Raw genomic sequence first — 113,893 nt, 5'->3', positions numbered from 1 at the left:
AAGCGAAGCGTCAGCAACAAAGCGAGTAGCCTGGAACGGAAATCACCCTTATTTAAAGAGCAACAACATTCACCAAAATTACCTTGACCCATTTTGTTTTTCAACAGTACGAAAACGAAGGATAAATTCTTCGTTTTTTTATTTTGAAAAAATGTCACTACATAATTTCCTGAGCATACGCTATGTATGAGTATTAGTGAAGGAGAATGTGTACAGTGCATAAGTATTCAAAAGGCTGGTTTGTGAAGCAACTTCGAGATCATGGTATTTTAGTGCATCCACAATATAAAAGTCATTTAGGTAATTATAAAGAATCCGAACTGCGCAATTTATATTACAGATATGTTGAAAAAGAAACGTTAGATTCAGAACAAAAATAGTCATTTCGTTTGAATAACTCCTTTGTAGGAAAGAATTTAACTACAGAAAGGAGTTATTTTATGTGGAGTAAATCGTGGGTTATGACGCAAATATGGCAAGATGTGTTGTTTCTACATTGGCCAGTTTCACCTAAGGATTTAGTGCAGTACATTCCGCAAGAGTTGCAACTGGATCACTATGAAAATAACGCTTGGCTTAGTGCTGTCATTTTTAAAGTAAAAGGACAACGACTAAGATTTCTACCACCATTCCCAGGAGTAGGTACCCATTTGCAGCTTAATGTCCGGACATATGTTACATATAACGGGATGAAAGGCATCTATTTCTTCAACTTAGACGTTACGAATCGTTTTATTGTACAAATAGCCACAAAGGGCAGTTTAGCATATCGCCATTCCAAAATATCTTTAAAACAAAAAGGGAACAATTTTTCTTTTACAAGTTTATATCAGGGTGCACAGGATGAAAGGTTGAAAATTTCATATCAACCGATTGCCAGTGAAATAAGTAGTTCTACCTTTGATAAATGGTTAGTAGAACGTTATCACTCTTGGTCAAAATGGAAGAGTTCACTATTTCGTATTGATATAGACCATATGCCATGGCAGCTACAACGAGTCCATATTAACATTGAAAGCAATACACTTGCTCCATTTGTGAAGGAATCTATACAAGGCATTCAACCGATTGCTCATTATTCGAAGAGTAAACAGGCTAAAATTTTTTCACCAATTTTGGAAAACAAAAAGATTTATTAACGTTAATAAAAGAGATAACAAAATTGCATTACAATGGCGCTTGCAATCATATCCGACATAGCAAGTGCCTCTGCTTCAATGTCATCAAAAACTTGAATATCCTCTTGATAGTTTTTCTGAATCATAGTCACGGCTTCTTTTTTTGTTAAAGCTAAATGTGTGTAGAACATTTTTTGAACTTCCTCAACACTCAAGTATGGATTAATTTGATTCAAGAATATTGCTATGTCGTCAGCATTACGATACCATTCCTTTTCCTTTGCATCCGCTGTTGCCGTATCTCCTTTGGCAGCTGCAGTTACTAACTGCGCAGCAATAAGAAGATGTTCTTTAATTAGCTCAGCGTAACGATCAGCAATTTGGTCGCCGTAAAATGGACGTAGACAATTGCCTAAGTCCGTTGCATTTTGTAACAGTCGTTCTTGCACAAAGGGCAAATCAGGTAAGCCAAAGACAATACTAATAATCGTCATCCTCGTCCAATTGACATGCTCCATCCATAATATACGATTCATTGCCATAAAATCTGATTCAGCCTTACTGATACAGCGACGATAATCTTTCTGCGGCTGTAAAAAATGGCGAACAGGTGCAGTATAGTTTGTGTAAGAGCCTGTATAAAGCGTGCTTAAGGGACTTGCGAAATATACATTTGAATACGGGTACAATGTATTTCCACTCCTTCTAATTTTCTTCCTAATGTAGAATACTCTGAGGTATTTCCATATATGAAAGAACAATTTATTGAAAGGAGTAAATAAGGATATGGCTATTCTTCATACATCATTTTTTTAGTCATCCCACCATCAACTGTTAGATTAATGCCTGTGACGAAATTATTTGTGGGGCTAGTTAAATATAAGCAAGCCTGTGCAATGTCTTCAGGTACGCCTACACGCCCCGATAAATGCTGCTCGTGATCAATCTTACGGAGCTGTTCATAATCACCTGCTTCAATCCAACCAGGCGAAATACAATTAACCGTAATATTATCTGGACCTAAAGAACGCGCTAAAGCATGTGTTAATGCAACGATACCGCCCTTTGTTGCCGCATAGGCTTCGGTATGGGGCTCAGACATCTCAGCGCGTGTAGAGGCTATAGAAACAATTGAGCCGCCATTGACATTTCCTCGTATAACTTTTGCAGCCTCCCTCGAACACAAAAAGACACTCGTTAAGTTAGTTTGAATCATAGCATTCCATTCATCCAATGTTACGTCATAAAGAGATTTATGTTGAAATTCCCCTGCATTATTGATTAAAATATGGATAGTACCAAAATGATCAACTGCTTTTTGCATTAAAGAAACGACATCCTGTTCTTTCGTAACATCTGTTTGAACAAAACGAACAGAATAACCCTGCACAAGTAAACCTTTTTCTAATTGCAACCCTAATTCTTTATTTACATCAGCAATAACTACATTGGCACCATTTCGGGCGTATGCAAGTACAATGCCTTTGCCAATTCCTTGTGCACCGCCAGTTACGACTACTACTAAATCTTTAAACATTTTAGCTTCCCCCAGTTTTTTTGCTTTTCATTATTTTAGCAAAAGTAGAGATGAGGAGGGCATAATGGGGTACAGGAAATCATATAATATTAATATTGAGGCAAACCTTGCCTTCATAGTAAAATTAATGTTGACTTTATGATGAAAAGCACATATAATAAATATTGTCCTTCACTTGGACTACATATAAAATAACATCATGTCTCAGTAGCTCAGCAGGATAGAGCAACGGCCTTCTAAGCCGTCGGTCGGGGGTTCGAATCCCTCCTGGGACGTCAATTGCAAATCAATGGTCGATATTAAACCAAAAAGAAGAACGCTTGAAACCTTATCAATACTGGGTTTTAGGCGTTTTTTCTTTGTGTATTACATTTTGAGAATCGCATTGAATAACATAGAGATGGCCTTCCACAATCAATAAGTAGTAGAACTAATTTAGAGAATTGGCTGGAATGGTAGATTGGTGAAATTATGTTAAAGTAAATCATGTCAACATTATTATAGAGTCAATGGTAGAATATAGATTGATAGTAAATAATACTAAGATATTTTGCTTTCTAAAAACAAACTATGTAGGGGGAAATAATGAGAAAATTATTTATTGGGTTACTAGCAGCATTTGTATTTGCGGTAGTAAATCCAACGAAATCAGAAGCAAAAGTGATGTATGACGGAGCAGAGGTTGTAAAAGACCAAACAGGAAAAATGACCTTTAAAAAAGACATAAAGGTGTACAAGAAAAATCCAGATGGTACGTTTGATTCGTTAGTGGTTAAGCGAAATAACTTCTTTAGAACGTATGATATTGAAAAATATGATAAAAAAATATTCTATCAAATGGGGCAATACCGCGTACAAGCAACGGATTTGGTAGTTTTCAAAGAAGTACCAATAAAAATTCGTTCATCTTTTTATAACAAACCAACTTATATTGTTATTACTCGCGATGGTATTAATGATGGCTTATATTACGGATCTCACTTCAAACTAGAAGGACCATGGAGTTTTAATTTCAAGGATACAAATAATGGACAACTACTACAGTATTGCGAAAGTGGTGATGGTAGTGAGGAATTTTGTTACGAGTATCCTGGTACAGACCTTAAAATCGCTGAGACAATATCGAGAGAAAGAGGTGTACGTTATGAACTAACAAGAGATGAAGAGGGGAAGGGCGTTCCATTAAAAGAATCTAAAACTGAAAGAATTATGAAAAAGGGAAGTACTGTTTTTTCAAGGTATGATCATGAAATTAATGGTTATATATTAGTAACCGATGAATTAGAAGGAAGACTCGATAATGCTGTTTATCTTCCAATGAATTCACTAAAGCCAATTGGAGATAAGTGATAGATTAAGAATTATATAAAGCTCTCTTATTTATTTGATAAGGTGGCTATTTTTTATGGTTGATTGACATACGGATAGGATGTCTATCGATGTCTTGGGTTTAGCTAAAAAACTATTAAAAGACCACTCCGTGATGGGTGGTCTAAAAGTTAAGGTAAACAAAAGGTAAACATTCTATACGTTAACCATTGATATATCAATATTTTAGTATGTCCTCCTGGGACGTCTAAAAACAGGGTATAAGGCCTTGGGGTATAAGGGTTTGAGAGAAATTAGGGATTCGGTCAGGGGCATTCAATCCCTTTTTTCGTTCCTCAAATATTTATGGGACTCCGAAAGCATCTTCCAATCAAAATTTTGAATGGAGGATTTTTTTGGTTCCCCTTCACATATTTAGGGCGCAACCTCCATGAGTTTCTCGCCCCACATCCCGTGTAGTCTGTCAAAGGTTCTTTTCACTTTGACTGGCTATACGGGATGTGGAACACTCCATAAATGGAGGTTGCCACAAAACAAAAACTTAACTTTTGTGTGTCCGGAATCTTGACTTAGATCCAGTTTTATATATTAGGATAAGCCCTAGTGAGATAAATGTGCTTTATTGGAGGTTAATTAACGAAAAGCACACCACGTTTTTTCTTCTGCAGTTAATCAGCTTTTAAATGAAAAAAAGATCGTCAAATTGGCGATCTTCGTTATTAAATAAATCTACCCAATTGCATTACTTTGCAATTTTGTCACGGTACAAAACAAATGTAACTACGTTTAATAATATAGTAACGCTGACAAGTATTGCTGAAACATAAGCTATAGTACCCATTGTATCCATCAGAGAAGCTAATTCTCCATTTTCTACCAATATATAGCTATAAAAAATTTGTAAACAAATTGCGATTGCGCACGCACTAAAACTAATAATAGAAAATGCAAACCATTTCTTGCTCTTGTGTTTTTTATATCCTAAAAGATTAAAAAATGGGGCAATCAAAGCTACTAATCCAAGTATTATGCTAAATAAATGAATCATAAAAATACTCCCTCCTCATATCTTCAAACGAAAAATAGTTAAATAAGTTACCTACTTAACATTTGTTCATAATTGTTGTAAATAAACTTGTAAGGGCGAATTTAAGGAGTTGGCAATTTTGCTACACCCAAACCCTCTTGGCATTGTCGTGGTTAAAAAAGGATCCCCAATTCATGCGAATGGGGACTCTTTTTTGTTGTTTAATTACATGAGATAACATTAGTAGATTTTTTGCTGGGTTCTATATTCCAAGGGAGTTTACCTGTATATGGCGGAATAGGTCTAGAGTGACAATTAAATTGCTTTTTTAGGGATGCTTCATTTTTCCAGTCGTAATAGTGAGAAAAGTTTTTCTTTAATTCTGCGAATGCTTTTTCTTTTGTCCAACCCTTGGCAGATTTATTTGGATAAATAGAGATTGATTTTAAGCCATCTCTATTTATCCAATATGCTCTAGTAATATATGTAGCCCCACCTGGGTCAATTCTTCTAGGTGTCGCTGCAGATATTGAGTCTAATATTATATTTTCTTTTATTTGTAGTTCGGAATCAATTATGACCCATTCAAAAGTATCGTCCTCACTAAATTCATTAGTATATAGAGGGACCCCAAAAGTAAATTCAATTCCAGAGGGCAGTGTTCCTTGTCCCGAGTTAAATTGAGTACTTTGTAGTATTTCATCTTTTTCTTCATCAGTCATAGATTCATATAACGTTTCGTCTTCTAACGTCAATACTTCTAAAGACTCTTCTAAACTTGGTAATACATCCTCAGCATTATTAGAACTTGCATTTATATTAATACTTGGAAAAACAAATGAAAATATTAAAATAAAACTTAAAGAAAACAAATACATTTTCTTATTCAATTTTAAATACCTCCTTTTTTACTTTTTCCCGGGTATATTAATAACTTATCATTAGACATAATAATTTCAAAATCAATTTTTGTTGATAATTGAACAAAAATTGATAAGAGTCAGAAAATTATCTAAAATTCAAAGATATTATAAATATCTTCAAACCATACTAAAAAAGTCGATCTGCCACAAAAAAGCGCTGCAAATCCTTTAACATTAAGGATTTGCAGCGCTTTCCTTTTTTGAGAAAACGTTAGAAAAGGATAGAATAGTATTACGGAGAAATAAATAAAAGGAGCTATACTATGAATTTTTTTTATTATGGATAAAATCGTACACAAATGTAACTCTTCAATAATACTAGAGAAGATTATATAGAAGGAAATGTGAAGGGGTACTATCAACTATAAAAAACCTTTAAAAGCCTATTCTTTCATCAAAATCATATTGGAAAAAGATTAATTAAGTGTGGGAACCTATCAAATACACTGGGCATAAGCTGATAATATATGTGAATTGAAAGGGTGTCTTGTTCATGTTTTCTTATCCTCAATTTCCCTATAGCGATTATAGGTCTATGTCCAACAGTTTTTATTACGCCCCTTATTGGTCGCCCTGGAGCAATGTTGCCCGTGAACTAGATGAAAGACACCGTTTACCCTCACAGCAACGGCTTACTTTCGTGCTTGTGCATGGTTCTTGGGCTGATGCTCATTTCTGGGATGGAGTAGCGGCAGAATTGCGCAGTCGAGGGCATGACGTCTATACACCTGAATACGCAGGTCACGGTGAAGATCCGAATAAAAATGTCACGCATGCGATGATCACGAAGTCCGTTGTTGATTATATTATAAAATGGAATCTACGTAACTTTGTTCTCGTCGGGCACAGCTTCGGAGGATCAGTCATTCAAAAGGTTGCAGAACAGGTTCCGGATCGCATAAAGCGACTTGTCTTCTGGGACGCGTTCGTACTGAAAGACGGAGAATCAGTTGCTGATGAATTCTCGCCCCAAATGATACAAAGTTTTGAAGAACTCAAAGCAAGCTCGAACGACGATACGATATTTATGCCGTTTTCCCTGTTTCGAGATTCATTCGTTAATACGGCCACTTTAGAAGAAGCTAAACGGATGTATGAAAGCGTTACTCCGGAACCGGCTAAGCCGCTTTTCGAGAAACTAGATCTTAAAACGTTCTACTCGCTACCTACGCCCAAAAGCTATGTCTATTTCTACCAAGACAACGCATTACCACGAGGAGAGAATTATGGCTGGCATCCGAATATGTCCAGACGGCTCGGGCAGTTTCGCCTAATTGTAGGCGACGGTGACCACTTTACGGACACGCGTACAAGGCCGGCTATGGTGGCACAGAAGTTTTACGAGGCAGGTCGCGACTGACTACTGTAAGTGGGATTAAGTAAATGATTAGCTTTAATAAATTATAAAAAGACCTCTTCTTGAGGATCAAAAAGAGCCAAGTTAGAACCAACTGAAAAGTACTTTAAATCCTTTGTTATTAAGGGTTTGAGGCACTTTTCTTTTTTCGTGTTGTGCATTCTTAATTGGTCAAATCAACTTCTTTGAAAAAAATGTATTTTGTTGCACTTAGCCTCTATTGGGTTATTCACATGTAAATTAAAAATGTTCTCACTAAACCATATATCATTCTCCCTCCGTAAAGATTCTTTTGTAAATTAGAATAATTTATATAAAAAACGGAAAGAAATATGTGTAAAAATGTTGGAGTTGATCGTTATGGAATTTGATAAAGAGTTAGAAATTTACTGCTACAGCTGTCGTAAAAAAACTGTATTTACACGTAAAGATATGCATAATAAAAGTGGGGTAGATAGTCACTGTAGTGAATGTTCAGGTATTTGGTTTGAATGGCAAAATCGAGCTGTAGAGAGAGAAATGGAAAAGTGGATTGAATATAATAAAGGGCTCGTAAATTAGCAGAGTCAATGATACCAGTTGAATTTAAAATCTAAATACGTACCCATCCAAATGTCTCAGAAACGAGAGAAGCGAAAACCTATAAAAAGAGTTATAATATAATAGGAAGAAACTCAATAAAGAGAGATGGATTTTAATATGAACGAACAATTAGTAGATTGGATTACACGTTTTCAAAAGGAGAAAGATATAGAAGCTCTCGCAAACTTAAAAGATTATTGCTACTATATGATTGAACCTTTAATTGAGGAATTTACGGAGAAATACGGTGAAGATGCTGGGGAGTTATTACGGTTAAAATGGGATAAGCGTTTTTATTTTATTTTTACAAAGTACCAATTAAATGTTGGTCTGCCTTTAGATACTTTCGTTAAAAATACATATCGTTTTTATTTTATGCAGGTTTTAAAAAAGGCAGGGTATTGAATTAAATATAAATTTGAACATGGCTCCACTAAAAAATCCTTGTCTCGTGTAAAAACGAGACAAGGATTTTTTAGATTTTATCATGCTTTTAGGGAGATTAACTGCCCGTAAAAGCCTCTAATCATCAGTAGGGGATGAAGAAAACCACCTATTGATAAAAGTTTCATTTTATTGATACACCATATCTTCTGCAAGGTGGGTAAATACCTCACCGATAATGGAGTCTTCGTCATAAACGGAAGAACCTGTATTTTCCTCAGGTTGGGCAAATGGAATTTGAGCGATGATTCTTGACTGAAGCTCATCTGCTAATTTTTCTGCGCCACCTTGACCGAATAAATAGTTCTTTTCACCATTTGAGTTTTCGAAGTAAGCCATGTTTTCAACAACACCAAGAATCGTGTGTTTCGTATGTTGAGCCATCAGACCTGCACGAGAGGCAACATGAGAAGCTGCAAGGTGTGGTGTTGTTACAATAATTTCCTGCGCTTGTGGAATCATTGCTGCCATATCAATGGCTACATCTCCTGTACCAGGTGGTAAGTCAATAAGGAGATAATCTAATTCATACCAATGTGTATTAACAAGGAAATTACGAATCCACTTGTTGAGCATTGGGCCACGCCACATGACAGGTTGGTTGTCGTTTGTGAAAAAACCCATCGACATGATTTTTACACCATGACTTATTACCGGAATAGCAGTTTGGTCAATCATTGTTGGCTTTTGTTGAACCTTCATCATGGCAGGAATACTGAATCCGTATATGTCGGCGTCTAAAATACCAACACGTTTACCAAGACGGGCAAGAGCTACTGCTAAGTTAATCGTCACGGTAGATTTACCGACGCCACCTTTACCACTGGTAACTGCTATAAATTTGACACCAGAATCGGGTAAAAGCATTTTAGGCATACCTTTATCTGTAACTTTTTCTGATTTTAAAGAAGCTGTTAAACTACGACGTTCGTCATCTGTCATAGAACCAAATGTAATGGAGACATTTGATGCGCCGATCGCTTTCAACGCTTCTTCAACATCTTGTTGGATTTTGGCTTTCAAAGGACATCCTTGAATAGTCAAAATAATATCAAGTGAGATATCCGTACCGTTGACTTGAATATTGCGTACCATATTCAAGTCAACGATGCTTTTATGAAGTTCTGGGTCATCGATTTTCTGCAAAGTTTTTAAAATGTGTTCGTTCGTTAGCATATCAGAAACCACCTTCCTATTTTAGGCCTTTGCCAAGCCCTTTTAAGAAGTGAGCGCCAAAATTTACAGCACGATTAACATCAGGATCGTTTAACATTTTGAACAATTTAAAGGCACTAACTTTTTCGTCCGATTCAACGGCTTTGTTCGCTTCATCTAAGCCTGAATTTAAGCCTTCAATCAGCTTTGTTGTTGTTTCTGGGTTCAGTTCGGTTAATGCTCCCGCAACACCCATTAAATTGTTGATGATATTAGTAACAGGCTTACGAGTTAATTGACCAAGAGCAATATGTGCAACATCCTCTTTTGCTTCAAGTAGTTTCGTAGCTGCTTCTAGCGCTCCAATATCATTTAATTCTGCCATGATCGTAAAGACCTGATTAACCATTTCTTCATTCTCAGAAAGAAGTTGCTTTAAATTCTCTAGCTTTTCTTCTTTTAGTTGTTCTTCTGTTACTTGCGCTTTTTGAATTGTCGTAATTGGTGCAGCCATGAAATCACTCCCTTTCGTTAGTTGTTAAGTGAACGTAACCAGGACGATTCCATTTACGTTGTACCTCAACACCATTTTGTGGATGACGTTTTTTATAACGCGGGTTTGTTCTAGGAAGTGGTGATTTTCCTTTTTGTTTCAATACTTCTACGCGTACTTTTGTTTGTTTGTACGCCGGTGTCGATGTATTGATGTCTGCAGCTGGACCCGTTAAGAAATTAATCGCTGAATCTTTGCTAACAGAGTTCATAGGTAAGAAAAGTTCATTTCCTTGTACGCGATCTGTTACTAAGGCGTTTAATTTTAATGCGCCTTGAGGAGACACTAAACGAAGAAGAGCTCCATCTTCAATGCCGCGTTCTTTTGCTAGTTCTGGTGATACTTCAACAAAAATTTCAGGTACTTTCGATTGAATACCTTTTGATTTGTTTGTCATATTACCTTCATGGAAGTGTTCAAGCATACGACCGTTGTTAATATGGCAATCATATTGCGCTTCATATTCAACCGGTCTGATCCAATCATTTAAAGCAAAACGAGCTTTTTTGTCAGGGAAGTTAAAGCCATCCTCATATAGTAAAGGTGTGTCTTTACCATCATGGCTACCCCAACAGAAGCTACCCCAATTTTCTAATACATCATAGTTCGCTTGCGAGAAGAATGGAGCAAGACTAGCCATTTCAGCAAAGATTTCGCTTGGGTGACTGTAATTCCAGTCAGCACCTAGACGACGTGCTACTAATTGAAGGATTTCCCAATCGGCTTTTGATTCACCAAGTGTTGGTAATACTTGATATAGTCGTTGCACACGACGCTCTGTATTCGTGAAAGTACCTTCTTTTTCAAGAGAAGGTGCTGCTGGTAAAATAACATCCGCATATTGTGCTGTACGTGAAAGGAAGCAATCTTGTACAACAAAGAAGTCTAATTGTGAAAGTACTTTATCTACATGGTTAGCATCACAATCTACAAGGGCCATATCTTCCCCAACTAAATACATTGCTTTCATTTTACCTTCCATGATAGCATCTAACATTGCCATATTCGTACGACCTGGTTCAGGTTTGATTTTTACACCATATGCTTCTTCAAATTTCTTACGTGCATCGTCGTCTATTACTTTTTGATTACCTGGTAATAGATTTGGTAGTGTACCCATATCACAAGCACCTTGAACATTGTTGTGACCACGAAGAGGGTAGGCACCTGCACCTGGACGACGATAGTTACCAGTAGCTAGAAGTAGGTTAGAAATTGCAGCTGATGTATATGAGCCACCTGTATTTTGTGTAACACCCATACCCCAAAGTACACATGTACCGTCAGCATCACGAATCATTTCAGCAACATTTATCAACGTTTCTTTTGAAATGCCCGTTTCTTTTTCTGCATATTCTAGTGTGTATGTTTCAAGTACATCTTTAAAATCATCAAAGAAGTGCACGTTCTCTTTAATGAAGGATTCATCATGCCAACCTTGATCGATCATGTATTTTGTAACAGCCATTAACCATACTTGGTCTGTACCTTGCTTTGGACGCATGAAAATATCAGAACGCTCAGCCATTTCATGTTTACGAACATCGGCAACAATTAATTTTTGACCGTGTAATTTATGGGCACGTTTTACGCGAGTTGCTAAAACAGGGTGACCTTCTGCAGGGTTTGCCCCAACAATAATGACAAGGCCAGCTTTTGCGATATCTTTGATCGTTCCAGCGTCGCCACCTATACCAACTGTGCGTAGTAGGCCATCTGTAGCTGGAGATTGACAATAGCGTGAACAGTTATCGACATCGTTTGTTTCGAATAATTGACGTGCCATTTTTTGAATTAAGTAGTTTTCTTCGTTTGTAATTTTTGAAGAAGAAATAAAGCCGACAGAACCAGAGCCATATTCTTTTTGAATACCACCTAGTTTAGTAGCAATTAAGTCAAGAGCTTCATCCCATGAAGATTCAACAAATGCATCATTTTTACGAATTAATGGTTTTGTAATTCGTTCTTCAGAGTTGATGAAGTCCCAGCCGAATTTTCCTTTTACACAAGTAGAAATAGCATTTACAGGACCGTCAGAAGGTTGCACTTTTAAAATTTTGCGACCTTTTGTCCAAACTTCAAACGAACAACCTACACCACAGAAAGTACAAACTGTTTTTGTTTTCTTCGTACGTTTACTACGCATAGCAGCTTCGACTTCGGAAACAGCAAAGATACCGCTATACCCAGGTTCAACTTCCTTAATTAAGTTAATCATCGGATCTAATGTATCTTGTTTAAGCCCAGTCATAAAACCAGCTTCGCCAAGCATTGATTTTTCCATTAAAGCATTACATGGACAAACAGTTACACATTGTCCACAGCCTACACATGAAGAATCGTTAATGGCAACGCCTTCATCCCAAATTACTTTTGGTCTTTCAGCTTCCCAATCAAGAGATAATGTTTCATTAACTTGAAGGTTTTGACAAACCTCTACACATTGTCCACATGCGATACATTGGTTTGGATCATATCGATAAAACGGGTGAGACATGTCTACTTCGTGTGGTTCAACTTTTGGTTGATAAGGATATTTTTGATGTTCAATTTCCATTAGTTCTGCTGTGTTGTGTAATGTACAATTTCCGTTGTTATTATCACAAACTGTACAGTACAGCAAATGATTTTCTAGTAAACGATCCATCGCTTCTGTTTGTGCAGCTTTCGCTTTATCAGAAGTAAGTTGGATATCCATGCCGTTTACTGCTTTTGTTGAACAAGAGCGAACTAATTGTCCATTCACTTCGACGATACATGTATCACAAGTTTCGATAGGATCAACAGATGGTACATGACAAATTTGTGGATGGGCGATGCCATTTTGATTAATGGTATCAAGTATTGTAGCTCCCTCTGCTACATCATACGGTTGGCCATTAATTTTAATTGTAGTCAAGGTATTTCCTCCTTTTGCTCTTTGAGACTTATATGACAACAAGTTAATACTTGGGATAAATCGGGAATAGAATTACGAGTTTTTTTATTTTGATTATCTTGTTATTTTAAAAAAGTGTCTTGTTATAATGTCATTTCCCAATCTGTCCAACTTCTACACCAACATAGATGAAGAAACATTTTTTACGAGTTGTCGATGTTGATATTGCTCAAAAATAAAAAAATCCACCATGAAAAGGCACGTTAAAACATGCTATTTATTCATGGTGGATGAAATTCTTAACAGGCCTTGCTAAAAATTCAATCAACTTTTATTTTTTATTCAATATAACTATAGAATTTAAATATTAAAACCACTATGTCTATAGTTCAAACTTATTTGTATGAAACCATGACATAGGAATCAAAATACTTTCATTCCATATGTAATACTAATTATTATAGCCTTTTCAGTCAAAATGGACAATAATTATAATAAAAATTATTGATTGATAATAATTATCATTGGATATTTTCTCTTTAATTTTTATTTAAGTTGCTATATTATTAACAAACTGTAAGGGTGACCCCCATGAACATAGGATAAAAAGATTAATTACGTTGGGAGAATCGTTAAAATGTCAAAAAAAGTGCATGAGTTCAACGACATAATTCGAAAACTACGCAAAGATATATTTGGAAAAGGACCAGAGCGTATTCATACTGTTTTCGTAGAGAACATGGCTGTCTCAACTTTATATGGTAATATCACACCGACAGAAAAATTTATTGCGAGTACGCCTGAAGGGTTAAAAATGGTTCATGCTGCACGTACAAGAATGATTCAAGATTTGTATACTAAATCACCACCGGAAGGCATGGAAGAACTGATGGGCACTAAGTTACTCCATTTATTTTCAGATATCAAAATTGAAGAAGATTTTGCTATTTCTGTCTTTGTTTTTGAAGATAATATTAGTGAATAAAGGGGATGCCATATGGAACGCGCAGTAGTAAGAGAGATAATACGTGTTGAAGGTAATCAAATCAAGGAAATAGAAGATACTGTTGTCACAGAATACGCTGTCACAGTGAAGATTAATGAGCAAGAATTTGTGACAATGGTTTGCACACCAGAGTATGTAGAAGATATGGTTATTGGATATTTGGCTTCTGAACGAATTATACGCAATTACGAAGATATTGAAAAAATTTGGCACCAAGAAAAAGAAGGTTTTGTGCATGTTAAAACAAAGCGTGTGAATCCTTACTTTCAACAAATTCAAAATAAACGTTACATTACTTCTTGTTGTGGCATGAGCCGCCAAGGTTTTGTTTTTGCTAATGATGCACTAGTAGCTAAAAAAATGGAAGGCATTCATGTGCGTATTACAACAGATGATTGTTTTCGTTTAATGCGCGATATGCAAGATTTGGCTGAAACATTCAAACAGACCGGTGGTGTTCATAACGCAGCGCTATGTGATGCGAATGGTGTTTTATTAAGCAGAATGGATATTGGGCGCCATAATGCGTTAGATAAAATTTATGGCTATTGCCTAAAAAATAAAATTAGCATTCAGGACAAAATTATCGTATTTAGCGGAAGGATTTCATCTGAAATTTTACTTAAAGTATCGAAAATTGGCTGTGAAATTGTTCTGTCTAAATCAGCGCCAACAGAATTAGCATTGCAATTGGCAGAGCAACTCGGTATTACGACGGTAGGTTTTATTCGCCAAAATACACTTAATATTTATACACACAAAGAACGTATTCACTTACCTAAAAGTTAATCACTCTAACAAAATGAAAGGAAGAGATTAAAATTACTAATCTACTAGACCAACTACACAGACCATTAAGAGATTTAAGGATATCAGTGACAGACCGTTGTAATTTTCGTTGTCAATATTGCATGCCTGCGGAAGTATTTGGTCCAGATTATGCTTTTTTACCGTCTGATAAAATATTGAGCTTTGAAGAAATCGAACGATTAGTAAAGATTTTCGTTTCATTAGGGGTGAAAAAAGTACGCATTACTGGTGGTGAGCCTTTACTACGTCGTGATCTACCGACATTAATTGAACGTATACATCGCATAGATGGAGTAGAAGATATTGCTTTAACGACTAATGGCACTTTGTTGAAAAAATATGCCAATGAATTAGCGAAAGCAGGTTTATCACGAGTAGCTGTTAGCCTAGATTCTCTAAATGAGGAACGTTTTTTCGAGATGAATGGCCATCGAGGAAAAGTGAAAACGGTATTAGAAGGTATAGAAAAAGCGGCAGAAGCGGGTTTACAAGTGAAGATCAATATGGTCGTTCAAAAAGGGAAAAATGAGCAAGATATCGTTTCGATGGCAGAATATTTTAAAGAGAAACAGCATATTCTTCGCTTTATTGAATATATGGATGTCGGTAATTCGAATGGTTGGCAGTTGGGTGAAGTTGTGTCGAAGAAAGAAATCATTGACCAGGTCCACCAATTTTCCCCTTTGCATCCTGTTGATCCTAATTATAAAGGGGAAGTGGCTACACGTTATCAATATGAGGAGGCTCGAGGCGAAATTGGCGTGATATCATCTGTAACAGATTCTTTCTGTTCCACTTGTTCGCGTGCCCGTATTTCGGCAGAAGGAACATTATATACGTGTTTATTTGCAACAGAGGGAACGAATCTACGAGATTTGTTAAGGTCTGGGGAAGATGATGAAACTATCACCCAACACATTTCGAATGTTTGGGAAAATAGAACAGATCGCTATTCCGATGAACGAAATGAACAAACGATGGAAAAAAGGAAAAACTCAAAAATCGAAATGTCACATATCGGTGGGTAGACGAAATTAGATGTTGGTGCTGGCTTGTTAGTATTAGTGACTATGTTAGGAACAGAAAAAATCGGCAAAATAATGCCGTTTTTATCTTCATTCAGCAGAAAGCTACTGCCCTAGAAGGTGGTGATATGGATGCGTATGAGATTTCTTTTTCAGTGGGTGTCTAAGTACCTGTACCTGTCGCTACGCTTTCGGTACAAAAGACACCTGCTGAATGAAGATAAAGCCTCCGGCGGATGTCACGGATTTTCAAAGGAATGAATTGTGCTAGCACAATTCAAAATCCGGACGCAATTACGCCAAGGCGAAATTGATTTGATGTTTATTTATGCACAAAGTCGCCACTTTTTCCGCCCGTTTTTTGAACGAGGTATGTTTCTTTAATCACCATAGATTTGTCGACTGCTTTACACATATCATAAAAAGTTAGTGCAGCAATGGATACGGCAGTTAGTGCTTCCATTTCGACACCTGTTTTGCCACTACATTTTACTGTAGCTTGAATGTGTAGTTCGTAACCAACTTCTGCTTTTGTATATTCAAATTGAAGATCGGTTCCTTGTAACATAATCGGATGGCACATTGGAATAATATCAGCAGTTTTTTTAGCACCAATAATCCCAGCAATTTGTGCCACTTGCGTAGGGTCGCCTTTTTTAATGCCTCCCTGTTGGATAGCTTGATAGACTTCATCGGATAACGTGATTGTACTACGAGCGATTGCTGTACGGTTTGTGATTGTTTTATCTGAAATGTCGACCATTTTGGGGCGACCTTCTTCATTCCAGTGTGTAAAATTATTCATTATTAGACTTCCTTTCAAATGTTTGTAGCCAATCTTGTTGAGAATTGATATTGATAAATGTTGAGCTGTCTTCTTCGAATGGGACATAACATACTTGGAGTTGCTCTAACAAGACTTTCATACTTCGCTTGTTTTGTTGGACTAAATGCTGTGCTTTTGGTAAAGCACTGCGTCGATATAAAGCAGCAAGCGGTTGTAATCTTGAAACTTGTTTAGGAACAATCGCATCATAACGATCATCGATAAATGTTAGCATAGTTTGGACAAATTCTGCATTAATAAAAGGCATGTCACTTGCTATTACGAAAAACCACTCTACTTCCGGGAAATTTGTCATTATGTTATGCAAGGCAAACAGAGGTCCTTGATGAGGCTGTTTTTCAATGATCCAATGGACATTTTCTTCTACAAACTTTGATTGCAAGTTAGCATTCGTAGCAATAATTAAAGGCTGTAGTTGATTTTTTTGTAAGGCTATGAGACTGTGCTTATATAAAGGTAGACCAGCAAATAATTCAAACATTTTCGGCTGACCATACCGTGAAGATTGACCGCCAGCTAAGACAACACCAGCCATTTTCATATGCGATTCAACTCACCGACAAAATGTTGAACAGTAGGAAGAATCAGTTTTGTCATGGCGAGTGTCACGGCATTAGTGGAACCTGGTAGCACATAGATAGCCGTTTTATTGCGACTACCCGCTGTTGCACGACTAAACATGGCTCTTGGGCCGATTTCTTCATAGCTTAGTGTTCGAAATAATTCACCAAAGCCCATCATTTCTTTTTCGAAAAGAGGGAGAATCGTGTCGTAAGTTTGGTCTCTCGGTGTAAATCCTGTTCCTCCTGTTACGATAATGGTATTAATGGCAGGATCAGCGCACCATTTTTGTACGTGGTTAGAGATTTCAAGCGGTTCATCTTTTGACATTTGGTAGTCTACTAATTCAAAAGAAGCTTCTTGAAGTAATGATTGAATACGCTGACCACCGCCATCATCCGCCTTCGTGCGTGTATCGCTCACTGTTAAAATGGCAGCTCGTATAGGAAGTTCACTATGTGTGGGATGCAAGGTAAATGACCTCCTTTTATAGAGTTGATTTTTGTTTTTGCTGAAAAACATTGCTTTTATTATAAAGCTATAAATTAAAAGGTCAAACTAAAATTCATAGAAAGAAAGGCAAAAGCGTTTATGCATAATAGATATTCTAGACAACAATTATTCAGCCCAATCAGAGAAAACGGGCAGCTACTACTACAACAAAAGCATGTCCTGATGATAGGAGTTGGTGCTTTAGGCAGTGCTAGCGCAGAGGCTCTTGTAAGGGCAGGCGTCGGAAAGTTGACAATTATTGATCGTGATTATGTAGAGTGGAGTAATTTACAAAGACAACAACTATATACCGAACAAGATGCACAAGAAAAAGTCCCTAAAGTAATCGCTGCAAAAAAACGACTACAAAGCATTAACTCAGAGGTAGAAATTAAGGAATATATTCTTGATGCGTGTACAGAGCAAATAATCCCACTGCTTGCAGATGTAGATATTATGTTGGATGCAACGGATAACTTTGATATTCGCTTTATGATGAACGATCTTGCACAAAAATATCAAATTCCTTGGGTTTATGGTTCTTGTGTTGGAAGTTATGGCGCTACTTATACGATTGTGCCAGGTAAAACACCTTGTTTACATTGTTTGCTAGCAGCGATGCCTAATACAGGGATGACATGCGATACAGTAGGAATTATAAGTCCGACTGTTCAAATTGTAGCAGCTTATCAAGTAGCTGAGGTATTAAAGTTTTTAGTAGGCGATGAAAAAGCATTACGCAAAAGTTATTTAACTTTTGATGTTTGGCAAAATCAACATTATGAAATAAACGTGGAAAAAATCCGTAATCATGATTGCCCATCCTGTGGTAAAAATCCGAGCTATCCTTATTTATCATATGAAAATCAAACAAAATTAAATGTATTATGTGGTCGCGATGCTATTCAAATACGTCCAGCAAAACCGATTCACTATAATTTTGATCAGCTCGCTGTTCAACTTAGTCCCTATGGTGATATTCAACAAAATCCCTATTTATTATCTTGCCAAGCAGAAGATTATCGACTAGTGATTTTCCAAGATGGACGAGTTGTCATTCACGGTGTACAAGATATACAAAAAGCTAAAACCATTTATTATCGTTTATTCGGATAAAGGAGTGTTCTAAAATGTTAGAAAAAAGAAAACCAATTGCTGTTGGAGAAGCTGTTCAACGTGTTATGGAGTTCGCATTCCAAGAAAAAATAGAGGTCGTTTCATTACAGCAAGCACATGGCCGTTTTTTAGCAGAAGATGTTGCTGCAGACCAAGATGTACCAGCTTTTGATCGTTCACCTTATGATGGTTATGCTATTCGCTCGGTCGATAGTCAAAAGTCATGTTCAGACAATCCAGTAACCTTTCAAGTAGTGGGGGAGATTGGCGCGGGCTATGTATTTGAGGGAGAAATCGGTGATCGAGAAGCGGTGCGCATTATGACAGGAGCTCCTATCCCAAACGGATGTGATGCTGTCGTTATGCTAGAATTAACGCACACATTTGAAGAAGACAATCAACGGTATATGTCGATTAAACGCTCTTTTGAAACAGGAACAAATATTTCCTATAAGGGAGAGGATGTTCAAAAAGGCGCTATTCTTATTGAAAAAGGACAATACATCAATCCGGGTGTTGTCGCATTACTTGCTACTTTTGGTTATGATCAAGTACCCGTTTTCAGAAAACCAATCGTAGGAGTTATTGCAACAGGAAGTGAATTACTAGAACCAAGTGATGCTTTGCAGCCGGGAAAAATTCGTAATAGTAATGCATATATGATAATGGCTCAAATTGAACGTGCTGGGGCAACCGTCAAATATTTTGGTAAGTTTAGCGATGATCTAAATTTATGTATTCAAGCTGTTGAAAAAGCTCTTCAGGAAGTAGACATATTGATTACAACAGGAGGAGTATCAGTAGGTGATTACGATTACTTACCTGCCATTTATGAAGCCATTGACGCACAAGTACTTTTTAATAAAGTAGCAATGCGACCAGGTAGTGTAACAACTGTTGCGGCTAGAAATGGTCAATTATTATTTGGACTTTCAGGTAATCCATCAGCTTGTTATGTTGGTTTTGAACTATTTACACGACCTATTATTCGAACGGCTTTTGGTAATAAGCAACCGCATTTACGTAGGGAGCAGGCTGTTTTAAATGCGGACTTTAAAAAACCGAATCCATTTACCCGTTTTGTGCGTGCGAATGTGTCTTACGAGAACGGTCAATTAGTTGCAGCTCCTTCTGGGTTCGATAAATCTAGTGCGGTTTCTTCCTTAGCAGAAGCCAATTCTTTTATTGTATTACCAGGTGGATCACGTGGATACGAAAAAGGAATGCAAGTAGTTGTCCTATTGTTAGAAGATTTGCAAGGAAGTGAGTGGCCATGGGGCATCATCGAAAAATCTTACAAATCGTAGGCTATCAAAATAGTGGAAAAACAACGTTAATGGAACAACTCATTACACAAGCCACTACAGAAGGTTTTCGTGTAGGATCAATCAAGCATCATGGACATGGTGGTATTCCTATGATAGAAAGTTCAAAAGATAGTGTTCGTCATGAGAAGGCTGGTGCAAGTGTGACAGCGGTTGAGGGAGAAGGTACTTTGCGGATGAGCATTCACCAAAATAACTGGCAGCTTGCTGATATACTAGCTATTTATGAAACATTTAATATGGATATCATTTTCATTGAAGGTTATAAAAATGAAGACTATCCAAAGGTTGTTCTTTTGCGACAGGCGGAAGATCAATCTTTGCTACAAAAAGTAACCAATATCGTCTGTGTTCTTTATTGGCCAACATATCCACTAAATAAACCGTTAGATTATCCCACTTTTTCAATTCAAGAAAAAGCACAATATATAGAATTTCTAATGCAGGAAATGAGGAATAAATCATGACTACATCGTTGTTTGAAATCATTGATAAACCAATTGATGTTGAAGAGGTTAGAGAAAAAGTAACAGATCGAAATGCTGGTGCAATCACTGTTTTCATCGGGACAGTACGTGAAATGACGAAAGGCAAGAAAACACTACATTTGGAATATCAAGCCTATCCTTCTATGGCTATAAAAATGTTTGAACAAATATCTAAAGAAATACAAGAGCGATGGTCAGAAGCGAAAATAGCCATTACACATCGTGTTGGTCATTTAGAGATTTCGGATATTGCCGTAGTAATTGCGGTTTCATCACCACATCGTAAAATAGCCTATGAAGCCAATGAATATGCTATTGACCGTATTAAACAAATTGTGCCTATTTGGAAAAAAGAGTATTGGGAAGATGGGACAGAATGGATTGGTGATCAATTAGAAAATGTTCCTTATCCAAAAGGAAATCCATCAATCAGTGAGGAGGAATCTTGTGATTAACATATTACTATTTGCTCACTTACAAGAAATAATCGGTGAGTCAAAATTATATGTAGACCTGTCAGACCGAACAGTTGGGCAAATTAAAGAATGGATGGAAATTCAATATCCACAAGTTAATTTACAACATGTCATGACAGCAGTAAATGAGGAATTTGCAACAGATGCAACGGTTGTAAAAAAAGGGGATACAATCGCCTTTATTCCACCTATTAGTGGAGGGTGAAAAGAAAAGATGTAGTTGGTACAGTTTAGTTTGCACCGACTACATCTTTTACTATATTTATCCTGAAAAAGCCCGTCAGAAGGGGAAGAGAAACCCTACTGGTTAAAGTTTCACTTTATGCCTTCAAGAGATGAACGCTCAGAAGCATAAGGAAGGAAATACCTATCATACAAATCACCCATGACCAAGCGAGTGACATGTTACCCGAACTAATCGCCATATAAATAGCAAGTGGCGTAGTTTGCGTTTTGCCTGGAAGATTTCCAGCAAACATTAAGGTTGCACCAAATTCACCTAAAGCACGTGTGAAACTTAAAATTCCACCAGAGACAATTGATTTTAATGCAAGAGGGATAGAAATAAAGAAAAAGATTTGCCATTCGTTAGCACCATCAACACGTGCAGCGTTCTCGATGTCCTTATCAACAGATTCAAAGCCAGTTTTTGCTGATTGATACATTAAAGGAAATGCAACAACAGTAGAGGCGATGACCGCTGCCCACCATGTGAACATAACGGGTTGGTTAAAAAGCCATGTAATCAAGTTACCTAGCACACTGTTTTTACCAAAAATAATAATTAGAAGAAATCCTACTACAGTAGGGGGTAATACTAATGGTAAAAGTAACACTGTTTCTAGAAATAATTTTCCTTTGAAATTACGTTTTGCCATCCATTTACCAAATAGAATACCCGCTACTATCACAATTATTCCTGACACAAGCGCTATCTCAATAGAAAGCTTAAGAGGTGACCAGAAATCAGTACTCATCTATTAATGAGTTCCTTGAAAGCCATATTTTTTAAATACTTTCATCGCTTGATCACTTTGTAAATAGTGATAAAAATCTTCCGCTTCTTTTGCATGCTTACTCTCTTTGATCACACCAACAGGATAAATAATAGGTGTATGTGTATCTTCTTTGGCTGTAGAAACGACATCAACTTTTTCTGACACAAGGGCATCCGTTTTATAAACCAACCCTGCATCAACATTTTCAGTTTCTGTATAAGTAAGAACTTGTCGTACGTCTTTTGTATACACTACTTTTGATTCTACATTTTCCCAAAGGTTCATGTTTTTCAATGTTTCTATACCGTACTTGCCAGCAGGAACCGTTTCAGGTGTACCAACGGCAATCTTATCAGCTTTCGTTAAGTCTTCAAATGATTGAATATGTTTTACATTGTTCTTAGGAACGACTAACACTAATTCGTTAGCTAAAAGATCCGTTCCTTGTTTTTTGTCGATTAAATCTTTTTGAACTAGCTCATCAAACTTATCTTGTGCTGCTGAAAAGAAAAGATCAACAGGAGCACCTTCTAAAATTTGTTGTTGTAAAGCACCAGAGCCACCAAAGTTAAATGTGATTTTAATATTATCGTGTTCATTTTCATAGGCTTTTTGAAGCTCTTCTAATGAATCTTGCAAACTTGCTGCTGCGGAAATCGTTAATTCAACTGGTTCGTTTACTTTGTTGTTGCTTCCTTGGCTACCACAACCTGCTAAAATGCCGACCAGTAGTAACAATGAAGCTATTAAACTATAATACTTTTTCACTTTGATTATACTCCTTTTATAACTCGTTATAACAAGACATAACTAATTATAATTAGTTATGTCCAAAAAAGAAATACCTAATCGCTAGAAACGTTCAAGATGCAAAAAGTATGGTTCATCACCAAAAGTTGTAGAGGAGTTTTGTAAAACGTATACTATGTAAATAAGTTGATTGGAGTGGAGGCTGGGCGACTCCTTGGGGATTAGCGTCTCATCGGACGCCCCCAGGAAGCTCTGCTCTGCGCGAAAGCGAAGCGTCAGCGGCAAATGTTTTATCTGCGCGAAAGCGAAGCGGCAGCGATAAAAGCGCCCAGTCGGAACGGAAATCAACCACACGTTTTGGTGATGGTCCAAAAATATTATAATTAAGTTACTATAGAATCAATAGAAGCAGAAGGGGAGATTTTTTTACATGTCACATGAACATTCCTATACGATTGAAGAGGTGGCTCAATTATTAAAGGTTTCAAAATTAACGATCTATGATTTAGTGAAAAAGGGAGATTTACCTATTTTTCGTGTAGGCCGACAAATGCGTGTGGATAGAAACGATTTACAGTTATATATACAAAAGGGCAAGACAGGAGCAACTCCTGCTGCATCAATTGCCTCGATTACTCCTTCGACAAAAAATAAAAAGATTATTATAAGCGGACAAGATTTAGCCTTAGACTTATTAGGAAAATATATAGAGAAAAAACAATCAAATAAAGTATTGCGCTCGCATGAAGGTAGCTTTAATGGTGTCATGGCGCTGTATAATGGTGAATGTGATATTGCTAGTTTACATTTGTACGATGGTGATACAGGGGAATATAATACACCTTATTTGAAAAAGATTTTTGTAAGTCACTCTTATATTCTTCTCAATTTGATTTCACGCCGAGCAGGCTTTTATGTTCAAAAAGGAAATCCATTGCAAATTCAATCAATTGATGATTTTAAGACCAAATCACTAAAATTGATGAACCGTGAAAAAGGTTCAGGAGCTCGTACTTTCCTAGATGAACAATTACGCATTCATCACATATCTCCATCCTCAATTGAAGGATATAACGAAGAAGAAATGAGCCATATAGATGTAGCTTCTGCTGTCGCAAATGGGAATGCAGACATTGGAATAGGCATTGAAAAAATATCAAAACTCATAGAGGTTGACTTTATTCCACTTAATAGAGAACGTTATGATATTGTCCTATTAAAAACTCCTGAAAACCAACAGCTGGTTGAATCAGTCAAAGAGATTTTAAATTCACCAGATTTCCAATCAGAAGTAGTTGCACTAGGAGATTATGACGTCACTCAAATGGGACAAATTATATATGAAACACTTTAAAACTGTAAGTGAAAAAAATACTTGCCATTTTGGAGGGCACTGAAAAAGTCCATCTCTTCTCACATTGCGAGGTATTCAACGATTAAATCGTTGAATACCTCGCTTTTTTCATTTGGCACTGTGACTCTACTGTTGTTTTCCGAAGCATTACGCTCGCTTTCCGCGGGCGAGCGCCGAGCCTCCTCCTACGCTTCGCTTCGTGCGGGGTCTCGTCTGTCTCGCTTTCCCGCAGGAGTCGAGCGATGCTTCTCCAAACAACGCAATGTATCATACTATTATTTTAGTCACGCTTTCCTTGCTTTCCTTTATAATAAAAGAATTTAATGTGCAGGTGGTGCCCCCGATGATTTGATTTAATGGTCGAAATTGAAGGGAAAGGAAATGAGGAGTTTAGGGAATTTGTTATTCCTATTGAAGAGGAAGGACCAATTAATTTGGGTATTGGAGGCATTGGAGCTACAGAAGATCTAATGAAAAGAATAACTGGAAATTAAAATTTTTCAATTGTTCTCATATGCTCATCCCTATTACTCCACATTCACTAAATAAGAGCGGTCATCAAGAAGTAACAGCTTTGATTCATTACCATTTCTGATTTCGATGCAACATTAGCAACAAAAAGCATAAAAGGACAGCAAACAGTTTAATACGATGATGAATAAGGTAGCAGGTGTTGTATTGGTCCTGGTCTAAAATTAATGGCGACGAAACCACAATAGATGTTTGACGAAAATTAAGTTTACTAACAAAGTGCGTTGATCTAAAAAGATTATCGCACCTTGTTTGTTGACCTAATTTAGTGACGGATTAGGTTAGTGAGAAATTGTATATATAATAAATCAGCTTTTGTACTAGACAAATATGATTTTTTATAATATAGTAAGTATAATAAAATCGTTTGCAAGGGAACAATAAATTCACATATTACAAAGAGTAATCGTGTTTTGTTTGATGCTTTTTGTAATATGTGAATTTTTTCTTTTGGATAGATATGATTTTATTTAATACAATTAATGGAGGTCATTCAAATGACACAAGGTACAGTAAAATGGTTTAACTCAGAAAAAGGTTTCGGTTTCATCGAAGTAGAAGGCGGAAATGACGTATTTGCTCACTTCTCAGCTATCCAAGGTGACGGTTTCAAAACACTTGAAGAAGGTCAAAAAGTTGAATTCTCAGTAGAAGAAGGCCAACGCGGACCTCAAGCTACAAACATCGTAAAACTTTAATTTTAATGATGTAACCATAAAAGAGGCATCCTTTCATTAGGATGCCTCTTTTTTATGCGAAAAAGGAAGCGTTGTTTTGAAAAAATGTATTGGCGCGATAATTGATATGGGCGAACTTCAAACTAAGTCTAATTTTGTTTTACATAACTGAACTGCATCTCCAAGAAAATAACAATTGCAATTTTTATTAGTGGTTTTAGTTGAAAACTGGAATAATAAAGGAGACAATTATTTGAATAAATTTCAAGTTAGTATGTTTTTCATGGTTTTTAATGAATGTAGGAGGGCGTTATGGAAATTTGGGATGTTTACGATAAGAATAGAAATAAAACAAATAAGCTTCATATGCGTGGAGAAGTCGATGGTGATTATCATATAGTTGTACATGTATGGATAAAGAATAATAAGGGTGAATTTCTCTTAGCGAAAAGACATTAGGATAAAACTTATCCTAATTTGTGGGAATGTCCAGGTGGCTCTATGTTAGCAGGGGAAAGTAGTCTTGATGGTGCTATAAGAGAAGTAAAAGAAGAGATCGGAATTAATTTATTTAAGTTTAATGGAAAAATGATAAAGAGTGAACGTAGAGATGCGTACAATGATTTTTACGATGTATGGCTTTTTGACCAAAGCTTTGAAATTACGGAGACAGTATTACATGAAGATGAAATGAGCGATATTAAATGGGTAACCAAATATGAGCTTGAAAATATGTATAACTCTAAAAATATAGTACCAACGCTTGATTATTTTAGATTTGTCTTTTAATAAACTAAAAAAGCATTCATTTCAATGTTGAGTGGCTTAAAGGATTATTTAGCTGGAACTGTGAATGTACATCTTGTGTTTCAATTCATTAAAAAACATCACCAAACATTAATTTATTTTCTTTGACACTTGCTACATGAATCTCTTAACTATCAAACACAAAAATGGTTGATAAAGTAAAAATTGGAACTTTATCTAGATTTAATCGTATACAGAGTAACGGACATAAAATGTAGAGAGGAGGGGTTTGTATGCGTAGTAAAAATTTAATTATTATGATAGTGGCATTTATTGTAGAAGTTTTAATTACGTATTTTATTGCTTTGTTTTTCTCCGTAAGGTTTATCGAGATAATGTTTTTCACTGGTATAGCTTTTGCTGGGGGCAGTTTTTACTTTTCGAGTAGTGGTGGAGCTATGACTAGGTTATTTACATCTCAAGTTAGTGGGCAAACAGGCATAATTCAGAAAAGGGAAAAGTTCACTTATCAACTAGGTCCGATATTTATTACGTCAGTTATATTCTTTTTAATTGGTTTAGTACTCTTTCTCTTATTAGTTTGGGGAATAATTCCTCCTGTGGAAGCTTGAAATACTTATAAAATTGCTGTAGACAAAGTAATGTGTGGCTTTGTCTACAGCAATTTTAATGATTAATCGCTTAGCATTGCTTTTAATGTTCGTTTTTGCCAGCCTAGCTTGAAGTATGAGTATTGTAATACAAAATGCACACAGAAGGCAGCAGGGTAAGCTAACCAAACACCATTTAGCTCGAATGTAGTGTAGTTCGATAAAATTAATACCAATGGCATGTCGACTACTCAAATACAAGATGTTCGTTTGGAGTTAGTTAATAATCGAGGCGAACGTTCCATCAAACCATTTGTGATTGATCGAAAGAATTGGTTATTTGCGAAGTCACCAAAAGGCGCCCAAGCAAGTGCGATTATTTACAACATCGTCGAAACAGTAAAAAAACGGATTGGATACACTTCGTTATATAATGCATGTGTTTGAGCAAATGCCGTTAATCGACGTCCAGGACAATGTAGCATTAGGTGCGCTCAAGACTTGGTCGGAAGCTATTCCAAACAACTGTCATGTTCCTAAAAATCTACATAACAATAGCGCCTCCCTGAGAAAGGTGGGCGCTATTTGGCGCATGTAAGTTTGGTGTTAATAAAGCTGAACGAATACAGTTTTAGTAGGGAATAGCAGCATGTTAGCTAATGTTGTTGTAAATTTACTTTTTTAAATCCTCTTTGTATGCTAACTTTTTTTAAGCATGCGGTATATTGAATCAAACATCTTACTCATAAGCGCAAGAAAGGACAATAATATATAAGGAGTGACCCTACCAGTCTTTTCTATTCTTCATCTTCTCTATCATATACATTGAGTAAAAGTATACTAACAATATACTGATTATCTTGAATCCATTGATTATAAATTCCGCTATTCTCTTCTACAATTCTCTTCACATTTTTAATTCCTATTCCCTCGAATCGTCTATTCTTTCGAGTTTTAAGCTCCACAGTATCAAATACATTTGAAATTTCTATAAGTAGGTGATTATTAAATTGTTTGATAAGAAGTGAAATCTCTTTTTCTTTAGAATTAGACAAACGTCCGACTGCGTTTATGGAATTATCTATTAAATTTCCTAGCACAACTGCAAAAATATCATTATCTAAATTAACTTTTTCAGGGATGAAAGATTTAACTCTTAAAGTTATTCCATTGCTTTCAGCAATAGATTTTTTTTCATTCAGAAGATAATTTAGCACATAGTTATTTGTATAAAAATAATCATTGTGTTCGATTTTCTGTATCGAATTTTGAAGATATTTTTCAGCACCAGCAGTATCTCCCTGACTTAACATCCCCAGTAGAACTACGTATTGGTTTTTTAAGTCATGCTTCATTGAATATAGTTTAGATTGTGAATGCTTTAGTTGTTTAAAAAAATTCAATTCTGATTCAAATACTATTTTTTGTGTTGTAGCTTTTGCAAGTTTTTTTAAAAAATTCCCTATGGTTATATAAAGATATAGTATGCATATATTCATATAAAAAATACAAGTAGCAATCAATATAAAGTTAGGATGATTAATAAATGTAATTCCAGATACTACAGATGTACTTAACATAAATACTGATATCGTTGGTATTGAAATTAGTGTCATTAGGAGAAAAACATTTATTGGTCTCTTTAATTTACGCTTTTGGAGAACGATAATTTTAAGAACAGCTACAGCCATTAGTTTTAAAATTATAGCAATAGCTCCTCCTCCAGCCATAAAGAGTAGATTTGGATTATAACCTTCTGATAGCAATACTTCTTTCGTAATAAAAAACGAAAAGGAATCACAAATGAAAAACATTAAAAGTAAGTAAATTAATGAAAAGAACTCTTTTCTTATATCTATCGGATTTCTGATTGTAATAACTAAAAACAATAAAGTAGTGAAGATGGTATTAATAAGAATATGTGATTGTTGATTAGAAAATAGTAAAAATGCAGTAAGAATAAAAGCCAAGATTGTAATAGTTAATTTTTCTTTAGAAAACAGTTTATGGATGGATTTATTTAGGGAATAATGATTAACCAACACTAAATTAACAACAAAGTTGAATAATCCAACGATAGTATCATTCATTATATTAAGTCTCTTAACTGCATCAAAATTTGTTTTCTGGCACTATCCTTAAATGTACGACTTATTGGTATTTCAACAGTTTTCTTATCATTTAAATTAGCAATAATTGTATTATTGCTAATTTGTTTTACATATTTAACATTAACAATAAACGAGGTGTGGACTTGCACAAAATTCTCATTAATTTTCGATAAAAGGGCTCTTGTTTGAAGAACCGTTTCATATATATCAGTTGGAGTGTGAATGAGTACTTTCCTTTTATTTTTTTCAAAGTAAATAATTTCACTAAAAGAAAGACTGTAAAAAACTTTGTTAAATGTAAACATAAATTTTGAATCATCTAAATCTAAATACTTAATAGCGCGATTTAAGGCAGGATATAGTTTATCTTTTGTTACTGGTTTTAAAATGTAATCAAAAGTGTTAACCTTAAAGACCTTTTCCATATATTCTTTGAAACTTGTAAGAAAGATAATTAGACAAGTATAATTATTTTTTCTAATGGTCTCGGCAATCTCTATTCCCGATATATTAGGAAACTCAATATCTAAAATAAACAAATCATATGTATTTTCTTTAAGTAATTCAATTAAACGAAATGGATTATTGAATATATCAATTTCAAATAATGAGGAGTCATACTCTAACATTAAATCTTCGATAGCTTTTGCAATAACTGGAACATCATCACAAATAGCAATTTTTATTACCATTGTTTCGCTCCTTTAATAATAGTAAATTGTAGCAATGATCCACGATTATGTCATAAACAACAATTTGTGTGTGAAGAAAAATTAAGTTTAAATACTTAGCCACTTCTACCATTCTACAACTATCTTCCCTAACCAGTTTAATTGTAAACAATTCGATTTTTAGACATTTTAAAAAACTATAATAATTAGCATAAAAGACCCTGTTCTATGTATCTGATTATTAGGTTAGCGTAGAAATGATGTCATTAGTTACATATAACTTGCAGTTTGTTACACAAAAAGAAAAATAGTTTGAAAATATATTATTATCAAAATAAATAGAATTTTTATTTCTATTTAATCTAATGTTAAAGTCATGTGAAATTGTGGTGTTTGCATAGTTAAAGGGGGTGAAATTCAATGACAAACGTTGTTTACTCTAAACCAACAATTGAGAAAGTTGCTAGTTTTAAAGAGTCTACTAAAGGGCTTTGGTTTGGTAAATTTATAGATGGTTTGGGTAGTCGAGCTTTCATTCACATTGAAATTGGATTTTAATTACAGAGAGAAAAGTGGTCATTGGAAAATTTTGAGATATCCAGTGACCACTACTTAATTTCCAATAGAATTTAACATACGAGACTTTAAAACAATCGATTCTTCAGCGAAAGGCGGCTACTATTATTAACATTCAGTTAAAAGAAAAGTTAACAAAATTAAGTTCTGATAAAGTACCATTTCAAGTACATATAAAAACGGCTTCGATAAATATTTTGCTTATTTCTCAACATGAGTATGTTAAGCATTCTAAAGCCAACTTAGAGATATATTGTATACCATGTGAATATCCAAAAATTGTAGACCATATACAGGTAATTAAGGAATTTGGAATGTCAAAATTAGCAGTAACTTTTCAAAAGATTGTTTCTAAAGGAATCTTTGTTCTAGTTGATAAGCGCGAAGTTATTATAGGAGGAGCATTATTTGATGTTTCTCTATCATGGAAAATGTTAAAAGCTATTGTCGGGCCTTCTGGTGCAGGGAAAAGTACTGTTTTACAATTAATTGAAAGATTTTATGATCCTATCAGCGGGCAAATTTATGTAGACGGAAAGGATTATCGCAGTTATTCACGTGAAGAACTTCGTAAACTTATCACTTATGTTGAACAAAATGCCCCTATTATAGCAGGGACTTTAAGAGATAATCTCCTTTTAGGAAATTCTAATGTATCTGATCAAGAATGTTACGATGTTTTAAAAGAGGTAAACCTTAGCTATTTGATAGAACGTTCTTCTGAAAAGCTCGACATGAAAATTGGAGAATCTGGTACTACTTTATCTGGTGGAGAACGCCAGCGTTTAGCTATGGCTCGTTCTCTTTTATCAAAGGCAGAGATTGTTCTTCTTGATGAATTGACATCCAATTTAGATAGTTTAAATGAAATTGGGATGAAAAAAGCTGTTGACAAGATGAGAGAGTGTAAAACTGTCATTGTTGTAGCACACCGTCTCTCTACAATAGTTGATTCAGATATAATCTATGTTCTTGAACATGGAAGAATTGTTGGTTCAGGTAATCATAATGAGTTACTTGATAAAGTACCATTATATAGAGAATTAGCTAAAGAACAATTTCTTGACAAGGCAATTTAAATAAATATTGTAAACTCAAAGAGATTTAATTATTTAAATATTAAAAAATCATATATTTAGTTATCTGAAATTTCTAACAATGTTAAGTTCCTCATTGTCTAATTTAGAAACTGAAATTTTGTTAATCATGACTAATATTATTTCGGAGGAGATGGTTATATTGACGAATACTACAAAAAATATTGTTATATCAAAATTATGTAAACGGCATGGAGAAAAAGATATATTAAAAGATGTGTCATTTGAAGCGAAAGAAGGGAGAATCACAGCTTTTCTTGGACCAAATAGTGCAGGAAAAAGCTCGACACTTCGTATTTTGTTAGGACTTGATCGTTCAACAGGAACAGCAACTTTTGGCGGAAGTAACTATGTAACATTTAGTACTCCATTGAAAGTGGTAGGAGCAGCATTTGACGGTATAGGTGGTACTCCTTCTAGAAGTGTAAAAACCCATCTGAAAATCATAGCACAAAGCAACAACATTTCTTTCCGTCGTGTGTCCGAAGTATTGAAAATAGTTGGTTTATCAGAAAAAAGCAAATCTAGGCTTGGAACTTTATCATTGGGTGAAGGACAACGACTTGGACTTGCGGTAGCTCTTTTGGGAGACCCTCAATATATTGTTCTTGATGAACCAACCAATGGACTTGATCCAACAGGAATTCGCTGGTTTAGAAAATTTATTCGTCAGCAATCAGACATGGGAAAAACTATTTTGTTGTCATCACATCTTCTTTCTGAAGTGGAAGCTGTGGCAGACGATGTAGTTATTATTAATCATGGAAAAATAATTGCAACTGGTGAACTTCAGGATGTTATGAAAAATCTAGAATCATTGGAAGATGTGTTCTTTTCTCTTACAGAAGAAGGTGAAGCAAAAGATGAAGACTTTTTCTAGAACTATACGATTTGAACTGATAAAGATTTGTTCAAGTAGAGTGTGGTGGGTAATTTGTGCTTTAGTTGTTGTTATTCAACCATTACTTGCACTTATCACAGCAAAAAGCTTCGCTCAGATGGGTTTAGACGCGACACCAGAAACTCATCCGGAATTAGCGGAAGCCTTGCCTCCTTTGGATTACTTGGGATTTGATGCAGTGCTTTTTGGGTTATTACCGATGGTTGTTTTTGGAGGAATTTTAGGAGCAAGTGAATATAAACATCATATGTTACGTACAACTTTACTATGTCAAAGCAGTCGTATTAAGGTTTTCTATGCGAAAGTACTTGCACTTTTAATATGTAGTACATTCATATCATCTTTGACAATTTTTGCCACAATTTCTATTACGCATTTTGGTTTGGGGGAACTAGGTTTACATCCATTTTATTTAAGTACAATAGCTTGGCAGTTTATTGGCTTTTCAGTGCTGGATTGGATTTTACTAACAATACTTTCTTTTGGGATCGGAGTGCTCTTTAGAAATGCTATAGTACCTTTAGTTTTTTTAGTTCCTCAGGTTTATAATCTTGGAAATTATTTAGAGCAAAGGTGGGGATGGGGGGAGTATCTTCCTGTGGCAGCAGGTAATCTTCTCTTTGCAACACCAACAGATCCTTTTGAACATGATCCATTAAAAGGTGGTATCGTACTGTTGATATGGGTGATTTTAACTTTAATCATATCTTATTATGCTTTTATTCGTAGTGATGTAGGAGGGAAATATTGATGTTCGCTGCGTTGCGTAGTGAGAAAACTAAATTTTTCTCTTTTGGTTGGTGTATTGTAGGTGTAATGGGAGCTATTATCGTTCCCTTACTCTTCTTATTAACATCTGATACTCCAAAGATAGGGAGAGAGAAGGAGATACTTTCTCTTTGCTTGCAAGCCCTCTATTTAGGTCAACTAGGAATTATTTTTGCCAGTGCAAGTTATTTTGGACAAGAATATTCTAACTCTGCTCTAAGAACAACACTTCTCACACAACCATCAAGATTAAAATTATTATGCGCTAAATTTGTAAATATTACCATAGTTGTAGTGCTTACAGGAATAGTTTCAAGTGGACTTAGTTTACTTGTTCTTTTTATTCAATATGATATGGAATGGACAGGTACTTTAATGATACGGTTACTTGGAAGTATTTCTCTTGGCATGCTTAGTTGGATTCAATTAGCTTGGATTACCTCTGCCTTATCCATTATGACAAAATCGCTTATAGCACCTACCGCTATCATGTTCCCGCTTATTTTGGGACTTAGCCAATTGTTGTTTACAATTTCTCAGTTGGCAAAATTTTTACCTACTCTTGCTACACTGAATCTTTTTTCAATACCTGCGGTAAATACCTTATTGGACAAATGGTCAGGGCTAGTGGTTCAATTTTCTTGGGTGGTATTATTATTACCTATTTCTGCTTGGTTGTTTTCATATCGTAATGTTCGTTAAAATAGTAATGGAATGTGTAAGCGAGCGGATTATGCAAATGTAAAACTTATTTTATTAACATAATTTTTTTCTAAATTCATTGTTGGAGCTGTTGAAGCATTAAAGATTATTCATGAACTGAGATACAAGACCATTTTTAATGTTTTAGTTTATAAGTAAGAATAATTTATTAATTTTTCTCAGGAGTTAATTAATATGCTTAATTAAGAATAAGCATTCTAGATACTTATTGTAAACATGATAATTGGGAAGAAGATGAGTGTCTTAAACCTATAGGTAAACAGAGCTATCGGATGTTCTATCAACCCTAAATACTTATGAGATTGCTGTAGACAAAGTTACATACGGCTTTGTCTACAGGTTCTATCATAAAGATTAATCGCTTAACATTGCTTTTAAAGTTCGTTTTTGCCAGCCTAACTTGAAGTATGCGTACTGTAACACAAAATGTACACAGAAGGTAATAGGGTAAGCTAACCAAACGCCATTTAGCTCGAATTTAGTGTGGTGCGATAAAATAAACGCCAATGGTACCTCGACTACCCAAATTGCGATGACTAGGAAGATTGTAGGCCATAAAACAACACCTGTAGCTCGCATTGTAGCCGAAACGGTTTGTGTATGGCCAAAAATTAAATAGCTCCAAAATGCGATATATAAATAATCTTTTGCGATAAGTACCGTATCATGTTTATCAATAAAGAAAGATAAAATAGGTTCCGCAAATAAATACATAATTAAAATAATAGCGCCGCCTAAAATATAGTTAATACGCACACCTAATTGACGAATTTTTTTAATCATATCCGTAGAGTTAGCCCCTAAAGCCTGCGCAACAAATACAGATGTCGCAATAGCAATACTCATCGCTGGCACTTGTGCATAACTGGCCACCTGATTGACAACACCGTAAGCGGCAGTAGCATCGGAGCCGTAAACATTAACGAAGCCAATTACAGCAATTTCGGCTACAGAGATCGCAACCATACTAATGCTCGATGGAATGGCTAACTTTAATAAAGAAGCTAAAATATCCTTCTTTAATTTGAAATGCTGCAAAATCGATTTGTCTAAGCGTAGAATATGTTTTGTTTTATGCAGGTAAGCAAATAATAATAACATCGTCACCAGATTAGATAAAACAGAGGCATAAGCGGCGCCGTTTAAGCCAAACTCAGGCAGACCAAGCCAGCCAAAAACTAATGGTGGCAGTAATGTGATATTTAAAATAACACTTATAACTAAAAATAAAAACGGTGTTTTAGAGTCACCGACACCACGCATAAAGGTTGTGTACACCATATACCAAAACATAATAGGTAATGTGAAAAATAAAATTTGAGCATAGCTAATACTCATATCTAAAATATTTGCGGGTGTGTGCATAAACCGTAAAATCCACTCAATGAAAAAGCCACCAAAAATCGCGACAACAATCGATAAAATCGTTGTGAAGGCTAAAGTTACCCCTACAACCTCCTTCATTTTCTCATGATTGCCAGCCCCATACGTTTGCCCTACTAAAATTGAGCTACCTGAGCCAATCCCAATTGCAAACGCCATTAAAAAGAAGAAGAATGGAAAGAATGCTGAAATTGCCGCTAGCGCATCAACACCTAAATTGCGCCCAACTATAAACATTCCAAAGACTTGCCCTAGTGACTGCAGCACATTCGCTAGCATAATAGGGATTAAAAAATTAAAAAAAGCTTTTTGCAGTTTTTTATCATCATGTAAAATTTGTTGGTCCATTTTTATGTCCTCTTGGGTTTTAATAACCCATTTCCTTTAAAATATGTGATAGCGTGCGTAGGCGTTCGCCGATTAGTTCACCATCCGCACTTAATGCTTGATTAAAGAGCTTAATATCCTCTTTAATTTGTTCATTTTCTGTGCATACTTCCACTGTCATTGCATCACCCTGTAAACCAACACGTTTAATAACAGGGTTTTCTTCATCATATAAATTTTCGTATTGATAAGCTTCCTTAAAATAAAGCTGAGACTCACATACTAAGATAGCGAGGTCAAGTACACGATGAAGAGGTAGTTCCTCCGATTGACGTGACCATTTACCACCTGTATGACGCCACACCTTAGCGGAAATATCTACCTTGCCTCTGTCATTCCATTGAGCTAAGCCAAGTGAAAGCCCCTGTGCATCTGTATGATAAGCAGTACGCCCATCAATATTGGCATAATTTTCAGCAACAATAACAGGTTTATGCTTTAAATGTGTAGGTATTTTCATCAATTATAACCCCTTCGTTAATTTGAATTTTAGTAATTTAGTAAATTACTGCATTAGTAAATATAACATTGGACAAATTCGAGAGTCAATTTTTATATGGAAAATTTTTCACCAAATGGATCGCTCATAAACAAACCAGTTATAAAGGGAAAATACCAAGAAAATCTTCGTAATATTAAAATGGGAATCACTACTGATTTGTTCGAAAGAATTTTTTGCAGACCAAAAAAGTTATCTTGCAAGACCGTAATGGATATAAAAGAGGGATAGCTAAATACGCTTTATAGAGAGTAGACCAAATAAATGGGATTGGTTAAAATGGTAATTAGTTTATATAATGGAAAATAAATTGCGGAAAAAGAGCAGAGTTCATTGAATGCCGAAAAACTAATGAAAGAGGGCAATAGAATGAGGATCCAATCTACAAATAATAATTACATAAATGTGATTAAAAAAGATGAATTAAATAGTTTATCTCCAGATTTATTTTTAGATAAAAATAAACAGGCAAAAGCGAAATATGAAATTAAAAGAGAAGGTGGTTATATTCGTCATTATGTAACTAAATTAAATGGGGAAAGAGTAATGATTAAAGAAACTAAATTACGACAAGATACAGATCAAAGCACAGGGGAGATGCCCGATGTGCTGAAAGATAACCTATTAAACCAATTTACAAAAACTTTAGATCAACAAACATCTAATGAATTATCGAAAACAGGATTAGCTGGACAGAAAGCCAAAGAAAAATTAATGTCAGTTTATCAAAATTCAATATAGTTACGTTAGGAAATTAAAAAGGAGTAATTTAGGTGATCATTTATGCAGTTTAAAAAGCGTTTAGGTTTATATATATCAGCTTTATTAATCGTATTACTTATAGGAATTGTTTTCAAAAATGTATTCATAAAAGAAACAACGATTAATCCGATAGTAGAAAAAGAAGATGGAACAAAACAACTTGTTTTTGATGCAAAGTTAACACGATTAGACGAATCATCAACTACGTTAGAAAAATACAATGGAAAGGTCCTAATCGTTAACTTTTGGGCATCTTGGTGTGGACCTTGTCAAGAAGAGGCTTCTGATTTAAGGGATTTTTATAACAATAAATCTGAAAATGTTGAGCTGTTAGCAATCAATGCAACTTCTAAAGATAGTAGTGAAAATGCTATGAAATTTCAAGAAACATACAATTTGAATTTCCCTATATTTCTTGATTTAGATGGTAAACTTCAAAAATCATTTGGAATATGGGCTTATCCAACAACCTTTATATTTGATTCTAAAGGTATATTGAAATATTCGATAGAAGGACAGGTTAATCAAAAAGAATTAAATAAATATATTGATACACTCTACTAATCTGGAAGCCCATTTCCTTTACGATGAGAGCGCTTTTCTGTTGCTTTACTAAAAATTTCGCAAGAAAAGAGGGGAATCATTATGTATCAGACATTAAATGGTTTTTTTAAGTCTTGGGAGTTCGAAGCCGATGGTACACAGAGGTTATTGAATACTTTAACTGATGAATCACTTAAACAGGAAATAACGTCTGAAAATTGGACTCTAGGACGTATTGCTTGGCATACTGTTACTGCAATTCGCATCATAACTTCAAATTCTAATTTAACTTTTGAAGGTCCAACTAAAGATTATCCTGTTCCTACTTCAGCACAATTTATTGCAGATAGCTATTCTCAAGTCAATAATGCATTTGTGCAAGCTGTAAAAACCAATTGGACTGATCAAATCCTTCACGAGTACATCAACTTCTTCGGTCAAAAAATGCAAATTGGAACACTATTAATGTTTTTGATTCAACATCAAAATCACCATCGAGGACAAATGACGGTTCTTATGCGACAGGCTGGATTAATTGTTCCAGGCATTTATGGTCCAGCTAAAGAGGAATGGGCAAATTTCGGTATGGAAGCTCCAGAAATGTAAAACTAATTAAGGTGAGGATATTGTGAAAATAGCAGTTATATCAGATACTCATGGAAATAAAGATGCATTAAAAGCAGTGTTAGAGGATATAAAATATAGAAGAATCGATAAGATATATAATTTAGGTGACACTCTTTACGGACCGTTATTCCCATTAGAAACCTATGAAATAATAAAGAGTACAGATATTAAAAGTGTAAGTGGAAATTGTGATCGGATATTATTACAGTCTTCATCGGAAAATCCAACCGTTCAATATGTAATAGACATGCTCACGGAAGAACATAAAAGCTGGTTAATGAACCTCCCTTTTTCAATTCAAACAGATGATTTTTACTTTTGTCATGCTTCACCGGAAAATGATGAACTATATATGTTGAATGAAATTACGCCAAATGGTGTTACTTTAAAACAACCAGAGGAAATAATGAAATTAGTAAAAGATATCCCACAACATATTATTTTTTGTGGTCACTCCCATTTTCCAACGACTATTTATTTACCTAATAACAAAATCATTATTAATCCAGGCAGTGTCGGTTTGCCTGCTTATGAAGAAGTTGAACCATTCTATTATAAGATCGAATCAGGTACACCTTTTGCGAATTATACAGTTGTAGAAAAAAGGAATGGTGAATGGATTATTGAGCAGTTAAGCATTCCTTATGATACTACGGAGGTTATTAAACAAAGCGAAGGTCAACATAGATCTGATTGGGCCAGAGCATTAAAATATGGGAGAGTTTGAAGTGATATTTTTTCAATTTAAAAGAGTAAAAGGACTTGTTGATAAATCAAAAAAACAAGTCCTTTATTTTATCATGTTAAATACTGTCGTGAGGGCCTAATTGATTTATAGTTCTTCCTGGAAATAAATCTTATAAAATTTTCGATTTGTAGATTCATCGTAGCCTACTTCAATTAGTTCATCCACTTGCTCAATATCCTGTACGTTCACCTGGATCTCAATATTAGAATCGAGTTTAATTTTACGTTTATATTTTTTTTCAGCCTTTTCAAGCGCGCTCTCAGAAATAACAGTTTCATAAGGTTTTACCGAATTTATGATAATATCTTTTTGTGTTGGCTCTGCTTTTTCAAATACCGTTTCTATATAATTATTTACTTGAAACTCATCTTCATTTCTGAAATAATCAAGCGTTTTGTTTAAAAGCCCCAGTTTCTCCGTATTTGTAAAGCTCTCTTCTTTTAAGATATATTTTTTGCATTCTGTTAACGCTAAATTTGTTTTGTAATAATGTTCATCTGCTGCTTTAATCTTTAGAAATCGTTCTTGCCAGTAGACAATATCTTCTTTCCTTTTCGTTTTTATAAAGACAGCAGGTGCCTCATCCGTCCCCATATCTATGATGATGGCCATGTTATTGATTTTCTTAACATTAATTCCATCAATACCATTAACAATCATTTTGTTTTGTTGGTTTTTTACATCTAAAAACATTTCCTTTTCATCAATCTTAACGATGGCGATTGCTTTTTTAACTTCTGTAGATAGAAAACAATTGTCAAATAATCCAATAAACAATTCGCCACTTTTAATGTTAGGATGTTGAGATACACTATGTAAGTGTTTAGCGATGTTTATTGATTGTTCAAGGAAATTATCCTCCTGATCAAAAATTGCCCTCACATATGTGTAAACCTCATTTAATCCAATATCTGTTTCATGAAAAAATTCGTATTGCTGCTCTAAATCGATTTTGCTAAACGCTAGCTGTGTAAAAGCTGCTTCTAGCATGACCTCTGGCTGTGAAAATGACTCCTCACCTAACACGAGTGTATCGTCAATAAAATGTATAATATATTGTTTTAACTTACTTTCACTTACTTCTAGCATGTTTTCCACCTTCTAAAATTTCATTGTAGATAATATACCATATCATAACCCTCGCAGTATTTTCATATATTTTATTTTTACGAATAATAAAATAAAAAAGAACAATGAATACATTCATTTAAGAGATTTTTTTTGGTCGCTTACTATAGGAGAGACAATTATATTGGATTTCCAATTAATTAGGGGATCCTTTTGGAATTGTAAGTTCATTACCGTAAATTGACATTAGTGGTAGCTGAAGTATACTGGGGTTAAACGGAAATGTGCATAAAGAAATCAACGAAGAGAAGAGGTCTTGAAATGCTCTATAATATTAAACCAATAGCTGTAGTGAGCAATTGTCGAGAAATGATTGAAGATGACAATTGGGGTGAAGTCATTTCTACCATTGTATTAACAAAAGATATTCATGAATCTTCTTTAAAAGGGATTGATGATTTTTCCCATTTAGAAATAATTTTTTATTTTGACAAGGTGGCAGATGAAAAAATTCAATATGAAGCGAGACATCCAAGAAATAATAAGGACTATCCGGAAGTCGGTATTTTCGCACAGAGAGGTAAAAATAGACCTAATAAAATAGGTGTAACGGTTGTAGAATTACTAGAATTAAAGGATAGAGCATTAATCGTTAAAGGCTTAGATGCAATTGATGGAACACCAATCATTGATATAAAGCCTGTAATGAAAGAATTTTTACCAAAAGGTGAAATAAAACAGCCACGTTGGGCAACTGATTTAATGAAGAATTATTGGGTCTAGTTTATGTATATGAAAGACTGTGGACCAGTTTATTTTTAATTGTTAAGGAGTATTTTTTTATAACATGGGACTTCTGCTTAATGAGTAGAAGTCTTTTTGTTATCGAACAAGATTCATACGTCCATTTTCATGTACCCTTATACACTTGGAAACTGAATAGTTCTATTTTTCTGTTTTTAAGACCATCTTAAGATAACGATTAAATAGCTATAAGGTTATTACGTTATTCTTTCTTTAAATGAATGGAAAGGGGAAACATGATGGGATTGAAGCGGGTTTCGTTCGTTGATAGTCTTCGTGGATTTAGTTTGCTTGGGATTTTACTTGCTAATTTAATAATTTTTCAATACGGCACACATGGAGCCTTAAAAAATTTATCATCACAAAGTGCAGGGGATTTTGTAAGGGTGTTTATCGGCGGATCTTTTATGCCTATTTTTACGCTGTTATTTGGATTTTCTTTTATTAAGCTAATTGAATCTGTCCGTGAAAAAGGGATGAAAAGTCGATGGATTATACTTCGACGGAGCATGGGGCTCATTCTATTAGGCTGGCTGCATACTACATTTATATGGGAAGGTGACATACTCTTATATTACGGTTGTATGATTCTGTTTTTGTTACCATTCATTAATCGAAAAGCAAAAACAATTATCATATGGGCTAGTATTTCCTTTGTATTTTCAGTTGCAATTATGATGAATATTAACTTAGATTTTGCAGCAAATCAGCAGGATATCAATACGTATATTGAAAAAGCAGATACCATATATGCACATGGTAGTTATTTAGATGTCGTTAATTTTCGTCTAAATAGGCTGATGCCTGAACAGGAAATATCTATCCTATTATTTGTAGCACCATTATTCTATACACCATTGTTTTTACTTGGTATGGCGCTTGCGAAAATGCGAGCATTTGTAAATATAGAGCGGGAACAAAAGTGGTATAAGCTAGGTATGATACTTGTACCTATTGGGATACTATGTAAATATTTGAGTTTAAAAGAAGGAGATTTGTCAACTATGCTTCAGATGAGTGGAGCACAAGTGTTAGCGTTAGGCTATGTATGTGTAGCCGCCTTTCTCTATAAGAAATGGCGTACGTCGTCTATTATTCATGCCTTTGAATGTGTTGGTAAGCTGTCTTTAACTAATTATTTAATGCAATCTATTATTTGTACAACTGTATTTTTTGGCTATGTTTTTGGGATATTCGGAAAATTAGGCATCTTGAATGGTATGTTATTTGGGTTAGGCATTTATTGTGTGCAGTGCATTGGCAGTGTCTTATATTTAAAAAAATTCAAGCGTGGTCCATTTGAGCAGGCTTTACGGATGTGGACGAATTGGTCCATTGATGGTCGATTAAAGCGAAAAGAACAGAGTATTAATAGAGTGATTGAATAACTTTACAACAAAGGGGATGAGAGAAATCCCCTTTGTTGTAATTATAGAATAATACCTTGTTGGTAAAGTAGATTAATAGCATGGGAACGGTTTTTAGCCTTTAGGTTTTTAATTGCAGATTTTACATATTGATTGATCGTAAATTCGCTTAAATCCATACTATTTGCAATTTCCTTCGTACTGTCTCCGTTAGCAACCTGCATCATAACCTCTAACTCCCGTTTACTAAGAGAAACATCTTTGCTTTAACGAGGCTATGTCAGGCTGGTGTTGATGTTGAATTCCATTTGTATCCTGGCTTTTATCATGCCTTTGAAAGCTTCGTCCCAACAGCAATAATAAGCCAAAGAGCAGCAGCAACCGAATATGTTGAGGCCGCTAAATATGTTTTAAATCGTAATGTTTCTGTTCATTTATAGTATAAATAATATATAAGTCTTGCGGATTTTTTCGAAAAATCTTCAAGTGAAATCCTAGGGTAATGGTCGATTTCAATGAAGTGTTACCCAAAGCAAAAGGAATCTGCGCACATTAAAGTATGCAGATTCCTTTATAATATTGTTTACTGTGCAACAGTTTGTGCGTTATCGATAATTTCTTTTGGTATGTCAATTGTTTTTAGGTTATTGAAATCAGTATATGTTACAACTGTCTTCATTTTTGACGAAAATTCTTCTTTTTCCACTTTTATTTTCAAATCCATATTCACATCTATTTTATTTGTATCAAAAGTTTCTTTATCAATGTATAGTACGTAGTCCATTTTATTAATCGTTAAATTATCAAGAGGATTTTCTTGAAGGTTAAGATCTTTCAACGATTTTTTCATTTCAGAATCGATAAGCTCTTTAAACTTATCGCCCTTTGCGTCTAAAGTTAAGACATATGCATCATCTGTTTGCTCGAATTTAAAATCACTTGCAAACTTTTTAAGCTGTTCTAATTGTTCCTTAGCGTTTGCTGCTGATGAAGTCTCCTTTAAAAGTGAATCGAAATCATCACTTGGCAACTTTAACCATTTATCGGTAGTTTCGTCTTTTACGAAAATACCTTGATCCTTATTCATGTACATTTCAACTGACACTTCATTATTCTTGTCGCCTTCGTCAAGCATATCTGGCGCTTTCGTTGTCATTGAGAAGTGCATACCTAATGGATCGGTAACTACATCCACGTCCATTTTTGTATCGCTGGTAAATTTCTCTGCTTTGTCACCTGACCCCATTTTTGCCTCTTGAGTCACTTCTGCTTTTGCACTCGCACTTTTAATGTCTTCCTGGCGTTTCACCGCTTTTTCATACACTTGCTCTAAAGTAAGTTCACTTGTTTTAGTTGTGTCTTTAGTTGGTGTAGCGCTACTGTTACAAGCTGCTAGTGTTAGTGCTAGTGCTCCAACACTTAAAACTTTAAAAAATTTGTTCATTACTTTCATCTCCTATTCTTGGTAAAAACATCATCTATTAGTATACATTACTATAAAAGTAAAAGTTTCATTATTTAAAAAACAGTACTAATTCAATATTAAAATAATAGTAAATGCCCAATTTATACCTGTATTTATAAGCCTTCATGCTTAGCTAAATAACAAGAAAAAGTAGTACAAGAATAATAATTGGTGATAGAAAAACATTGTTAGCTGAATTAATTTCATAAATAATATTTTTTGTTCGATACTTTTCATCGAAGCTGTCGTAATAGTAGCTGTGTTCATATACATATGTCGGGTCTGAAATGCTAATCAAATCCGAGATATTGCGCCTTCGCTGCAGACATTATAGGAATGCCTGCACGCATTTGATACGTACGTAATTGACGGAAAATGTGCTCATAATCATAACTGCTTCCAAAATAGCGGTCTTAAAATACCCCGGAAATAGGTCTTCTCCTTTTTTTATTATCATAACATTAGCTATATAAGTTCCAAAATCAAGTTTTGTTAATAATTGAACAAAACTTGATAATAATCAGAAAATTAACCTAAAATGTGAGTTTTACAACAGGGAACCGTTGCTAGAATATTTGCAGAGTGAATCATAAAGTTATAGAGCTTTAATAGTTTATGGTAGGGAAAACTAAATGCAGGGGTCTTGAAAGACGATATGGTATTTAGTGTTTGATTTGAAATAGGTGTGCGCAGGATATAGTTTAAATCAAGTATTCGAGGCATTAGAATTATTGGCTGCTACAGGGCGTAAAATAATAAGGACTGGTATTTAGGCTGAACTAGGCCTTATTTAGATGCAGAAATATTACTTTTTAAACTTTACGGAATGTTGAGTTATGCGAGATAGTGTTCATTTAAATTGACGAAAAAATTTTTCCCAAAAAGAAAAAGCCGAGAAAATGATATCATTTTCTCGGCTTTTTTTATCAGTTATAGCCCCAGATCATTGCGAATAATGTACCTAGGATTGTAACAACACCTACGAATACTGCATATAAAATCGTTATATATAACGTTTTCTTATCTTCAGATTCACCGATGTGCATGAATAATACTAATTGTACAGTTGCTTGTGCAATAGCAGTCACTAGTAAAATACCAAGTGCCATGTTAGCAGACATATCAAACTTAACAACAGCTAAAGCTACAAGTGTTAGTAATAGTGAGAAGCCGAAGCCCATCACATGTTGTTTTGGGAATAATTCCTTCATCAGCTAATCAGTCCTTTCAAGTAGACGAAGCTGAAGATGAAAATCCAAACAACGTCTAGGAAGTGCCAGTACAGTGAGAAGATAAACGCTTTGTTAGCCGTTTGTGGGTTTAAGCCACGGTTTGCTACTTGGATTAAAATTGCAACGCCCCAGAAGAAACCGAATGTTACGTGGGCACCGTGCGTACCAAGTAAAGTCATTAATGCTGATAAGAATGCGCTAGTTTGAATTGTAGCACCTTCATGAACATAAGTGACAAACTCATCAATCTCAATACCTAAGAAGCCAAGACCTAATAGAAGTGTGATGATGAAAAATGCCATCATCGCTTTTTTGTTGCCAATGCGCATTGCATGAACACCAAGACCAATTGTGAAACTACTTGTTAATAATAAGAATGTTTCCCATAATACTGGTGTTAATTCAAAGATTTCAGCGCCATTTGGGCCACTACCTGTACGTGTATGAAGTGTGAAATACACTGTAAATAGTGTGGCGAATAATACTATTTCGGCACCAAGGAAAATCCAGAAACCGAAAATTTTCAGGCGATTTTCCTCTGTACTATATTCTAATGGAAGTGAAGAATCGATTTTCATTTTATTTATCACCTCTCAAGCTTTTTTCAGTTGCCATAACTTCTTCAACTGAAATGTAACGACCATGATCTTTTTCAAATGAACGATGAATCATAAAGCCAAATACACAAAGCATACTTACGATGGCTGGAATCCATAGATTAAATACAGCGAAGAATGCTGCAAGGAAGAAGAATCCACTCATCCAGAAAGGTGTGCCAGTGTTGTTAGGCATATGAATTTTTTCAATCTTACCTTCAGTAATATCGCGACCTTCTTTTTTAGCGAACCAGAATTCGTCTAAACGTGAAACAGTCGGAACTACTGCGAAGTTGTATTCAGGTACTGGAGAATGAGTAGCCCATTCTAGCGTACGACCATCCCAAACATCTGCTTTTTCATTACGTGGCATATGTTTCCAGCTGTAGTAAATGTTATATACGATTAACGCGAAGCCGACAGCAAGACCAATTGCACCGATGAACGATACCATGCTCAATGGACCATATCCAGTTGAAGCAGAGTAAGTGTACATACGACGAGCGTAACCATCTAAACCTAAAATGAATAGAGGGAAGAAAGCTACGTTGAAGCTAATTGCGATAAACCAGAAAGCAGTTTTCCCTAGTTTTTCATTTAATCGGAAACCGAACATTTTTGGCCACCAGTAGTGGTAACCTGCAAGTACACCGAATACTGTACCTGGAATTAATACATAGTGGAAGTGGGCAACTAAGAACATCGTATTATGATATTGATAGTCCGCACTAGACATTGCTAGCATTACCCCTGTAACCCCACCGATTGTGAAAATCGGAATAAAACCAAGTGCATAAAGCATCGGAGTTGTAAATTGAATTTTACCGTGTCTCATTGTGAGCAACCAGTTAAATATTTTAACCCCTGTTGGAACAGCGATCGCCATTGTTGTAATAGAGAAGAAGCTGTTTACCATAACGCCATGACCCATTGTATAGAAGTGGTGGGCCCATACTAAGAATGATAGTAACGAAATAACAACCATACTCATAACCATTGATGTATAGCCGTATAAGTTTTTACGTGCAAATGTTGCAATGATTTCTGAGAAGATACCGAAAGCAGGTAGGATAACGATATAAACCTCAGGATGTCCCCAAACCCAGAATAGGTTGGCCCAAAGCATATCCATACCGCCATTTTGCATCGCAAAGAATTGTGTACCGAATTGACGGTCAAACATCATTAATGCAAGCGCTACAGTTAACACTGGGAACGCGAAAACGATAATAACGTTTGTGATTAAAATTGACCAACTAAACATTGGCATTTTCATTAACGTCATACCAGGTGCACGCATTTTAATGATTGTCGTGATGAAGTTAACACCAGTCAATAACGTACCAATCCCTGATAATTGTAAAGCTAAAGAATAGTAGTTGCCCCCAGCAGATGGACTAAATTCTGTCCCAGATAGTGGGAAGTAAGCTGTCCAACCAGCATCAGGTGAACCACCAATGATAAATGATAGGTTTAGTAAACCGCAACCAGCTGCAAATAACCAGAAGCTGACTGCATTTAGACGTGGGAAGGCAACGTCACGTGCACCAATTTGCAGTGGGATAACAATGTTCATTAAACCAATTACGAATGGCATAGCCATGAATAAAATCATGATTAAACCGTGTGTTGTGAAAATCTCATTATAGTGTTGTGCATCAAGAAGTCCGTTATCAGGAACTGCTGTTTGTGCACGCATTAACAAAGCATCGATACCGCCGCGGAATAGCATCAATAGTGCTGTAGCGATATACATAATACCGATTTTTTTATGGTCAACAGTTGATAGCCAGTTTTTATAGAAATAGCCCCATTTTTTGAAATAAGTAAGGCCGATTGCGATAACTACTGCTCCAACTATGATACTAATAGCTGCCCCCAAAATCATCGGTTCTTTAAGTGGATGGAAAATTTCTTCCATGCTCATTGGATGCGCTCCTTTCAGGTGTAAAAATAAAATTAATGTGAATGTGTTGCTTCAGAATTTTCGTGTGAATCAGAATGATTCCCATGATCCATTTTAGAGTGATCCATTTCATTTTCAGACATGTTCATATCGCTATGATCCATGTCACCCATTTTCATGTGTTCACTGTGTTCCATTGGAGCTGGGCTAAATTCTAAGTGTGTAGATGAATAGCTTGAACGACCAACGTGTTCTGCTTTTAATAGTTCATCAAATTTTTCTTTTGTTAATGGTTTTTCTTTTGTTTTCACATCAGTAGCCCATTTGTCGAAGTCTTTTTCTGTCATAGATTGAACTTCAAATTCCATTTGAGCAAAACCGCGACCGCTAAAGTTAGAGTTACGGCCCATGTATGAACCAACCTCATCTGCAGCTAGGTGAATAGTTGTTAACATGTCACTCATCGCGTATTTTTGACCAGCTAATTGTGGAATCCAGAAACTTGTGATTGGTCCGAAAGAGTATAGTTTGAACTCAATTGGACGGTCAGTTGGAATATTTACATAGTTTACAGTTTCAATACCTTGCTCTGGATAACTAAAATGCCATTTCCAGTTAGAGGATGATGCGTAAATTACAAGTGGCTCTTTATTGTCATAACCTGCTGGTTGAGACTCTACTGTACTTGTTGTTCTAACAGTAACAATTGCTAAGAAAGCCACTATGATAATAGGGATAACTGTCCATGTAATTTCAAGTAAATGACTACCCTCTTCGTGAGGAGGCTCATAATCGGCAGGTGTTTTAGAAGCACGGTATTTAGTTAGCATAAATGCTAAAAGCACGTACACGACTAGTAATATAAAGGCCATTGTAATAATGGATAAAATAATTGTGTCTGATAATGTTTTGGCATTTGGCCCTTTTGGATCAAAGACTGTTAGGGGTTCACAGCCAGAAAGAACTGCAAGCGCACCAAATGCAACAAACATTAGGCTTAACTTTTTCTTCATGTTTGACTCCTTTCTATAAAACGGCTATTCATAAATTTTCTGTGTTTGTAAATAGATTCGAATTTATAAATAGTGGGTAATACGGTCACCTCTTTTAGTTGTTGTACCAATCAAATAATCAGAAATACTTACAATGGCATGGTTCAATATGAAACATTGAATCTAGTATTTGATTGGTCTAGTGCAAGCGTTCGCAAAGTCTTTAATCTGTGTAATCGATTTTCAGACAATGTGTCATAATCGACCGACACAAATGTCGTTGTTTGCACATTGGATTATACGCCCGTTTTAAAGAAAAAAAAATTAATTTTTTATTTTTTTAATAGTAATTTCGGGATGAATATGAACATTTTTTGAACAAAAATCGTTATTTCAATATTAGTATTTTTGTGTTTAATTAAATAAACACTGTTAAAACGTTGAAAATACTGAGTTTCTCATCTTTAACTAATTAAATAGTTTTTTTTGTGAAAATATCATTTCACAATTTAGACTTCGTTTTGTAATAAAATCGCTGTTTTGCTAAGGTGTAGAATGCTTTTTTGTTGCGTTTTTTTAAAAGGTGAGTGCGGGGGAAATAGAATTGTGGATATATAAGGATAAACTTTCAATGTAAGGGATGTTTGGAAAGTAGTATTTCGGAAACTAATATTAATTATGTTAATATAGTTATGGTATTCCATATATTGTATTCTTGATATTTTATCTGAAAAGTAAAAATAGCAAACTAAGGATATTCTTAGTTTGCTAAATTTGGTTATGGGGACGAAAATAAATGTTCTAAGCAGAGAGAAAGTGGAATTTAACTTCATTCGGCGCAATTAAGCAAATATGAAATTGATATTAAGCTCCGAGCTTTAGCCATTTTGCTACATGTCCATAGATAGTATTTTGAAGCTTTGGAGCTAGGTTATTCATTTTTAATGCAATGTACAATGTTTTCATTAAATTTAAAGTGCATGTACGTCCGCTAAAAAAGGCTTCGTTATAGCCCTGTGTCACTAAATGCATTTCAAATTTATCAAATACCTGTTCGACAAATTCTATTAATGCCTCCTCGGAGTAGTCTCGAGCTAGTAACGCTTCAATTATATTAACTAAGCGTTCCTCCTCATCGTTGACAAAAACAGTATCTTTCCAAGTAACAAGTTTCAATGCATGCAAGATTAAAGGCGCATGCTGTAAATCAAACTTAGGGTGTCTAATTGTCGTTGCTGCTAAATCTGCACCATGAGCAATGCTGTGCGCCCAGCCCTTGTCTTGAACATGACCTCTTGTATCTTTTTCCAATAATAAAAAACGACCAATCTTTTGAAAGAAAATTTGAAGACAATCATCATTTAAAATGTGTAGTTCAGCATCCTTTGCAAGAAGACTTGCTACAAGTAAAGCAGAAAACGAACGTGTAAAGACACTATCTGTCATTTCTTCCCCTATGTTTAAATATAAAAAATCGTTGCCTGTTGCTGAATCAAATAAATGTTGTAGTTGCTCGGTGCTCAGTAAATCATCACTAAGTAAATCAATAAAAGTACGGTAAATTAATTTGTCTCGTAATTCTGCATCTGGTGTACCGATGTGCGTTAACATTTCTTGTAACAACCAATCGCCTTTTTCTAACATAAATTCTTGTCGTGCTGAATGTGTCATTGTTGAAAACGATTGTAAAGTATTTTTGATATTCATATGTAATTCCCCCAAAGTAAAGTTAATGCGTTATAAGAGCATTTTTTCAACATATTTCTTGAAGATCACTTGTCTTTGCAAATTATATTTATAACAATGCGCAGACATAGTAAAAATGCTTTTATGGAGCTAGGTCTTTTTATTATAAGGCTTCAACGACAAATTTGCTGATTTGTGAAGTTTTCTAGTGATATAGGAGGATATTCGCAATAGGAATTCCAGAATCAAGGGAAAGTTGATATGATAGACAAGCAACAAAAAGGGATAGACTTATTAAAGGAGTACATAATCAATTTCGCCTTGGCGTAATTGTTGCTGACGCTGCGCTTTCGCACAGAAATTCTGAATGAAAATAAAAAGACATACCTATTTAAGTATGTCTCATCCTAGTTATAATATAACGGCTGATTTTATACCGAGTGGCAATTCAGTAAACGTATTTTGATTGGTTTTTAAATCTACAAGAATATTTGCATTTTTAATGGCGTCGATTAGCCACTCGCTATAATGAAGATTTGGTTGAGAGTGCTGTAAGATGCGTTGCATATCTTTTCCGTCGATACTTAGAAGTTTATAGTTGCATTCAATGTGTACATTTTGGGGAATAATAAAAAGTGACTCATGTTGGTGTCCAATTAAAATGGAGCCAGGAATGTAACCGTGGATACTTATAATATGTGTAATTGCTTCTTGCGTGTATAAATCAATCTTTGTCCGTGTGAGTAATTCAAATTCAATCGGATAATCCTTCTGATTGGGACCTTCCGCTGTAGAAAACGAAACAACTTTAATAGATAGCGCTTCAAACATAGGAGAGACGCTACTACCAAATTCACTAACTGTATCCATTGATTGCATGTATACCACTCCTTGTGAATAACTTTTTTTAAAATTAAACGAAGCTAGATGCCCTGTAAACGGTAATAAATGATAGTCATTATTAATTATAATACAATTTATTACAAAATATGAAATATGAAAGCGAAGATTTTTGTTAAAATAAGCAAGGAATAAAATTTATGGTATTTATTGTAATCGCTGAAAATTGAAAATAAAATTTGTTAAAACATGACGTATGCCAACTAATGAAGTTGAGTAGAGTGAAGGTGGGAAGCTTCACAGATGAGACCCTGGCGAGATCTAATAGAAGGAAAGCATCAAGTCCTGTGATAACTCCTTCATGACCAACATTTTGACTTTGCTAAGTGGCTTATCGAACGCTCCCTAGGAAAGGGCTCAGTCGGAACGGAAATCTACCCCCTGTTATTGTGATGATTCATATAGAAATTGATAAGTAAAATAGTGGTAAAGAGGTGAGGAGAATGACAAAGCGAAAACGGCATGTTATAAAACATGACAATATTGTTGTTTTTCCTGGTGCTGTTCAGACATTAATACGTGAAGGACATATGTATGCGGAAAATTATCAATATGAAGAAGCTGTGGCAAGCTTTGAAAAAGCGTTTTTGTATGAAACTGGAGATGAACTTGCATTAAGTACCTATGCGTATGCTTTATATGAACTAAAAGCATACGATAAAGTTAAAAATGTTTGTGAGCAATTGTTTGCAATGGGTACGACATTATATGTAGAAGTAATGGAACTGTATGTTACTGTATGTATGCAGTTAAAAGAATACCATCAAGTAGAGTCGTTAATTACGACATTAATTGAAGAAAACGTACTTCCGGAAGATCAGCTTGAGAAATTTGAACGCTTAAGAAGCTTGAATCAAGAGGTTGCTAAGAATCTTCAAAAAAAAGAGGATGCAAAACGATTGTTAGAAGAGCAAGAATATGAACTTTCGAAATTTAGTGCATTAACGCCAGACGAACAATCTATTCGACTGCATCGCTTAATGGATACGAATGTACGACAGTTAAAAACTGCATTGAAAGCTATTATTGAATATCCAACGATCCATCCATTTGTTCAGAGCTTAGCACTAATCCTATTAGTGGAACAAGAAGTGTCAATTGAAATTACTGTCTCGAAATTTAATGAAACAACGACTATTAATCCTATCAATTTAGTCCTACCAAATCAGTTGCCGCAGTATAGGGAAGTAAAAAAAATAATTGAGAATAAATTAGAGCAAGACCCATCGACGTTGGAAATGGTACAATATTTAATGGCGAAACATGCCATTGTGACGTATCCGTTTGAATGGCATCCATTCGAAGCCGACGATATTGCTTATAGTTATATTGACTTTGTACAATCTATGCTAGGAAAAGTACAGGAAATGGACTATGAAATCATTGACTTTTTACAAATGTTAGAAAAACTAACAGAACTACATGGCGTATGAAATAAGTTGAAACTATGCGCATCTATGTTATACTAAAATGGTTGTCAAAATCGTAGTTACGAATGAATTGTCTAACATTTAAAACTTGATTATTTATTTGGAGGTATTTATACATGTCAGCAAAATGGGAAAAACAAGAAGGTAATATCGGTACTCTTACAATTGAAGTACCTGCTGCAGAAGTAGACGCAGCAATGGACCAAGCGTTCAAAAAAGTTGTAAAACAAATTAACGTACCAGGTTTCCGTAAAGGTAAAATGCCTCGTAAAATGTTTGAACAACGCTTTGGTATTGAATCTTTATACCAAGATGCATTAGAAATCATCGTTCCTGAATCTTATTCAAAAGCTATCGATGAAGCTGGTATTATGCCAGTTGATTACCCAGAAATTTCTGGTACAGAAAACTTCGTACACGGTAAAGATTTCACATTTAATGCTCAAGTAACAGTGAAGCCTGAGCCAAAACTTGGTGAGTACAAAGGTTTAGAAGTTACGAAACTTCCAGTAGAAGTTACTGATGAAGAAGTAGAAGCACAAATTCAAGATCAATTAGCTCGTAAAGCAGAGCTTGAAATTAAAGAAGACGAAGCAATCGTAGAAGGCGATACAGCTGTTATCGACTTTGAAGGTTTCGTAGGTGAAGAAGCATTTGAAGGTGGTAAAGGTGAAGACTATCCACTAGAAATCGGTTCTGGCTCATTCATCCCTGGCTTTGAAGAGCAACTTGTAGGTGTGAAAACTGGTGAATCTAAAGATGTAGTTGTTACTTTCCCAGAAGAATACCATGCAGCTGAATTAGCTGGTAAAGAAGCTACTTTCAAAGTAACTGTAAAAGAAGTTAAAACAAAAGTTCTTCCAGAATTAAACGACGAATTCGTTAAAGAATTAGACCCAGAAGTTGAAGGCGTTGAAGCTTTACGCGCTAAAATCAAAGAGCAAACTGCTGAGCAAAAACAAGCTGAATCAGATGCAGCACTTCGTGATGAATTAGTTGAAAAAGCTGCTGAAAATGCTGAATTTGAAGTACCTGCTGGTATGATTAACTCTGAAACTGATCGTATGTTACAAGAATTTGGTCAACGTTTACAAATGCAAGGCATGAACTTAGACCTTTACTACCAATTCTCAGGTCAATCAGAAGAAGATTTACGTGGACAAATGAAAGAAGAAGCAGAAAGCCGTGTACGTGTATCTTTAACACTTGAAGCAATTGCTGAAGCTGAAAAAATTGAAGCAACTGAAGCTGATATCGAAGCTGAATTAGAAAAAATGGCTGCTCAATTTAACATGACTAAAGAACAAATTACTGGCGCTTTAGGCGGCACAGCAGTTCTTGAAAACGACATTAAAATTCAAAAAACAGTTGAATTTTTAGTAGAAAACGCTAAAATTACTGAATAGGATTTTTTTGTAACTGGATAGATAAATGAAAACAAGGTACGGCATTAAACCGTGCCTTGTTTTATCACATATTTATTGTTTAGGTTAAGCCAGATTCCCTTTTAGGTTTAGTTCAGTTAATTATATTATTAATATTATGACTACTTTCACCACGAAAAGCATCCTCCAAAAGGAAGTACTTTTTTAAGAGGGGGGATAGGCAGAGCCTCTACAATTCTCTAATACATAGTATTGTTTGACTTTTCACACGATGCTAAAATTTAACTTTATTCAGCAGAGTTAAGACTTAGTTTTATAGATGTCTCAATTCTTCCAAATGAGGAACAACGTAATACATCCTCTTCTGAATGAAGTTAAGCCTCTGGCGAATGTAATAGATTTTAAAGAAAAACAAGTTGCTCATTTGAGTATCTGTATCTTGTACTTACGGCTGTGACAGTGAGGTCAAAAGCCAATTATCAAGTGACGAGGGTCAGAGAGCTTGACTAAACGAAAGATCTCTGGTCGAAAGAGGTTTCTGAAGAATCAGTCAGTTACAAACGCATGGAAATTAAGATATAATTGGTAAATTCGTCAAGCTAAATAATTGGCAACTTTGCGATAAATGTCATTGTTTCTGTACTATGCATGTCGTAAGTTTTTTTAAAATCTCGAACCATAAATGCAGTGGTGTAAATGGATGCAGACAATTTATTTGATAAAGATTCAATAATCTTGTAAGATTGTTGCTTGAATAGGGGTGAAACATATTGTTCAAATTTAATGATGAAAAAGGCAATTTAAAATGCTCTTTTTGTGGAAAGCCACAAGAACAGGTACGTAAACTAGTTGCAGGTCCTGGTGTTTATATTTGTGATGAATGTATCGAGCTTTGTTCAGAAATCGTTGTAGAGGAACTGGGCGTTGAAGAAGAAATTGAATTTCAAGATATTCCAAAACCGAAAGAAATCTTAGCGATTTTAGATGAGTATGTAATTGGACAAGAACGTGCTAAAAAAGCTTTAGCAGTTGCGGTTTATAATCACTACAAACGTATTAATACGAATAGTAAAATTGATGATGTAGAATTAGCAAAATCGAACATTGTGTTAATCGGCCCAACTGGTAGCGGTAAAACTTTATTGGCTCAAACATTGGCGCGTATATTAAACGTTCCTTTTGCTATTGCGGATGCTACTTCTCTAACAGAAGCTGGCTATGTTGGTGAGGACGTTGAAAATATCTTATTAAAATTAATTCAATCAGCAGATTACGATATCGAGCGTGCTGAAAAAGGGATCATCTACATTGATGAAATCGATAAGGTTGCACGTAAATCTGAAAATCCATCCATTACACGTGATGTATCAGGTGAAGGTGTACAACAAGCTCTTCTTAAAATTTTAGAAGGTACAGTTGCGAGTGTCCCTCCACAAGGTGGACGTAAGCATCCTCACCAAGAGTTTTTACAAATCGATACTACAAACATCTTATTTATTGTCGGTGGAGCGTTTGATGGAATAGAGTCCATTATTAAACGTCGTCAGGGTGAAAAAGTAATTGGCTTCGGTTCAGATCCGAACAAGATTGATATGGATGAAGGCTCTATTATGGCAAAGCTGATTCCAGAGGACTTATTGAAATTTGGTCTAATACCAGAATTCATCGGTCGATTACCAGTACTTGCGAGTCTAGAGCAATTAAACGAGTCTGCGCTTGTACAAATTTTAACAGAGCCTAAAAATGCACTAGCTAAGCAATATCAAAAAATGCTTGAACTAGATGGTGTTGAGCTTGAGTTTGATGAAGGTGCCCTTTCGGAAATTGCAAAAGAAGCAATTGAGCGGAAAACAGGTGCACGCGGTCTTCGTTCAATTATTGAGTCAACAATGCTTGAAGTAATGTACGAACTTCCTTCACGTGAAGACGTGAAAAAATGTATCATTACGGCAAAAACAATTACGGATAAAGAAAAACCGAAATTGCTTCTTGAAGATGGCACTGAACTCGATGAAGGTAGCGACACAAAAACTTCAGCATAACGAACAGACCTGACTGTCTATTGTTATGAGATAAAGAGTAATTTAGCTGACTTCGGTTGTGCAATATTCGCACATATCGACAGTCAGCTTTTTATTCATTCTTACATAAAGCCAACTGTAATTAGATGAAATTTTTGACTCGGTTGATTAACTAGTGTGAATCAGCTTTTTAAACACATACTAGTAGCGCGGGAGTGAACAAGAAAATTTTGACGGAGGTGAATACCCGCATGGTGACAATACAAAAAACAACAAATGTACCATTATTGCCTTTACGTGGACTTTTAGTATACCCGTCGATGGTGTTACATATTGATGTGGGTAGAAATCGTTCTGTAGCAGCGCTGGAACAAGCAATGTTAGAGGACCAATTGATATTATTGGTAACGCAAAAAGAAATGCATGATGAACAGCCTGATGAGGAAGATTTATATACAATTGGTACGATGGCTTATGTCAAACAGATGCTAAAATTACCTAATGGAACACTACGTATTTTAGTGGAAGGTGTAGCGCGTGCAACATGGTCTAACTATCGTGCATTAGAAAAATATACGATTGTTGACATCGATGTTAAGGAGGAAACAATCGATAAGGATGTTGAAACGCAGGCTTTAATGCGTACGTTGTTAACGTATTTCGAAAGATACGCGAAAGCCTCCAATAAGGTTACATCGGAAACCATCAGTACTGTGGCGGATATTGAAGAGCCAGGTCGTTTAGCAGACATCATTGCATCACATTTGCCATTTAAGATTGCAGATAAACAAGAAGTATTGGAGATGCTCAATGTAAAGAAGCGTTTAGATCATTTAATTATTCGTTTACATGATGAGCAAGAAGTACTTGATCTTGAGAAGAAAATTAATTCAAAAGTTAAACAATCCATGGAGCGTACGCAAAAAGAATATTATTTACGTGAACAAATGAAAGCTATTCAAACAGAGCTAGGGGACCGTGAAGGGAAAACTGGCGAAGTAGCTGAATTACGTAAACGTATTGACGAAACAGGCATGCCTGAATCAACGAAAGAAGCTGTGCTTAAAGAGTTGGATCGCTATGAAAAGTTACCTGGAGCTAGTGCGGAGAGTGGCGTAATCCGAAACTATATAGATTGGATTGTATCACTTCCATGGACAAATGCGACTGAGGATCGCATGAATATCACACATGCAGAGGACATTTTAAATCGTGATCATGACGGATTAGAAAAAGTAAAAGAACGTATATTAGAATATTTAGCTGTACGGCAGTTGAAAAAATCGTTACGTGGACCAATATTATGTTTAGCTGGCCCTCCAGGTGTAGGTAAGACGTCATTAGCTCGATCTATTGCAGAAAGCTTGGATCGCAAATTTATCCGTATTTCATTAGGTGGGGTACGAGACGAATCAGAAATTCGTGGTCATCGTCGTACGTATGTTGGGGCGATGCCAGGTCGTATTATCCAAGGTATGAAAAAGGCAGGGACTATTAATCCTGTGTTCCTTCTAGATGAAATTGATAAAATGTCTAATGATTTCAGGGGAGATCCTGCAGCAGCTATGCTTGAAGTTTTAGATCCAGCTCAAAATAATACATTTAGTGATCATTACATCGAAGAACCTTATGATTTATCAAATGTATTATTTATTGCAACTGCCAATGATTTAAGTTCAATTCCTGGGCCGTTACTAGATCGTATGGAAGTTATCTCAATTGCTGGCTATACGGAAATTGAAAAAGAGCAAATTACTAAAAATCATTTAATACCAAAACAGTTGAAAGAGCATGGCTTGAAAAAAACGCAGGCTATCATTAAAGATGAAGCAGTTGTGGATATCATCCGTTATTATACACGTGAAGCAGGTGTTCGAGGGCTGGAGCGTCAAGTTGCAACCTTATGTCGTAAAATCGCTAAGATCATCGTTTCTGGTGAGAAAAAACGAGTAACAGTTAGCTCGAAGTCGTTAGAAGAATTACTCGGCAAACATCGTTTCCGTTATGGACAAGCAGAAGAGGAAAACCAAGTCGGTGTAGCTACTGGGCTTGCTTATACAACTGTGGGTGGTGATACATTACAAATTGAGGTATCATTAACACCTGGTAAAGGAAAATTGCAGCTAACTGGGAAGCTTGGCGATGTCATGAAGGAATCTGCCCAAACCGCTTTATCGTATGTCCGTACAAAAATGGAAGAGCTAAAAGTGGATGCAGAATATTTTGAAACACATGATATTCATATCCATGTTCCTGAAGGAGCTGTGCCGAAAGATGGACCTTCTGCAGGTATTACAATGGCAACTGCAATTGTATCTGCAATTTTACACCGTCCTATACGTCGTGAGGTCGGCATGACAGGTGAAATTACTTTACGTGGACGTGTACTGCCAATTGGTGGCTTAAAGGAAAAAACACTCAGTGCGCATCGAGCAGGCTTAACGACAATTATTTGTCCGAAAGATAATGAGCGAGATATTGAGGATATTCCGGAAAGTGTACGCGAACAATTAACATTTAAACTAGTGTCATCGGCTGATGAAGTATTAGCCATTGCACTGGACGGAGGTATTTAAGAAAATGAAAGTCCATAACGTCGAAATGGTCATAAGTGCTGTAAGACCAGACCAATATCCAGAAGATGGACTGCCAGAATTTGCACTAGCCGGTCGTTCAAATGTGGGGAAATCCTCATTTATTAACCGAATGATCGGTCGTAAAGCTTTAGCACGTATTTCTTCTAAGCCCGGAAAAACACAAACGCTTAACTTTTACAAAATTGAAGAGCAATTGTTTTTTGTAGATGTTCCGGGTTATGGTTATGCAAAGGTTTCAAAGACTGAGCGTGAAGCATGGGGGAAAATGATTGAGCGTTACATCACAGGGCGCAATGAATTAAAGGCAGTCGTACAAATTGTTGATTTACGTCATCCTCCTACAGATGATGATCGCATGATGTATGATTTTTTAAAGCATTACAATATTCCTTGTATTGTCATTGCAACAAAGGCAGATAAAATCCCAAAAGGTAAATGGGATAAGCATAAAAAAGTCGTGAAAGAAACGCTAGATATGGAAAAAAATGATCCTCTTATTGTCTTTTCTTCAGAAAAAGGAATTGGCTTTGAAGAAGCTTGGCGTACTATCGAAAATAAAATGTAATAAAAAAACATCTATTGAGTCTATTATTTAGGACAGTAGATGTTTTTTTATTAAATGGGGAGAATCGCTTGATGAAAGAAACAACTGACCGATAAATAAAATAGGAGGTGGACTAAATGGATATCGCAGCTTTATCAATGGCAATGAATCAAGCAACTTTAATGCAAAATGTATCTCTTGCAGTAACAAAACAGGCAATGGATATGCAAAAGCAAAGTACAGAACAATTAGTTGAAATGTTAGATGCTCCACATCCGACAGCGGGACATACAATTGACGTTCAAGTATGATGAAGGAAAGGTAGCTTGAAATTGGAAGCTACCTCTATCTTTGTTTCTAAAGGTAGATTGAAAAAGTCAGTAAAAGTACTAAAATGTAACTTTTTGAATAGGAAAAACTACCAATATTACGATATACTATTTATTAATAACATTTTTAAGGAGGCAGGATTAGTTGAAGAAAATTTCATACATACTAATGATTTTGTTACTAGCGGTTCTCGGATTTTCATCAAATCAAACGGCCCAAGCTGCCCAAATGGTGACTGGAACCTTTGTTGATGTAACATTTTCAGAATATGCAAATTCAAACGGAGTAATAGAAAAAAAGCTTAGTAAAATTACTTTGCAAAATGATAGCGGTCGTCAAGTTACATACAATATAAATGATAATGCCCGCCTGTATATTAATAATACAGTGACAACAATCGAAGGCTTTAAGCTGGGAATGAAGGTAGAAGCGGATATTTCCCTTCGAAGTGTTGTTGAGCTTCGAGGTACTTCTAATTCTACAATAGAGACAGAATCTCCATCAGTTGCTGAAAATACTAAAACACTGGCTGGGGTAGTGACAAGTATTGATCCAAATGGATTATTCATTATGTTGAAGCCGGATATTGGAGAGGAAACAACTTATTATATAAACAAAGATACAAGCTACCAAAAAAACTCCTCTGCAGTCGATATTAGCGCATTATATGTTGGGGATCGTGTTAAGCTTAACCTTAAAAATCGAAACACATCCATTGTCACAAAAATAGAAATTAGTGAGACGGGTACATTAGTTGAAAACCTATATAAAGGTGAGATACAGACGGTTAATGTCAATACAAATAAATTAACTGTAAAAAACCAACATGCATTTATAAATTGGCAATTTGGATCTGATACAACAGCGGCTTTGTCAACGATGGATTTTTCATCAAAGGTTCCAATCTATGTTGGAAATACAAAAATTGATAAAGGTCAGTTGAAAAATTACATTAGCAGTGAAGCATATTATGCAACGGTTAAACAGTTTGGCAAAGAAGTGATTGAAAAGATTGTTGTATTGAAAAACAACGAGCGAACTTACTATGAGCCTATGCTTTCTGTGGATACTAAGTATCAGCTATTAAAACTTAAATCTGCTGGTACATTATACTTCCACGATGGATCGATTTTAATTCGAAATGGTCGTTTAATTGAACCTACTGGCTTATTAGCTTATGGTACTGCCTTTGTTATTTCGGACGGTGCTGCACGTGATAATTATGCCCAAGTCGTGCAAGTAACAAGTGATAGCTTTATGTCACCAAACTTAGCAGGTCATGAGTTATATTATGGACGTTTGTCACAAGCAGATGGCTATTTAATCGAAATTGATGACGCGATGAAGATCGAGTCAAATGTCTTCAAGAAAACAGATCGTACTGTACTATCTGTTAGTAATTCAACAAAGGCAATAGTAGATGATGGGAAAAAAATATATAGTGTCATGCCTGATATCGAGCTTCATTTATACGAAGGTGAATATGGTTACTTCTATGTGAAGGACGGTCATGTACAGGCCCTTCATATACTAAATAAAGCTAAGCCTGTAGCACCATTAATGTTAACTGGTAAACTACAGTCAGTTAAATCGAAATATCCAGCTGTAATCAATGTGAAGAGCGTAAGTCAATGGCAAAATGGTCGTTGGTATGAAGCTGGTGAAATGATTGATATGAATATTGACCAAGCTACAATTATTAAAGCTGGTAAAGTTATTCAAGCATCTGATTTAAATCCTTCTGATCGTTTAGTAGTATTATCAGATCGTTTTGTCAAAGCTCATTTAATACTAGTCGATTAATAAGAAATCTGTAAGTAATATTTAAAACGAAGGCATTCAGCTTAAGCGAAGGAAGAACTTGCTTATGATGAAGTATGTTGTCGCCTACGAATAGAAGGCAAGCAGATTTCAGCCTTAACTTTTCTAGGTGTGTTGAGTAGCAAAAATTTAATAGTAAATTTTTGCTAATATAAGCCAGTTTTTTTGCTGATTGTAGAGGAGGATTACGAGCATTCGTTACAGAACAATACTTCCCGCTGGAAAAGCGAGATAGTATATTCTGTACGAAAGCGAGTGGTCTGAAGTGGAAATGAGCACCTACTAATTAATGAAGTAGGTAAAAATGGGTTAATCAACACACCTGATTATTTTGTAATGTTGAAAATTATTCAGCTGTAGATGCGGTATGCATGGAATGAAAGAAGGGACAAAAAAAGAATGCGAAAACATTTATCTAAAATAATGTTAGTGGTACTTGCTGCACTGGTTATTGGAGCTACTATTCCAGAAAATGCATCAGCTGCTTCATTAGAAACAACAGGTGCTGTAAAAAATGAATATACATATGAGGAAGCTGTTTTCATTACAGGAACACCCATTATATTTAAAGGTACTAGTAAAGACATAAAAATCACACAAAAAGAATCTAAAGGAAAGTTAACTGAGACACATAGTTTAAAGCTAACAGCAAGTAACGGTGCTACACTGACACGAAATATTGTATATGAATCTGATGTTGTAGATTATGCTACGATTGGTCAAAAGACATCGAATGGTGTAGTGAAAAAATATTCTGAGAAAATTGTTGCAGGGGGAAAAACATATACATTGGTAGATTACCAATTTTCACAAGGCACGGTAACGGACAATCGTGCAGCCTCTGATTATTACTCAGGCAATGTGATTTCGAGAAAAACATATGCTTATCAAACTGGAAGTGGGAGAAATACAGTCAATAATACCGTAACGATTGATACTGATAGTCGACATGCAGGCTATGAAAACTTCTGGGGAGCAACAGAAACACAAATTACAGAAGCTGTTTATAAATATAGCGACGGTAAGACAAGCCATGTGAAAAATCGTTTATCTACAAGCAAATCACGTGTACTAAACTATGAAGAAAACCTAGGGAGTTTAGGGAGCTTTGATGGTGGATATGCGGTAGTAAGCGAAAAGGATGTTATTTCTGAATATGCGTATGATTTAGCCTCTGGACAAAAAGGTAAAGTTGACTTAGACAAAGAATATATGCCAACAATTCAACGTTTAATCATTCCTAAGTTCCGTGATTTATCAAATCATAATGCAAAAGAAGCTATTGAAAAATTATACTCTTTAGGTATTTACTCTGATGCAAGTAACTTCTTCTCACCGAATACCCCTATGAGGCGTTGTGACTTTACAACGGCGATTGGTAAGGCAGTCGACTTACGAGTTATGGAAGAACCGAAAACGAAAAAATCGACATCTTCTACAAGTATTTTTAAAGATGTCAAACGTACTGTAAAAGATTATGCCTATATTGAGTCCGCGTTTAATAAAGGAATTATTAAAGGTGTAACTCCGGAGTATTTCAAACCTGATAATCAAATTACTCGAGCTCAAGCAGCTACGATTTTTGTACGAGCATTAGGGCTAGAAAATAAGGCGCCAGATCCAGGCTATATGACAAAGTTTAAGGATGATGCACAAATTCCAACCTATGCAAAAGATGGTATATACATTGCAAATGAATTAGGCTTAATGAATGGTGACCCTGTAACAGGTCGATTTAATCCAAATCAACCATTAACGCGAGCACAAGCATCATTAGTATTAGTACGTTTCTTGAATTATTTAGAAAATGACTTAAAACAAAACTATCGAGATGACATATTGTTCTTTAATTAAAGAAAGGACTGAAAAGTAAATGACGTATGTTAAAAAAGCATTTCTATCCCTGCTTTGTTTCGTACTAGTCCTGATGACAGCAACTCCAGCTGTGACTAAGGCAGCTACGACAATTAATGATGTGCCTACAAATAATAGTAAATATAAAGCTATTTCGTGGGCAGTCGATAATGATTTACTCTCATTGAATAGCGCTAACAACTTTTTACCTAATGAACAAATAACTGAGCGAGAGCTTGTTGTAATGTTTGCAAAGCTTGATCGAAACTATGCATTAACATATAACGATAGTGTAGCTTATAACTTCTATAGTGATTTTTATTTACCGTTTAATGGTACCTATACAACAGCCAATCGTTCAAAAACTGTTACACGTGGACAATTTGCGCGAATATATGCTGCCTTTAAAGGCTTAGATTTAGATGAGCCTCAGGCGGTTCAATATTTATACACAAATGATATTTCAACAGGTAACACTGGTAAAAAGACATTTGCCGATTTCGATCCTTCAACAAAGCTAACTCGTGGAGATATTGCTGAATTTTTATATCGCAGTGTACAAAACGGTAACTTTGCTGTACTAGGATTAAAACGTGCAGCGACAGGCCGTGATAACGATAAAATCACGTTACCTTCAGGCTTCATGGGCTCAAGCAACGCAGACTTTGAAAAGCCAAAAGATAATAACAATGATTTTACTGGTCCGAAGTATGTTAATAATGCTCTACAAAGTATTGATGTTGAAAAACCAGACTTAATTGCAAATGACGAAGATTCAACGCTAATTACTGTATCCTTAAAGGCTTGTAATGGTGATCCAATACCTGATGATAAATCCTATACATTCCGTGTAACTTCATCATATGGGGCGAATATCGTTGATACTTCTGGTAAAGCTGCTCAATATGTACACTCAGATGGCTCTACTGTCTCTGCGATTGTTATAGCACCAAAATTAACAAAATCTGTACGTGATACAATTTCATTTGAGCTTATTAATAACACTGATCCTAGTATGAAATGTCTTGTAGGCGAAAAATTAAATGCACATGTCCGGTACTTACCTCAACCGGAAATGCGCATTGATTATCAAGTGTATGATCCAAAAAACATTGATGATGACAATGGAAATGTAATACCTCCATATGATAAGTTTGAAAAATTACCAGAGTTCTTTACAGAAAACATTGTTAACGTCCATTGGATTAATAGAGAAGAAAAACTATTTAGTATTGGACAGCAAACAAATGTAACAAGTACTACAGGAAATGTTGAAAATAAATATTTACAATATGGTGGCAGTGATAAAAATTATCCTGCATTAGGCTATGAAAAAGCTAACTTACAGTTTGAAAACTATAAAATTTCAGTTTGGCTGTTCGAAGAGATCATTGAAAAACGCCGAAGAGAATCGATTAATCCTGATAGTACGATTGAAATTATGTATATGATTTCAGATAAGAGACAACCAATTTATCGTATTCAAGGAATTGATGATGCGATTGCCTCACAGGTTGAGAACATTAACCCGGTCGGTGCTATAATTCAACTTATGAGCTATTTACCAGACGAAAAGAAACTGACACTTGAGCATTATGATAGTGTCATGGATATTTATTCTATTTTCACAAACTTAAGTAACTATGATCGAACAGTATTATTAAAATATCAAGGTGGTAAATTGCTCGGTCAGGTAGAAGCCTATAAAAAACGAGTGGAAGCATTAAAAGAAAGTGCGGATGCGGCATCAAGACCATCTGGTAAAGATCGTTACACAAAAGTTATGGTTACATTAGTGAGACCAGGTGGAGAAGTTATTACGGACTACCAAGGAACTGTAAAAATTAAATTTGATGGTGTAGAGAAAACAGCTTCATTTGTTACAAATACTTCGGATTATTTAAATAACACAGGAAACGCTGGGACAGCCGTAGCGTACTTTGACTCGGTTGTTTACGGGAAATCTAAAGCTGAAGCAACATTAGTTAATAAAATAGATCCTCGTTATGCAACAATATTGAAGGATTTAAAAGATAAAACAATTACAAAGGAAATATTCACAAATCCTTACTTTAGTAAAAATTCTTGTTCATTAGCAACGGAAGTCGCTTATGTAGTCGATTACTCTGCTTCCATGAAAGCTTCTGACCAAACAAATTACCGCGGTAGGAAAATGATGGAAGTAATTAATCAAATTAAGGCTAAAAATAATATTGTTATTGAAACAAATACAAAAGCTACTGTTCTAGGAGAGGGCAGTACAGACAATGTTTTGAAAAAAGATTTGTATAAAGCATCAAAAGAGAATGGTGCCACAGATATTTTTGAAGGTATAGACCTTGCATTGTCTAAATTCTCCAATGACTCGAAAACTTCAAAATCTATAATTGTTGTATCAGATGGCAAGACAAGTAAATCGAAAATGACAAAAGTACTGAACGATGCAAAAAATAAAGGGATCAAGATTTACACTGTAAGTATGGGTAAAAAATCACAGGTCAATGAAGCAATTTTAATGCAACTGGCTGCTGAAACTGGTGGTACTTATTACCACGCAATTGATAACTTACAATTGCATCAAGTATTCCAAAAACTTATTGATTCAATTTTATGTAAAACTTCGTCTTCTAGTTGTGTGACTCCTGAAAATTTATTTGAAGAAGCGACAGTAACTCTACGCAAAGGCAATATTACAATGAATGCAAGAATTGATGGCAATTGTGCAAATGTTGCAAAGGTTAATGTACGATTCCCTTCTTTAAGTGGAGATGTGCAATTTGAATTGAAAAAGCGTAGTGATAGTGTCTACATGCTAACAAAAACAGTTCAAACAATGCAGGATTTCAAAGTTAATAATGATATAGAATTTGTAGCATACGATAACGACGGTAAAATTATAGCTATAAAAACTGTAACAATAACAGATTAATAAAGTTATTTTAAGCTGAACTAATACTAACAATTAGTTCAGCTTTTTTACTCTAGATAAAATATTCATATAGTAATTACCAACGTGGGGGTGATTGCTGTGAATGATTTAGTTTGGTTTCGTTACTTAAATAGCAAGGAATATGAGAATACTATATCGAATAAGAAAAATATGGTGATCACTTCTTGCCTGTTTACGGATAATATTGAAAGTCATACTCGCACTATTGGGGGGATTATTATGGTTAAGGACTCGTGGTTTACGATTCAGGAAATCGATTATAAAACATTCGCAATTAGTGAATATGGACATTGGGAAAAGGTGCATTCATTTCTATTAGTTGGCGATGAAAAAGCAGTTCTTATTGATACTGGTCTTGGAATAGATAATATTAAACGCATAACGGATCAATTGACTGATTTGCCGATTGTTGTTTTAACAACTCATGTGCATGCTGATCATATTGGAAACCATGGAGAATTTGAAAATATTTATGTTCATGAAGCTGACTCTGATTGGTTAACTAATGGTATTAAAGGATTGACCCTAGAACAAATAAGAAGAGATATTAGTAGAGATATAACAATTCCTACTCCAAAAACATTTAATCCGGAAACATATAAACCATATCAAGGAACACCAACTGGCTTATTACAGGATGGTGATATGATTGATATAGGGAATAGAGAATTAATTATTCATCATACTCCTGGGCATTCTCCAGGTCATATATGTGTTTTTGACAAAACTAACGGATATTTGTTTACCGGTGATTTACTTTATGATGAAACACCTATTTATGCTTTTTATCCTTCTACAAACCCTATTGATTTAGTGGATTCCTGGGAAAAGATATCAAAGATCCCATATGTCACAAAAATTTATGGTTCACATAATACATTAGGTCTTGAACCAAGTATCCTACAAGAACTCGTAAACGCGGTTAAGGAACTTAAAGAAAAGGATCTAGTAAAGTTTGGAACAGGGATTCATAAATTTAAAGGGTTTAGTGTGCAGTTTTAATTTTTTCTTGAACGGTGATATAAGCTCACCGCCTTTCATAGAAGGCGGTGGTTTTTTCATTATGGTGATACTCTTATTCATTTAATAAATTTATTAAATTCGGCAATATTATACCTAAAGATACTTTGAGGTGAAGACCAATGAACAGAACCGTTTCTTTTTTCTTAGTTTCATTTTGTGCGTTTTTTTTAATAACATTACATGCATCTGCAAATGATAAACCCAGTCCTTATGAAGAAATATATCCCGAAATAGGATATAAATCGGTAGAAGAAGCAGTGAATGATTTTGAACAACATTTTAACCAAAAATTAAAGTTACCTCTTAGAGTACCCCCAATAAGCTTTACACATCATTTTGGACGATTTACAGATTCAAAGTATGAAGGTAATGACGTATTTGAAGTGACATTTATAAATGATCACTCATCCGAAAATCACTATAAAATTGACATTCGCCCACTTAAGTATAAATTGCCTCTAAGAGAGAAATATGTAGTAAATACTTTTGAATTAAAGAATGGGAATGTAGCCACATATATGACCATTTCAGGTTTTAATGTGCTTGTTTTCGAGAGAGACAATTTGCAGTATCTGCTAAGTATAGATAAACGAGTTTCAAATAAAGTAACCCCTGAAACTTTAGTGGACATAGCCAATTCTATTGATTATTAAATGGGAACGATAATTTTGCTGTTCGATTTACAGAGATTCGTTGAAATAATAAAGTGAAGCTGCCTTGTTAAAAATAAATCGACAAATGCTATTTTTTTTAATTAAATAACAATGGGGCTGTTTTAAAATCTATTTAATAGTATATATTTTTTATGCCCATTTTTATGATTGTAGCGGAGGGCTACTCGACTCCCGCGGGAAAGCGAGACAGACGAGACCCTGAGGCCAACACGATGTTGGTCACGAAGGCATTGTCACAGGACGTGACGCACTTAGCCTTCGTTCCTTAAGCGGAGGAAGCGGCTCGACGCTCGCCCGCAGGAAAACGAGTAGCCTGTAGCGGAAATTATTGTCTTCTAATTAATAGAAGTAGATGAAGATGGTTAAACAATATATCATGATTCTTTATAAAATTCCCGGACAAACATTAAATTTGAAACCGAACGTATAATTTGTTACACTTAGTTTATAATAATTCTAATGTAGATGACGAATTTCAGTTCTTCATGACATGTTCACAAATTATTGATGAACTCTTGTCGAACTGTGCTATAATGAGATTTGTCAATTAGAACGTGAGAGGTGTTATTCATGCATACCATCGTAGTAGGCTTGAATTATAAAACAGCGCCTGTTGAAATTCGTGAAAAGTTATCATTCATAGAGAGTGAACTACCACAGGCAATGGAAGCGCTACAACAACAAAAAAGTATATTAGAAAATGTTATTGTTTCGACATGTAACCGCACAGAAATTTATGCAGTAGTTGATCAATTGCATACTGGACGTCATTTTGTTAAACAATTTTTAGCAAAATGGTTCGGCCTGCCTGTGGAGACATTTTCTTCGTATTTAACAATTCGTGAAGAAGATCAAGCAATCGAGCATTTATTCAAAGTGACAGCTGGAATTGATTCGATGGTACTTGGCGAAACTCAAATTTTGGGACAAGTAAAAAAAAGCTTCTTAAGTGGACAAGAGATTGGAACTACTGGAACGGTATACAATCAGCTATTTAAACAAGCAGTGACATTTGCGAAGCGTGCACATAATGAAACAGCTATCGGTGAGAACGCGGTATCTGTCTCTTATGCAGCAGTTGAACTAGCAAAGAAAATATTCGGATCTTTACAACGTAAACATGTAGCAATTTTAGGTGCAGGGAAAATGGGGGAACTTGCAATTGAGAACCTATACGGTAGCGGTGTTGGAAAAGTAACCGTTATTAACCGTACGTTCGAAAAAGCAGAAAGTTTGGCAGCTAAATTTGACGGTGAAGCAAAATCTATGAAGGAACTACAATGTTCGTTACTTGAAGCGGATATTTTAATTACTTCTACAGGTGCAACAGATTATGTTATTGATTATGAATTGATGCAATTTGTTGAACGTTTACGTAAGGGGAAACCATTATTTATGGTAGATATTGCAGTTCCACGTGATATTGATCCACGTGTTGGAGATTTACCAACTGTTTTCTTATATGATATTGATGATTTACAAGGCATCGTCGAAGCAAACTTAGCAGAACGTGAACGTGCTGCTGCTGATATTTCTTCGATGATTGGCAAAGAGGTTGTGCAATTTAAAGATTGGGTTGCGACTCTTGGCGTTGTCCCTGTCATCTCGGCTTTACGTAAAAAGGCGAATCATATTCAAGAAGAGACAATGATTAGTATCGAAAATAAAATGCCGGATTTAACGGATCGAGAACGTAAAATTTTAAGTAAGCATACAAAGTCTATTATTAATCAATTGTTAAAAGAACCAATTTTACAAGCTAAGGAAATGGCAAACTCACCAAAAGCAAATGAACAGTTACGTTTATTCCAACAAATTTTCGGTATTGAGGATGCTGTGGAAGCTGAAGTTACTGCGATGACAGAACAAGAGCTTGAACGCAAAGAACGCTTACAGTCGTCACAATCTTCCACTGAACCAAAGTATTCTTTCTAACTTCTTTCAGCAAATCTCTTTTGTAGCGAAAGCAAAGCGTCAGCTACAGAAGTCTCCCACCTCTGTAGGTGATGAGATGAATGCAGGTTAAAGTTACTTTTCAGCGGGTGTCCAAACTCCGCTGAAAGAAGTTAAGCCTCCGGCGGATGTCACAGAATCGGAAAGGAGTTCTTTGTGCTTGCACAAAGCCGATTCCGGACGCAATTATGCCAAGGCATAATTGATAGATGTCTATGTGTTCGCGGTGCAACTTTAGAAAAGTTGTCCTTCGAGCTTTTTCCTGCGAACGAGATTTTCTACTGATATCAAATGAGGCGTTTTCGTATCTGTATGGTAAACTAAGGATACGAAAACGTTTTTTTTCTAGGCTAAAGTACACTACTTTAGCACTTTCAAAATAAAGAAGGGATGTCTATTGGCTGATTTGACAATGACAAGGCTCTATGAAGTAATGATCGTCTTGTATGCGATCAGTCTAGTATTTTACTTTACTGATTACTTTTATAAGCAAATACGAGCAAGGCGAATTGCTTTTTGGCTTGTTTCATTCGTATGGGTAATTCAAAGTGCCATTATTATATTAACTTTTGTGGAAACGAAACGATTTCCGATTTTATCCTTGTCTGAAGGGATTCTCTTTTATTCCTGGCTACTCGTGACACTATCTATTATTTTGCACTGTATTGCACGAGTTGATCTACCGGTATTTATTATTAATATACTAGGATTTTTATTCGCTAGTATCTTTACTTTTATGCCGAAACGACCAACAGGAATAGTTAGCGATACTTTAATTTCGGAAATGCTTTTTATTCATATATCATTTGCAATTTTATCGTACGCAGCGTTTTCATTAACATTTGTTTTTGCGATATTGTATTTAGTATTATACCGTTTACTTAAAAAGAAAAAATGGTCACATTTATGGACAAGGTTGCCATCATTACAGCAAACGAGCAACTGGATGAATGTTTCGTTTTTCATTGGTATTCCAGTGCTATTTGTAAGTTTAGTTTTAGGGTTTGAATGGGCACTACTAACGCTAAAGAGTCTTTCGATTTTTGATGCGAAGATTATTGGGTCCTTTATTATTTTAATTTTGTATTGCTTTATATTGTATGTGAATCGTAAAAGTAAGCTGACAGGGACAACTTATGCGTGGGTACATATATATGCTTACCTATTAGTTGTTGTTAACTTCTTTTTAGGAAGCAGTTTATCACGATTCCATTTATGGTATTAGAAGAGAGGTTGAAGACTGTTGAGAAAAATTATTGTAGGTTCTAGAAGAAGTAAGCTAGCTTTAACACAAACAAATTGGTTTATCAATGAGTTAAAAGCTGCTGGTGTACCATTTGAATTTGAAGTGAAAGAAATTGTCACGAAAGGTGATCAAATTTTAGATGTGCAGCTATCTAAGGTCGGTGGTAAAGGGCTTTTCGTAAAAGAGATTGAACAAGCACTTTACGACAAAGAAATTGACTTTGCAGTTCATTCTATGAAGGATATGCCTGCAGTATTGCCTGAAGGATTAGTAATTGGCTGTATCCCACCTCGTGAAGATGCACGTGATGCATTTATTTCAAAAGGACATGTGAAATTTGCCGATCTTCCAGCAGGAGCTGTAGTTGGGACAAGTTCTCTTCGTCGCAGTGCTCAACTTTTAACAGTCCGTCCAGATATAGAAATTAAATGGATTCGAGGAAATGTAGATACACGCTTAGCTAAACTTGAAACTGATGAATACGATGCCATTATTTTAGCAGCAGCTGGACTTAAACGCCTTGGCTGGAGCGATGAAGTAGTTACTGAGTTTTTACCTGTAGAGGATTGTCTACCAGCAGTAGCACAGGGCTCTCTAGGTATTGAATGCCGTGGAGACGATACGGAGCTATTAACGGAATTAGGCAAGTTAACAGATAACATTACTTGGCAAGAAGCACATGCAGAGCGTGCTTTCCTAGCGGCTATGGATGGTGGTTGTCAAGTACCTATCGCAGGATATGCAAAGTCTAATGGGGAAGAAATTACATTAACTGGCCTTGTTGCTGCACCAGACGCTTCAGTTGTTTATAAGGAAACTGTTGTGGGTACTGATGCAGAAGCGGTTGGAAAAGAGCTTGCTGAGATTTTAACGAAGCAAGGTGCTTTTGAATTAATTCAACGAGTAAAGGCAGAGCAAGATGCAAAATAATTTACCTTTAAAAGGTAAAACTATTATTTTGACGGGTACATCTAAGACGACAACAATAATAGATGATATTACAGCTTTAGGTGGCCAAGCAGTAATTGCCCCATTGATTGAAACTTGCGAGCTTATCGATAGAAACGACGAAGTGCAATTAGAATTTGCGCGTCAATTTGAATGGCTCATTTTTACGAGTCAAAATGCTGTAGAAGCCTTTGCCAGCAAGATGCAACGATTTAATAGTAGTGCAGGGCATTTTCGTGGGAAAATTGCTTCAATTGGTACTAAAACTACTGCAGCTCTAGAAAAGCTAGGATTCCATGTGAGCTTTATGCCTTCTATATTTAGTGCAGATGTATTTGTTCAAGAATTTCCTAGTGTAGCCGGTAGCAATCCTACATGTCTATTTATTCGTGGAGATAAAGCGAAAAAGACATTAAAGGTAGGGCTGCCCTTTAAATTGAAGGAATGGACAGTTTATGAAACGATTGAGCGACACGACCAAAAACAATTAATATTTGAATGTATCCGTGCGAATAGCGATGTCACAGTGATTTTTGCTAGCCCTTCCGCTGTTGATGTCTTCGCCAAGGATATAGCTTCGATAATTGGTTGGGAGGAAGTACGTGTAGCAGTAATCGGTCATATTACAGAAGCAGCTATTTTGAATCACGGTGCTATTGTGGATGTTATGCCGAGCGTATATACAATGCAAGCAGTCATCGAGGAAATAACGAAAGTAGGAGAAAGAAAATGACAAAATTACAATTTCAAAGACATCGTCGTTTGCGTGCAAATGCTGCAATTCGATCTATGGTAAAAGAAACATACTTACACAAAGAAGACTTAATTTATCCAATTTTCGTTATTGAAGGCGAAAATATTAAAAACGAAGTATCTTCTATGCCTGGAGTTTTTCAATTTTCATTAGATAAACTTGAAGCTGAGATTGATGAAGTTGTTGCTTTAGGTATTCCTGCGGTTATTTTATTTGGCTTACCTGCAGAAAAAGATGCAGTCGGAACTGGTGCATTCCATGATCATGGTATTGTGCAAGAAGCAACACGACTTATTAAAGCTCGCTACCCAGAGCTTTTAGTTATTGCAGATACATGCTTATGTGAATTTACAGATCATGGTCATTGTGGCTTAATTGAAGGCGATCAAATTTTAAATGATTCTTCATTAGATGTTTTAGCACGTACAGCAGTATCACAAGCAAAAGCTGGTGCGGATATCATCGCTCCTTCCAATATGATGGATGGTTTTGTGGCAGCGATTCGTGCAGGTCTAGATGAAGCAGGCTTTGAAAATGTTCCGATTATGTCATATGCCGTAAAATATGCATCTAGCTACTATGGTCCATTCCGAGAAGCAGCTGATGGTGCGCCTCAATTTGGTGATCGTAAATCATACCAAATGGATCCATCGAATCGTATGGAGGCATTCCGTGAAGCGGAGTCGGATATTGCAGAAGGTGCAGATTTCTTAATTGTTAAACCTGCTCTAAGTTATTTAGATATTATTCGTGATGTAAAAAATAACTATACATTACCGATTGTTGCATACAATGTTTCTGGTGAATATGCAATGATTAAAGCAGCGGCTATTAATGGCTGGATTGAAGAGAAAAAAGTAGTGCTTGAAACATTACTTAGCATGAAACGTGCAGGCTCTGATTTAATCATTACGTATCATGCTAAAGATGTTGCACGTTGGTTGGAGGAGAAATAAATGACGCGTTCTTACGAGAAATCAAAACAAGCTTATGCTGAAGCAATTAACTTGATGCCAGGTGGTGTTAGTAGCCCAGTACGTGCATTCAAATCCGTAAATATGGATCCAATCTTCATGGAATCTGGTCACGGTGCTATTATTAAAGACATTGATGGCAATGAATATATTGATTATGTATTATCATGGGGACCTCTTATTTTAGGTCATTCACATCCTGAAGTTGTACAAGCAATTGCAGAAACAGCAGCGAAAGGCTCTTCGTTTGGAGCACCAAGTTACACAGAAAATCGATTAGCCAAATTAGTGTTAGATCGACTTCCTGGTATGGAAATGATTCGTTTCGTGTCTTCTGGGACAGAGGCTACGATGTCTGCTTTACGTGTAGCTCGTGGTGTGACAGGGCGCGATAAAATTTTAAAATTTGAGGGTTCTTATCATGGTCATGGAGATTCCTTGCTAATTAAAGCTGGCTCTGGGGTAGCTACGTTAGGCTTACCTGACAGCCCTGGTGTCCCAGCAGATATTGCACGTAATACATTAACAGTAGCGTACAATGACTTAGAAGGGGCAAAACAAGTTTTCGATAAATTTGGTTCAGAGCTTGCAGCAGTAATTGTTGAGCCAGTCGCAGGAAATATGGGCGTTGTGCCTCCACAACCAGGCTTCTTACAAGGCTTACGTGAATTAACAAAGGAACATGGATCATTGTTGATTTTTGATGAAGTTATGACAGGCTTCCGTGTTGACTATGGATGTGCACAAGGTTATTTTGATGTAACACCAGATATGACAACATTAGGAAAAGTAATTGGCGGTGGACTTCCTGTAGGTGCGTTTGCAGGGAAAAAGGAAATTATGGAGCAGGTAGCACCAGCGGGTCCAATCTATCAAGCTGGAACATTGTCAGGGAATCCATTAGCAATGACAGCAGGCTATGAAACATTATCTCGCCTTGATAATAGCTCTTATGAGTACTTCAAAAAGCTAGGAGATCAATTAGAGGCTGGTTTCCGAGAAGCAGCAACGAAATTCAATATTCCACATACTGTAAATCGTGCTGGTTCAATGATAGGTTTCTTCTTTACGAACGAAGATGTTATTGATTTTGCTTCAGCAAAAACGTCTGATTTACAATTATTCGCTGAATACTTCCGTCTAATGGCAGAGGAAGGTATTTTCTTACCGCCATCTCAATTTGAAGGTTTATTCATTTCTACCGCACATACGGAGGAGCATATCGCAAAAACGGTTGATGCCTTCCATAAAGTATTTGCACAATTAGCAAGATAATAGGTTGTTACAAAATAGCATGCTAGAAGTATTATCTGGCATGCTGTTTTTTTGTTAAAGTAATGCCGTTAAATTAAAATGAATGGGCGATTGTTACCGCTTGGAAAAATTTTTGTCAAAATTATAACTTTCAGCATAGCCAAATTGTGGGTCAAATCGTATATAATATAGCTATTCGTAAAAGAAAGTAGTGAATTGATATGGCAACAGGCACACATATGGTCGAAGTACCCGTAGGAATTGAAAATGTATGGGATTTCGTCAGTGATATGGAAAAATGGGCAAAGCTTGTCCCAGGTTATAATGCACATGAAATGATTGATGAAAAACATTCAAATTGGACGTTTAAAGGCAATGTTGGTGTTCTGAAAAAAACAGTACAAGTAGAGATTACTATTTTAGAATGGGCAGCGCCTACAAAAGTAACTTTCGAATTAAAAGGAATTTCTGATAATTTTTCAGGAAACGGTTATTTCCTAGCAGAAAGTATTGATGCAGAAAATACAAAAATGACAGGCTTCTTGGAAGTAACAGCAGGTGGATTAGCTGGCCCTGTTTTAAATCCAATCTTTAAGCCGATCGTACCAAAAGCAACACAAATGTTAACAGATCGTGTAGCAAATAAAATTAAATTGGTGAATGTATAATAACGCTGTTGAACCAACAGTAAAAAAGCATGCTAGAATTTTCTAGCATGCTTTTTTAGGCTCATCATTAAAGCGTAGGGTTGATTTTCGTTCAATTATGCCGTGGCATAATTGATTGATAAGCCATTTTTAATAATCATCCTATAGCATACTATCCTCCGGAGCTTCATATGATGCAACAGGAGGGATTATTATCGAACAAAAAACTTGGAATATGAGTGAAACTTTTTGCTTTCCTGGTTATGGCTGCCCCACAGAAATAGCAGCTGTGCAAATTAAGCCAAGGTGGCAGACAATGCAGTTAGAAGATTCTCTACGATTAATGGGTATTTATCATATCACAGCACATGTACGCTTTGATTTTCAAGACATGAAAGCATTCATGGGTGATGAAGAATTAGTACAAATCGAAGCGCTGGATCTTCAAGGGGATACTGGCTATTTTGAGTATGCTGTTCCTTTAAATGTGGATTTACCAAAGGATGCAGCTATTGAAGATTTAATGGTAAAAGATATTCGACCTATATTGACTAATCAGATGTGTCAGCTCGAATGGACGGTTACAAGTATTTTTAATGAGTCTGAGCCAGCATTTGAAAAGGCTCATGCATTAGAGAAACAGCCTGTCACTGTAAATGCTTCAGCACTTATAGATGCAACGTCACAGGTAAAACAACCTACTACTGTAGTAGATTCGATTCAAGAAGAAAAAATTGCAGTTGTAGCTTCAGCACAAGAAAAAAAATCTACAATTGTCACAACATCAATACAAGAGGAAAAATCAAAGGCAGCAACATTTTCAGCACATAAAGAAAAGTCTGAAACTGTATTAGCTTCAGACAAAAAAGAAAAACCTGCACCAGCTGAGCAAAAAATAGTGTTGAGGGAATCCTCAAGTCATATTGTAGTCCGTGAATCCAGCTCCTGGCATGAAGTTCCATCGATGATTTGGGATTTAACGGAAGACTATACACCGCTAAAGGTTCGTGTTTCAAATGACCTCATTCAAAAGTAAATAGCATAGAAGCAGCAGGAGCAATAAGATGATAAAATCACCAGATGTTGGAATGATGATGACACGTATAAACTGAAAAACGCAAATTGGTACAATTATCGTTTTGCAATAAAAACGAAATTGTCGTAGCCATGGTGGTAAAAGCCAAGGATTATACTTACGTCGTCTCATTTGAATTTTCACTTCCTTTTCTAGTAGTGCTTCCTAAAAAATGACTAAATCACTTGAAAAATTGCCTGATTTTGCGGTACAATGTGAAAAAGTCGAATATAGATGCTATGACAGGGAAGAGTAAATTATTAGTGCATTTTAAGAGAGGAAACGGTAGCTGAAAAGTTTCTATTTGTACCTAATTGAATGTAGCCCTCGAGCAGCTTTAGTGAACTAACAGTAGTTAAAGCCGGTTAAACACCGTTACCGAATTGAGAGCCAGTAGTAAAAGGCTTAAGCAAACAAGTACATTCTGTTGAAATGTGTGACTGCTTAACTCGCCTCTGCTGGAAATAAAGGTGGTACCGCGAACTTAAACTCCTTCGTCCTTTTAGACGTTAGGAGTTTTTTTATTTTCATTAAATCTTCTGGTAAATGTGTCTATGCATGAGACATTAAAACAGAATGATTGGTATTATCTCGTACCGGAAAATTAATAAGTCAACAGGAGGAGTCAAAATGACAGAAAACATTTCAATGCCAACAAAATATGATCCACAGTCCATTGAAGCTGGTCGTTATGAATGGTGGTTACAAGGGAAATTTTTTGAGGCACAGCCTACTAGTGAAAAGGAGCCTTATTCTATCGTTATTCCACCACCGAATGTAACAGGTAAATTACATCTTGGCCATGCTTGGGATACAACATTACAAGATATTTTAATCCGTATGAAGCGCATGCAAGGTTTTGATGCACTTTGGTTACCAGGAATGGACCATGCAGGTATTGCGACACAAGCAAAAGTAGAGGCCAAACTACGAGAAGATAATATTACACGTTATGATTTAGGTCGTGAAAAATTCCTCGAAAAAACATGGGAATGGAAAGAAGAGTATGCTGGGCATATTCGCGACCAATGGGCGAAGCTTGGTCTTGCATTAGATTATTCTCGTGAGCGTTTCACACTTGATCAAGGTCTTTCCGATGCAGTTAAAACCGTTTTCGTTCAATTATATGAAAAAGGCTTAATCTATCGTGGCGAACGCATTATTAACTGGGACCCTGCTGCAAAAACAGCATTATCAGATATTGAAGTTATCTATAAAGATGTTCAAGGCGCATTCTACCATATGAAATACCCATTAGCTGATGGCTCAGGATATGTGGAAGTAGCTACTACACGTCCTGAAACAATGCTAGGTGACTCTGGGGTAGCCGTTCACCCGAAAGATGAGCGCTATCAAGACTTAATCGGTAAAACAGTTATTTTACCAATCGTAGGTCGTGAAATTCCTATCGTAGCAGATGACTACGTAGATATGGAATTTGGTACTGGGGTTGTAAAAATGACACCAGCACACGATCCGAATGACTTTGAGGTTGGTAACCGTCACAACCTAGAACGCATTCTTGTAATGAATGAAGATGGTACAATGAACGAGCTTGCTGGCAAGTACAACGGTATGGATCGCTTTGAATGCCGTAAGCAAATCGTAGCTGATTTACAAGAAGCAGGCGTGCTAATCCGTATTGAAGAGCATGCACATTCAGTAGGTCACTCTGAACGTTCTGGTGCTGTTGTAGAGCCATATCTTTCAGCGCAATGGTTCGTAAAAATGCAACCACTTGCTGATGCTTCACTTGCTCTTCAAAAAGATGAAGAAGGAAAAGTAAACTTTGTACCATCTCGTTTTGAAAACACATATTCTCGCTGGATGGAAAACATTCGTGACTGGTGTATCTCCCGTCAACTATGGTGGGGTCATCAAATCCCTGCTTGGTATCACAATGTAACAGGTGAAATTTACGTAGGAATAGAAGCACCAGCAGATGCCGAAAATTGGACTCAAGATGAAGACGTATTAGATACATGGTTCTCGTCAGCATTATGGCCATTTTCTACAATGGGTTGGCCAGATGAGACAAATGAAGAATATAAACGTTACTATCCAACAAGCACACTTGTAACTGGTTATGACATTATTTTCTTCTGGGTTTCTCGAATGATCTTCCAAGGTCTTGAATTTACAGGTCAGCGCCCATTCAAAGATGTATTAATTCACGGTTTAGTACGTGATGGTGAAGGACGTAAGATGAGTAAATCACTTGGCAATGGTGTAGACCCTATGGACGTTATTGATCAATATGGTGCCGATTCATTACGTTACTTCTTAGCTACTGGATCTTCACCTGGTCAAGATTTACGCTATACAACTGAAAAAGTAGAAGCAGTTTGGAACTTCTCTAACAAAATTTGGAATGCCTCTCGTTTTGCGTTAATGAACATGGAAGGTATGACATATGATGAAATCGACTTAACTGGTGAAAAATCAGTTGCCGATAAATGGATTCTTACTCGCTTAAATGAAACAATTGAACGTGTAACATCTCTTGCTGAACGCTACGAATTTGGTGAAGTTGGCCGTGAGCTTTATAACTTCATTTGGGATGATTTCTGTTCTTGGTATATTGAAATGGCGAAATTACCGTTATACGGTGATGATGAAGCGGCTAAGAAAACAACTCGTTCTATTTTAGCTTATGTTTTAGATCAAACTATGCGTCTATTACATCCATTCATGCCATTCATTACTGAAGAAATCTGGCAGCACTTACCTCATGAAGGTGAATCAATCACAGTGGCAGCATGGCCAACTGTACGTGCGGATCTTCATTTTGCAGAGGAAGCAGACAATATGAAGCTCCTAATGGATATTATACGTTCAGTACGTAATATTCGTGCGGAAGTAAATACACCAATGAGCAAAAAAGTGCCACTATATATTTCAGCGAAGGATGCCGCTACGGTTACAGTACTTGATGCAAATAAAGCATATTTAGAAAAATTCTGTAATCCAGAATCGCTTACAATTGGAGCAAGCTTAGAGGCTCCTGGTCAGTCGATGACAGCAGTAGTAACTGGAGCTGAGCTATTCCTACCGCTTGTTGGACTTATTAATCTAGAAGAAGAAATTGCTCGTCTTGACAAAGAATTAGAAAAATGGGCAAAAGAAGTGAAGCTTGTAACTGGTAAGTTATCGAATGAGAAATTCGTTTCTAAAGCGCCAGAAGCATTAGTTAATGCGGAGCGTGAAAAATTAGCAGATTACGAAAGTAAACACGCGGTTGTTTTAAAACGTTTAGAAGAACTAAAAAATATGTAAGTATGAGACAGCGGATGGCGAAAGTCATCCGCTGTTTTTTATATGCAACAAAAGATATATATTGTTTTAGGTAAAAATATATAGTAATTTTTATAGGAATCAGTATAATAGGTGGGTATGTACTTATAAATACAATGGTAAAAAAGGCTATACAGAATTATGGATATCTTGATGGATATAAATTGCTAAATGGGGGTTTTGTATGTCGGGAAACATCACAACGATTATTACAAAAATAAACAAAGCCTGTGATGATATAGATTTTGTTAGTGCAAGAGTATTAATTGAAACAAATTTAATAAAATTATCAGAAGCAAAATATTATCGTTTATTAAATGCAAGTGGTCGGGTACTCATAAAGCATGTATTAGCAGATAGCAAGGATCAAGTGGAATCTAATAATAAATTAACACGGACAGATTTATTAACGATCAAAAAAATTAATGAATACTGCTCAAATTTTGATATTTCCATGCTAAAAAGAACTTTAAAAAACTCCTTTGAATTAATGCAAAGATCGGATGTTCCTCCACTTTTAAATAATGATGCAAAGATTATATTAGATAATATGGGAGCACTATTAGGTGTGCAACAGATCTAACTTATTTCAGTGTGTGTCGAAACATCTGCTGAAATAGAGAACTCAGTCTAAGGACGTCACGGAATTATATCGAGGCATAATAGATTAGTATGAAATCAACTTAAAAACACACGGATTCTCACTTTATAAAGTGTTTTTCTGTGTGTTTTTTGCTTTCATCTCCGGTATAAGTAAACAATAGATTTTTTAGAAATGTATGTGTATTGGACGCTACTTGTACTAAAATAGAGATATTGTAGTAAGAGGGAGTGTTTCTTTTGTTTAAAACGATGAAAGAATGTACAGAATTTATTTTTACGTTAAAGGCAGTTGATCATAAACGTGCACCGCTCGTCTTGATGCGAGAGGTACTAGCACTTCTTAATAACCCGCAGGATAGGCTGCGCGCTATCCATTTAGCAGGCTCGAATGGAAAAGGGTCAACAGTGAATGCGCTAAGAGAAATGTTACAACATGCTGGCCACAAAGTAGGCGCCTTTACTTCACCTCATTTAGAGCGTGTTAATGAACGCATGACTATTAATGGAAATCAGATTTCTGATACACAATTTTTACACTATATGAACAAAGTTGCTGAGATTATTGAGACACATTATGAAGGTGACTTTCCGAGCTTTTTTGAAGTTGTAACACTTATTATGTATCAATATTTTGCGGATGAAGAAGTGGATTTTGCGCTGATTGAAACAGGACTGGGTGGACGTTTAGACGCTACGAATGTCATTACGCCCCTAATTTCAATTATTACAACGGTTTCACTAGAACATACTGCGTTTTTAGGAGATACATTAGCAAAGGTAGCGTTTGAGAAGGCGGGAATTATTAAAGAAAGTGTACCTGTTGTAGTGGGGGTTAAAAGTGAAGAAGCACTTACTGTAATCGAGGAGGTAGCGAATGAGCGTCATGCCCCATGCTTTGTTTTAGGGAAGGATTTTACGGTTGCAAACATTGAACAAGGCATTAATATACAGCACTTTAATTACCGAAAAGCAAAAGTGGAGATGGTAGCTGTCCCATTAAAAATGGCTGGACCGCATCAAATAAATAATGCAAGCCTTGCGATTACGGCTATCCTAACGTTAAGAGAGAATGGAGCCATTGACATTTCAGATGAATCAATCCGTCAAGCTTTAGCGAAAGCTCAGTGGGCAGGCCGTTTTGAGCAATTACCTGGAAATATTATATTGGACGGAGCACATAATTCTGAAGGAACTGCTGCATTAATTCAAACACTTAAAACGGTCTATCCACACCAAAACTATCGATTTATATATGCAGCATTATCGGATAAAGATCATGCGAATAGTATTGCTTTAATGGATAGTATTGCTACATCAATTGCATTTACTCAAATTGAACTACCGAATGCTATGCCTGCTGACAAATTAGCTGCATTATCTACTAATACGAACAAAATGTATAATGCGAATTGGCGTGAGATGGTTCAAACAATGCTATATCAAAAGAATGATGAAGATATTATAGTCATTACAGGCTCGTTGTATTTTATAGCTGAAATACGACATTGGCTACAGGGGGAACAACGATGATCCCAAAATTGAATAGCTACAAGGAAAAGTGGAATGTTCAGAGTGATGATGTTATAAAACCAGGTCTAACTGCGATTCAAGAGGCATTGGCACGACTAGATAATCCAGAAAATAAATTACAAGTAGTGCATTTAGCGGGGACTAACGGTAAAGGCTCGACACTTACATTTCTAGAATCAATCTCTAAAGAACATGGCTTACGTGTTGGTAAATTTATGTCTCCTTGTATTTTAGACGTACATGACCAAATCCAAGTAGAGGGTCAAGCTATTACAGAAGAGGAAATGAATCATGTATTCCGACAAATGCAGGCAGCCGGACTTAGTGGGAAACTAACAGATTTTGAACTATTAACTGTTGCAACATTTTTACATTTCGTTGCAAGTAATGTAGATATTGCCCTTATTGAAGCGGGTATGGGGGGCTTGCTTGATAGTACGAATGTAGTTACACCTATTGTGTCAATCATACCGAGTATAGCATTAGAGCATACAAATTTTTTAGGAGATACGATTGAAAGTATTGCCTACCATAAAGCCGGAATTATTAAACCGTATCGTCCAGTTATTATCGGCGATTTACCGTTAGAAGCGAAGAAAATAGTCTATCAGGAAGCCCGAATAAAACATTCATCCGTTCTTGAGCTAAATCATCAATTTTATGTAGAACAAGGAAATGATGGAGAGAGCTATGGGCATAATGACAATGGCTTCCGTATAACAAAGCTTACACGCACAATGAAGGGAGCACATCAGGCGAATAATATGGCACTTGCTATTACAGCCTTTTTTGAAGTGGCGGCCGCATTAGAGTTACAACTTAGTAAAGAAGCTATTCAAAAAGCTGTGAAAAACGCGACCATTTTAGGTCGTTTTGAAGAAATTATGCCTTATATTTTTTTAGACGGTGCGCATAATCCAGCGAGTGCTGAGAAATTAATAGAAACGATTAAGCAGGAGTTCCCAGATGAGCAGATTACTTTTGTCATTGGTATTCTTGCTGATAAAGCTGTAAAAGAGATTTTGCAACAATTTGAGCAGGTAAGTGATTATTTTTACTTTGTTGATTTCGATAACCCCCGTGCGATGACTGCTCATAAATTGCTTGAGCTGTCCAATGCCTCTCATAAAGTAGTTTTAAAAGATTATGTGCAATTTTTAAAACTACAGTCAGAAAGCAATTCGAAGACAATTGTATCGGGTTCGTTGTATTTATTAACGGAAGTACGTAGTAGATTAAAAAATAATTAACTTCTAGTTGAGTGAACTATATATTTACAGTAAAGATCAGGTACTCATCAAAAAAATGAGTCCTGATTTTTAATTTAATAATTGATTTCCACATGGATCTACAATTTCTCCATTAAGCTCTTAGCCTAAATTCGGCTTATGTGAAGCACTTGAAAGAACTCATTAGTCGCATTTTAAGATTGAGTAAATCAAAGCTTAAAGGAGTAATCAGTCAATCAGTTACTATAACGTATATAAATTAATTTCTAGGCATTCTCTCCTTAATTTCCTCAAGCACTTTTTCCCAATATACTTTCATTTCTTCTCTTGCATTCTGATCGGACAGTTTTTCTTGATGAAAACTAATAGTTGTTTTATTACTTTCGATTGATATAATCCGGACTTGAACTGTTGATGCCTTTTCCCATCCTACCTTTTGCCAAGTCAGGCGAAGTTGCTGTAAAGGTTTGACAACACGTATTTCTCCTGACCCTAATTTCGTGATATATTTCTGACCTGGTTCAAGGATAATGTTCATACTCTCTCCTAACCATAAGCTTAATCCATCTTGGGAAGTTACAAGGTTCCAAGCCACTTCTTGGGAAATAGAGAATGTCCTTCTAACACCCACTTGAAATCCAACCGTTTTTGTTTGTCCTATAATTTTTTGATTATCCATCTTATCACCTTCAATAAGGATTATTTAGCTTATCACCATAACGTGTGGTTGATTTTCGTTCCGACTGGGCGCTTTGTTCGCTTTCGCACAGATAAATGGCATACGTATTAACAAATGTCATCCACAACTTTTGGATTAGCCGATTATTTATCAGTAAATAATATTATTTCTATTTTCTTTCTATTAACACCTTTTCTCATTCAGAAGAATTGTTCTTTGATAGAGGTACACTAGAGTAGTGGAAAGAATCCACCTCTTTTTTGTTTATAGTAAATCTTCTGTTACAAAAATATTTAATTTTGAAGTAAAACTTCGAAAATAACTATTAAATCAAAATGTAGTAAATTCGCATTTACACATCCTTTTATACATATACTTATATCAAATTGTAACACTCCCGTCTTTTATAAATTACTTTGATATGTTGAAGAAAGAGGTGATGGTCGAATGAAAATTGTCAGTCATGTGATGAGAAAACAAATATTTCGAGCGATGGTTATTGGAGGAATAGTCGGACTTTTTGGTGTAGCTATTTTTTTAGGTATTCTTCAAGCAAGCACTAAATTTTCTTTAAAAAATGATAGTAATGAGGTAGCGAATAAAAGCAATAATGGTAATACAGCCGGAGAAACAATTCCGACAGCGGGAGGAGCAACGAACGGACCTATGTTTTTTGCAAGCCAAGCAGGGGTCTATTCAAATTATGAAAGTGCAAGTGCATTTGTATCTGAACATCCTTCGTTAAAAGAAAGTGCCGTTGTCGAGGTAGATGGAAAATTTTATGTTTGGACAAGTATAGAAACAGATGAAAGTCAGCTTGTCTTTTTAAAAGATCCTGCAACATTTAAAAAAGCATTTACTTTGAGTGGTGACAGTTGTAAGGAGGCAACGGTTGCAGAGCTTCCAGCTGTGCTAGCTGACAAAAATGCAACAAAATTAAATTTTAAGGATAAATCGAAGGATTCTACGCTGCCTGCTGATTGGCAATCTATTGGAGCGGCAGCCTCGTCTATTTCAACTGATATTAGCATCATTCGCTTACAAGTTTTTGCCCATTACAAATCGAAAAATGCTTGTCTTCAAGTGAAGTTTTAAGCACAAAAGATAGTGAAATAAGCATTATCTTGATTTTTAGAAAATTTTCAAATCCCAAATTCTCCGTTATGATAACTAATAAGGAGGAATGGTCAGATAATGTTTAAAACTAATCACAAGTTAGTGCTTGCTTCCGCTTCACCACGCCGAAAGGAATTACTTGCTATGCTATCACTTCCATTCGACATAATAACTAGTGAAGTAGAAGAGACAAGCGTCCAGGCAACTACAATGCAAGATTACGTAAAAGATGTAGCTCTATTAAAAACACATGATGTGGCGAAAAAAACTCCAAATGCAACGATTATCGGAGCGGATACTATTGTTGTTTATAATAATGAGTTACTCCATAAACCAAAAAATCGTGAGGAAGCAATTTCTCACTTATTGCGCTTATCAGGTAAGCGTCATGCGGTCATGACAGCTGTTGCCATTATTGAGCCTAACGGTAATGAAACTACATTTGTTGAAGAGACAACTGTTGTCTTTCATCATTTATCGCAGGAGCTCATCGAAGCATATGTAGATTCGGGAGATCCATTTGATAAAGCCGGTGGTTACGGCATTCAAACTGCTGGAACCCTTCTAGTGAAACGAATTGAAGGAGATTATAACAATGTTGTCGGTTTACCACTTGCAGCGTTGTTTAAGCAATTGGTAGCACTCAATATTATCCAATTTGCGAAGGAGTGAGCTTTTTTGCCGAATGATGTTTTACCAAGGACGATGATACGAGACGTTAATATTGAGGATCGACCTCGAGAAAGACTTCGGAGACAAGGCGCTATGAGTTTATCAAACCAGGAGCTGCTGGCTATTTTACTAAGGACAGGCACTAAAGAGGAATCTGTTCTTGTACTTGCAAATCGCGTACTAAGCGTTTTTGAACGTTTACATCATTTGAAACATGCAACTATAGAAGAAATGGTTGCTATTAGAGGGATTGGTGAGGTTAAAGCTATTCAATTATTAGCAGCAATTGAACTCGGTAGACGTCTCGCACAGAAACATAGCGAAGAAAAATATACGATTCGCTCTCCGCAAGATGCTGCTGCCTATTTAATGCCTGATATGACCTCACTGAATCAGGAGCATTTTGTAGTTCTTTTTTTAAACATAAAAAATCAAATTATTCATAGACAGACGATTTTTATAGGCAGTTTAAATGCTTCGATCGTCCATCCTCGGGAAATTTTCCGCGAGGCTGTAAAAAGATCTGCAGCCTCTATTATTTGTGCCCATAATCACCCCAGTGGCGTACCAACACCCAGTGATGAGGATATTGAAGTGACGAGAAGGATTATAGAGGCTGGTTATATTATAGGCATTGATTTAATAGACCATCTCATCATTGGTGATCATCAGTTTATTAGTTTGAAGGAAAAAGGATATTTTTAACTCTGCATGCATTTTGCAGGGTTTTTTAATTTAGTTTATAGATGAAAATCTCTAGCTCAATAAAATTTGCTGAGGTTTGTAATTAAGACTGAAGGGTAGTCGCTGAATCGTTTCGGGCTGCCTCACATTTTGTTCCTTATTCTAACATTTGATGAAGTATCAAATCGCATCATTATTTTAAAAATAAATCTTTTTGTATTTTTTTGCGAAAAACTAAAAATGAATGCGAACCTTTTTTTATATAAAGCGTTATTGTATTCGTAGAAATGTCTATAATATTCACAAAAATTGGTAGCCTATTACACGTTGTCTTACATGAATAAAAATTATATGCTAATCTATACGTACTATTTTTGTTTAGGAGGAAATTAAAATAGTATCTTTTCCGCGAGAAGAGGTATGTAGCACTACAAATTCTTGCGTTTTTCCGTTATAATGAACGGTATGATTTTATCTTTATTCAAAAGAAGACTCTCAATTCAACAGGTGTGAGATAAATGAGTGTGTAGTTTTTTCAGTTGGTGTCTAACACCGAGTGAATGAAGATAGAGCCTTGGGGTGTAATTACGCGCCGGGGTATAGTTGATGTCAACGAAAGTATGGCTTAAATAGAAAGGGAGTACACAATTTGTTTGGATTAGGAAGTAAAGATGTCGGGATTGACCTTGGCACAGCGAATACATTAGTGTTTATTAAAGGGAAGGGAATCGTTTTACGCGAACCTTCAGTTGTAGCGAAAAATACAAAAACTGGAGATATTGTTGCAGTTGGTAATGATGCGAAAAATATGATTGGTCGTACACCTGGCTCAATCGTAGCTATCCGTCCTATGAAAGATGGCGTTATTGCTGATTTTGATATTACTACAGTAATGATAGAATACTATTTAAAAGAAGCTTGTAAAAATTCTGGTGGTAATTGGAAAAAACCAAATGTTATGATTTGTGTGCCTTACGGTATTACATCGGTTGAACAACGTGCGGTTATTGATGCTGCTCGCCAAGCAGGTGCTAAAGAAGCATTTACAATTGAAGAGCCATTTGCAGCAGCAATCGGTTCAAACTTACCAGTATGGGATCCAACAGGGTCAATGGTCGTTGATATCGGTGGTGGTACAACAGAGGTAGCGGTTATTTCATTAGGTGGTATTGTAACAAGTGAATCTGTACGTGTTGGCGGGGATGCAATGGACCAATCCATCATTTCGTATATTCGTAAATCATATAACTTAACAATTGGTGAACGTACTGCGGAAGCAGTGAAAATGGAAATCGGTACAGCGTTGGCTGAAGGTCCAGAAGAAAGAATGGAAATTAGAGGACGCGACCTTTTAACAGGTTTACCTAAAACAATCGAAATTTCTTCACAAGAAATTTCTGAATCTTTACGTGAAGCGGTAGCATCTATTATTGATGGTGTTCGAAAAACGCTTGAACAAACACCTCCTGAATTATCTGCAGACGTAATGGAACGCGGAATTGTACTAACAGGTGGTGGTGCGCTATTAACGAATTTAGACAAAGTTATTAGCCAAGAAACTAATATGCCAGTATTTATCGCAGAAGATCCACTGGACTGTGTTGCTATTGGTACAGGTAAGGCTCTAGAACATATTGATTTAATTCGTGCACAACAAGTTAAAGGGTAAGGAGGTTTAGGCAATGCCACATTTTTTTTTCAATAAGAAATTAATTTTGCTGCTTATAGGCATGGTTTTTCTTGTGGCATTGATTAGCTTCTCATTACGTGAACGGACGAATGCTTCTTTACCAGAGCAAATTATTAAAGACACTGTCGGCGTCGCACAATCTATTGTTGCGAAGCCGGCGAATTATATTACTGGTGTTTTTAATAGTATTGATTCCCTCTTAAACACGTACGAAGAAAATAAACGTTTAAAAGCACGCTTAGATGAATTTGCTGCTGTACAAGCTGAGGCATCGGACTTGAAATCTGATATTAAAAAGTATCAAGAGCTTATGGACAAATCGGAAAGCTTAAAAGCCTATGATCCGATTCATGCCACAGTGATCGCTAGAAATCCTGACCAATGGGAAGAAAAAATTATTTTAGATAAAGGTTCTTCGCAAGGTGTAGAAAAAAATATGGCAGTTATGACAGCGAAAGGGTTAATCGGTAAAATTACTTTAGTAACTCCTTTCACCTCTGAGGTAGAGCTTTTAAATACAAATAATCCTAACTATCGTGTTTCTGCGATGGTTCAAGGAGATAAACAAGCATACGGTTTAATCGAGGGCTATGATAAAGAGCGTAATGAACTCATCATGAAGCGAATCGATTCAAGTTTAACAGTTAAAAAAGGTCAGCAAGTAGTTTCATCAGGACTTGGCGGTATTTTCCCAAAAAATGTGCCAATCGGAGAAATAACTGAAGTAAGCACAGATGATTTTGGCTTAACAAAAATGGCCTATGTAAAACCATCTGCTGATTTTTCAATTTTAGACTATGTTGTTATTGCTAAACGTTCCGCTACTGTGATAGATGGATCTGATGGTAATGCATCGAACGAGGATTTAACACATCCACAAAAGGGTGAAGAGGAGGCGAAATAATGGTTCGAATTCTCATCCCCACTGTGGCAGTTTTGCTATTTTTACTAGAACCAGCGTTTGCTATGCTTTCACCGATTGAAGTGAAAGGGCAAATCTATTATTTAGTTCCGAGATTTTTAATCTTATATTTAATATTTATATCCATCTATTACAGCCGTCAGCGAGCGGTAATGTATGGACTTTTTTTTGGTGTCTTGTATGATGTGTTTTACATTGATATTATTGGATTATATTCAGTGCTGTTTCCGCTTACTTGTTTTTTAGCAGGGTCAATTGTGAAAGTTATTCATCAGCACTTAGTTGTGACAACGACGATTTCAGTTGTTTTAGTAGCAATTTTAGAATTTATACTCTATCAATTCTTCTATCTTATCGACTTTACAGCAATCCCATTATCGGATTTCTTACGTTCACGACTACTGCCAACGATCATTGCTAATGCACTATTTTTAATGATTCTTGGTTGGGCCTTCAAGTATCTAATTAATGCGCGTGTCTTACAGAGAGCACGTGAAGTTTCTTAACAAAGAACAACGTGGGGTGAGGCATTCATGAAAAAACAGTTAGTTAATATGAAGGGAACAAAGGATGGATTTGTTCTTCATTTAGACGATCAATGTGCGTATGTCGATTTAGTAGAAGAGCTTAAAAAGAAAGTTTCAGAAAGCGGTATCGATAGTAAAGTTGATGTACAATTATATTTGGGCTATCGATACTGTTCTGATGAACAAATCAAAGAACTTATTAAAATTGTTCAAGAAACAGAGCAACTAATCGTTTCAAAGGTGCAAAGTGAAGTACTGACTGTCCATGAGAGCAACCAGAAAAGGATTGAAAGTCAACAAGATACATATGTAGGTGTGGTCAGATCGGGTCAAGTTCTGCGTTCGCCAGGAGATATTATTATCGTAGGGAATGTCAATCCGAACGGACGTGTAGAAGCAGGTGGCAATGTGTATGTCTTAGGCAAACTCAAAGGAATTGCGCATGCTGGTGTTCATGGTAATAGGGAAGCAATCATAGCAGCATCTCGTTTTGAAGCCACACATATTATGATTGCTGATCAGGTTCAGGCAATGTCAAACGAACATGTAAAAGCAATTAATCATGATGAGATGACTTGTGCATTAATTGGCTATGATGGGCGCATTACGTATGATCAAATTCACGCGTTAAAAAATATTCGACCATTGTTAAATGTGTCTAAGGGAGGTAGCTAGTGTGGGAGAAGCGATCGTCATAACTTCAGGTAAAGGCGGTGTCGGAAAAACAACGACAACGGCTAACCTTGGGACTGCATTGGCTCTACAAGGTAAAAAAGTATGTTTAGTAGATACTGATATTGGTCTACGTAATTTGGACGTAATTTTAGGTCTTGAAAATCGAATTATTTATGATTTAGTAGACGTTGTTGAGGGGCGCTGTAAGATTCATCAAGCGTTAATAAAAGATAAACGTGTAGATGAGAAACTATTTTTATTACCTGCTGCTCAAACGACAGATAAAAATGCTGTTACACCTGAGCAAATGAAGAGCTTAGTAGAAGAATTAAAAAGAGACTATGATTATGTTTTAATAGACTGTCCAGCGGGCATTGAACAAGGCTATCGCAATGCTGTTGCTGGTGCAGATCATGCAATTGTAGTGACAACGCCAGAAATCTCTGCTGTGCGTGATGCAGATCGAATTATTGGCTTACTCGAGCAGGAAGAAATTACTGCACCTAAACTAATTATTAACCGCATTCGTCAGCATATGATGAAAAGCGGTGATACATTGGATGTTAATGAAATAACAACACATTTGTCAATCGATTTATTAGGGATCATCGTAGATAATGAAGGGGTTATTTCATCATCCAATAAAGGTGAACCAGTAGTAATGGATCCTACTAATAAAGCATCTCTAGGCTATCGTAATATTGCCCGTCGAATACTTGGAGAGTCTGTGCCACTTATGGCAATTGAAGATGAACATAAAGGTGTATTTTCAAAACTAAAAGCATTATTTTCAAGATAATCATCAGCCTTTTCGTGCATTTGTACGAGAAGGTTTTTTCTTGTGCATGAATGGACATGCAATCTCATATAGTGTGAAAAAAGGATGAGAGCTTGTTTAAGAAATGGAAATGGTTGGTCACAATACTGCTTGTGGCTGCAATTATGCTTGTAATTCGTTTAGAGGATCAAGGTGTATTGGAAACACCAGTGCGAAAACTAGTTACGACATCAGCTGATTTAACCTATTTAAGCGAGCTCGGACAAAGTTGGCTAAATAAAGAGGATGCAACAATTTTGGTATCGAGTGATGTTGGGCAAACTGAGCTATTATCATTTGCCAATGCGCAAGTTTTTAAGGAAGGGTTTTTATTGCAATATGACATGGGTCTACCGGTCTATGCTGGAAAGAATGGTCTTGTCGTTTTTACCGGTCATACAAAATATACTGGTAAAACTATGACGATAAGCTATGATGACGGTACAACAGTATCCTATGGTATGTTGGATAGTTTAGCACAACTTCCCTACACAACAGTGCAGGCAAACGATTTAATCGGCATGAAAGAGGCAGGACAACTCTATATCTCGATTGAAAAAGATAAGACACATTATAGTTTAGAGCAGATTGTACAGTGGCTTGAAGCAGCGGCGTCCAATGAAAATTAAACTGCATCTTCTATGTATCCCTCTCGTATTTTTAATGATTTTTACTGGCCAAATTGCTTATTACGCCATTATTTTATCTACGTTATTATGGCATGAAGCAGGTCATTTGATAACGGCAATGCTTTGTGGTGTTAAGGTGAAATCATGTGTTATTACACCTTACGGAGGGGAAATAGAATTTGAAAATCCAGCGGTTGTGCCAGCAATGTCACTCCTTTGGATTGCCTTAGGGGGACCAATCGCTACAATATTAGGGATTGGCCTTGCTTTTTTTATGCCAGAGCTGCTTGCTACTAAGCTTATTAATGTGCAACTTGTGCTATTAGCAATTAATGTTTTACCGATTATTCCGTTGGACGGTGGCAGAATATTTTTAGCATGCTTATTTTTATTCAGTCCAAGTGTTCGTGCATTTGAATATTATTACTGGTTTTCTCTTATAATGGCCTTTATACTATTCATCATAACTTTATGTTACCTCCCACAATCTATTTTTTTAGCAATTCTATGTTTATTTATTTGGCTTCAAGTGTTAAAAGAATGGAATTATCGAAAATATCGTTTAGCATTTGAGAAATATGTAATGAATAGATTGACTTAAAATAAATCGTGTGGTAATATTTTAATGTTATTGTTTGTAGCACCTGTGCTACTACAACCGCACTGGGAAGGTTTAAGTATCGTATGATCACCTTTATAAACAGGCGAGTCTGAGTCTATGAGGAGGTGCAGTAAAATGTACGCAATTATTGAAACTGGTGGTAAACAAATCAAAGTAGAAGCTGGTCAAGAAATCTATGTTGAAAAATTAGGTGTAGAAGCTGACGAGGTTGTAACTTTCGATAAAGTTTTATTCGTAGGTGGCGAAAACGTTAAAGTTGGAGCTCCATTCGTAGAAGGCGCTACTGTAACAGCTAAAGTTGTTAAAGAAGGCCGTGCGAAAAAAATCGTTGTTTTCAAATTGAAAGCTAAAAAGAACTACCGTCGTAAACAAGGTCACCGTCAACCTTACACAAAATTAGTTGTTGAAACTATCAACGCTTAATTGTGAGGTGTAGCGAATGATACAGGTTACGATTCATCACAATGAAAATAGACATGTGTCAGCATTTGAATTTTCAGGACATGCTGAGTACGATGAATCTGGTAAGGATTTAGTATGTGCAGGAGCATCTACCATTGCCATAGGTACGGTGAATGCTATTTATGCACTATTACAATTACAGCCAGAAGTTGAACAAGCTGCTGAAGGTGGAGGCTATCTTAAGGTAGATTTACCATCAGATATAGAGCCTGAGATTGATGCAAAACTACAGTTAATTGTCCAAGTAATGACTGCCCAAGTGTATTCAATGGTGCAAAATTACGGACAATACATCCAAATCAACTACAACCAAGTAGGAGGTGGAACACGATGAAATTATTATTAACATTAGACTTACAATTTTTCGCATCTAAAAAAGGTGTAGGTTCTACTAAAAACGGACGTGACTCTGAGTCTAAACGACTTGGTGCTAAACGTGCTGATGGCCAATTCGTAACTGGTGGTTCAATTCTTTACCGTCAACGCGGTACAAAAATTTACCCAGGTACAAACGTAGGTCGTGGTGGTGACGATACACTATTTGCTAAAGTTGACGGCGTTGTTAAATTCGAACGCTTAGGTCGCGATCGCAAACAAGTATCTGTATACCCAGCATCACAAGAAGCTTAATCTTTTATAAGATAACATAAAGCGGAGGACTGCATTTATTGCAGTCCTTTTTTTGGCTAAAATTCGATGAAGAATTAAGGGAAAAATAAAGCAAAACTTGTTATACTAGTAAGGATAACTTTATTGGAGTGAATGGGATGAACAATCAATCACTAACCATTAGTGAAGTATTACGTTTTGCAAATCATGATTATGTGAATCAGCTTCAGCTTATTCGCATGAATTTAGATTTAGGTAGAATTGATGAAACAAAAAAACTTATTCGAGATTATTCAGAGCAATTACAAGTACTTTCTATCCTTAATCGTCTACAATTATCACAAACAATCGAATGGCTACAAACAGCAGGCTGGCGCTATCCTTCATTACCAATGAAGCTAAGCGGTGAGATAAAAAAGCCTGTTACAAATACTATTGATTCGGAAGTTGTAGATTACTTAAACAAAACAGTTATGCATGTTTATGATACATTAGATCCATTTACAGAGCAGAGCTTAGCGCTCGATGTACGTGTTGATGAACATACATTTGCCGTGACATTCACGCTAAATGGGCTATGGAGTGCTGATGCATTCACCGAAAAAGGTTTGAAACAATTAGACATTCAAACAATTGAACAGACGAATGCGTACTGGCAATATGTATTGAAAGCAAATAGGGAGTGAACTAAATGTTTGTCGATCACGTTAAGATTTATGTAAAAGGTGGCGACGGCGGGGACGGAATGGTTGCCTTTCGCCGAGAAAAATATGTACCGAATGGTGGTCCAGCTGGTGGTGACGGTGGACATGGTGGTAACGTAGTATTTGAAGTTGAAGAGGGCTTACGAACATTAATGGATTTCCGCTATAAACGCCATTTTAAGGCTGACCGTGGTGAGCATGGTATGAGTAAAGGCATGCATGGTAAACGTGCAGATGATTTAATCGTTAAAGTACCACCAGGCACAGTCGTAATGAACGAAGAAACAGGTGCTGTTATTGCCGATTTAGTCGAGCATGGTCAACAAGCAATTATCGCAAAAGCTGGCCGTGGTGGACGAGGAAATTCTCGTTTCGCAACACCAGCAAATCCAGCACCAGAACTTTCTGAAAAAGGTGAGCCAGGACAAGAATTAAATGTTATATTAGAGTTAAAAGTTTTAGCAGATGTGGGACTAGTAGGTTTCCCAAGTGTTGGTAAATCAACGCTTTTATCTGTTGTTTCTGCTGCGAAGCCAAAAATTGGTGCATATCATTTTACAACAATTGTCCCTAATTTAGGAATGATTGAAACAGATGATCATCGAAGCTTTGCGATGGCAGATTTACCTGGTCTTATTGAAGGGGCACACCAAGGGGTAGGATTAGGCCATCAGTTTTTACGACATATTGAACGTACGCGTGTTATTGTCCATGTTATTGATATGTCAGGAATGGAAGGCCGCGATCCGTACGAGGATTATTTAACGATTAATGAAGAGCTAAAGCAATATAATCTTCGTTTAACAGAGCGTCCACAAATTATTGTTGCCAATAAAATGGATATGCCTGATGCAGAAGAAAACTTAGAGGAATTCCGCAAAAAAGTGGGAGAAGATGTGCAAATTTTCCCGATATCAGCTGTTTCACGTCAAGGTTTAAAAGAGTTGCTATTTGCTATTGCTGATTTACTTGAAGTAACACCTGAATTCCCTCTATATGATGATTTAGAGGAGCAATCAGAAGCAACGGTAATGTATAAACATGAAGCAAAAGGTGAAGATTTCGAAATTACTCGTGATGATGATGGTACATTTATCATTAGTGGTTACGCAATTGAACGCCTATTTAAAATGACTGACTTTAGCCGTGAAGATGGTATTCGCCGTTTTGCTCGTCAATTACGTGCAATGGGTGTGGATGAAGCTCTACGCGAACGTGGAGCTCAAGATGGCGATACTGTTCGTCTGCAAGAGTTTGAATTTGAATTTGTCGATTAAGACAAGAGTTTTAGGGGGAAGCGTATGAAGAATGTTGCGAATCAGCGATATTATTTAGTTCGTGAAGATGTTTTAACGGATGCTATGCAAAAAACTTTGGAGGCGAAACACTTACTTTCAAGTGGTTCGGTATCTTCCATTTGGGATGCGGTAAAGCAGGTGGATTTATCGCGTAGTGCGTTTTACAAATATCGTGATGCTGTATTTCCTTTTCACTCAATTGTGCAGGAACGCATTTTAACAGTCTTTTTACAGCTTCAAGACCGTAAAGGAACACTTGCAAAGCTTTTAGAAACAGTGACAATTACGCATTGCAATGTACTGACTATCCATCAAACAATACCGATACAAGGACGTGCTAATGTTACATTGTCATTAGATGTAACTAGTATGACATGTGAACTTGATGATTTAATACAGCAACTCAAACGTTTAGATTTTGTAGAGTCCGCGGAAGTAATTAGTTCTGGTGCATTGTAATGACTGAAAGTAAGCTTGAATTTTTGACAGAATGTAAATAAACTCAAAAGGAGCAGTCCCATGTGATGTAATAATATCGCTTTATGGGACAGCTCCTTATTCTATAACAAAAGAGAAAATTCATAGAGAGAAAAGCATAAAGAGAGGTTCCAAACGCTTGGGAAGCTTCGTATTATGCTTTACCAACATTTGTTGTAGAATGAAAGAAGTTTTTAGAAACTAAAAATTCTAAATTTTTACATTAGTGAAATTTAAAAAGTTTCTTAAAACGTAAATGTATATAAGTTGATTGGAGTGCAAGATGGACGCCCACAGAAAGGCGCCCAGTTGAAATGGAAATCACCCCCACGTCATGGTGGTGGGCCAATCAAATTAAACAATGAACAGGAGGTAGTTGAAATGACAGAACAACAATGGGAAAAACGAATCGGATATTTAGGACCGGAGGCATCATTTACATACTTAGCAACAAAGGCAACCTTTCCGAATGAGTGGCTTGTTCCTTGTTCTACAATTCCAGAATGTATTGAGGCAGTAGCTGAGGGGAAGGTAGATTTAGCAGTTGTGCCACTAGAAAATGCTTTAGAAGGATCTGTATCGCTAACGCTCGATTATTTATTCCATGAGGCGACCCTATATGTTACAGGTGAACTTCTATTAAAAATACAGCAGCATTTAATGGTCAATAAAGAACATAAGGACAATTGGGAATCGATTACTGGTGTTTATTCACACCCACATGCGCTAGCCCAATGTCATAAATACTTATTCTATCGTTTCAGTCATGTTCCGTTACTTCAAACGACATCAACAGCAGCAGCAGCAAAATTCGTATCCGAAAATCCAGACGAGTGCATAGCGGCAGTTGGAAATGCAGCTGCAGCAGTTAAATATGACTTAGAAATCGTTCAACCTGATATTCATGATTTCCATTTTAATCATACACGCTTCTTCGTATTATCCAAGCAAAATAGACGATTGCCGCAAGAATTATCGGATGGACAGGCGAAGACAACTTTCATGATTACATTGCCAACGGACCGTTCAGGGGCATTACATCAGGTATTATCAGTATTTGCATGGCGACAGCTAAATTTAAGTAAAATCGAATCACGACCATTAAAAACGGGCTTAGGTGATTATTTCTTTATGATTGATGTATTAGCGGATGAAAAGGAGCCTATGATGCGTGGAGCTATGGAAGAACTAGCTGCACTTGGTTGCAAGGTGAAGTCACTTGGTACATACTTTACTTATCTTACATCGGACGAGTAATAAAAGTGACTAGGAGGAATCGTTGTGGGTGGCATTATTTTGTTTGACGGAGTGTGCAATTTTTGTGATAGTAGTGTGCAATTTATTATCAAATATGATCAGTCCGCATATTTCCAATTTGCATCCATCCAAAGTGATGCAGGACAAGCACTACTTGCACAATACGGAGTGCCAGAAAATATAGATAGTGTCATATTAATTGAGCATGGAAAGGCATATTTTGAATCCACAGCAGCTCTTAAAATCTGTAAGCGATTAGATAGTTTTTGGCCTGTCTGCTATATTTTCATCCTTTTTCCTCCATCTATACGAAATATAATGTACCGAATGTTTGCTAAAAATAGATATCGTCTTTTCGGACGAAAAGAAAAATGTTTATTGCCAACACCTTCACAACGAAAAAGATTTCTCTAACTCTGAAGCTATCCAATTAAAAAGTGGATAGCTCTTTTTTTAGAGGAATAGCTGCTAGTCTCCTTGAAGGCTAGCAGCTATTAATCAATTATTTGATTTTACACTTTATTGAAGCAAAGTTTGTTAATTTATTGATCTACAACTAAATAGCTCTTTTTTTGTAAAGTAAGCTCAATTAAATCTAGAATTTCAACAGAAGGCGCAGAAATAACATGAAGATGTGTACCACCTGTTAGCTCAGATAAGTAACTTGCCTGTGTTTCGTTGACACGTTGAATAAATTTTTTTACCTCATGACGGTTAGAGACCATAATGGATGCGGTGATTTCCCCATAAATTGGATGTTCAACAATGACATTTTTTACTGTACCACCGCAATCAACTATTGTTATAAGTTCATCTTCTGCATCCTCTGCGGTGTGGAAGCAAGGAATTGTACGTTCAACAGTTTGATGTAATTGTTCCTGGTGCATATAAAGATATCCTTGGCTAGTTGCAATAATAGGTTCATTTCTAGCTTTTAATAATGTCATATCATTGACAATGACCTGTCTAGAAACATTAGCGAATTTAGCTAGGTCCGTCCCTGTTATAGGTGCTGGACTTTTTTTAAGTTGTGCTAGAAGTTGCAGTCGGCGTTCTTCGCCTAACATTTTTTTCATAAGAGATCACCTCTGCCTGTAATAAAGGAAGCAGTTTTCCTTAAAAACTAGTGTACCACGAAGCTTTTCCAACATGCGTGAATTTTTTGTATCCAAATGAAACATTGAACATATGATACGGAGAGAGGAAGGGAGGAAGAAATTGCGTATTCATATTGTCCAAAAGGGAGATACGTTGTGGAAGATTGCAAAAGAATATGGCGTTTCGTTTGAAGATTTAAAGCGGCTAAATGCCCATCTTGCTAACCCAGATTATATTGTACCGGGCATGGAAATTATCCTACCTGAAAAAATAAACAAAGAACCACATAGAGAACAACATAGAGAACCACACAGAGAACATAGTCGAGAAACAGATTGGGGAGTGCATAGAGAGGGGGGACATAGAGAGGGCCACAAAGAACACATGCACAAAGAACATATGCACAAGGAGTCACCTACAAGGCACGTGAAAGAAAAAGAGGTTCAAAGACCGATGCCACCACCAATTATTGTACCACCACCACCAATGCCAGAACCACAGATGATTCCAATTCCTTATCCGATGCCAATGCCGATGCCTCAGCAAGCGCCTTTTGAGCTTAGCTGGAATCAACAAGTTGTCATGCCAAATGTAGAGCAAACTCAAACTGTATCACCAATTCAAATTCAACCGCCGCCACAGCCTATGGTCCAACCGGAGGCGCCACCACCACCAATGCCGCAACCGATTTTTATCATGCCACAAATGCCAGCAGTACCACATTGTGCTAGCTGCCATCAGCCAGTGCATCATCATATGTATTGGCCAATGCCAATGCCGATGCCAATGCCAATGGAACCGCAAGTTGAGGCTTATACAATGCCGGAGCAACCAATGTCGTGTGAAATGCCATGCGAAAAAGGGGAGTTCTTAGAATCTAGTACATCTCCATTCTTCCCTATGCAGCCTATGCCAGAAATGGAACAGCCATGTGGTTGTCATGCACAACCAGTCATGATGCCAACTTGGCAAATGGATCCATGTCATTGTCCACCGCCATGTCCGCCACCATGCCCAATGCCATGTCCAACACATGGCCATATGCCACATTCGGTAGGACCATGGATGTCACCGCACTTTTACCCAGGCGGGATGACGCCTTATCGATGGTGAAAAAGCGTATATCATTGAAGAAGTAAAGCCGAATATTTGGAAGTATAAATATCAATCTAATAATTATTTTGTGAAACGAGCAAAGCAGATAGAAGTAGCAGAAAAGGTGAGGGTTATTCACCGACAGCTTGGACATCTGGAACCTTCGCTAATCTTGCCTTTAATGAGAAGTGATGATGAGTATTTAATCGTGCAAGATTGGCAAGAGGGAAGTCATAGTGCTAATTTTGCACATAAAAAAGATCGGAAGGATTCACTCAAGTTATTAAATACGTTACATGATACACATAAAAAAATTGCTTGGCAGCGGGTGCCAGGCCTGCATACCTATTCACAGCTTTTAAAATGGCAAATGCGTCATATGCGTTTTAAAAGCAGACGAAATGACTTTCGTGCATTCTTAACAAAAAAAGAAATCGATCAAATTTTACATTATAGTGAGAAATCGTTACAGCTAATCGCTCAGGAAGATGTACCTGAAAAAGAAATAACGCTTTTACATGGAGATGTCGTACATCATAATTTTTTATGGTGCTCAGATGGGAAATTGCGTTTAATTGATTTTGATATGGCTCATCTTGGAGAAGCGGATGATGAATATATCTTATGGTTACATCGTGTATTGCCGGCTGTAGATTATGACCTTGGAAAAATATTTGCAGAACTACCAGAGATGAAACGATTAGATAAAAGAAAGCTACATCGTTTAAAATATCCAAATGAGCTATTACGTGAATGGCTTTTTGCAGTAGATTTACCATTAAATCAACAGCTCGTATTTTTAGATTATTTAGTGCCATTCACAAAACGAGCTCTCACATATTGGCCTAAACTGTGGTACGATATTGATAAAATGATAAAGAAATGACCGTCTTTCGGCGGTCATTTTTGTATGTGAACGACTAATTGTGCTATTTCTTATAGTCGAGCATTCGTTCGCAATATGCTATAATCGAAGACGATGATTGTGAGGGATTATTGAATGTATGATTATTTAAAAGGACAAATAAAGCGAATAACTCCTGAGTATATCGTCCTTGAACAGCAAGGGATTGGCTGGCAGCTGAATACACCCAATCCATTTGTGTTCAGGACATCTGCACTTGATCAGCAAATATTTGTACATTTGCATGTACGTGAGGACGCACAAGTGTTATATGGCTTCCCAAATTTAGACCAACGAGAGCTATTTCGTAAACTTATTTTAGTGTCTGGAATTGGACCGAAGGGTGCGCTTGCTATTTTAGCTACTGGAAATCCGCAACAGGTTATCAGTGCGATTGAACGAGAGGATGAATCGTTTTTAGTAAAGTTCCCTGGTGTGGGTAAGAAAACTGCACGTCAAATGATTCTAGATTTAAAAGGTAAACTTGGCGGATTGTTGGAGACTATTGAATTACCTAGTACAGAAGATGAGCTACCGTTATTTGGTGTAAATCCATTTAAACATGAGCTTGAGGAAGCTATTCTTGCCTTAATGGCACTTGGCTATTCTGAAAAAGAATTAGAAAAAATACGTCCACAGCTAGAAGAAAACGACAAGCTTGAAACAACAGATGCATTTATGAAACAAGCTTTACAATTGCTATTAAAGTTAAAATAGTGAAAGGGGGAGAAGTACATGTCTGAACGTATGATGGCTAGTGAGGCAGGTGGCTATGATGAACAGTTTGAATTATCTTTACGACCACAAAGATTAGCACAATATATTGGTCAACATAAGGTAAAAGAGAATTTACAAATCTTCATTGAAGCGGCAAAGCTTCGTCAGGAAAGTTTAGATCATGTGCTGTTATATGGACCGCCTGGACTTGGTAAAACTACATTAGCTGCTGTCATTGCTAATGAAATGAATGTCAATGTACGCATGACTAGTGGCCCTGCGATCGAACGTCCTGGAGATTTAGCAGCTATTTTAAGCTCACTGGAGCCAGGAGATGTGCTATTTATAGATGAAATACATCGCCTTCCTCGTGCAATAGAAGAAGTGCTTTATCCTGCCATGGAGGATTTTTGTTTAGATATTGTCGTTGGTAAAGGTCCTGAAGCGCGTTCTGTTCGACTTGATTTACCACCATTTACACTCGTGGGTGCAACGACAAGGGCAGGCGCATTATCAGCACCTTTAAGAGATCGCTTTGGCGTATTATTAAGATTGGAGTATTATGATAATACTTCACTTGCAGAAATTGTAGTCCGTAGTGCGCATTTATTTGATGTTAATATTGAACAAGTAGCAGCACTTGAAATGGCGACACGCTCGCGTGGTACCCCCCGTATTGCTAACCGCTTGCTTAAACGAGTGCGAGATTATGCACAGGTGCTTGGAGATGGTATGATAACGGAGGGACTTGCTAAGCAAGCGCTTGAGCTATTACAAGTCGATCCTAGAGGGCTTGACCATATTGACCATAAACTTGTGACCAACATGATTGAGCGCTTCCGTGGTGGCCCTGTAGGCTTAGATACGTTGGCAGCATCTATTGGCGAGGAACGCGTAACGATTGAGGATGTGTACGAGCCATATTTAATGCAAATTGGCTTTATACAACGGACGCCACGTGGACGTGTGGCCACACATTTAGCTTACGAACATTTTGGATATGAATATCCCCAACAAACCTAGAAGAAGGAAGTATTTTCATGCGTGTAGAAGATTTTGATTTTGAATTACCAGAAGAACTTATTGCACAAACACCACTTGTGGACCGTACAGCAAGTCGTTTAATGGTAGTGACGCCTGGCTCAAAAAATGTAGAGCATCATCATTTTGCTCATATTTTAGATGAGCTACGAGCTGGGGACTGCCTTGTGTTAAATGATACAAGAGTCTTACCAGCGCGATTAATGGGCGTTAAAGAGGAAACTGGTGCCCATATAGAAGTACTGCTATTAAAGCAAATGGCTGGTACAGATGAATGGGAAACACTTGTTAAGCCAGCTAAACGTGTAAAAGTCGGTACCGTTGTAACATTTGGAGATGGCTTACTGACAGCTATTTGTACAGGAGAGCTTGATCATGGTGGACGTACATTTGAGTTTAAATATAATGGGGTTTTTTATGAAATTTTAGAGCAACTTGGTGAAATGCCACTACCTCCATATATTCGTGAAAAATTAGATGACAAGGATCGTTATCAAACTGTTTATGCTAAAGAGCGTGGCTCAGCAGCAGCACCAACTGCAGGCTTGCATTTTACTGAGGAATTACTGAAACAAGTAAAAGCAAAAGGGGTCGAAGTTGTATTTATTACTTTGCATGTGGGACTTGGAACTTTCCGTCCTGTAAGTGTAGATTCAATTGAAAATCACGAAATGCATGCCGAATTTTATAGTGTAACGGAAGAAGCGGCATCTACCATAAACCGCGTAAAGAGTAATGGTGGAAAAGTGATTGCAGTTGGTACAACCTCTACACGTACATTAGAAACTATCGGTTCTAAATATGGAGGTGAAGTGCGAGCAGAACAAGGTTGGACGTCTATTTTCATTTATCCAGGATATGAATTTACTGTTGTGGATGGGTTAATCACAAACTTCCATTTACCAAAATCAACCCTTGTAATGCTTGTTAGTACACTTGCAACAAGAGAAACCATTTTAAGTGCGTATCATCAAGCTGTAGAAGAAAAATATCGCTTCTTTAGCTTTGGTGATGCTATGTTTATTCGTCCAAAAGGAGAATAACGAAAAAAATCGAAGTACTGTTTTTACTTTAGATAAGAGAGGAATTTTTTATAATATGACACAACCAGCAATTCGTTATGAGCTACTTCATACTTGTAAGCAAACAGGAGCACGCCTTGGCATCGTGCATACGCCGCATGGCTCTTTTGAAACGCCAGCATTTATGCCTGTTGGTACACAAGCGACTGTTAAAACAATGTCACCTGAGGAATTAAAGGAAATGAATGCAGGTATTATTCTGTCTAATACGTATCATTTATGGCTGCGACCAGGCAATGATATTGTTAAGGAAGCAGGAGGCTTGCATAAATTTATGAACTGGGATCGCCCGATTTTAACAGATTCAGGCGGTTTCCAAGTGTTCTCACTCAGTCAATTCCGTAAAATTGAAGAAGAAGGGGTTCATTTCCGCAATCATTTGAATGGGGACAAATTATTTTTAAGTCCAGAAAAGGCGATGGAAATTCAAAATGATTTAGGTTCGGATATTATGATGGCTTTTGATGAATGTCCACCTTACCCTGCGACATATGACTATATGCTGCAATCAGTAGACCGTACAACACGTTGGGCTAAACGTTGTAAAGAGGCTCATAAACGTACAGAAGAACAAGGTCTATTCGGTATTATTCAAGGCGGAGAATACGAAGATTTACGTCGTCGTTCTGCAGAAGCATTAGTAGAGCTAGATTTCCCTGGTTATGCAATTGGAGGGCTATCTGTTGGTGAGCCTAAGGACGTTATGAACCGAGTATTAGAGTTTACAACACCATTAATGCCTACAAATAAACCACGTTATTTAATGGGTGTTGGGTCACCTGACTCATTAATTGATGGTGCTATTCGAGGCATTGATATGTTTGACTGTGTATTACCAACTCGTATTGCCCGTAATGGGACATTAATGACATCTGAAGGGCGTTTAGTTGTTAAAAATGCAAAATATGCACGTGATTTCGGGCCAATCGATCCGAACTGTGATTGCTATACATGTAAAAACTATTCACGCGCGTATATCCGTCATTTAATCCGTACGGAAGAAACTTTTGGCATCCGTTTAACGACTTACCATAACTTACACTTCCTATTGAAGCTAATGGAACAAGTACGTGAGGCAATCCGTGAAGACCGCCTTGGCGATTTCCGAGAAGAGTTTTTCGAGAAATACGGCTTTAATGGACCAAACGCAAAGAACTTCTAATATTTTATGAAAAAAATGTAAAATTATATATAATGCGAGTGTTTCTGACTCATCATCAAAAGGTTGTGAATGACATTCGGTAAAACGTTTGCCATATAAAAGTTGATTGGAGTGGAGACTGACGCCCTAGGAAAGAGCCCTGTCGGAACGGAAATCAATCACACGTTATGGTGATGATCCATATTTTAGCAAAATATTGTCGTTCTTAGAAAAAATATTAGTAATATAGAAAAATTTTGGGCTTGTCCATCGCTTTTTTATGATGGAATAGTCTATACTAAATAAGAATTGGAAAGGGGGCAAGAATGATGGACCAACTATTAGGGTTAGCACCAATATTATTAATGTTCGTTGCAATGTGGTTTATTTTAATCCGCCCTGCTAAAAAGAGACAGCAGGAAACACAAAATATGCAGGGTAATTTGCAACGTGGAGATAAAGTTATTACAATCGGTGGCTTACATGGCGTTATTGACTCAATTGAGGACACAGCTGTGACATTAAAAATCGCAGACAATGTGCGCGTAAAATTTGATCGTCAGGCAATCGGACGTATTGTTAATGACTAAAATTCGTCGTAAAGGCGTTGAGGCGTTGTCCAACATTAGTGGACAACGCCTTACATCATATAAAAAGCTTTGTCAAAATGTGAGAATCCATTTTTGACAAGGCTTTTTTTGTATAAAAAATAACTTACACGGTCACCTTGATTATAAGGGGGTGATTGCATGGAAGAATATTTAACGATTATTTTTAGAACATGCTTTTTATATGTGTTTATCCTAGTAATTTTTCGTTTAATGGGTAAACGTGAGGTCGGCGAATTATCTGTAATCGATTTAGTTGTTTCTATTTTAATGGCTGAGGTTGCAGCATTTGCACTTGATGATTTCGAAAGTCCTTTATTTAATGTAATTTTACCAATCATCGTGTTGTATTTCATTCAAATAACAACTGCATATTTATCACTCAAAAATAAGAAATTCCGTGACCTAGTCGATGGTGATCCAGTATTACTTATAAAAGATGGTGTTATTTTAGAAAGTGAAATGCGCAAGCAACGCTATAATTTAGATGATTTGTGTCAACAATTACGCGAAAACGGTAATGCTTCCGTTACAGATATTGCTTATGCCTATTTAGAGCCTTCTGGCAATCTGTCCGTATACCAAAAAGATGAAAAAGCATTCGTTTACCCACTGATTATCGACGGTGATATTCAGGATAGGCATTTAAAGGTCTTGCATAAAGATGCTGATTGGTTAATGGCAGAGCTTGCAAAAAATAATATTACGGATAGTAACACTGTATTTTTTTGTGTTTGGGAGGAAGATCGGCTTCATATCCAGCTGAAAGAATCTTAAACTTTCTTGGCCAGCTTACGAAGGTAGCGTAAATCAGTAATGCGTAACTGATTGGACAATAGTAAGAAAGTAAATAGTAAAAACAAAGTTACGCAGCTACTTAATATTAATGGCAGTGGCATAATTTGCATCAGAAAATACTGCGTAACACAAACAGCAATAAAACAGCTATAAGGAACTACGAACATTCTAAATCCAGCACGCAAATTTTTGCGCTGTCTTACTGTTGCGATATGCAAAAATGAAGTTAATAATACTCCAAAGCCAATTGCTACAACGGCACCTTTTTCCTGTATACCGGGCTGAGAAGCAAGCACGAACATAATAAAGAGCTTACCAAGACCACCGTAAATGGAGTTCATCATTGCTGCGCGAGCCTCACCGATTGCTTGTAATATAGAGTGCAATGGACTTTGTATATAATAAAAATAAAAAATAGGCGCTAATATTTTCACATAACCACGATTTTCTTGTAAGTGAAAGAGCTTTACAGCTAAGTCGTCTCCATGAACGAAAAAGTACGTAGCAGCAACACAGCCCACTAAGGATGATAGTCGCAATGATACTGAAATACGTTCTTGCAGGAGCGGTATATGCTGACGTGCAACAGCATCACTTACAGCCGGTATAAGAACGATTGAAAGTGCTGCAGACACAAAAGCCGGGAATAATAAAAGAGGGACTAATACACCCGAAATAACCCCATATAAAATTGTTGCTGCTGAGGCAGTCAGTCCGGCCATAGTTAAAGCCTTTAAAAAAATGATAGGCTCTAAAAACCAAGTAAAGGATCCAAACAGCTTGCTTCCTGCAGAAGGAAGGGCAATTCGTAACATCGGGGAAGCAGGATAAGCCTCGATTTTGTCTTTTCGCGTCAATAATTTTTTCTTAGAGACAATATAATGCATCCACAAATACAAGAACGCCACGACTTCAGCTAGAAGCGTAATACCCATGGCAGAGGCTGCTGTAACGGCAGGATTATTATAGGCAGCCACAAAAGGTAGCGTAAATGTGATGAAGCAAATGCGGATAATTTGTTCAATCATTTGAGCCCAAGCAGTTGGTGTAATTTTCGCAATACCCTGTAAATAAGCGCGCAATAACCCAGAGCCAACTGACACCGGTACAGTAAAGAGTGCAATCCAAAGCGTAATTGTTGTATGTTCATTATGTAAAAGCGTAGTCGAGATATATGGTATTGTAAGTGCAACAATCGGCATAAAGATGATCATTCCAATAAATGACCAAAGAATAGCCGTACGCATAACACCATAGATGCCTTCGCGTTTGTTTTTTGCTAGTAATTCTGCTACAATTTTTGCCACAGCGATAGGTAGTCCAAGTTGAATGAGTGAGATGAAGAAAATGAACGCCGGATAGACGGTCATATATATACCGACCGCCTCTTCACCAGCGATACGCATAAATTGCATTCTATAAAAGAAGCCAAAGAGTTTCGATAAAAAAATCACGAACATTAAAAATAGTGTACCTCGTACAAAAGAACTCATGCCATCCGTCCCTTCTCAAGCCACAAAAATTCATTTACACTATTTGTATGCAAACTTGTCTTACGATACTACTTTGATTGGAGATGATTCAGAATGAGTGTGCAGCATGAGCAACTATTTGAAAAAATTCGTCCTGCAATTGATAGTAAGATGGAAGAGTTTAAACATTTTCAATACGATGCGATTACAGCTGAAGAACTATGGCGCTATTGTGTAGAGAAAAAATGGCGCAGAAAAAATATTGAACAATTACGTTTACATGAAATTATCGCAACTATTTTTGCAGTATCACCCTCTGATATCGTATCATTTAATCAAGTGGAATTTTTACAAAGTAATGATTGGTTTACAGAATTGAATACGGAAGAGTTAAAAATGCTACTTGGTCCGATTAAAACTTAAGAAGAATGTGTGAAATTTGTCAAATAATAAAAGAATACTAACAGTGTTGAATTGACACCAAGCGCAACGTGTTTCATAATGAGTATGTTGCGCTTTTTTTATTTGAATAAGTATATTTACTGAAAAACTTCCTTATGAAGTTGGAGGCTTAACACCTATTCACACAGGGATAAATTTGCGCGTTATGAACGATTGAAATAAATAAGTAGAGCAACCTTTTTGAAGCACAGGCAACATTATTCTAAGGAAAAGGAGGAATAAACGTTTCAAAAGGATTTGCTATTATACTTGTTTGTAGTGTAAGGAATTGCCTTACACCTATTCGAGGAGGATTTATAAATGAAACTAAAAAGTCGTATAGTTGCATTCGTACTGCTTTTGGTGATCTTTACAGCAACCATTAGTACGACTGTAGGCGGCGTCTTAAAGGACATTAAGCTAGGCCTTGACTTACAGGGCGGGTTTGAGGTTCTTTATGAGGTGAAAGAATTACACAAGGGAGACGAAATTACACCGGGTGTTTTGTCGGCAACAGCAACAGCTCTTGGTGAACGTGTAAATGCTATCGGGGTAAGTGAACCGAGCATTCAGGTTGAGGACAAAAACCGTATTCGTGTGCAATTAGCGGGTGTCGAAGACCAAGAATCAGCACGTAAATTATTGTCTACTTCTGCAAATTTAACAATCCGTGATGTCGATGACAATGTATTGCTGGATGGTAATGACTTAAAGCCAGGTGGTGCTAAAGATTCCTTTGATCAGCAAAATCGTCCGATAGTTTCGCTAACGTTAAAGGATGCGAAAAAATTTGCTGATATAACAAGTAAAATTGCCGCTAAACCAGCAGGTCAAAATTTACTCGTTATATGGTTAGACTTTGAAGAAGGTGTTGATTCATATAAAGCTGAATCACAAAAAGCGAAGCCTCGCTATGCATCTGCTGCTAGAGTTACCCAAACATTAAATACAACAGATGTTATGATTAGCGGGAACTTTACAGTTGAAGAAACAAAAAATCTTGCGGGTATTTTAGATGCTGGGGCACTTCCTGTAAAACTTGATGAAATTTATTCTACTTCAGTTGGTGCACAATTTGGTGACCAAGCACTGAAAAGTACAATTTTTGCAGGCGTTGTGGGCGTAATAATTATTTTCTTATTTATGCTATTCTATTATCGTTTACCGGGCTTTATTTCCATCATTACACTTGCTATCTTCACTTTCCTAGTACTAGTTGTATTTGGTTGGATTAATGCAGTGTTAACACTGCCGGGTATTGCGGCAATCGTGCTTGGTATAGGGATGGCGGTAGATGCGAATATTCTAGCCGCAGAACGTATTCGTGAGGAACTACGTGTCGGTTATTCGGTTAAACAAGCATTCCAGATTGGTTCAAAGCAGTCCCTATCAGCGATTATCGATGCACAGCTAACTACATTATTAGCAGCAGCTGTACTATTCCAATTCGGGACAAGTTCAGTTAAAGGATTTGCAACAACTTTAATTATCAGTATTTTACTAAGCTTCCTAACAGCTGTTTGGGGATCTCGTGTACTATTAGGTTTACTAGTCAACAGCGGATATTTCAATAATCCAGCGTGGTTCGGTATTGCAAAATCTAAACAGCATAGCTTGGATGAAAATATCGAAACATTAGATTTATCAACGAAATTTGATCGTTTTGACTTTGTACACAACCGTAAGAAATTCTATACATTCTCATTAGCTATTCTAGTGGCTGGTTTAGTGGTCCTTGGTATTTTCCGCTTAAACCTTGGTATTGATTTCTCAAATGGTACTCGTGTACAAATTGAAGCAGACCATACGTTGACTAAAGAAGAAGTATCTAAATATCTTGATAGTATCAACTTCTCATCTGATGATATCGTTCTTACAGGTGAAAAGAGTAACTCTGCGGTTATCCGTTACAAAGATGACCTATCGCAAGCAGAAGTTTTAAAAATTAAAAAAGAAGCAGGCGAGAAATATGGTCATGACCCAGCGGTAAGTACTGTGTCACCAACTGTCGGTAAAGAGCTTGTGAAAAATGCAATAAAAGGATTATCTATTGCAGCTATCGGTATCATTATCTATGTAGCGATTCGTTTCGAATGGCGCATGGGTGTTGGGGCAATTGTTTCGTTAATACATGACGTATTCTTGATTGTTGCTGTATTTAGCTTTATGCGCTTAGAAGTCGATATTACGTTCATTGCTGCTGTACTGACGATTGTCGGTTACTCTATTAATGATACGATTGTTACATTTGACCGAATGCGTGAAAACTTAAATCGATATGATACGATTAAGGACCGTGAAGTGTTAGCGGATATCGTTAACAAATCACTACGTCAAACAATGGGTCGATCTGTCAACACAGTGTTAACGGTTATTATCGTTACAGTGGCACTTCTTCTTTTAGGTGCACCATCGATTCAAAACTTCTCAATCGCGTTATTAGTTGGTTTAATAACAGGTATGTATTCTTCGATTTGTATTGCAGCACAAATCTGGTATTCATTAAAAGTTCGTGAAATGAAAAAGTCAGATGGTCAGATTCACAAAAAAGAGAAAAAACAATGGGGAACTGATGAGCCTACTGTTTAATATTGGTGTTTAATACGAGGCAGGGAAAGAAATATTTCTTTCCCTGCTTTTTTAATGGAAAATAAAAGCGACGGAAAGAAAAGTCGAACAGACGGATTGTTTCATCTCAAGCATTTAATGCAAAATCTTTTAAATAAAAAACAAAAGAAACTGCTTGCTTTCTTCGGAAAACAGTAGTTTCTTTTGTTATGATCTATTAAAGTTTAAATTGTTGTAGTAAAGACTGCAGTTCCTGGGCGTTGTTGCTTAATTCCTCTGCTACCTCATTAACTTGATGCATGGCTGCTGCTTGCTCATCTACTGCTTCAGCGATGATTTGTGCATTACCCGCTGAAACGCTCGAGCCATTTGCAAGTTCTGTTACAGAGGTAGCTACTTCTACAGCACTTGCTGAAATCTGTTCGGAAGTGGCTGATATATCTTCAATTTGATCAGTAAATGTTTGAACAGATTCTGTAATAGAATAGAATGCATCCCCTGCTTCGTGAATTTTCGCTACACCATCCTGTACAGATGCTAATCCTGCGTCAACTGCAGCTGCTACATTGCGTGTATCCGTTTGAATTTCATTTGTAAGAGCGACAATTTGACCGGCAGATTGATGTGATTCCTCTGCAAGCTTTCGTACCTCATCTGCTACTACCGCGAAGCCTTTGCCGTGCTCACCAGCTCGTGCTGCTTCGATGGCAGCATTCAGTGCTAGTAAATTTGTTTGTTCAGTAATCGTAGTAATCACTTTTGTAATTTGTCCAATTTCTTCAGATTGCTTACTTAGCTTCTGCGTTAAATCGGCAATTCGAGTAGTAGTCTCAGAAATGGTATCCATTTGTTCTTTAGCCGTTGTAATCGTTTTGCTTCCTGTATGGGCAAGTTGTGTCATATTCTTGGCATTGTGATGCAAAGTTTGTGTAGCTTCAGCAATTCGTTGTACACCAGTAGCTGTTTCATCCATAGCTATCGCACTTTGCTGAGAGACACTAGCAGCTGAAGATAAATGATTTGTCGTATCTTGTACACGATATGCAATGTCATTAGAAGTTGCTGTCACTTCTTCTGTGCTCGCGGAAAGCTCTTCAGACGCAGCAGTTAAATGTGTAGCGTTGTCCTGAACATTTTTAATAAGTACAGATAAGTTTTGTTTTAACGCATTCACTGCTGTGGCAAGTGTACCTATCTCATCTTTTGAGTTATGTTCAAGTTGAGCAATTGTTAAGTCACCGTGTGCTAATGTATCGGCTGCGTCAATCACTTTACCAAGCGGTTGAGTGATTGAGCGTTTTACAAAATACATAAAATATAAACCAACAATTGCACTTAAAACAAGTAAGACAACGGAAATAATAATAGCTCGTGCAACTGTTGGGACAACACTGCTTTTAACTTTTTGCAGCTGTTCATCATGATAATTTAATAAATCATTTGTCAGTGTGTAAATTTCTTTGTTGCTTTTTGTAACTTCTCCATTTATGTATGACAAAGCTAAATCTGTATTTCCACTATTAAATGCTTGCACTGCTTTATCAGAACTTGTTAGTAAATCTTGCTGTAATTCAGTTACTTGCTTCATTATATTTTTTGTGTAATCGGAACGAACGATACCTGATAGTTCTTGAATTGTCTCTGGTAGAATTTTTTCATAACGTTCTAAATTTGCTTTTGTCGTCTTATCCTTACTATTTAGAATATAAGAACGTAAAAAGAGCCCTTGTGAGGCAAGCTCCTGCTGTATTTTCTCTGTTAATTGAATTTGTACGATTCTGTGATCAAGGACCTCTACTAAATCTCCTTCAACCGATTTAAACTGAATAAATGAAATAATACTTGATATTAAGAGTAAACAAGTGAGTGATATAAAACCAATATTTAGTTTTTTTCGAACGGACATATTCGTGCCTACCTTCTTTTATGTATTAGAGAATCAATTTCGCCTTCTTAATTGCGTCCGGATTTTGAATTGTGCTCAGGCCTGCACGATGCAGGTCAGTTAGCCGTTTTCGCAGGATGCGAAGGTTTTAGGCTAACATCCTTTATTCATTCCTTTGAAAATCCGTGACATCCGCCGGAGGCTTTACCTTCATTCAGTAGGTGTTTGGACATCCACTTAAAAGGAACCATATCTGCATTCATTTCACCACCTTTAGAGATGGGAATTTTCTGTAACTGACGTTACAAAAAACATTTGTAGCTGACGCTTTGCTTTAGCTACAGAAAACATAGCTGAATGAAGATAAATGTTCTAAAATTACTATAACTATATATTTTTATAAGGTCAATACTTGATAAATACCCAAAAGTAGGTAGTTTAGTTTCCTTTTTGTAGTATAAATAGAGGGGAAATTCTTTTTTATATAATTTCAAAACTGCTTTTAACATTTACTCTTTTTCTCTGAATAGATTGACAATTTCTGAAGTTTGGCATAGAATAAGTCTAACTTTTTTGTTCGATACAAGGTAGTTGGTCTCGGGAGCGAGGTCAGCCTTAGAACAGATGAGCTGAGTTTAGATGAGAATAGCTGAGAAATTGTTGAATAAGAGTAGTAACATAAGTATGCAATTTAGAGAGTCAGTGGATGGTGCAAACTGATTTGTAGCTTATGTGAATGGACTTATGAGAGTCGCTAATTATAATAGTTATAATAGCGAACGGATTCCCCCACGTTAAAGGGGGTGCTTTGACTTAGATAAATCTTTTGTTATTAATTCAAAAGGTGCGTCAATTTAGCTGACGAACTAAGGTTGAGCACATAAGGGAGAGCAAATACGCTCTAATATGAGGTGGCAACGCGGTCATGATCGTCCTCTGCAATTAGGAAAAATCCTTTTTGCAGGGGATTTTTTTGTTGTTTTTTTCTGGAGGGGGATGAATGCTTCGCTTTCGCACAGAAAACATCTGTTGCTGCCGCTACGTTGCACTACGCTTTCGCACAAAAAACATCTGCCGCTGCCGCTACGCTTTCGCGCAAAAAACACCTGTTGCCCCGACGTCACATGGAAAATACCCAGTCGGAACGGAAATCAACCTTACGCTATGATAATGATCCTTTTTTCAACAAGAACCGATTCAGCAGCTAAACATTTGTAAGTTAAACGGTAGTTAATTTTTAAGAAAAGGAGCTTGGTAATTATGCAATCAACGAGTTCAAGAACAAAAATGAAAACTATTAATGCTGATTCTTTAACACCGATTTTAATTTTTAGACGCCTACAAGGAAATCAGAAATTTTTGCTTGAGAGTTCAGCACAGCATGAGGGGGCGGGACGTTTTTCTTTTATCGGTGCTAAACCAAGAAAAACGTATAAAGGCTTTGGAGATGAGATTCAGGAATATTCATATAAGACCGGTAACAAATATACACATAAGGGTGACATGTTTGTTTTATTAAAAAGATTAATGCCACGCATTTCCAATACGACACAATTCCCGTTTTCAGGTGGAGCAGTTGGCTATGTTGGTCAAGGTGCCACAACGATATTATCAACTGCTCAGGATAAAGTGCAACTACCGGATGTGCATTTCCATGTGTATGAGACAGTCATTGTGTTTGATCATGTAACAGATGAGGTTACTTTGATTCATACAAATATTGATGCAGAAAAAAAAGAACCAAATTTAGAAGAGTTAGCAGAGCAACTTCTAAAAGGCAGAGAGGATGAGGATACAACTTGTAACTATGAACTTATTGAATCGACTACGAATGAACAGTTTGCAGATTCTCTTTCATCTATCAAAGCTACTTTAGATGAAGATAATACAAGAGTCGTTTTATCAAAGTGTTTTTTAGCAAATTTACAAGGAGATGCTTTCGCTTTATATCGTCAATTGCGTAAAAAACATCCTGCTCCTTATATGTATTATGTAGAGTTTGAGGATCATGTTGTATTAGGAACATCTCCAGAAAGCCTAATTAGAGTAAAAGGTGAACGTGTGATTGCGACACCAACAGAGGGGACATTGCCTAGGGGTTCCACAAAAGGTGAAGATTTAGAACATGAACGAAAGCTATATGAAAACACAAATATTAGGAAGTCACATGCTGTACTTGTTTCTGCCGTGCAACAAGAGCTACAGTCTGTATGTTTCCGCGATTCCATTCAAGCCATTGAGGTAATGAGAATTGAGGGTTCAAAGCATGCATTACACATGACATCGAGAGTCGAGGGTCAAATATTACCGATGCTTCATGCACTGGATGTATTAGCAGCGATGTTACCACCCTTTGCACCAACAAGTATTCCAAAGGATCAGGCAAAGGACTATTTAGAAAAATCTAGTCACACTTCTAGGATATTTGGAGGAGCTCTTGGATTTATTGGTTTTAACGGTCATCTTGATTTTGCTTTAACAGGAAAATCCATTGTGATAGAAAATGAAACGATGCATATGCAATCAACTGTAACGGTG

113 protein-coding genes, 1 tRNA gene, 1 pseudogene and 3 other annotated features (1 of these 118 running past the window's edge) are annotated in these 113,893 nt (G+C 36.4%); of the genes and pseudogenes, 85 read left to right on the top strand and 30 right to left on the bottom strand.

The annotated features are described in order from the left end of the window. Nucleotides 1-206: 206 nt before the first annotated feature. Nucleotides 207-380, top strand: coding sequence for a DUF2639 domain-containing protein (locus tag ACQKMV_RS10760; RefSeq protein ID WP_427423459.1), 174 nt, complete (start codon nucleotides 207-209; stop codon nucleotides 378-380). 60 nt (nucleotides 381-440) lie between these two features. Beyond that, the gene (locus ACQKMV_RS10755) at nucleotides 441-1,139 is read left to right on the top strand and encodes a YqjF family protein (RefSeq protein ID WP_427503873.1); all 699 of its coding nucleotides are present in this window, start codon (nucleotides 441-443) and stop codon (nucleotides 1,137-1,139) included. Nucleotides 1,140-1,141: 2 nt separating this feature from the next. Here the strand turns inward: ACQKMV_RS10755 and ACQKMV_RS10750 are convergent, their stop codons facing one another. Further along, nucleotides 1,142-1,807, bottom strand: coding sequence for a hypothetical protein (locus ACQKMV_RS10750; RefSeq protein ID WP_427503872.1), 666 nt, complete (start codon nucleotides 1,805-1,807; stop codon nucleotides 1,142-1,144). Between the two features lie 101 nt (nucleotides 1,808-1,908). After that, nucleotides 1,909-2,655 (bottom strand): glucose 1-dehydrogenase, encoded by a 747-nt coding sequence (locus ACQKMV_RS10745; RefSeq protein WP_427503871.1) that lies wholly within the window; start codon nucleotides 2,653-2,655, stop codon nucleotides 1,909-1,911. 201 nt (nucleotides 2,656-2,856) lie between these two features. On the opposite strand from ACQKMV_RS10745, the gene ACQKMV_RS10740 reads away from it, so the two are divergent. Beyond that, nucleotides 2,857-2,930: transfer RNA gene (locus ACQKMV_RS10740), tRNA-Arg, on the top strand. A gap of 310 nt (nucleotides 2,931-3,240) precedes the next feature. Next, on the top strand, nucleotides 3,241-4,005 hold the full coding sequence (locus ACQKMV_RS10735) for a hypothetical protein (protein ID WP_427503870.1): 765 nt from the start codon (nucleotides 3,241-3,243) through the stop codon (nucleotides 4,003-4,005). A 721-nt stretch (nucleotides 4,006-4,726) separates the two neighbouring features. On the opposite strand, the gene ACQKMV_RS10730 is transcribed toward ACQKMV_RS10735, so the two are convergent. Together ACQKMV_RS10730 and ACQKMV_RS10725 are read right to left on the bottom strand one after the other, a co-directional pair. After that, a complete protein-coding gene (locus ACQKMV_RS10730; protein ID WP_427423444.1) occupies nucleotides 4,727-5,032 on the bottom strand; it encodes a hypothetical protein in 306 nt (101 codons plus the stop codon). A gap of 200 nt (nucleotides 5,033-5,232) precedes the next feature. Next, the gene (locus ACQKMV_RS10725; RefSeq protein WP_427503869.1) at nucleotides 5,233-5,901 is read right to left on the bottom strand and encodes a DUF2599 domain-containing protein; all 669 of its coding nucleotides are present in this window, start codon (nucleotides 5,899-5,901) and stop codon (nucleotides 5,233-5,235) included. Nucleotides 5,902-6,427: 526 nt separating this feature from the next. On the opposite strand from ACQKMV_RS10725, the gene ACQKMV_RS10720 reads away from it, so the two are divergent. The 3 genes from ACQKMV_RS10720 (at nucleotide 6,428) to ACQKMV_RS10710 (ending at nucleotide 8,278) form a co-directional block, all read left to right on the top strand. Next, complete coding sequence (locus ACQKMV_RS10720; protein WP_427503868.1) at nucleotides 6,428-7,294, top strand: alpha/beta fold hydrolase; 867 nt, start codon at nucleotides 6,428-6,430, stop codon at nucleotides 7,292-7,294. A 357-nt stretch (nucleotides 7,295-7,651) separates the two neighbouring features. After that, the gene (locus tag ACQKMV_RS10715) at nucleotides 7,652-7,852 is read left to right on the top strand and encodes a hypothetical protein (protein WP_370041634.1); all 201 of its coding nucleotides are present in this window, start codon (nucleotides 7,652-7,654) and stop codon (nucleotides 7,850-7,852) included. A 138-nt stretch (nucleotides 7,853-7,990) separates the two neighbouring features. Next, a complete protein-coding gene (locus ACQKMV_RS10710; protein ID WP_323651375.1) occupies nucleotides 7,991-8,278 on the top strand; it encodes a hypothetical protein in 288 nt (95 codons plus the stop codon). Between the two features lie 168 nt (nucleotides 8,279-8,446). On the opposite strand, the gene ACQKMV_RS10705 is transcribed toward ACQKMV_RS10710, so the two are convergent. Genes ACQKMV_RS10705 through fdhF form a run of 3 tightly spaced genes read right to left on the bottom strand, consistent with a single transcriptional unit; the run spans nucleotide 8,447 to nucleotide 12,924 of the window. Continuing rightward, nucleotides 8,447-9,493 carry an Mrp/NBP35 family ATP-binding protein gene (locus tag ACQKMV_RS10705; protein ID WP_427503867.1) on the bottom strand — a complete coding sequence of 349 codons (1,047 nt, stop codon included), beginning with the start codon at nucleotides 9,491-9,493 and terminating at the stop codon, nucleotides 8,447-8,449. 16 nt (nucleotides 9,494-9,509) lie between these two features. Continuing rightward, the gene (locus ACQKMV_RS10700) at nucleotides 9,510-9,986 is read right to left on the bottom strand and encodes a DUF1641 domain-containing protein (RefSeq protein ID WP_427503865.1); all 477 of its coding nucleotides are present in this window, start codon (nucleotides 9,984-9,986) and stop codon (nucleotides 9,510-9,512) included. 4 nt (nucleotides 9,987-9,990) lie between these two features. Further along, nucleotides 9,991-12,924, bottom strand: coding sequence for a formate dehydrogenase subunit alpha (gene fdhF / locus ACQKMV_RS10695; RefSeq protein WP_427503864.1), 2,934 nt, complete (start codon nucleotides 12,922-12,924; stop codon nucleotides 9,991-9,993). Between the two features lie 616 nt (nucleotides 12,925-13,540). Between fdhF and ACQKMV_RS10690 the strand changes: the two genes are divergently transcribed. The 3 genes from ACQKMV_RS10690 to moaA are packed head-to-tail and all read left to right on the top strand — an operon-like array spanning nucleotide 13,541 to nucleotide 15,747. After that, nucleotides 13,541-13,888 (top strand): DUF2294 domain-containing protein, encoded by a 348-nt coding sequence (locus tag ACQKMV_RS10690; RefSeq protein WP_049667590.1) that lies wholly within the window; start codon nucleotides 13,541-13,543, stop codon nucleotides 13,886-13,888. Nucleotides 13,889-13,900: 12 nt separating this feature from the next. Further along, the gene (gene fdhD, locus ACQKMV_RS10685; RefSeq protein ID WP_427503863.1) at nucleotides 13,901-14,698 is read left to right on the top strand and encodes a formate dehydrogenase accessory sulfurtransferase FdhD; all 798 of its coding nucleotides are present in this window, start codon (nucleotides 13,901-13,903) and stop codon (nucleotides 14,696-14,698) included. Between the two features lie 32 nt (nucleotides 14,699-14,730). Further along, a complete protein-coding gene (gene moaA, locus ACQKMV_RS10680; RefSeq protein ID WP_427503969.1) occupies nucleotides 14,731-15,747 on the top strand; it encodes a GTP 3',8-cyclase MoaA in 1,017 nt (338 codons plus the stop codon). Nucleotides 15,748-16,066: 319 nt separating this feature from the next. Here moaA and moaC read toward each other — a convergent pair whose 3' ends face one another. The 3 genes from moaC to ACQKMV_RS10665 are packed head-to-tail and all read right to left on the bottom strand — an operon-like array spanning nucleotide 16,067 to nucleotide 17,623. Beyond that, nucleotides 16,067-16,549 carry a cyclic pyranopterin monophosphate synthase MoaC gene (gene moaC / locus ACQKMV_RS10675; protein ID WP_427503862.1) on the bottom strand — a complete coding sequence of 161 codons (483 nt, stop codon included), beginning with the start codon at nucleotides 16,547-16,549 and terminating at the stop codon, nucleotides 16,067-16,069. Further along, the gene (mobA, locus tag ACQKMV_RS10670; RefSeq protein ID WP_427503861.1) at nucleotides 16,542-17,132 is read right to left on the bottom strand and encodes a molybdenum cofactor guanylyltransferase; all 591 of its coding nucleotides are present in this window, start codon (nucleotides 17,130-17,132) and stop codon (nucleotides 16,542-16,544) included. Before mobA ends, moaC begins: the two co-directional genes overlap by 8 nt. Continuing rightward, nucleotides 17,129-17,623, bottom strand: a complete 495-nt coding sequence (locus ACQKMV_RS10665) for a MogA/MoaB family molybdenum cofactor biosynthesis protein (RefSeq protein ID WP_427503860.1) — start codon at nucleotides 17,621-17,623, stop codon at nucleotides 17,129-17,131. Before ACQKMV_RS10665 ends, mobA begins: the two co-directional genes overlap by 4 nt. 120 nt (nucleotides 17,624-17,743) lie before the next feature. Here ACQKMV_RS10665 and ACQKMV_RS10660 point away from each other — a divergent pair, with 120 nt between their 5' ends. The 5 genes from ACQKMV_RS10660 to moaD are packed head-to-tail and all read left to right on the top strand — an operon-like array spanning nucleotide 17,744 to nucleotide 21,254. Further along, nucleotides 17,744-18,760 (top strand): thiazole biosynthesis adenylyltransferase ThiF, encoded by a 1,017-nt coding sequence (locus ACQKMV_RS10660; RefSeq protein ID WP_427503859.1) that lies wholly within the window; start codon nucleotides 17,744-17,746, stop codon nucleotides 18,758-18,760. A gap of 14 nt (nucleotides 18,761-18,774) precedes the next feature. Then, nucleotides 18,775-20,067 carry a molybdopterin molybdotransferase MoeA gene (locus ACQKMV_RS10655; protein ID WP_427503857.1) on the top strand — a complete coding sequence of 431 codons (1,293 nt, stop codon included), beginning with the start codon at nucleotides 18,775-18,777 and terminating at the stop codon, nucleotides 20,065-20,067. Further along, complete coding sequence (gene mobB / locus ACQKMV_RS10650; protein ID WP_427503856.1) at nucleotides 20,034-20,552, top strand: molybdopterin-guanine dinucleotide biosynthesis protein B; 519 nt, start codon at nucleotides 20,034-20,036, stop codon at nucleotides 20,550-20,552. Before ACQKMV_RS10655 ends, mobB begins: the two co-directional genes overlap by 34 nt. After that, nucleotides 20,549-21,028, top strand: coding sequence for a molybdenum cofactor biosynthesis protein MoaE (locus ACQKMV_RS10645; protein WP_427503855.1), 480 nt, complete (start codon nucleotides 20,549-20,551; stop codon nucleotides 21,026-21,028). Before mobB ends, ACQKMV_RS10645 begins: the two co-directional genes overlap by 4 nt. Next, nucleotides 21,021-21,254, top strand: coding sequence for a molybdopterin converting factor subunit 1 (gene moaD / locus ACQKMV_RS10640; RefSeq protein WP_427503854.1), 234 nt, complete (start codon nucleotides 21,021-21,023; stop codon nucleotides 21,252-21,254). The genes ACQKMV_RS10645 and moaD overlap by 8 nt, the downstream gene beginning before the upstream one ends. Before the next feature lie 115 nt (nucleotides 21,255-21,369). On the opposite strand, the gene modB is transcribed toward moaD, so the two are convergent. Beyond that, nucleotides 21,370-22,026, bottom strand: coding sequence for a molybdate ABC transporter permease subunit (modB, locus tag ACQKMV_RS10635; RefSeq protein ID WP_427503852.1), 657 nt, complete (start codon nucleotides 22,024-22,026; stop codon nucleotides 21,370-21,372). 3 nt (nucleotides 22,027-22,029) lie between these two features. Continuing rightward, nucleotides 22,030-22,815 (bottom strand): molybdate ABC transporter substrate-binding protein, encoded by a 786-nt coding sequence (gene modA, locus ACQKMV_RS10630; protein WP_427503850.1) that lies wholly within the window; start codon nucleotides 22,813-22,815, stop codon nucleotides 22,030-22,032. A 412-nt stretch (nucleotides 22,816-23,227) separates the two neighbouring features. Here modA and ACQKMV_RS10625 point away from each other — a divergent pair, with 412 nt between their 5' ends. From ACQKMV_RS10625 to ACQKMV_RS10600, 6 genes and pseudogenes are all read left to right on the top strand, one after another. Further along, complete coding sequence (locus tag ACQKMV_RS10625; protein WP_427503848.1) at nucleotides 23,228-24,151, top strand: substrate-binding domain-containing protein; 924 nt, start codon at nucleotides 23,228-23,230, stop codon at nucleotides 24,149-24,151. A 356-nt stretch (nucleotides 24,152-24,507) separates the two neighbouring features. Continuing rightward, a complete protein-coding gene (locus ACQKMV_RS10620) occupies nucleotides 24,508-24,645 on the top strand; it encodes a hypothetical protein (RefSeq protein WP_427503847.1) in 138 nt (45 codons plus the stop codon). 534 nt (nucleotides 24,646-25,179) lie between these two features. Then, nucleotides 25,180-25,380: a cold-shock protein gene (locus ACQKMV_RS10615; protein ID WP_053484870.1), complete on the top strand. Its 201-nt coding sequence runs from the start codon at nucleotides 25,180-25,182 to the stop codon at nucleotides 25,378-25,380. A 291-nt stretch (nucleotides 25,381-25,671) separates the two neighbouring features. Next, complete coding sequence (locus ACQKMV_RS10610; RefSeq protein ID WP_427503846.1) at nucleotides 25,672-25,818, top strand: hypothetical protein; 147 nt, start codon at nucleotides 25,672-25,674, stop codon at nucleotides 25,816-25,818. A gap of 15 nt (nucleotides 25,819-25,833) precedes the next feature. Next, nucleotides 25,834-26,148: pseudogene (locus ACQKMV_RS10605) on the top strand (NUDIX domain-containing protein); the annotation flags it as partial. Between the two features lie 251 nt (nucleotides 26,149-26,399). Beyond that, complete coding sequence (locus tag ACQKMV_RS10600; RefSeq protein ID WP_427503845.1) at nucleotides 26,400-26,738, top strand: hypothetical protein; 339 nt, start codon at nucleotides 26,400-26,402, stop codon at nucleotides 26,736-26,738. Nucleotides 26,739-26,800: 62 nt separating this feature from the next. Here ACQKMV_RS10600 and ACQKMV_RS10595 read toward each other — a convergent pair whose 3' ends face one another. Beyond that, nucleotides 26,801-26,959, bottom strand: coding sequence for a hypothetical protein (locus ACQKMV_RS10595; RefSeq protein ID WP_427503844.1), 159 nt, complete (start codon nucleotides 26,957-26,959; stop codon nucleotides 26,801-26,803). On the opposite strand from ACQKMV_RS10595, the gene ACQKMV_RS10590 reads away from it, so the two are divergent. Beyond that, nucleotides 26,958-27,164: an IS66 family transposase gene (locus ACQKMV_RS10590; protein ID WP_427503842.1), complete on the top strand. Its 207-nt coding sequence runs from the start codon at nucleotides 26,958-26,960 to the stop codon at nucleotides 27,162-27,164. The two genes, ACQKMV_RS10595 and ACQKMV_RS10590, sit on opposite strands and share 2 nt — an antisense overlap. Nucleotides 27,165-27,514: 350 nt before the next feature. On the opposite strand, the gene ACQKMV_RS10585 is transcribed toward ACQKMV_RS10590, so the two are convergent. Together ACQKMV_RS10585 and ACQKMV_RS10580 are read right to left on the bottom strand one after the other, a co-directional pair. Then, the gene (locus ACQKMV_RS10585; protein WP_427503840.1) at nucleotides 27,515-28,807 is read right to left on the bottom strand and encodes a sensor histidine kinase; all 1,293 of its coding nucleotides are present in this window, start codon (nucleotides 28,805-28,807) and stop codon (nucleotides 27,515-27,517) included. Continuing rightward, the gene (locus tag ACQKMV_RS10580) at nucleotides 28,807-29,520 is read right to left on the bottom strand and encodes a LytR/AlgR family response regulator transcription factor (protein WP_427503839.1); all 714 of its coding nucleotides are present in this window, start codon (nucleotides 29,518-29,520) and stop codon (nucleotides 28,807-28,809) included. The genes ACQKMV_RS10585 and ACQKMV_RS10580 overlap by 1 nt, the downstream gene beginning before the upstream one ends. A gap of 399 nt (nucleotides 29,521-29,919) precedes the next feature. Between ACQKMV_RS10580 and ACQKMV_RS10575 the strand changes: the two genes are divergently transcribed. The 5 genes from ACQKMV_RS10575 to ACQKMV_RS10555 all read left to right on the top strand — a co-directional run bounded on the left by ACQKMV_RS10575 (nucleotide 29,920) and on the right by ACQKMV_RS10555 (nucleotide 33,543). Then, on the top strand, nucleotides 29,920-30,057 hold the full coding sequence (locus ACQKMV_RS10575; RefSeq protein WP_427423418.1) for a lasso RiPP family leader peptide-containing protein: 138 nt from the start codon (nucleotides 29,920-29,922) through the stop codon (nucleotides 30,055-30,057). Between the two features lie 332 nt (nucleotides 30,058-30,389). Continuing rightward, nucleotides 30,390-31,154, top strand: a complete 765-nt coding sequence (locus ACQKMV_RS10570; protein ID WP_427503838.1) for an ATP-binding cassette domain-containing protein — start codon at nucleotides 30,390-30,392, stop codon at nucleotides 31,152-31,154. A 160-nt stretch (nucleotides 31,155-31,314) separates the two neighbouring features. Next, a complete protein-coding gene (locus ACQKMV_RS10565) occupies nucleotides 31,315-32,052 on the top strand; it encodes an ABC transporter ATP-binding protein (protein ID WP_427503837.1) in 738 nt (245 codons plus the stop codon). Further along, nucleotides 32,036-32,824, top strand: coding sequence for an ABC transporter permease (locus ACQKMV_RS10560; RefSeq protein ID WP_427503836.1), 789 nt, complete (start codon nucleotides 32,036-32,038; stop codon nucleotides 32,822-32,824). The genes ACQKMV_RS10565 and ACQKMV_RS10560 overlap by 17 nt, the downstream gene beginning before the upstream one ends. Beyond that, nucleotides 32,824-33,543, top strand: coding sequence for an ABC transporter permease (locus ACQKMV_RS10555; RefSeq protein WP_427503835.1), 720 nt, complete (start codon nucleotides 32,824-32,826; stop codon nucleotides 33,541-33,543). The genes ACQKMV_RS10560 and ACQKMV_RS10555 overlap by 1 nt, the downstream gene beginning before the upstream one ends. Nucleotides 33,544-33,918: 375 nt before the next feature. Here the strand turns inward: ACQKMV_RS10555 and ACQKMV_RS10550 are convergent, their stop codons facing one another. Beyond that, complete coding sequence (locus tag ACQKMV_RS10550) at nucleotides 33,919-35,295, bottom strand: MATE family efflux transporter (protein WP_427503834.1); 1,377 nt, start codon at nucleotides 35,293-35,295, stop codon at nucleotides 33,919-33,921. A 19-nt stretch (nucleotides 35,296-35,314) separates the two neighbouring features. Then, on the bottom strand, nucleotides 35,315-35,794 hold the full coding sequence (locus ACQKMV_RS10545) for a DUF6530 family protein (RefSeq protein WP_427503833.1): 480 nt from the start codon (nucleotides 35,792-35,794) through the stop codon (nucleotides 35,315-35,317). Between the two features lie 408 nt (nucleotides 35,795-36,202). On the opposite strand from ACQKMV_RS10545, the gene ACQKMV_RS10540 reads away from it, so the two are divergent. The 4 genes from ACQKMV_RS10540 (at nucleotide 36,203) to ACQKMV_RS10525 (ending at nucleotide 38,492) form a co-directional block, all read left to right on the top strand. Further along, a complete protein-coding gene (locus tag ACQKMV_RS10540; RefSeq protein ID WP_427503832.1) occupies nucleotides 36,203-36,574 on the top strand; it encodes a hypothetical protein in 372 nt (123 codons plus the stop codon). Nucleotides 36,575-36,616: 42 nt separating this feature from the next. Then, the gene (locus ACQKMV_RS10535; RefSeq protein WP_427503830.1) at nucleotides 36,617-37,159 is read left to right on the top strand and encodes a TlpA family protein disulfide reductase; all 543 of its coding nucleotides are present in this window, start codon (nucleotides 36,617-36,619) and stop codon (nucleotides 37,157-37,159) included. Nucleotides 37,160-37,240: 81 nt separating this feature from the next. Continuing rightward, a complete protein-coding gene (locus ACQKMV_RS10530) occupies nucleotides 37,241-37,744 on the top strand; it encodes a DinB family protein (protein ID WP_427503828.1) in 504 nt (167 codons plus the stop codon). A 22-nt stretch (nucleotides 37,745-37,766) separates the two neighbouring features. Further along, nucleotides 37,767-38,492, top strand: coding sequence for a metallophosphoesterase family protein (locus ACQKMV_RS10525; protein WP_427503827.1), 726 nt, complete (start codon nucleotides 37,767-37,769; stop codon nucleotides 38,490-38,492). Nucleotides 38,493-38,597: 105 nt separating this feature from the next. On the opposite strand, the gene ACQKMV_RS10520 is transcribed toward ACQKMV_RS10525, so the two are convergent. Next, nucleotides 38,598-39,602 carry a hypothetical protein gene (locus ACQKMV_RS10520; RefSeq protein WP_427503826.1) on the bottom strand — a complete coding sequence of 335 codons (1,005 nt, stop codon included), beginning with the start codon at nucleotides 39,600-39,602 and terminating at the stop codon, nucleotides 38,598-38,600. A gap of 300 nt (nucleotides 39,603-39,902) precedes the next feature. Here ACQKMV_RS10520 and tsaA point away from each other — a divergent pair, with 300 nt between their 5' ends. Further along, nucleotides 39,903-40,364 carry a tRNA (N6-threonylcarbamoyladenosine(37)-N6)-methyltransferase TrmO gene (gene tsaA / locus ACQKMV_RS10515; protein ID WP_427503968.1) on the top strand — a complete coding sequence of 154 codons (462 nt, stop codon included), beginning with the start codon at nucleotides 39,903-39,905 and terminating at the stop codon, nucleotides 40,362-40,364. 260 nt (nucleotides 40,365-40,624) lie between these two features. Next, nucleotides 40,625-41,773, top strand: coding sequence for a DUF418 domain-containing protein (locus ACQKMV_RS10510; RefSeq protein WP_427503824.1), 1,149 nt, complete (start codon nucleotides 40,625-40,627; stop codon nucleotides 41,771-41,773). Nucleotides 41,774-41,814: 41 nt separating this feature from the next. Here ACQKMV_RS10510 and ACQKMV_RS10505 read toward each other — a convergent pair whose 3' ends face one another. The 8 genes from ACQKMV_RS10505 to ACQKMV_RS10470 all read right to left on the bottom strand — a co-directional run bounded on the left by ACQKMV_RS10505 (nucleotide 41,815) and on the right by ACQKMV_RS10470 (nucleotide 50,508). Then, a complete protein-coding gene (locus ACQKMV_RS10505; protein ID WP_427503823.1) occupies nucleotides 41,815-41,979 on the bottom strand; it encodes a LuxR C-terminal-related transcriptional regulator in 165 nt (54 codons plus the stop codon). A 356-nt stretch (nucleotides 41,980-42,335) separates the two neighbouring features. Next, nucleotides 42,336-43,196: a DUF6612 family protein gene (locus tag ACQKMV_RS10500; protein WP_427503822.1), complete on the bottom strand. Its 861-nt coding sequence runs from the start codon at nucleotides 43,194-43,196 to the stop codon at nucleotides 42,336-42,338. A gap of 947 nt (nucleotides 43,197-44,143) precedes the next feature. Further along, nucleotides 44,144-44,428, bottom strand: coding sequence for a cytochrome aa3 quinol oxidase subunit IV (gene qoxD, locus ACQKMV_RS10495; protein WP_427503821.1), 285 nt, complete (start codon nucleotides 44,426-44,428; stop codon nucleotides 44,144-44,146). After that, a complete protein-coding gene (qoxC, locus tag ACQKMV_RS10490) occupies nucleotides 44,428-45,027 on the bottom strand; it encodes a cytochrome aa3 quinol oxidase subunit III (RefSeq protein ID WP_427503820.1) in 600 nt (199 codons plus the stop codon). Before qoxC ends, qoxD begins: the two co-directional genes overlap by 1 nt. A gap of 1 nt (nucleotide 45,028) precedes the next feature. Beyond that, nucleotides 45,029-46,972 (bottom strand): cytochrome aa3 quinol oxidase subunit I, encoded by a 1,944-nt coding sequence (qoxB, locus tag ACQKMV_RS10485; protein ID WP_427503819.1) that lies wholly within the window; start codon nucleotides 46,970-46,972, stop codon nucleotides 45,029-45,031. 32 nt (nucleotides 46,973-47,004) lie between these two features. Further along, nucleotides 47,005-47,964 (bottom strand): cytochrome aa3 quinol oxidase subunit II, encoded by a 960-nt coding sequence (gene qoxA, locus ACQKMV_RS10480; protein WP_427503818.1) that lies wholly within the window; start codon nucleotides 47,962-47,964, stop codon nucleotides 47,005-47,007. Between the two features lie 843 nt (nucleotides 47,965-48,807). After that, nucleotides 48,808-49,650 carry a DUF2785 domain-containing protein gene (locus ACQKMV_RS10475; RefSeq protein ID WP_427503817.1) on the bottom strand — a complete coding sequence of 281 codons (843 nt, stop codon included), beginning with the start codon at nucleotides 49,648-49,650 and terminating at the stop codon, nucleotides 48,808-48,810. A gap of 390 nt (nucleotides 49,651-50,040) precedes the next feature. Continuing rightward, complete coding sequence (locus tag ACQKMV_RS10470; protein ID WP_427503815.1) at nucleotides 50,041-50,508, bottom strand: hypothetical protein; 468 nt, start codon at nucleotides 50,506-50,508, stop codon at nucleotides 50,041-50,043. Nucleotides 50,509-50,972: 464 nt separating this feature from the next. Between ACQKMV_RS10470 and ACQKMV_RS10465 the strand changes: the two genes are divergently transcribed. The 23 genes from ACQKMV_RS10465 (at nucleotide 50,973) to ACQKMV_RS10355 (ending at nucleotide 82,686) form a co-directional block, all read left to right on the top strand. Beyond that, nucleotides 50,973-51,962, top strand: coding sequence for a hypothetical protein (locus tag ACQKMV_RS10465; RefSeq protein ID WP_427503814.1), 990 nt, complete (start codon nucleotides 50,973-50,975; stop codon nucleotides 51,960-51,962). Between the two features lie 113 nt (nucleotides 51,963-52,075). After that, nucleotides 52,076-53,365 carry a trigger factor gene (gene tig / locus ACQKMV_RS10460; RefSeq protein WP_427503812.1) on the top strand — a complete coding sequence of 430 codons (1,290 nt, stop codon included), beginning with the start codon at nucleotides 52,076-52,078 and terminating at the stop codon, nucleotides 53,363-53,365. Between the two features lie 749 nt (nucleotides 53,366-54,114). After that, complete coding sequence (clpX, locus tag ACQKMV_RS10455; RefSeq protein WP_427423393.1) at nucleotides 54,115-55,386, top strand: ATP-dependent protease ATP-binding subunit ClpX; 1,272 nt, start codon at nucleotides 54,115-54,117, stop codon at nucleotides 55,384-55,386. Between the two features lie 230 nt (nucleotides 55,387-55,616). Next, nucleotides 55,617-57,941, top strand: a complete 2,325-nt coding sequence (gene lon, locus ACQKMV_RS10450) for an endopeptidase La (protein WP_427503811.1) — start codon at nucleotides 55,617-55,619, stop codon at nucleotides 57,939-57,941. Nucleotides 57,942-57,945: 4 nt separating this feature from the next. After that, nucleotides 57,946-58,527 carry a ribosome biogenesis GTP-binding protein YihA/YsxC gene (gene yihA / locus ACQKMV_RS10445; RefSeq protein ID WP_427503810.1) on the top strand — a complete coding sequence of 194 codons (582 nt, stop codon included), beginning with the start codon at nucleotides 57,946-57,948 and terminating at the stop codon, nucleotides 58,525-58,527. Between the two features lie 116 nt (nucleotides 58,528-58,643). Next, nucleotides 58,644-58,817 (top strand): YjfB family protein, encoded by a 174-nt coding sequence (locus tag ACQKMV_RS10440; RefSeq protein ID WP_427423390.1) that lies wholly within the window; start codon nucleotides 58,644-58,646, stop codon nucleotides 58,815-58,817. Nucleotides 58,818-58,980: 163 nt separating this feature from the next. After that, the gene (locus ACQKMV_RS10435) at nucleotides 58,981-60,639 is read left to right on the top strand and encodes a hypothetical protein (RefSeq protein WP_427503809.1); all 1,659 of its coding nucleotides are present in this window, start codon (nucleotides 58,981-58,983) and stop codon (nucleotides 60,637-60,639) included. A gap of 417 nt (nucleotides 60,640-61,056) precedes the next feature. Then, entirely contained in the window at nucleotides 61,057-62,511 is a 1,455-nt protein-coding gene (locus ACQKMV_RS10430; RefSeq protein ID WP_427503808.1) for an S-layer homology domain-containing protein, read from the top strand. Nucleotides 62,512-62,530: 19 nt separating this feature from the next. Continuing rightward, complete coding sequence (locus ACQKMV_RS10425) at nucleotides 62,531-65,440, top strand: VWA domain-containing protein (protein WP_427503806.1); 2,910 nt, start codon at nucleotides 62,531-62,533, stop codon at nucleotides 65,438-65,440. Between the two features lie 240 nt (nucleotides 65,441-65,680). Then, complete coding sequence (locus tag ACQKMV_RS10420; RefSeq protein ID WP_427503967.1) at nucleotides 65,681-66,463, top strand: MBL fold metallo-hydrolase; 783 nt, start codon at nucleotides 65,681-65,683, stop codon at nucleotides 66,461-66,463. A gap of 140 nt (nucleotides 66,464-66,603) precedes the next feature. Further along, complete coding sequence (locus ACQKMV_RS10415) at nucleotides 66,604-67,137, top strand: hypothetical protein (protein WP_427503805.1); 534 nt, start codon at nucleotides 66,604-66,606, stop codon at nucleotides 67,135-67,137. Nucleotides 67,138-67,728: 591 nt separating this feature from the next. Beyond that, entirely contained in the window at nucleotides 67,729-69,093 is a 1,365-nt protein-coding gene (gene hemA, locus ACQKMV_RS10410; protein WP_427423385.1) for a glutamyl-tRNA reductase, read from the top strand. 415 nt (nucleotides 69,094-69,508) lie between these two features. Continuing rightward, on the top strand, nucleotides 69,509-70,336 hold the full coding sequence (ccsA, locus tag ACQKMV_RS10405; protein WP_427423384.1) for a cytochrome c biogenesis protein CcsA: 828 nt from the start codon (nucleotides 69,509-69,511) through the stop codon (nucleotides 70,334-70,336). An 18-nt stretch (nucleotides 70,337-70,354) separates the two neighbouring features. Beyond that, nucleotides 70,355-71,287 carry a hydroxymethylbilane synthase gene (hemC, locus tag ACQKMV_RS10400; protein ID WP_049667642.1) on the top strand — a complete coding sequence of 311 codons (933 nt, stop codon included), beginning with the start codon at nucleotides 70,355-70,357 and terminating at the stop codon, nucleotides 71,285-71,287. After that, the gene (locus ACQKMV_RS10395) at nucleotides 71,277-72,038 is read left to right on the top strand and encodes a uroporphyrinogen-III synthase (protein WP_427503804.1); all 762 of its coding nucleotides are present in this window, start codon (nucleotides 71,277-71,279) and stop codon (nucleotides 72,036-72,038) included. The genes hemC and ACQKMV_RS10395 overlap by 11 nt, the downstream gene beginning before the upstream one ends. Further along, complete coding sequence (gene hemB / locus ACQKMV_RS10390) at nucleotides 72,035-73,015, top strand: porphobilinogen synthase (protein WP_427503802.1); 981 nt, start codon at nucleotides 72,035-72,037, stop codon at nucleotides 73,013-73,015. The genes ACQKMV_RS10395 and hemB overlap by 4 nt, the downstream gene beginning before the upstream one ends. After that, nucleotides 73,016-74,308, top strand: coding sequence for a glutamate-1-semialdehyde 2,1-aminomutase (gene hemL, locus ACQKMV_RS10385; RefSeq protein ID WP_427503801.1), 1,293 nt, complete (start codon nucleotides 73,016-73,018; stop codon nucleotides 74,306-74,308). It begins immediately after the preceding gene. A gap of 200 nt (nucleotides 74,309-74,508) precedes the next feature. Then, the gene (locus tag ACQKMV_RS10380) at nucleotides 74,509-74,955 is read left to right on the top strand and encodes a CoxG family protein (protein ID WP_249072748.1); all 447 of its coding nucleotides are present in this window, start codon (nucleotides 74,509-74,511) and stop codon (nucleotides 74,953-74,955) included. 295 nt (nucleotides 74,956-75,250) lie between these two features. Then, nucleotides 75,251-75,970 (top strand): valyl-tRNA synthetase, encoded by a 720-nt coding sequence (locus ACQKMV_RS10375; RefSeq protein ID WP_427503800.1) that lies wholly within the window; start codon nucleotides 75,251-75,253, stop codon nucleotides 75,968-75,970. A gap of 269 nt (nucleotides 75,971-76,239) precedes the next feature. Then, nucleotides 76,240-76,514, top strand: a binding site (T-box leader). Between the two features lie 125 nt (nucleotides 76,515-76,639). Continuing rightward, a complete protein-coding gene (locus tag ACQKMV_RS10370; protein WP_427503798.1) occupies nucleotides 76,640-79,285 on the top strand; it encodes a valine--tRNA ligase in 2,646 nt (881 codons plus the stop codon). 202 nt (nucleotides 79,286-79,487) lie between these two features. Next, entirely contained in the window at nucleotides 79,488-79,886 is a 399-nt protein-coding gene (locus tag ACQKMV_RS10365; RefSeq protein WP_427503797.1) for a hypothetical protein, read from the top strand. A gap of 257 nt (nucleotides 79,887-80,143) precedes the next feature. Next, entirely contained in the window at nucleotides 80,144-81,436 is a 1,293-nt protein-coding gene (locus ACQKMV_RS10360; protein WP_427503796.1) for a bifunctional folylpolyglutamate synthase/dihydrofolate synthase, read from the top strand. Then, entirely contained in the window at nucleotides 81,433-82,686 is a 1,254-nt protein-coding gene (locus tag ACQKMV_RS10355; RefSeq protein WP_427503795.1) for a bifunctional folylpolyglutamate synthase/dihydrofolate synthase, read from the top strand. Before ACQKMV_RS10360 ends, ACQKMV_RS10355 begins: the two co-directional genes overlap by 4 nt. A gap of 238 nt (nucleotides 82,687-82,924) precedes the next feature. Here ACQKMV_RS10355 and ACQKMV_RS10350 read toward each other — a convergent pair whose 3' ends face one another. Further along, nucleotides 82,925-83,344 (bottom strand): SRPBCC family protein, encoded by a 420-nt coding sequence (locus ACQKMV_RS10350; RefSeq protein WP_427503794.1) that lies wholly within the window; start codon nucleotides 83,342-83,344, stop codon nucleotides 82,925-82,927. 447 nt (nucleotides 83,345-83,791) lie between these two features. Between ACQKMV_RS10350 and ACQKMV_RS10345 the strand changes: the two genes are divergently transcribed. From ACQKMV_RS10345 to ACQKMV_RS10260, 18 genes are all read left to right on the top strand, one after another. Continuing rightward, nucleotides 83,792-84,439, top strand: coding sequence for a hypothetical protein (locus tag ACQKMV_RS10345; RefSeq protein ID WP_427503793.1), 648 nt, complete (start codon nucleotides 83,792-83,794; stop codon nucleotides 84,437-84,439). A 99-nt stretch (nucleotides 84,440-84,538) separates the two neighbouring features. Continuing rightward, a complete protein-coding gene (locus ACQKMV_RS10340; protein WP_427503791.1) occupies nucleotides 84,539-85,132 on the top strand; it encodes a Maf family protein in 594 nt (197 codons plus the stop codon). A gap of 33 nt (nucleotides 85,133-85,165) precedes the next feature. Continuing rightward, nucleotides 85,166-85,837, top strand: a complete 672-nt coding sequence (gene radC / locus ACQKMV_RS10335) for a RadC family protein (protein WP_427503966.1) — start codon at nucleotides 85,166-85,168, stop codon at nucleotides 85,835-85,837. Nucleotides 85,838-86,465: 628 nt separating this feature from the next. Further along, the gene (locus ACQKMV_RS10330) at nucleotides 86,466-87,485 is read left to right on the top strand and encodes a rod shape-determining protein (protein ID WP_427503790.1); all 1,020 of its coding nucleotides are present in this window, start codon (nucleotides 86,466-86,468) and stop codon (nucleotides 87,483-87,485) included. A gap of 13 nt (nucleotides 87,486-87,498) precedes the next feature. Further along, nucleotides 87,499-88,410 carry a rod shape-determining protein MreC gene (mreC, locus tag ACQKMV_RS10325; protein WP_427503788.1) on the top strand — a complete coding sequence of 304 codons (912 nt, stop codon included), beginning with the start codon at nucleotides 87,499-87,501 and terminating at the stop codon, nucleotides 88,408-88,410. After that, on the top strand, nucleotides 88,410-88,934 hold the full coding sequence (gene mreD, locus ACQKMV_RS10320) for a rod shape-determining protein MreD (RefSeq protein ID WP_427503787.1): 525 nt from the start codon (nucleotides 88,410-88,412) through the stop codon (nucleotides 88,932-88,934). The genes mreC and mreD overlap by 1 nt, the downstream gene beginning before the upstream one ends. Nucleotides 88,935-88,961: 27 nt before the next feature. Next, nucleotides 88,962-89,630 carry a septum site-determining protein MinC gene (gene minC / locus ACQKMV_RS10315; protein WP_427503786.1) on the top strand — a complete coding sequence of 223 codons (669 nt, stop codon included), beginning with the start codon at nucleotides 88,962-88,964 and terminating at the stop codon, nucleotides 89,628-89,630. A 1-nt stretch (nucleotide 89,631) separates the two neighbouring features. Beyond that, nucleotides 89,632-90,429 carry a septum site-determining protein MinD gene (minD, locus tag ACQKMV_RS10310; protein ID WP_427503785.1) on the top strand — a complete coding sequence of 266 codons (798 nt, stop codon included), beginning with the start codon at nucleotides 89,632-89,634 and terminating at the stop codon, nucleotides 90,427-90,429. 92 nt (nucleotides 90,430-90,521) lie between these two features. Then, entirely contained in the window at nucleotides 90,522-91,076 is a 555-nt protein-coding gene (locus ACQKMV_RS10305; protein ID WP_427503783.1) for a peptidoglycan DD-metalloendopeptidase family protein, read from the top strand. Continuing rightward, entirely contained in the window at nucleotides 91,066-91,677 is a 612-nt protein-coding gene (locus tag ACQKMV_RS10300) for a stage IV sporulation protein FB (RefSeq protein WP_427503782.1), read from the top strand. Before ACQKMV_RS10305 ends, ACQKMV_RS10300 begins: the two co-directional genes overlap by 11 nt. 45 nt (nucleotides 91,678-91,722) lie before the next feature. Next, nucleotides 91,723-91,798 (top strand) — a sequence feature (ribosomal protein L21 leader region). Nucleotides 91,799-91,812: 14 nt separating this feature from the next. Further along, complete coding sequence (rplU, locus tag ACQKMV_RS10295) at nucleotides 91,813-92,121, top strand: 50S ribosomal protein L21 (RefSeq protein ID WP_053484819.1); 309 nt, start codon at nucleotides 91,813-91,815, stop codon at nucleotides 92,119-92,121. 16 nt (nucleotides 92,122-92,137) lie between these two features. Further along, entirely contained in the window at nucleotides 92,138-92,494 is a 357-nt protein-coding gene (locus ACQKMV_RS10290) for a ribosomal-processing cysteine protease Prp (RefSeq protein WP_285398187.1), read from the top strand. Further along, complete coding sequence (gene rpmA, locus ACQKMV_RS10285) at nucleotides 92,491-92,790, top strand: 50S ribosomal protein L27 (RefSeq protein WP_132356986.1); 300 nt, start codon at nucleotides 92,491-92,493, stop codon at nucleotides 92,788-92,790. The genes ACQKMV_RS10290 and rpmA overlap by 4 nt, the downstream gene beginning before the upstream one ends. A gap of 137 nt (nucleotides 92,791-92,927) precedes the next feature. Continuing rightward, nucleotides 92,928-93,455, top strand: a complete 528-nt coding sequence (locus ACQKMV_RS10280) for a Spo0B domain-containing protein (protein WP_427503781.1) — start codon at nucleotides 92,928-92,930, stop codon at nucleotides 93,453-93,455. Nucleotides 93,456-93,460: 5 nt separating this feature from the next. Beyond that, nucleotides 93,461-94,750 (top strand): GTPase ObgE, encoded by a 1,290-nt coding sequence (obgE, locus tag ACQKMV_RS10275; protein WP_427503780.1) that lies wholly within the window; start codon nucleotides 93,461-93,463, stop codon nucleotides 94,748-94,750. A 24-nt stretch (nucleotides 94,751-94,774) separates the two neighbouring features. Continuing rightward, nucleotides 94,775-95,230: an ACT domain-containing protein gene (locus tag ACQKMV_RS10270; RefSeq protein WP_053484814.1), complete on the top strand. Its 456-nt coding sequence runs from the start codon at nucleotides 94,775-94,777 to the stop codon at nucleotides 95,228-95,230. Between the two features lie 399 nt (nucleotides 95,231-95,629). After that, nucleotides 95,630-96,505 carry a prephenate dehydratase gene (gene pheA / locus ACQKMV_RS10265; RefSeq protein WP_427503779.1) on the top strand — a complete coding sequence of 292 codons (876 nt, stop codon included), beginning with the start codon at nucleotides 95,630-95,632 and terminating at the stop codon, nucleotides 96,503-96,505. 24 nt (nucleotides 96,506-96,529) lie between these two features. Further along, the gene (locus ACQKMV_RS10260; RefSeq protein ID WP_427503778.1) at nucleotides 96,530-96,919 is read left to right on the top strand and encodes a thiol-disulfide oxidoreductase DCC family protein; all 390 of its coding nucleotides are present in this window, start codon (nucleotides 96,530-96,532) and stop codon (nucleotides 96,917-96,919) included. Between the two features lie 128 nt (nucleotides 96,920-97,047). Here ACQKMV_RS10260 and ACQKMV_RS10255 read toward each other — a convergent pair whose 3' ends face one another. Beyond that, on the bottom strand, nucleotides 97,048-97,581 hold the full coding sequence (locus tag ACQKMV_RS10255; RefSeq protein WP_427503776.1) for a transcription repressor NadR: 534 nt from the start codon (nucleotides 97,579-97,581) through the stop codon (nucleotides 97,048-97,050). 142 nt (nucleotides 97,582-97,723) lie between these two features. Here ACQKMV_RS10255 and ACQKMV_RS10250 point away from each other — a divergent pair, with 142 nt between their 5' ends. From ACQKMV_RS10250 to ACQKMV_RS10215, 8 genes are all read left to right on the top strand, one after another. Beyond that, nucleotides 97,724-98,716, top strand: coding sequence for a LysM peptidoglycan-binding domain-containing protein (locus ACQKMV_RS10250; protein WP_427503774.1), 993 nt, complete (start codon nucleotides 97,724-97,726; stop codon nucleotides 98,714-98,716). 70 nt (nucleotides 98,717-98,786) lie between these two features. Then, nucleotides 98,787-99,584 (top strand): phosphotransferase, encoded by a 798-nt coding sequence (locus tag ACQKMV_RS10245; RefSeq protein WP_427503772.1) that lies wholly within the window; start codon nucleotides 98,787-98,789, stop codon nucleotides 99,582-99,584. 114 nt (nucleotides 99,585-99,698) lie between these two features. Then, entirely contained in the window at nucleotides 99,699-100,319 is a 621-nt protein-coding gene (gene ruvA, locus ACQKMV_RS10240; protein ID WP_427503771.1) for a Holliday junction branch migration protein RuvA, read from the top strand. 18 nt (nucleotides 100,320-100,337) lie between these two features. Beyond that, nucleotides 100,338-101,342, top strand: a complete 1,005-nt coding sequence (gene ruvB / locus ACQKMV_RS10235; protein ID WP_427503770.1) for a Holliday junction branch migration DNA helicase RuvB — start codon at nucleotides 100,338-100,340, stop codon at nucleotides 101,340-101,342. 17 nt (nucleotides 101,343-101,359) lie between these two features. Further along, nucleotides 101,360-102,403: a tRNA preQ1(34) S-adenosylmethionine ribosyltransferase-isomerase QueA gene (gene queA / locus ACQKMV_RS10230; RefSeq protein ID WP_427503768.1), complete on the top strand. Its 1,044-nt coding sequence runs from the start codon at nucleotides 101,360-101,362 to the stop codon at nucleotides 102,401-102,403. Between the two features lie 55 nt (nucleotides 102,404-102,458). Then, the gene (tgt, locus tag ACQKMV_RS10225; RefSeq protein WP_285398176.1) at nucleotides 102,459-103,604 is read left to right on the top strand and encodes a tRNA guanosine(34) transglycosylase Tgt; all 1,146 of its coding nucleotides are present in this window, start codon (nucleotides 102,459-102,461) and stop codon (nucleotides 103,602-103,604) included. 308 nt (nucleotides 103,605-103,912) lie between these two features. Then, a complete protein-coding gene (gene yajC, locus ACQKMV_RS10220) occupies nucleotides 103,913-104,173 on the top strand; it encodes a preprotein translocase subunit YajC (protein ID WP_427503766.1) in 261 nt (86 codons plus the stop codon). 159 nt (nucleotides 104,174-104,332) lie between these two features. Then, nucleotides 104,333-104,968, top strand: coding sequence for a DUF421 domain-containing protein (locus ACQKMV_RS10215; RefSeq protein ID WP_427503765.1), 636 nt, complete (start codon nucleotides 104,333-104,335; stop codon nucleotides 104,966-104,968). Here the strand turns inward: ACQKMV_RS10215 and ACQKMV_RS10210 are convergent. Further along, on the bottom strand, nucleotides 104,965-106,482 hold the full coding sequence (locus ACQKMV_RS10210; protein WP_427503763.1) for a putative polysaccharide biosynthesis protein: 1,518 nt from the start codon (nucleotides 106,480-106,482) through the stop codon (nucleotides 104,965-104,967). The two genes, ACQKMV_RS10215 and ACQKMV_RS10210, sit on opposite strands and share 4 nt — an antisense overlap. 93 nt (nucleotides 106,483-106,575) lie before the next feature. Here ACQKMV_RS10210 and ACQKMV_RS10205 point away from each other — a divergent pair, with 93 nt between their 5' ends. Both ACQKMV_RS10205 and secDF read left to right on the top strand, forming a co-directional pair. Beyond that, a complete protein-coding gene (locus ACQKMV_RS10205; protein WP_427503761.1) occupies nucleotides 106,576-106,884 on the top strand; it encodes a post-transcriptional regulator in 309 nt (102 codons plus the stop codon). 339 nt (nucleotides 106,885-107,223) lie between these two features. Beyond that, entirely contained in the window at nucleotides 107,224-109,491 is a 2,268-nt protein-coding gene (gene secDF / locus ACQKMV_RS10200; protein ID WP_427503759.1) for a protein translocase subunit SecDF, read from the top strand. A gap of 196 nt (nucleotides 109,492-109,687) precedes the next feature. On the opposite strand, the gene ACQKMV_RS10195 is transcribed toward secDF, so the two are convergent. Next, nucleotides 109,688-111,376, bottom strand: a complete 1,689-nt coding sequence (locus ACQKMV_RS10195) for a methyl-accepting chemotaxis protein (protein ID WP_427503758.1) — start codon at nucleotides 111,374-111,376, stop codon at nucleotides 109,688-109,690. 630 nt (nucleotides 111,377-112,006) lie between these two features. Beyond that, nucleotides 112,007-112,295, top strand: a binding site (T-box leader). A 320-nt stretch (nucleotides 112,296-112,615) separates the two neighbouring features. Between ACQKMV_RS10195 and ACQKMV_RS10190 the strand changes: the two genes are divergently transcribed. After that, on the top strand, nucleotides 112,616-113,893 hold the 5' portion of the coding sequence (locus tag ACQKMV_RS10190; protein WP_427503757.1) for a chorismate-binding protein. It continues 96 nt past the right edge of the window; the window shows 1,278 of its 1,374 coding nt (coding positions 1-1,278); it begins with the start codon at nucleotides 112,616-112,618; the stop codon falls past the right edge of the window.

The sequence above is a fragment of the Lysinibacillus sp. NPDC094403 genome (genome assembly GCF_050278745.1).
Classification (GTDB): Bacteria; Bacillota; Bacilli; order Bacillales_A; family Planococcaceae; genus Lysinibacillus.
The sequence above is the reverse complement of the archived record's forward strand: the minus strand, read 5'-3'. Positions and strand labels throughout refer to the sequence as shown.

Coding starts and splice junctions, on each gene's coding strand:
- ACQKMV_RS10620 (WP_427503847.1), top strand. CDS start 24,508: ATGGTCGAAATTGAAGGGAAAGGAAATGAGGAGTTTAGGGAATTTGTT.
- ACQKMV_RS10215 (WP_427503765.1), top strand. CDS start 104,333: ATGGAAGAATATTTAACGATTATTTTTAGAACATGCTTTTTATATGTG.
- ACQKMV_RS10425 (WP_427503806.1), top strand. CDS start 62,531: ATGACGTATGTTAAAAAAGCATTTCTATCCCTGCTTTGTTTCGTACTA.
- modB (WP_427503852.1), bottom strand. CDS start 22,026: ATGAGTACTGATTTCTGGTCACCTCTTAAGCTTTCTATTGAGATAGCG.
- ACQKMV_RS10440 (WP_427423390.1), top strand. CDS start 58,644: ATGGATATCGCAGCTTTATCAATGGCAATGAATCAAGCAACTTTAATG.
- ACQKMV_RS10730 (WP_427423444.1), bottom strand. CDS start 5,032: ATGATTCATTTATTTAGCATAATACTTGGATTAGTAGCTTTGATTGCC.
- hemB (WP_427503802.1), top strand. CDS start 72,035: ATGACAAAATTACAATTTCAAAGACATCGTCGTTTGCGTGCAAATGCT.
- ACQKMV_RS10715 (WP_370041634.1), top strand. CDS start 7,652: ATGGAATTTGATAAAGAGTTAGAAATTTACTGCTACAGCTGTCGTAAA.
- ACQKMV_RS10690 (WP_049667590.1), top strand. CDS start 13,541: ATGTCAAAAAAAGTGCATGAGTTCAACGACATAATTCGAAAACTACGC.
- ACQKMV_RS10465 (WP_427503814.1), top strand. CDS start 50,973: ATGACAAAGCGAAAACGGCATGTTATAAAACATGACAATATTGTTGTT.
- qoxA (WP_427503818.1), bottom strand. CDS start 47,964: ATGAAGAAAAAGTTAAGCCTAATGTTTGTTGCATTTGGTGCGCTTGCA.
- hemA (WP_427423385.1), top strand. CDS start 67,729: ATGCATACCATCGTAGTAGGCTTGAATTATAAAACAGCGCCTGTTGAA.
- ACQKMV_RS10415 (WP_427503805.1), top strand. CDS start 66,604: ATGAACAGAACCGTTTCTTTTTTCTTAGTTTCATTTTGTGCGTTTTTT.
- minC (WP_427503786.1), top strand. CDS start 88,962: ATGAAAAAACAGTTAGTTAATATGAAGGGAACAAAGGATGGATTTGTT.
- ACQKMV_RS10505 (WP_427503823.1), bottom strand. CDS start 41,979: ATGATGCAGGTTGCTAACGGAGACAGTACGAAGGAAATTGCAAATAGT.
- ACQKMV_RS10580 (WP_427503839.1), bottom strand. CDS start 29,520: ATGGTAATAAAAATTGCTATTTGTGATGATGTTCCAGTTATTGCAAAA.
- ACQKMV_RS10555 (WP_427503835.1), top strand. CDS start 32,824: ATGTTCGCTGCGTTGCGTAGTGAGAAAACTAAATTTTTCTCTTTTGGT.
- ACQKMV_RS10600 (WP_427503845.1), top strand. CDS start 26,400: ATGCGTAGTAAAAATTTAATTATTATGATAGTGGCATTTATTGTAGAA.
- mreC (WP_427503788.1), top strand. CDS start 87,499: ATGCCACATTTTTTTTTCAATAAGAAATTAATTTTGCTGCTTATAGGC.
- tig (WP_427503812.1), top strand. CDS start 52,076: ATGTCAGCAAAATGGGAAAAACAAGAAGGTAATATCGGTACTCTTACA.
- ACQKMV_RS10550 (WP_427503834.1), bottom strand. CDS start 35,295: ATGGACCAACAAATTTTACATGATGATAAAAAACTGCAAAAAGCTTTT.
- yihA (WP_427503810.1), top strand. CDS start 57,946: ATGAAAGTCCATAACGTCGAAATGGTCATAAGTGCTGTAAGACCAGAC.
- ACQKMV_RS10735 (WP_427503870.1), top strand. CDS start 3,241: ATGAGAAAATTATTTATTGGGTTACTAGCAGCATTTGTATTTGCGGTA.
- ACQKMV_RS10365 (WP_427503797.1), top strand. CDS start 79,488: ATGTCGGGAAACATCACAACGATTATTACAAAAATAAACAAAGCCTGT.
- ACQKMV_RS10520 (WP_427503826.1), bottom strand. CDS start 39,602: ATGCTAGAAGTAAGTGAAAGTAAGTTAAAACAATATATTATACATTTT.
- queA (WP_427503768.1), top strand. CDS start 101,360: ATGCGTGTAGAAGATTTTGATTTTGAATTACCAGAAGAACTTATTGCA.
- mreD (WP_427503787.1), top strand. CDS start 88,410: ATGGTTCGAATTCTCATCCCCACTGTGGCAGTTTTGCTATTTTTACTA.
- secDF (WP_427503759.1), top strand. CDS start 107,224: ATGAAACTAAAAAGTCGTATAGTTGCATTCGTACTGCTTTTGGTGATC.
- rplU (WP_053484819.1), top strand. CDS start 91,813: ATGTACGCAATTATTGAAACTGGTGGTAAACAAATCAAAGTAGAAGCT.
- ACQKMV_RS10625 (WP_427503848.1), top strand. CDS start 23,228: ATGTCACATGAACATTCCTATACGATTGAAGAGGTGGCTCAATTATTA.
- fdhD (WP_427503863.1), top strand. CDS start 13,901: ATGGAACGCGCAGTAGTAAGAGAGATAATACGTGTTGAAGGTAATCAA.
- ACQKMV_RS10475 (WP_427503817.1), bottom strand. CDS start 49,650: ATGAATATCAAAAATACTTTACAATCGTTTTCAACAATGACACATTCA.
- ACQKMV_RS10645 (WP_427503855.1), top strand. CDS start 20,549: ATGACTACATCGTTGTTTGAAATCATTGATAAACCAATTGATGTTGAA.
- ACQKMV_RS10350 (WP_427503794.1), bottom strand. CDS start 83,344: ATGGATAATCAAAAAATTATAGGACAAACAAAAACGGTTGGATTTCAA.
- ACQKMV_RS10280 (WP_427503781.1), top strand. CDS start 92,928: ATGAACAATCAATCACTAACCATTAGTGAAGTATTACGTTTTGCAAAT.
- ACQKMV_RS10530 (WP_427503828.1), top strand. CDS start 37,241: ATGTATCAGACATTAAATGGTTTTTTTAAGTCTTGGGAGTTCGAAGCC.
- ACQKMV_RS10720 (WP_427503868.1), top strand. CDS start 6,428: ATGTTTTCTTATCCTCAATTTCCCTATAGCGATTATAGGTCTATGTCC.
- ACQKMV_RS10355 (WP_427503795.1), top strand. CDS start 81,433: ATGATCCCAAAATTGAATAGCTACAAGGAAAAGTGGAATGTTCAGAGT.
- obgE (WP_427503780.1), top strand. CDS start 93,461: ATGTTTGTCGATCACGTTAAGATTTATGTAAAAGGTGGCGACGGCGGG.
- ACQKMV_RS10545 (WP_427503833.1), bottom strand. CDS start 35,794: ATGAAAATACCTACACATTTAAAGCATAAACCTGTTATTGTTGCTGAA.
- radC (WP_427503966.1), top strand. CDS start 85,166: ATGATACGAGACGTTAATATTGAGGATCGACCTCGAGAAAGACTTCGG.
- ACQKMV_RS10420 (WP_427503967.1), top strand. CDS start 65,681: ATGGTTAAGGACTCGTGGTTTACGATTCAGGAAATCGATTATAAAACA.
- ACQKMV_RS10660 (WP_427503859.1), top strand. CDS start 17,744: ATGCATAATAGATATTCTAGACAACAATTATTCAGCCCAATCAGAGAA.
- ACQKMV_RS10705 (WP_427503867.1), bottom strand. CDS start 9,493: ATGCTAACGAACGAACACATTTTAAAAACTTTGCAGAAAATCGATGAC.
- ACQKMV_RS10710 (WP_323651375.1), top strand. CDS start 7,991: ATGAACGAACAATTAGTAGATTGGATTACACGTTTTCAAAAGGAGAAA.
- qoxB (WP_427503819.1), bottom strand. CDS start 46,972: ATGAGCATGGAAGAAATTTTCCATCCACTTAAAGAACCGATGATTTTG.
- ACQKMV_RS10535 (WP_427503830.1), top strand. CDS start 36,617: ATGCAGTTTAAAAAGCGTTTAGGTTTATATATATCAGCTTTATTAATC.
- qoxC (WP_427503820.1), bottom strand. CDS start 45,027: ATGAAAATCGATTCTTCACTTCCATTAGAATATAGTACAGAGGAAAAT.
- ACQKMV_RS10470 (WP_427503815.1), bottom strand. CDS start 50,508: ATGCAATCAATGGATACAGTTAGTGAATTTGGTAGTAGCGTCTCTCCT.
- ACQKMV_RS10595 (WP_427503844.1), bottom strand. CDS start 26,959: ATGCCATTGGTATTAATTTTATCGAACTACACTACATTCGAGCTAAAT.
- tgt (WP_285398176.1), top strand. CDS start 102,459: ATGACACAACCAGCAATTCGTTATGAGCTACTTCATACTTGTAAGCAA.
- ACQKMV_RS10560 (WP_427503836.1), top strand. CDS start 32,036: ATGAAGACTTTTTCTAGAACTATACGATTTGAACTGATAAAGATTTGT.
- mobB (WP_427503856.1), top strand. CDS start 20,034: ATGGGGCATCATCGAAAAATCTTACAAATCGTAGGCTATCAAAATAGT.
- ACQKMV_RS10615 (WP_053484870.1), top strand. CDS start 25,180: ATGACACAAGGTACAGTAAAATGGTTTAACTCAGAAAAAGGTTTCGGT.
- ACQKMV_RS10570 (WP_427503838.1), top strand. CDS start 30,390: ATGTCAAAATTAGCAGTAACTTTTCAAAAGATTGTTTCTAAAGGAATC.
- ACQKMV_RS10210 (WP_427503763.1), bottom strand. CDS start 106,482: ATGAGTTCTTTTGTACGAGGTACACTATTTTTAATGTTCGTGATTTTT.
- ACQKMV_RS10760 (WP_427423459.1), top strand. CDS start 207: ATGTGTACAGTGCATAAGTATTCAAAAGGCTGGTTTGTGAAGCAACTT.
- ruvA (WP_427503771.1), top strand. CDS start 99,699: ATGTATGATTATTTAAAAGGACAAATAAAGCGAATAACTCCTGAGTAT.
- tsaA (WP_427503968.1), top strand. CDS start 39,903: ATGCTCTATAATATTAAACCAATAGCTGTAGTGAGCAATTGTCGAGAA.
- lon (WP_427503811.1), top strand. CDS start 55,617: ATGGTGACAATACAAAAAACAACAAATGTACCATTATTGCCTTTACGT.
- moaC (WP_427503862.1), bottom strand. CDS start 16,549: ATGAATAATTTTACACACTGGAATGAAGAAGGTCGCCCCAAAATGGTC.
- ACQKMV_RS10255 (WP_427503776.1), bottom strand. CDS start 97,581: ATGAAAAAAATGTTAGGCGAAGAACGCCGACTGCAACTTCTAGCACAA.
- ACQKMV_RS10340 (WP_427503791.1), top strand. CDS start 84,539: ATGTTTAAAACTAATCACAAGTTAGTGCTTGCTTCCGCTTCACCACGC.
- ACQKMV_RS10290 (WP_285398187.1), top strand. CDS start 92,138: ATGATACAGGTTACGATTCATCACAATGAAAATAGACATGTGTCAGCA.
- ACQKMV_RS10205 (WP_427503761.1), top strand. CDS start 106,576: ATGAGTGTGCAGCATGAGCAACTATTTGAAAAAATTCGTCCTGCAATT.
- ACQKMV_RS10345 (WP_427503793.1), top strand. CDS start 83,792: ATGAAAATTGTCAGTCATGTGATGAGAAAACAAATATTTCGAGCGATG.
- ruvB (WP_427503770.1), top strand. CDS start 100,338: ATGTCTGAACGTATGATGGCTAGTGAGGCAGGTGGCTATGATGAACAG.
- ACQKMV_RS10500 (WP_427503822.1), bottom strand. CDS start 43,196: ATGAACAAATTTTTTAAAGTTTTAAGTGTTGGAGCACTAGCACTAACA.
- hemL (WP_427503801.1), top strand. CDS start 73,016: ATGACGCGTTCTTACGAGAAATCAAAACAAGCTTATGCTGAAGCAATT.
- ACQKMV_RS10610 (WP_427503846.1), top strand. CDS start 25,672: ATGGAAATTTGGGATGTTTACGATAAGAATAGAAATAAAACAAATAAG.
- ACQKMV_RS10270 (WP_053484814.1), top strand. CDS start 94,775: ATGAAGAATGTTGCGAATCAGCGATATTATTTAGTTCGTGAAGATGTT.
- rpmA (WP_132356986.1), top strand. CDS start 92,491: ATGAAATTATTATTAACATTAGACTTACAATTTTTCGCATCTAAAAAA.
- ACQKMV_RS10700 (WP_427503865.1), bottom strand. CDS start 9,986: ATGGCTGCACCAATTACGACAATTCAAAAAGCGCAAGTAACAGAAGAA.
- ACQKMV_RS10540 (WP_427503832.1), top strand. CDS start 36,203: ATGAGGATCCAATCTACAAATAATAATTACATAAATGTGATTAAAAAA.
- ACQKMV_RS10745 (WP_427503871.1), bottom strand. CDS start 2,655: ATGTTTAAAGATTTAGTAGTAGTCGTAACTGGCGGTGCACAAGGAATT.
- ACQKMV_RS10655 (WP_427503857.1), top strand. CDS start 18,775: ATGTTAGAAAAAAGAAAACCAATTGCTGTTGGAGAAGCTGTTCAACGT.
- ACQKMV_RS10575 (WP_427423418.1), top strand. CDS start 29,920: ATGACAAACGTTGTTTACTCTAAACCAACAATTGAGAAAGTTGCTAGT.
- ACQKMV_RS10375 (WP_427503800.1), top strand. CDS start 75,251: ATGCAGTTAGAAGATTCTCTACGATTAATGGGTATTTATCATATCACA.
- qoxD (WP_427503821.1), bottom strand. CDS start 44,428: ATGAAGGAATTATTCCCAAAACAACATGTGATGGGCTTCGGCTTCTCA.
- ACQKMV_RS10300 (WP_427503782.1), top strand. CDS start 91,066: ATGAAAATTAAACTGCATCTTCTATGTATCCCTCTCGTATTTTTAATG.
- pheA (WP_427503779.1), top strand. CDS start 95,630: ATGACAGAACAACAATGGGAAAAACGAATCGGATATTTAGGACCGGAG.
- ACQKMV_RS10395 (WP_427503804.1), top strand. CDS start 71,277: ATGCAAAATAATTTACCTTTAAAAGGTAAAACTATTATTTTGACGGGT.
- ACQKMV_RS10755 (WP_427503873.1), top strand. CDS start 441: ATGTGGAGTAAATCGTGGGTTATGACGCAAATATGGCAAGATGTGTTG.
- mobA (WP_427503861.1), bottom strand. CDS start 17,132: ATGAAAATGGCTGGTGTTGTCTTAGCTGGCGGTCAATCTTCACGGTAT.
- ACQKMV_RS10430 (WP_427503808.1), top strand. CDS start 61,057: ATGCGAAAACATTTATCTAAAATAATGTTAGTGGTACTTGCTGCACTG.
- ACQKMV_RS10370 (WP_427503798.1), top strand. CDS start 76,640: ATGACAGAAAACATTTCAATGCCAACAAAATATGATCCACAGTCCATT.
- ACQKMV_RS10585 (WP_427503840.1), bottom strand. CDS start 28,807: ATGAATGATACTATCGTTGGATTATTCAACTTTGTTGTTAATTTAGTG.
- ACQKMV_RS10590 (WP_427503842.1), top strand. CDS start 26,958: ATGTCGACTACTCAAATACAAGATGTTCGTTTGGAGTTAGTTAATAAT.
- ACQKMV_RS10380 (WP_249072748.1), top strand. CDS start 74,509: ATGGCAACAGGCACACATATGGTCGAAGTACCCGTAGGAATTGAAAAT.
- ACQKMV_RS10510 (WP_427503824.1), top strand. CDS start 40,625: ATGGGATTGAAGCGGGTTTCGTTCGTTGATAGTCTTCGTGGATTTAGT.
- yajC (WP_427503766.1), top strand. CDS start 103,913: ATGGACCAACTATTAGGGTTAGCACCAATATTATTAATGTTCGTTGCA.
- ACQKMV_RS10195 (WP_427503758.1), bottom strand. CDS start 111,376: ATGTCCGTTCGAAAAAAACTAAATATTGGTTTTATATCACTCACTTGT.